Annotated in this window: 92 protein-coding genes and 1 pseudogene (1 of these 93 running past the window's edge); 43 read left to right on the top strand and 50 right to left on the bottom strand. The window is 72.7% G+C overall.

The genetic code is table 11. The features are described from left to right. The 14 genes from eboE to ACH4UK_RS14690 all read right to left on the bottom strand — a co-directional run. On the bottom strand, positions 1–1,091 hold the 5' portion of the coding sequence (gene eboE, locus ACH4UK_RS14755; RefSeq protein WP_398356428.1) for a metabolite traffic protein EboE. The gene continues 85 nt to the left of window position 1, outside the view; 1,091 of the gene's 1,176 nt are visible here — the first part of the coding sequence; it begins with the start codon at positions 1,089–1,091; its stop codon lies beyond the left edge, outside the window. A gap of 4 nt (positions 1,092–1,095) precedes the next feature. Continuing rightward, positions 1,096–1,953 (bottom strand): TatD family hydrolase, encoded by an 858-nt coding sequence (locus tag ACH4UK_RS14750; protein ID WP_398356427.1) that lies wholly within the window; start codon positions 1,951–1,953, stop codon positions 1,096–1,098. Then, positions 1,953–2,654: an EboA domain-containing protein gene (locus ACH4UK_RS14745; RefSeq protein ID WP_398356426.1), complete on the bottom strand. Its 702-nt coding sequence runs from the start codon at positions 2,652–2,654 to the stop codon at positions 1,953–1,955. The genes ACH4UK_RS14750 and ACH4UK_RS14745 overlap by 1 nt, the downstream gene beginning before the upstream one ends. Next, positions 2,648–3,520 (bottom strand): sugar phosphate isomerase/epimerase family protein, encoded by an 873-nt coding sequence (locus tag ACH4UK_RS14740; protein WP_398356425.1) that lies wholly within the window; start codon positions 3,518–3,520, stop codon positions 2,648–2,650. Before ACH4UK_RS14740 ends, ACH4UK_RS14745 begins: the two co-directional genes overlap by 7 nt. Continuing rightward, entirely contained in the window at positions 3,517–4,839 is a 1,323-nt protein-coding gene (locus ACH4UK_RS14735; RefSeq protein WP_398356424.1) for an SCO3242 family prenyltransferase, read from the bottom strand. The genes ACH4UK_RS14740 and ACH4UK_RS14735 overlap by 4 nt, the downstream gene beginning before the upstream one ends. Next, a complete protein-coding gene (locus tag ACH4UK_RS14730) occupies positions 4,836–6,038 on the bottom strand; it encodes an inositol-3-phosphate synthase (protein WP_398356423.1) in 1,203 nt (400 codons plus the stop codon). Before ACH4UK_RS14730 ends, ACH4UK_RS14735 begins: the two co-directional genes overlap by 4 nt. 95 nt (positions 6,039–6,133) lie before the next feature. Continuing rightward, positions 6,134–9,853: a ThuA domain-containing protein gene (locus ACH4UK_RS14725; RefSeq protein ID WP_398356422.1), complete on the bottom strand. Its 3,720-nt coding sequence runs from the start codon at positions 9,851–9,853 to the stop codon at positions 6,134–6,136. 289 nt (positions 9,854–10,142) lie between these two features. Beyond that, on the bottom strand, positions 10,143–11,147 hold the full coding sequence (locus ACH4UK_RS14720) for a sugar phosphate isomerase/epimerase family protein (protein WP_398356421.1): 1,005 nt from the start codon (positions 11,145–11,147) through the stop codon (positions 10,143–10,145). Positions 11,148–11,252: 105 nt separating this feature from the next. Then, the gene (locus ACH4UK_RS14715; RefSeq protein WP_398356420.1) at positions 11,253–12,482 is read right to left on the bottom strand and encodes a Gfo/Idh/MocA family protein; all 1,230 of its coding nucleotides are present in this window, start codon (positions 12,480–12,482) and stop codon (positions 11,253–11,255) included. Positions 12,483–12,553: 71 nt separating this feature from the next. Next, the gene (locus ACH4UK_RS14710; protein WP_398356419.1) at positions 12,554–13,588 is read right to left on the bottom strand and encodes a substrate-binding domain-containing protein; all 1,035 of its coding nucleotides are present in this window, start codon (positions 13,586–13,588) and stop codon (positions 12,554–12,556) included. Positions 13,589–13,670: 82 nt separating this feature from the next. Further along, positions 13,671–14,723: an ABC transporter permease gene (locus ACH4UK_RS14705; RefSeq protein ID WP_398356418.1), complete on the bottom strand. Its 1,053-nt coding sequence runs from the start codon at positions 14,721–14,723 to the stop codon at positions 13,671–13,673. Then, the gene (locus ACH4UK_RS14700; protein WP_398356417.1) at positions 14,720–16,243 is read right to left on the bottom strand and encodes a sugar ABC transporter ATP-binding protein; all 1,524 of its coding nucleotides are present in this window, start codon (positions 16,241–16,243) and stop codon (positions 14,720–14,722) included. The genes ACH4UK_RS14705 and ACH4UK_RS14700 overlap by 4 nt, the downstream gene beginning before the upstream one ends. A gap of 212 nt (positions 16,244–16,455) precedes the next feature. Next, positions 16,456–17,637, bottom strand: coding sequence for an ROK family protein (locus ACH4UK_RS14695; RefSeq protein WP_398356416.1), 1,182 nt, complete (start codon positions 17,635–17,637; stop codon positions 16,456–16,458). Positions 17,638–17,784: 147 nt separating this feature from the next. Beyond that, entirely contained in the window at positions 17,785–18,744 is a 960-nt protein-coding gene (locus ACH4UK_RS14690) for a beta-ketoacyl-ACP synthase III (RefSeq protein ID WP_398356415.1), read from the bottom strand. 243 nt (positions 18,745–18,987) lie between these two features. Between ACH4UK_RS14690 and fdhD the strand changes: the two genes are divergently transcribed. Further along, entirely contained in the window at positions 18,988–19,836 is an 849-nt protein-coding gene (gene fdhD / locus ACH4UK_RS14685) for a formate dehydrogenase accessory sulfurtransferase FdhD (protein WP_398356414.1), read from the top strand. A 156-nt stretch (positions 19,837–19,992) separates the two neighbouring features. On the opposite strand, the gene ACH4UK_RS14680 is transcribed toward fdhD, so the two are convergent. After that, positions 19,993–21,039, bottom strand: coding sequence for a bile acid:sodium symporter family protein (locus tag ACH4UK_RS14680; RefSeq protein ID WP_398356413.1), 1,047 nt, complete (start codon positions 21,037–21,039; stop codon positions 19,993–19,995). Positions 21,040–21,233: 194 nt separating this feature from the next. On the opposite strand from ACH4UK_RS14680, the gene ACH4UK_RS14675 reads away from it, so the two are divergent. The 4 genes from ACH4UK_RS14675 (at position 21,234) to ACH4UK_RS14660 (ending at position 25,996) form a co-directional block, all read left to right on the top strand. Beyond that, positions 21,234–22,127 carry a LysR family transcriptional regulator gene (locus tag ACH4UK_RS14675; protein WP_398356412.1) on the top strand — a complete coding sequence of 298 codons (894 nt, stop codon included), beginning with the start codon at positions 21,234–21,236 and terminating at the stop codon, positions 22,125–22,127. Positions 22,128–22,672: 545 nt separating this feature from the next. Further along, positions 22,673–24,472 carry an AMP-dependent synthetase/ligase gene (locus ACH4UK_RS14670; protein ID WP_398356411.1) on the top strand — a complete coding sequence of 600 codons (1,800 nt, stop codon included), beginning with the start codon at positions 22,673–22,675 and terminating at the stop codon, positions 24,470–24,472. A gap of 101 nt (positions 24,473–24,573) precedes the next feature. Continuing rightward, positions 24,574–25,410 carry an aldo/keto reductase gene (locus ACH4UK_RS14665; RefSeq protein ID WP_398356410.1) on the top strand — a complete coding sequence of 279 codons (837 nt, stop codon included), beginning with the start codon at positions 24,574–24,576 and terminating at the stop codon, positions 25,408–25,410. A 109-nt stretch (positions 25,411–25,519) separates the two neighbouring features. Further along, the gene (locus ACH4UK_RS14660) at positions 25,520–25,996 is read left to right on the top strand and encodes an RICIN domain-containing protein (RefSeq protein ID WP_398356409.1); all 477 of its coding nucleotides are present in this window, start codon (positions 25,520–25,522) and stop codon (positions 25,994–25,996) included. Between the two features lie 22 nt (positions 25,997–26,018). Here ACH4UK_RS14660 and ACH4UK_RS14655 read toward each other — a convergent pair whose 3' ends face one another. Together ACH4UK_RS14655 and ACH4UK_RS14650 are read right to left on the bottom strand one after the other, a co-directional pair. Continuing rightward, positions 26,019–26,960 carry a class I SAM-dependent methyltransferase gene (locus ACH4UK_RS14655; protein WP_398356408.1) on the bottom strand — a complete coding sequence of 314 codons (942 nt, stop codon included), beginning with the start codon at positions 26,958–26,960 and terminating at the stop codon, positions 26,019–26,021. Continuing rightward, a complete protein-coding gene (locus ACH4UK_RS14650) occupies positions 26,957–27,967 on the bottom strand; it encodes an AraC family transcriptional regulator (protein WP_398356407.1) in 1,011 nt (336 codons plus the stop codon). The genes ACH4UK_RS14655 and ACH4UK_RS14650 overlap by 4 nt, the downstream gene beginning before the upstream one ends. 97 nt (positions 27,968–28,064) lie before the next feature. Here ACH4UK_RS14650 and ACH4UK_RS14645 point away from each other — a divergent pair, with 97 nt between their 5' ends. Beyond that, a complete protein-coding gene (locus tag ACH4UK_RS14645) occupies positions 28,065–29,039 on the top strand; it encodes an NmrA family transcriptional regulator (RefSeq protein ID WP_398356406.1) in 975 nt (324 codons plus the stop codon). A 116-nt stretch (positions 29,040–29,155) separates the two neighbouring features. After that, positions 29,156–30,118 (top strand): LysR family transcriptional regulator, encoded by a 963-nt coding sequence (locus tag ACH4UK_RS14640; protein ID WP_398356405.1) that lies wholly within the window; start codon positions 29,156–29,158, stop codon positions 30,116–30,118. Positions 30,119–30,153: 35 nt separating this feature from the next. On the opposite strand, the gene ACH4UK_RS14635 is transcribed toward ACH4UK_RS14640, so the two are convergent. Beyond that, on the bottom strand, positions 30,154–30,459 hold the full coding sequence (locus ACH4UK_RS14635) for a 4a-hydroxytetrahydrobiopterin dehydratase (RefSeq protein WP_398356404.1): 306 nt from the start codon (positions 30,457–30,459) through the stop codon (positions 30,154–30,156). Between the two features lie 101 nt (positions 30,460–30,560). Between ACH4UK_RS14635 and ACH4UK_RS14630 the strand changes: the two genes are divergently transcribed. Beyond that, complete coding sequence (locus tag ACH4UK_RS14630) at positions 30,561–31,388, top strand: helix-turn-helix domain-containing protein (RefSeq protein ID WP_398356403.1); 828 nt, start codon at positions 30,561–30,563, stop codon at positions 31,386–31,388. A 75-nt stretch (positions 31,389–31,463) separates the two neighbouring features. On the opposite strand, the gene secD is transcribed toward ACH4UK_RS14630, so the two are convergent. The 4 genes from secD to ligA all read right to left on the bottom strand — a co-directional run bounded on the left by secD (position 31,464) and on the right by ligA (position 37,849). Continuing rightward, the gene (gene secD, locus ACH4UK_RS14625) at positions 31,464–33,785 is read right to left on the bottom strand and encodes a protein translocase subunit SecD (protein ID WP_398356402.1); all 2,322 of its coding nucleotides are present in this window, start codon (positions 33,783–33,785) and stop codon (positions 31,464–31,466) included. A gap of 35 nt (positions 33,786–33,820) precedes the next feature. Next, positions 33,821–34,435: a hypothetical protein gene (locus ACH4UK_RS14620; protein WP_398356401.1), complete on the bottom strand. Its 615-nt coding sequence runs from the start codon at positions 34,433–34,435 to the stop codon at positions 33,821–33,823. Beyond that, positions 34,432–35,148: a rod shape-determining protein MreC gene (locus tag ACH4UK_RS14615; RefSeq protein WP_398356400.1), complete on the bottom strand. Its 717-nt coding sequence runs from the start codon at positions 35,146–35,148 to the stop codon at positions 34,432–34,434. Before ACH4UK_RS14615 ends, ACH4UK_RS14620 begins: the two co-directional genes overlap by 4 nt. 568 nt (positions 35,149–35,716) lie before the next feature. After that, entirely contained in the window at positions 35,717–37,849 is a 2,133-nt protein-coding gene (ligA, locus tag ACH4UK_RS14610) for an NAD-dependent DNA ligase LigA (protein ID WP_398356399.1), read from the bottom strand. A gap of 234 nt (positions 37,850–38,083) precedes the next feature. Between ligA and ACH4UK_RS14605 the strand changes: the two genes are divergently transcribed. The 3 genes from ACH4UK_RS14605 (at position 38,084) to ACH4UK_RS14595 (ending at position 40,831) form a co-directional block, all read left to right on the top strand. Next, positions 38,084–39,025: a DUF1996 domain-containing protein gene (locus tag ACH4UK_RS14605; protein ID WP_398356398.1), complete on the top strand. Its 942-nt coding sequence runs from the start codon at positions 38,084–38,086 to the stop codon at positions 39,023–39,025. An 86-nt stretch (positions 39,026–39,111) separates the two neighbouring features. Further along, the gene (locus tag ACH4UK_RS14600) at positions 39,112–39,744 is read left to right on the top strand and encodes a DUF305 domain-containing protein (RefSeq protein WP_398356397.1); all 633 of its coding nucleotides are present in this window, start codon (positions 39,112–39,114) and stop codon (positions 39,742–39,744) included. Positions 39,745–39,778: 34 nt separating this feature from the next. Beyond that, complete coding sequence (locus tag ACH4UK_RS14595; protein ID WP_398356396.1) at positions 39,779–40,831, top strand: LacI family DNA-binding transcriptional regulator; 1,053 nt, start codon at positions 39,779–39,781, stop codon at positions 40,829–40,831. A 22-nt stretch (positions 40,832–40,853) separates the two neighbouring features. On the opposite strand, the gene ACH4UK_RS14590 is transcribed toward ACH4UK_RS14595, so the two are convergent. Next, the gene (locus ACH4UK_RS14590) at positions 40,854–43,190 is read right to left on the bottom strand and encodes an alkaline phosphatase family protein (RefSeq protein ID WP_398356395.1); all 2,337 of its coding nucleotides are present in this window, start codon (positions 43,188–43,190) and stop codon (positions 40,854–40,856) included. 252 nt (positions 43,191–43,442) lie between these two features. Between ACH4UK_RS14590 and ACH4UK_RS14585 the strand changes: the two genes are divergently transcribed. Both ACH4UK_RS14585 and ACH4UK_RS14580 read left to right on the top strand, forming a co-directional pair. Further along, positions 43,443–44,219 (top strand): MBL fold metallo-hydrolase, encoded by a 777-nt coding sequence (locus ACH4UK_RS14585; protein WP_398356394.1) that lies wholly within the window; start codon positions 43,443–43,445, stop codon positions 44,217–44,219. Continuing rightward, complete coding sequence (locus ACH4UK_RS14580) at positions 44,216–44,866, top strand: DedA family protein (RefSeq protein ID WP_398356393.1); 651 nt, start codon at positions 44,216–44,218, stop codon at positions 44,864–44,866. Before ACH4UK_RS14585 ends, ACH4UK_RS14580 begins: the two co-directional genes overlap by 4 nt. A gap of 233 nt (positions 44,867–45,099) precedes the next feature. Here ACH4UK_RS14580 and ACH4UK_RS14575 read toward each other — a convergent pair whose 3' ends face one another. Next, positions 45,100–46,251, bottom strand: a complete 1,152-nt coding sequence (locus ACH4UK_RS14575; protein ID WP_398356978.1) for an aminotransferase class I/II-fold pyridoxal phosphate-dependent enzyme — start codon at positions 46,249–46,251, stop codon at positions 45,100–45,102. Between the two features lie 510 nt (positions 46,252–46,761). Here ACH4UK_RS14575 and ACH4UK_RS14570 point away from each other — a divergent pair. The 3 genes from ACH4UK_RS14570 to ACH4UK_RS14560 all read left to right on the top strand — a co-directional run bounded on the left by ACH4UK_RS14570 (position 46,762) and on the right by ACH4UK_RS14560 (position 49,650). Continuing rightward, on the top strand, positions 46,762–48,270 hold the full coding sequence (locus tag ACH4UK_RS14570) for a bifunctional phosphatase PAP2/diacylglycerol kinase family protein (protein WP_398356392.1): 1,509 nt from the start codon (positions 46,762–46,764) through the stop codon (positions 48,268–48,270). A gap of 131 nt (positions 48,271–48,401) precedes the next feature. Further along, positions 48,402–49,211 carry a class I SAM-dependent methyltransferase gene (locus ACH4UK_RS14565; protein WP_398356391.1) on the top strand — a complete coding sequence of 270 codons (810 nt, stop codon included), beginning with the start codon at positions 48,402–48,404 and terminating at the stop codon, positions 49,209–49,211. An 85-nt stretch (positions 49,212–49,296) separates the two neighbouring features. Beyond that, positions 49,297–49,650 (top strand): VOC family protein, encoded by a 354-nt coding sequence (locus tag ACH4UK_RS14560; RefSeq protein WP_398356390.1) that lies wholly within the window; start codon positions 49,297–49,299, stop codon positions 49,648–49,650. A 120-nt stretch (positions 49,651–49,770) separates the two neighbouring features. On the opposite strand, the gene ACH4UK_RS14555 is transcribed toward ACH4UK_RS14560, so the two are convergent. From ACH4UK_RS14555 to ACH4UK_RS14525, 7 genes are all read right to left on the bottom strand, one after another. Then, positions 49,771–51,756 (bottom strand): DUF5107 domain-containing protein, encoded by a 1,986-nt coding sequence (locus ACH4UK_RS14555; protein WP_398356389.1) that lies wholly within the window; start codon positions 51,754–51,756, stop codon positions 49,771–49,773. A 185-nt stretch (positions 51,757–51,941) separates the two neighbouring features. Then, entirely contained in the window at positions 51,942–52,181 is a 240-nt protein-coding gene (locus tag ACH4UK_RS14550; protein WP_398356388.1) for a LapA family protein, read from the bottom strand. Positions 52,182–52,320: 139 nt separating this feature from the next. Further along, positions 52,321–54,078, bottom strand: coding sequence for a CocE/NonD family hydrolase (locus ACH4UK_RS14545; protein WP_398356976.1), 1,758 nt, complete (start codon positions 54,076–54,078; stop codon positions 52,321–52,323). A gap of 221 nt (positions 54,079–54,299) precedes the next feature. After that, a complete protein-coding gene (locus tag ACH4UK_RS14540) occupies positions 54,300–55,262 on the bottom strand; it encodes an LD-carboxypeptidase (protein ID WP_398356387.1) in 963 nt (320 codons plus the stop codon). Beyond that, positions 55,259–57,274: a S9 family peptidase gene (locus tag ACH4UK_RS14535; RefSeq protein WP_398356386.1), complete on the bottom strand. Its 2,016-nt coding sequence runs from the start codon at positions 57,272–57,274 to the stop codon at positions 55,259–55,261. The genes ACH4UK_RS14540 and ACH4UK_RS14535 overlap by 4 nt, the downstream gene beginning before the upstream one ends. Positions 57,275–57,307: 33 nt before the next feature. Then, on the bottom strand, positions 57,308–58,651 hold the full coding sequence (locus tag ACH4UK_RS14530; RefSeq protein WP_398356385.1) for a M20/M25/M40 family metallo-hydrolase: 1,344 nt from the start codon (positions 58,649–58,651) through the stop codon (positions 57,308–57,310). Then, positions 58,644–59,477, bottom strand: a complete 834-nt coding sequence (locus ACH4UK_RS14525; protein WP_398356384.1) for a M55 family metallopeptidase — start codon at positions 59,475–59,477, stop codon at positions 58,644–58,646. The genes ACH4UK_RS14530 and ACH4UK_RS14525 overlap by 8 nt, the downstream gene beginning before the upstream one ends. A 219-nt stretch (positions 59,478–59,696) precedes the next feature. Here ACH4UK_RS14525 and ACH4UK_RS14520 point away from each other — a divergent pair, with 219 nt between their 5' ends. Next, positions 59,697–61,160 (top strand): hypothetical protein, encoded by a 1,464-nt coding sequence (locus tag ACH4UK_RS14520; RefSeq protein ID WP_398356383.1) that lies wholly within the window; start codon positions 59,697–59,699, stop codon positions 61,158–61,160. 44 nt (positions 61,161–61,204) lie between these two features. On the opposite strand, the gene ACH4UK_RS14515 is transcribed toward ACH4UK_RS14520, so the two are convergent. Further along, positions 61,205–62,209 (bottom strand): aldo/keto reductase, encoded by a 1,005-nt coding sequence (locus ACH4UK_RS14515; RefSeq protein WP_398356382.1) that lies wholly within the window; start codon positions 62,207–62,209, stop codon positions 61,205–61,207. A gap of 130 nt (positions 62,210–62,339) precedes the next feature. Here ACH4UK_RS14515 and ACH4UK_RS14510 point away from each other — a divergent pair, with 130 nt between their 5' ends. Further along, positions 62,340–63,233, top strand: coding sequence for a LysR family transcriptional regulator (locus tag ACH4UK_RS14510; RefSeq protein WP_398356381.1), 894 nt, complete (start codon positions 62,340–62,342; stop codon positions 63,231–63,233). Between the two features lie 13 nt (positions 63,234–63,246). On the opposite strand, the gene ACH4UK_RS14505 is transcribed toward ACH4UK_RS14510, so the two are convergent. From ACH4UK_RS14505 to ACH4UK_RS14495, 3 genes are all read right to left on the bottom strand, one after another. Continuing rightward, on the bottom strand, positions 63,247–65,706 hold the full coding sequence (locus ACH4UK_RS14505; RefSeq protein WP_398356380.1) for an MFS transporter: 2,460 nt from the start codon (positions 65,704–65,706) through the stop codon (positions 63,247–63,249). Between the two features lie 220 nt (positions 65,707–65,926). Next, complete coding sequence (locus ACH4UK_RS14500) at positions 65,927–66,370, bottom strand: SRPBCC family protein (protein ID WP_398356379.1); 444 nt, start codon at positions 66,368–66,370, stop codon at positions 65,927–65,929. Positions 66,371–66,457: 87 nt separating this feature from the next. Beyond that, the gene (locus ACH4UK_RS14495; protein ID WP_398356378.1) at positions 66,458–66,850 is read right to left on the bottom strand and encodes a VOC family protein; all 393 of its coding nucleotides are present in this window, start codon (positions 66,848–66,850) and stop codon (positions 66,458–66,460) included. Between the two features lie 144 nt (positions 66,851–66,994). On the opposite strand from ACH4UK_RS14495, the gene ACH4UK_RS14490 reads away from it, so the two are divergent. Both ACH4UK_RS14490 and ACH4UK_RS14485 read left to right on the top strand, forming a co-directional pair. Beyond that, positions 66,995–68,032 (top strand): Rv2578c family radical SAM protein, encoded by a 1,038-nt coding sequence (locus ACH4UK_RS14490; protein WP_398356974.1) that lies wholly within the window; start codon positions 66,995–66,997, stop codon positions 68,030–68,032. A gap of 145 nt (positions 68,033–68,177) precedes the next feature. Beyond that, complete coding sequence (locus ACH4UK_RS14485; RefSeq protein WP_398356377.1) at positions 68,178–69,764, top strand: alpha/beta hydrolase; 1,587 nt, start codon at positions 68,178–68,180, stop codon at positions 69,762–69,764. Positions 69,765–69,858: 94 nt separating this feature from the next. Here the strand turns inward: ACH4UK_RS14485 and ACH4UK_RS14480 are convergent, their stop codons facing one another. Continuing rightward, positions 69,859–70,431 carry an adenylosuccinate lyase gene (locus ACH4UK_RS14480; protein WP_398356376.1) on the bottom strand — a complete coding sequence of 191 codons (573 nt, stop codon included), beginning with the start codon at positions 70,429–70,431 and terminating at the stop codon, positions 69,859–69,861. A gap of 358 nt (positions 70,432–70,789) precedes the next feature. Here ACH4UK_RS14480 and ACH4UK_RS14475 point away from each other — a divergent pair, with 358 nt between their 5' ends. The 13 genes from ACH4UK_RS14475 (at position 70,790) to ACH4UK_RS14415 (ending at position 88,351) form a co-directional block, all read left to right on the top strand. Next, positions 70,790–72,571, top strand: a complete 1,782-nt coding sequence (locus ACH4UK_RS14475) for a 3-hydroxyacyl-CoA dehydrogenase family protein (protein WP_398356375.1) — start codon at positions 70,790–70,792, stop codon at positions 72,569–72,571. A gap of 91 nt (positions 72,572–72,662) precedes the next feature. Then, complete coding sequence (locus ACH4UK_RS14470; protein ID WP_398356374.1) at positions 72,663–73,478, top strand: TetR family transcriptional regulator; 816 nt, start codon at positions 72,663–72,665, stop codon at positions 73,476–73,478. Between the two features lie 65 nt (positions 73,479–73,543). Further along, positions 73,544–74,335: a GNAT family N-acetyltransferase gene (locus tag ACH4UK_RS14465; RefSeq protein WP_398356373.1), complete on the top strand. Its 792-nt coding sequence runs from the start codon at positions 73,544–73,546 to the stop codon at positions 74,333–74,335. A 354-nt stretch (positions 74,336–74,689) separates the two neighbouring features. Further along, positions 74,690–76,027 carry a crotonyl-CoA carboxylase/reductase gene (gene ccrA, locus ACH4UK_RS14460; protein WP_398356372.1) on the top strand — a complete coding sequence of 446 codons (1,338 nt, stop codon included), beginning with the start codon at positions 74,690–74,692 and terminating at the stop codon, positions 76,025–76,027. Positions 76,028–76,036: 9 nt separating this feature from the next. After that, a complete protein-coding gene (locus ACH4UK_RS14455; RefSeq protein ID WP_398356371.1) occupies positions 76,037–78,049 on the top strand; it encodes a protein meaA in 2,013 nt (670 codons plus the stop codon). Continuing rightward, the gene (locus tag ACH4UK_RS14450; protein WP_398356370.1) at positions 78,046–79,020 is read left to right on the top strand and encodes an HpcH/HpaI aldolase/citrate lyase family protein; all 975 of its coding nucleotides are present in this window, start codon (positions 78,046–78,048) and stop codon (positions 79,018–79,020) included. The genes ACH4UK_RS14455 and ACH4UK_RS14450 overlap by 4 nt, the downstream gene beginning before the upstream one ends. 2 nt (positions 79,021–79,022) lie before the next feature. After that, entirely contained in the window at positions 79,023–79,526 is a 504-nt protein-coding gene (locus ACH4UK_RS14445; RefSeq protein WP_398356369.1) for a MaoC family dehydratase, read from the top strand. 49 nt (positions 79,527–79,575) lie between these two features. Further along, entirely contained in the window at positions 79,576–80,781 is a 1,206-nt protein-coding gene (locus ACH4UK_RS14440) for an acyl-CoA dehydrogenase family protein (RefSeq protein WP_329354904.1), read from the top strand. Between the two features lie 180 nt (positions 80,782–80,961). Further along, positions 80,962–81,609, top strand: coding sequence for a phosphatidylserine decarboxylase (locus ACH4UK_RS14435; protein WP_398356368.1), 648 nt, complete (start codon positions 80,962–80,964; stop codon positions 81,607–81,609). Continuing rightward, positions 81,596–82,459 (top strand): CDP-diacylglycerol--serine O-phosphatidyltransferase, encoded by an 864-nt coding sequence (gene pssA, locus ACH4UK_RS14430; protein WP_398356367.1) that lies wholly within the window; start codon positions 81,596–81,598, stop codon positions 82,457–82,459. Before ACH4UK_RS14435 ends, pssA begins: the two co-directional genes overlap by 14 nt. Before the next feature lie 309 nt (positions 82,460–82,768). Further along, entirely contained in the window at positions 82,769–83,611 is an 843-nt protein-coding gene (locus ACH4UK_RS14425) for a hypothetical protein (RefSeq protein ID WP_398356972.1), read from the top strand. A 32-nt stretch (positions 83,612–83,643) separates the two neighbouring features. Continuing rightward, positions 83,644–85,818 (top strand): bifunctional serine/threonine-protein kinase/ABC transporter substrate-binding protein, encoded by a 2,175-nt coding sequence (locus tag ACH4UK_RS14420; RefSeq protein ID WP_398356366.1) that lies wholly within the window; start codon positions 83,644–83,646, stop codon positions 85,816–85,818. Between the two features lie 220 nt (positions 85,819–86,038). Further along, positions 86,039–88,351 carry a discoidin domain-containing protein gene (locus ACH4UK_RS14415; protein ID WP_398356365.1) on the top strand — a complete coding sequence of 771 codons (2,313 nt, stop codon included), beginning with the start codon at positions 86,039–86,041 and terminating at the stop codon, positions 88,349–88,351. A gap of 78 nt (positions 88,352–88,429) precedes the next feature. On the opposite strand, the gene ACH4UK_RS14410 is transcribed toward ACH4UK_RS14415, so the two are convergent. From ACH4UK_RS14410 to ACH4UK_RS14390, 5 genes are read right to left on the bottom strand one after another with little or no spacing between them, the layout of a single operon-like run. After that, positions 88,430–89,683, bottom strand: a complete 1,254-nt coding sequence (locus tag ACH4UK_RS14410) for an ABC transporter substrate-binding protein (protein ID WP_398356364.1) — start codon at positions 89,681–89,683, stop codon at positions 88,430–88,432. Further along, entirely contained in the window at positions 89,680–90,897 is a 1,218-nt protein-coding gene (locus ACH4UK_RS14405) for a branched-chain amino acid ABC transporter permease (protein ID WP_398356363.1), read from the bottom strand. The genes ACH4UK_RS14410 and ACH4UK_RS14405 overlap by 4 nt, the downstream gene beginning before the upstream one ends. After that, complete coding sequence (locus ACH4UK_RS14400) at positions 90,890–91,780, bottom strand: branched-chain amino acid ABC transporter permease (RefSeq protein WP_398356362.1); 891 nt, start codon at positions 91,778–91,780, stop codon at positions 90,890–90,892. Before ACH4UK_RS14400 ends, ACH4UK_RS14405 begins: the two co-directional genes overlap by 8 nt. Continuing rightward, complete coding sequence (locus ACH4UK_RS14395) at positions 91,777–92,577, bottom strand: ABC transporter ATP-binding protein (protein ID WP_398356361.1); 801 nt, start codon at positions 92,575–92,577, stop codon at positions 91,777–91,779. Before ACH4UK_RS14395 ends, ACH4UK_RS14400 begins: the two co-directional genes overlap by 4 nt. Then, a complete protein-coding gene (locus ACH4UK_RS14390) occupies positions 92,574–93,371 on the bottom strand; it encodes an ABC transporter ATP-binding protein (RefSeq protein ID WP_398356360.1) in 798 nt (265 codons plus the stop codon). The genes ACH4UK_RS14395 and ACH4UK_RS14390 overlap by 4 nt, the downstream gene beginning before the upstream one ends. A gap of 263 nt (positions 93,372–93,634) precedes the next feature. On the opposite strand from ACH4UK_RS14390, the gene ACH4UK_RS14385 reads away from it, so the two are divergent. Next, on the top strand, positions 93,635–94,372 hold the full coding sequence (locus ACH4UK_RS14385) for a PucR family transcriptional regulator (protein ID WP_398356359.1): 738 nt from the start codon (positions 93,635–93,637) through the stop codon (positions 94,370–94,372). A 251-nt stretch (positions 94,373–94,623) separates the two neighbouring features. On the opposite strand, the gene ACH4UK_RS14380 is transcribed toward ACH4UK_RS14385, so the two are convergent. Further along, on the bottom strand, positions 94,624–95,742 hold the full coding sequence (locus ACH4UK_RS14380) for a glycerate kinase (RefSeq protein WP_398356971.1): 1,119 nt from the start codon (positions 95,740–95,742) through the stop codon (positions 94,624–94,626). A gap of 155 nt (positions 95,743–95,897) precedes the next feature. On the opposite strand from ACH4UK_RS14380, the gene ACH4UK_RS14375 reads away from it, so the two are divergent. From ACH4UK_RS14375 to ACH4UK_RS14340, 8 genes are all read left to right on the top strand, one after another. After that, a complete protein-coding gene (locus tag ACH4UK_RS14375; protein ID WP_398356358.1) occupies positions 95,898–96,398 on the top strand; it encodes an NUDIX domain-containing protein in 501 nt (166 codons plus the stop codon). A gap of 196 nt (positions 96,399–96,594) precedes the next feature. After that, positions 96,595–97,380 carry a CoA transferase subunit A gene (locus ACH4UK_RS14370; RefSeq protein ID WP_398356357.1) on the top strand — a complete coding sequence of 262 codons (786 nt, stop codon included), beginning with the start codon at positions 96,595–96,597 and terminating at the stop codon, positions 97,378–97,380. A 1-nt stretch (position 97,381) separates the two neighbouring features. Beyond that, entirely contained in the window at positions 97,382–98,071 is a 690-nt protein-coding gene (locus ACH4UK_RS14365; RefSeq protein WP_398356356.1) for a 3-oxoacid CoA-transferase subunit B, read from the top strand. Positions 98,072–98,435: 364 nt separating this feature from the next. Beyond that, positions 98,436–99,953, top strand: coding sequence for a PHB depolymerase family esterase (locus ACH4UK_RS14360; RefSeq protein WP_398356355.1), 1,518 nt, complete (start codon positions 98,436–98,438; stop codon positions 99,951–99,953). Positions 99,954–100,055: 102 nt separating this feature from the next. After that, the gene (locus ACH4UK_RS14355) at positions 100,056–101,525 is read left to right on the top strand and encodes a 3-hydroxybutyrate oligomer hydrolase family protein (RefSeq protein ID WP_398356354.1); all 1,470 of its coding nucleotides are present in this window, start codon (positions 100,056–100,058) and stop codon (positions 101,523–101,525) included. A gap of 206 nt (positions 101,526–101,731) precedes the next feature. Continuing rightward, positions 101,732–102,529, top strand: coding sequence for a 3-hydroxybutyrate dehydrogenase (locus ACH4UK_RS14350; RefSeq protein WP_398356353.1), 798 nt, complete (start codon positions 101,732–101,734; stop codon positions 102,527–102,529). Between the two features lie 115 nt (positions 102,530–102,644). Then, entirely contained in the window at positions 102,645–104,066 is a 1,422-nt protein-coding gene (locus ACH4UK_RS14345) for an MFS transporter (RefSeq protein WP_398356352.1), read from the top strand. 97 nt (positions 104,067–104,163) lie between these two features. Then, a complete protein-coding gene (locus tag ACH4UK_RS14340) occupies positions 104,164–106,068 on the top strand; it encodes a helix-turn-helix domain-containing protein (RefSeq protein WP_398356351.1) in 1,905 nt (634 codons plus the stop codon). A 47-nt stretch (positions 106,069–106,115) separates the two neighbouring features. On the opposite strand, the gene ACH4UK_RS14335 is transcribed toward ACH4UK_RS14340, so the two are convergent. After that, a complete protein-coding gene (locus ACH4UK_RS14335) occupies positions 106,116–106,520 on the bottom strand; it encodes a (2Fe-2S) ferredoxin domain-containing protein (RefSeq protein ID WP_398356350.1) in 405 nt (134 codons plus the stop codon). 368 nt (positions 106,521–106,888) lie between these two features. Between ACH4UK_RS14335 and ACH4UK_RS14330 the strand changes: the two genes are divergently transcribed. Further along, positions 106,889–107,473 carry a TMEM165/GDT1 family protein gene (locus tag ACH4UK_RS14330; RefSeq protein ID WP_398356349.1) on the top strand — a complete coding sequence of 195 codons (585 nt, stop codon included), beginning with the start codon at positions 106,889–106,891 and terminating at the stop codon, positions 107,471–107,473. Positions 107,474–107,547: 74 nt separating this feature from the next. Here the strand turns inward: ACH4UK_RS14330 and ACH4UK_RS14325 are convergent, their stop codons facing one another. The 7 genes and pseudogenes from ACH4UK_RS14325 to ACH4UK_RS14295 form a co-directional block, all read right to left on the bottom strand. After that, positions 107,548–108,072, bottom strand: coding sequence for a methylated-DNA--[protein]-cysteine S-methyltransferase (locus ACH4UK_RS14325; protein ID WP_398356348.1), 525 nt, complete (start codon positions 108,070–108,072; stop codon positions 107,548–107,550). Between the two features lie 22 nt (positions 108,073–108,094). Continuing rightward, a complete protein-coding gene (locus ACH4UK_RS14320) occupies positions 108,095–109,567 on the bottom strand; it encodes an AlkA N-terminal domain-containing protein (protein ID WP_398356347.1) in 1,473 nt (490 codons plus the stop codon). Positions 109,568–109,679: 112 nt separating this feature from the next. Next, positions 109,680–110,216 carry an O-acetyl-ADP-ribose deacetylase gene (locus ACH4UK_RS14315; protein WP_398356346.1) on the bottom strand — a complete coding sequence of 179 codons (537 nt, stop codon included), beginning with the start codon at positions 110,214–110,216 and terminating at the stop codon, positions 109,680–109,682. A gap of 102 nt (positions 110,217–110,318) precedes the next feature. After that, positions 110,319–111,737, bottom strand: a complete 1,419-nt coding sequence (locus tag ACH4UK_RS14310) for a phytoene desaturase family protein (RefSeq protein ID WP_398356345.1) — start codon at positions 111,735–111,737, stop codon at positions 110,319–110,321. A gap of 98 nt (positions 111,738–111,835) precedes the next feature. Then, complete coding sequence (locus tag ACH4UK_RS14305) at positions 111,836–112,681, bottom strand: inositol monophosphatase family protein (protein ID WP_398356344.1); 846 nt, start codon at positions 112,679–112,681, stop codon at positions 111,836–111,838. Between the two features lie 59 nt (positions 112,682–112,740). After that, positions 112,741–114,584, bottom strand: a pseudogene (locus tag ACH4UK_RS14300) (gamma-glutamyltransferase family protein). A 48-nt stretch (positions 114,585–114,632) separates the two neighbouring features. After that, on the bottom strand, positions 114,633–115,343 hold a 711-nt coding region (locus ACH4UK_RS14295; protein ID WP_398356343.1), incomplete at its 5' end, for a tyrosine-type recombinase/integrase.

Below are 115,343 nucleotides of genomic sequence, written 5' to 3'. Positions count from 1 at the left end.
CGGGTGCGGGGTCGCAGCTCTGCCGGCAACGCCTGCCACGTGTACGTCTCCACCTCCAGATGCCGGGTCAGCGGCACAGGCCCACCCACCAGCCGGGCCAGCGTGTCCCGGAGCACGGGGAGTGTCGACGTCAGCGGGGGCGCGGGGGGTGCGTGCAGCGGTACGTGGAAGTGGGCCCGCCAGGGGGTGGAGTCCGGGAGCGCCCCGCCCGCGACCGCTTCGTCGAGGTCGTCGGTGCCGCGCAGCCCCGCAGCGGTGCTGGTGCGGGTCTGGTGCAGGAAACGCGGCTCGGCGAACGCCGCCAGCGCGGCACGCACCTCCGGCAGATGCGGATGCTCCGCATGCAGAGCCGCCGAAAGCTGCGACTTCACCACCCGCACACCAGCCGCCGCCAGGGAGTCGAGCGCGGTGCCGGGATCCTCGAAAGACGTCGCCAGATGACAGGTATCCACACAGATACCGATCCGGTCATGACCAACATCGGTCAGCGGAGCGATGGCATCCGCCGTCGTCTCCACCGTGCAGCCCGGCTCCGGTTCCAGACCGATACGGATGGACTTGCCGGTCAGTTCGGCCAGGGCGTCCAGGCGCTGGGCGAGTGTGGTGAGGGCGGCGTGTGCGGTGCGGGCCGCCTCGGGGTCGCCGTCGTAGGGGGTGCGCCAGGCGAGCGGCAGGGTGGAGATGGTGCCCTCGGCGACATCGTCCGGGAGCAGCGCGGCCAGGAGGCGGGCGAGGTCGGTGGTGTGGGCGAGGCGGTCGGGTTCGGTCCAGTCCGGCCGGTAGACCCGGTACTTGACCTCGTCCGCGCCGAACCCCTCGTACGGAAAACCGTTGAGGGTGACCACTTCGAGGCCGCGGCTGTCGAGTTCGGTGCGCAGCGCGCGGAGTTCGGCGGGGTCGTTGATCAGGGCGCGGGCGGCGTCCCGGGCGAGCCAGAGGCCGATACCGAGCCGGTCCCGGCCCAGGCGACGGCGGACCGGCTCGCAGTGGTCGCGGAGCTGGGCGCGGACTCCGTCCAGGGTTTCGGCGGGGTGGACGTTGGTGCAGTACGAGAGATGGACCGTCGAACCGTCCGGGTGGCGGAAGCGCATGGCCTCACTCCCCGCCGCGCAGGATGGAGTTGCCCTCGTGGAGCGGCTGGACCTGATCGGGGCCCGCGGTGTCGAGCTGGAGGCGGCCGCTCTGGCCGTAGAAGGCCACGGGGTTGCGCCACAGCACCTGGTCCACGTCGTCCTCGGTGAAACCGGCCTTCAGCATCGCGTCCGCGACCCCGCGGGTCTTGAGCGGGTCGCTCTTCCCCCAGTCGGCCGCCGAGTTGACGAGGATCTTCTCGGTGCCGTGGTTCTGGAGGATGGTGACCATGCGGTCCTCGTCCATCTTGGTGTCCGGGTAGATGGAGAACCCGGCCCAGCAGCCACTGTCAGTGGCCGCCTTTACCGTTGTCTCGTTGAGGTGATCGAGGAGGACGTGCTCCGGGGGGAGGTTCGATTCGCGGATGACATCGATCGTGCGGTGCAGACCGGCGAGCTTGTCGCGGTGCGGGGTGTGCACGAGCGCGGGCAGCCCATGGTCGGCGGCCAGCTGGAGCTGAGCAGCCAGAGCGTGGTCCTCGGCCGGCGTCATCGAGTCGTAGCCGATCTCTCCCACCGCCACCACCCCGTCCTTCACCAGATAGCGGGGCAACGCGTCCAGGACAGGAGTGCAGCGCGGGTCGTTCGCCTCCTTCGGATTGAGAGCGAGCGTGCAGTGATGCGCGATGCCGTACTGCGAGGCCCGGAACGGCTCCCACCCGAGCAACGCGTCGAAGTAGTCGAAGAAGCTGGCGGGCGACGTACGGGGCTGCCCCAGCCAGAAGGACGGCTCGACCAGCGCGCGCACTCCCGCGTCATACATCGCCTGATAGTCGTCGGTCGTGCGGGAGGTCATGTGGATGTGGGGATCGAAGATGCGCATCAGGACTCCTCCGTGGGGGCGGGGGCTGCGGGAGCTGTGGTCGGCGGGGTCTGGAGGCCCTGTTCGCCGGCCGGGGCGGTGAGGGTGAGGACCGTGCGCAGGTCTTCGGGGACGGTGCGGCCGGCCGCTGTGCGCTCGGCGGCGAAGTCGCCGAGCATGCGGGCGAGTTCGCTGTCGCCTCGGGCCCGGTCGCCCAGTCGGGCGACGGCTGCGACCGGCACCCCGGTGAACAGGCACTTCAGTACGGCGTGCCGCCAGGCGTGCGGGTCCAGGTGCTCGGCGGCGTAGGGGCCGACGGCCGCCGCGACCAGCCGGGTGTCGTTGGTGCGCAGGGCGTCTTCGACGAGCGGGAGGGCGGTGTCGCCGAGATCGAGGCGGTGCAGGGTGAGCAGGACGGCGCGGCGTTCGGCGGCGGTGCCCTGTTCGTAGAGCCGGTTGACGGCGGGCGACGAGGCTCGGGCCTCGACCAGCAGGAGGGAGCGTACGGAGTCGGCGTTCTCCTGGCCGCAGTGCCGGCCGGCGGCGGCGAAGCGCAGCTCCCACGGCGGGGAGGTGGAGGGGCCGGTCGTCTCCGGGCCGGGGCCGTCGTGGGTGGCTTCGGTGCGGTCCGCGTCGTGGGCGGCCTCGGCCAGGGCCTCGTCCAGCCAGGCGCGGGCGGCCCCGCCGAGTTCGGCGTCGAGTTCCTTGCGGGACTTCAGCACGGGGCGGCTCCCTTGGTGGCGGTACCACGCGTCATGGCGTCGCGCAGGAAGTCGATCGACGCGCGGGCCTGTTCGGGGCCGGCGTGGGAGTGGCGGGGCAGTTCGACGACGGTGAGGCCCCGGTAGTCCGAGGCGGCGAGGGCGGCGAGCACGGGCGGGAAGTCGATCTCCCCGTCGCCGAACGGGAGGTGTTCGTGGACTCCGCGCCGCATGTCCTCGATCTGGACGTGTCGGAGCCAGGGGGCGGAGTCCTTGATGCACTGCACGGGCGATGCCTCTTCCAGGCACTGGCAGTGGCCGATGTCGAGGGTGAGACCGAGCGGTCCCGGGTCGCCGAGGAGGGCGCGCAGGTGGTGGAAGTCGGCGAGGGTGGCGAGGAGGTGACCGGGTTCGGGCTCGATCGCGACGGGGATGCCGGAGCGGTCGGCGGCCTCGAGGACGGGGGCGATCGCCTCGGTGAGACGTTTCCACGCGGTGTCCGCCGAGGTGCCCGGTGGCGTGATGCCGCTGAAGCAGTGGACGGCGTGCGCGCCGAGTTCGGCGGCCACGTCGACGGCGCGGACCAGCAGCGCGGTGCGGGCGGCGCGGGCGTCGGGGTCCGGGTCGAGGAGGGAGGGGCCGTGCTTGCGGCGCGGGTCGAGGACATAGCGGGCGCCGGTCTCCACGGTGACCCGGAGGCCGAGGGAGGTGAGCCGGTGCCGGACCTGGCGGGTGCGTTCGGCGAGGTCCGGGGCCATGGGGTCCAGGTGCATGTGGTCGAGGGTCAGGCCGACACCCTCGTAGCCGAGGTCGGCGAGCAGGCCGAGGGCGTCGTCGAGGCGGAGGTCGGTGAGCCCGTTGGTGCCGTATCCGAGGTGGAGGGTCATGTGAGGCTCACCTTCCGGGCGAGGCGACGGGCGATCGGGACGAGTCCCATGACGGCGAGAGCGGTGACGGGCGCCCCGGCGCGGGCGGCGAGCGCTGCCTGGAGCGGGATCATCGCCCGGATGCCCCCGCCGACCGCCCGCTGGGTCAGGGGCGGGGACGGGTTCAGCGCGGCGTGCAGGAGGGGTGGTCCGGCGGTACGGAGGTAGGCGCCGGTGAGCGCGATCAGCAGGAGGCGGGTGAGGTCGGCAGGCCTCCCCGGGGGACCCGCGCCCTGCGGCCTCGCGCCGAGGGTGGCGGCTCGTCCGAGGAGGGTCGTCCCGTGGGTGGTCGTCGTGCCGGGGCGGTCGGGGGCTCGTCCCCAGGACTCCCTCAGCACCGCTGCCGCCAGTGCCGTCGTCGTGGTCAGCACCGCGAGCGGGGTGCCGGTGGAGCCGCCCTGCGTCTCGTGGCGCGACACGGCGGTGACGCCGTAGGTGTGCGCGCCGAGCACCAGGGCGGCGGGCAGCGCGGGCAGGGACGCGGTCAGGCCGCGGTGCTCCGATGCCGGTGGCGCACCCGCCGGGGCCGCCGCTCCGGCAACGTTGTCGGGCCGTCCTGCCGCACCCGGCGTACCGGCCCCCGGGGCCGTGGCCGTCGCGCCCAGCAGCAGGTCCAGTGAGCGGGCCGCCGCCATGGCCGCCGGGCCCGCCTTTGTGTGCTTGAGGTGGAGGTCGTAGGCCCAGACCGTGGCAGCCAGGCCCGTGGCGACGGTCAGCGCGGGGCGGCCGGCCCGTGCCGCCAGGGCGAGGCCCGCGGCGGTCAGTGCCCCGGCGGCTCCCAGGGCCGCCGCCGGGCTGATGCGGCCCGAGGGGATCGGGCGGTGCGGGCGGTCCACGGCGTCCTCGTCGCGGTCGGCCCAGTCGTTGAGGGCCATCCCGGCCTCGTACAGGCACAGGGACGCGCCGATCGCCAGTGCGGTGCCCCGGCCGGGCCGGCGGCCCATCGCCGCCGCGCCCGCCAGGGCGTCCCCGGGCACGGAGAACAGGGCGGAGACGCGCAGCAGTTCCGCCCAGGCCCGCAGGCGCTCCCGGGGCGCGCCCCGGTCGGTCCCCGTGTCCGGTCGGCCCGCGCCCGTGCCCGTGCCCCGATCCCCGTTCCGGCCCGTGGGGGGCGGTCCGGGCCTGTCCGGTGCGGGCGCAGTCCCACCCGCACCGGACAGGCTGTCATCGGTCACGGCGGTCGGAGCCCCGCCGTGTGAAAAACCGTTCCGCCGCCCGGCCGGGAGTACCGACAGGGCCGCCGTGAGCGCGGCCGCGAGGGCCGGCCGTCGCCACATCACGCCTGGACCCGCAGCCGCTCGGCGAAGGTGAGCAGCGTCGTGTACTGCTCGGCGAGCGCGGCCGAGGTGCCGCCGTCCGGGTCCTTGAAGTAGAAGCCGAGCTCCGGGAGCGGGCCGCTGATCCCCACTTCGTGGGCGCGGGCGAGGAGCCGTGCCAGGTCCAGGACCAGCGGGGCCGCGAGAGCCGAGTCACAGCCCTGCCAGATCGTCTGGAGAATCATCCGGGAGCCCAGGAAACCGTCGAAGGCGATATGGTCCCAGGCCGTCTTCCAGTCCCCCATCGCGGGCACATCGTCGATATGCACCTCACCCTCCGGGGCGGTGCCGAACGTGTCGGCCAGGACACGCTCCTTGCCCGCGTTCTTGGCGGCCGCGGCCGCCGGATCGGCCAGCGCCGCCCCGTCCCCGCCACCCAGAAGATTCGACCCGGACCACGCCCGAACGGCGAGAGCCCGCTGGAGAAACATCGGAGCAAGCACGGAACGGAGCAGCGTCTGACCGGTCTTGCCGTCGCGACCGGCGTGGGGAAGTCCGCTGGACGCGACGGTGTCAGTGAGCGCAGCAATGCGCAGACCCGTGGACGGAGTGAAGTTCGCATACCCACAACCCGCCCGCAACGCCGCAGCCGCATACAACGAACTCGCCGGCAACCGCGAGTCATCAGGACCGGGCGCGGGCTCGGTGGAAGCCACGTTGACCACCACGACACGGGCCAGGTCGTGGCGGTGGGCGAAGTCGGTGAGGTCGGCGGCGAACGCGGCGATGAGTTCCTGGTCGCTGCGGGTGTCGCCGGGGAGCGGTCCGCCGGGGCGGATCTCGGCGTCGGCGGCGTCGAGTTCGGCACGTACGGCGGAGGGAAGTCCGTGCGGGAGCACTCCGCCGTCGGCGAGCGCCTCGGCCCGCTTGGCCAGCGGGCAGTCGAGGGTGTCGTGGCCGCCGAAGACCAGGCTGGTCAGGGCGGGCAGGCCGCTGTCGGCGAAGGGGGGCGTCTCGGTGACCATGCCGGTCGGCGGGTGCAGGCCCGCCGCGATGGCGGCGCAGCCCGCGGTGGCGGTGGTCGCCACGGAGCCGCGTGCTCCGATGAACCAGACGCCGGTGCGGCCCGGGGCTCCCGCGAGGCCGGGGGCCTGCGAGGTGCTCGGGGCGTCGGCGCTGCCTGGGGCATCGATACGGCCTTCACGATCGGCGTGTGCGGTCACGGGCTGCCTCCCTGGGGGGATGTCGGGGTTGGAGGACGACGGGCGGGGGAAGGTGTGAGTTCTTCCCCCGCCCGTCGTCGGCAGAGGCGGCCGCCCTACTTCGAGGGCAGCTCCTTCAGTTGGATGTTGCGGAAGGACACCTGGTCGTCGGCTCCGTGGTTCTGGAGGCCGATGTAGCCGTCCTTGAGGCTGCGGGCCGGGTCGGTGTTGGTGAAGTCGTTGATCTTCGCTCCGTTGAGGAAGATCTGCAGACGTTCGCCCTGGACCTTGATCTCGTAGCTGTTCCACTGGCCCGGCGGCCGCAGGACGCGGTCACGGGCCTTGATGTTGGCGGACTTGAAGGTGTAGACGGCGCCCGTGGTGCGGTCGGCGGCGTCGGTGGCGTCGATCTGGATCTCGTACCCGTTGTTGACCGCCGACCACGGGTCGTCGGACTCCGGGAAGCCCACGAAGACACCGGAGTTGTCGTCGCCGGTCATCTTCCAGTCGAGCTTGAGCGAGTACGCCTTCAGTTCCTTGGCCTGGTAGGTGAGCAGGCCCATGCCGCCCTCGGAGTGCAGGGCGCCGTCACTGATGGAGAACTTCCCCGGGCCCGCCTGCTTCCAGCCTTCCAGCGTCTTGCCGTTGAAGATGGGCCGGTAGTCCTTGTCCGGCTTGCAGTCGGCCTTGACCTGGCCGGTGGCGTAGCGCAGGCCGCCCAGCACGTGGCTGCGGAAGGCCGGCTCCGTGTAGGACTCCTTGGTGTGGCCGAGGCCGGTGTAGAAGGAGCGGCCGCCCTCGTAGGTCTGGCACCAGGAGATCGGGTGATCGCCCTTCATGTTCCCGCCGGTGTAGGTGGTCTCGTCCAGCGTGGCGAGGACCTTGGCCTTGTCCCGGGGGTTGGTGCCGTAGTTGTACCACTCGTCGGTGCGCTGCCACTCCTCGTCCAGGTGGGCGGTCGCGGGGTGGTCGTGGTCCTCGACGCGGACGGTGGCGGGCTGGATCTGCGGGTGGGAGTCGAAGTAGGCGCCGACGAGGCCGCCGTAGAACTCCCAGTCGTACTCGGTGTCGGCGGCCGCGTGGATGCCGACGTAGCCGCCGCCGGTGGCGACGTAGTTCTCGAACGCCTTCTGCTGATCGGCGTTGAGGACGTCACCGGTGGTGGAGAGGAAGGCGACGGCGTCGTAGCGGGCCAGGTTGCTGGTGGTGAACTGGGCGGCGGACTCGGTGGAGTCGACCGTGATGTTGGTGTCCTTGCCGATCTCCTTCAGCGCGGCGATGCCGTCCGGGATGGAGTCGTGGCGGAAGCCGGCGGTCTTGGAGAAGACCAGGACCCGCTTGGCGGTCTTGTCGACCGGGGTGTTGGACAGTTCGAAGTCGTCGACGTCGTAGAGGGCTCCGTCGCCGCCCTTGAAGACGAGGAAGAGTTCCGTCTGCTTCTTGGGCGCTCCGCGCAGCGGGATGTCGATGTCCTGGAAGGTGTCCCAGCTGCCCGTCACCGGGACGGGTCCCGAGCCGAGGATCTTCCCGGTGGGCGATCCGGCGCGCACTTCGAGGAAGCCGCCGGAGCCGGCCGAGGAGATGCGGGCGGTGAGCTTGGTGGTGTCGCCCAGGACGTAGGTGTCGAAGGAGATCCAGTCGTCGTTGTGGATGTCGCCGACGGTCTTGCCGCCGTGCGCGCTCGCCTTGTCGAAGGCGGCCACGCCGGAGGAGTCGTCGAAGTGCTCGGCCTGGCGGTGCTTGGGCTGGAGCCGGGAGGCGTCCTTGCCGGTCAGCTTGGCCTGGCCGCCGCCTCCGTTGTCGGTGTACGAGGCCGAAATGCCGCCGTAGATGTTGGCGTTGGGGTCGTGGCCGCCCTCCATGGCGGTCTTGATGGTGCCCTCGCAGCCGTGCTCGGTGGTGATGTCGTGGCCGTGGCTGTCGTGGCCCAGGGTGAACTTGACCTCGACCTTGGTGCAGTCGATGGTGCCGTCCTCCGGGTCGCTGACGTTCACCTTGAACGGCACGGAGTCACCGAACTCGAAGAGCTGCCCGTCCTCGGGGAGCACCAACTCCACGGTCGGGGCGGTGTTGCCGACGGTCACGTGGACGCTGGCCGAGCCGGTGCGGCCGGTCGGGTCCTCGGCGGTGAGGGTGGCGGTGTAGGTGCCGTTCTTCTTGTACGTGTACGTCGGGTTGGCGGCGGTGGAGGTTCCGCCGTCCCCGAAGTCCCAGGAGTACGTCAGCGGGTCGCCGTCGCCGTCCGCCGTGCCGGCGGAGGAGAACTTCACCTTCAGCGGTGCGGTACCGGAGGTCTTGTTGCCCGAGGCCTCGGCGATGGGCGAGCGGCCTCCGGTGGCGTTCTCGATGCGGTAGAGCGCGGAGTTCTCGTCGCCGCCGAACCAGGCGAGGCCGTAGTCGAGGACGTACAGCGCCCCGTCCGGGCCGAAGGCCATGTCCATGATCTGCGTACCGGACCACGGCACGTCGTTGATGGACTGGACGCCGCCGTCGGCGTCCTGCTCGATGCGCTTGATCCACTGGCGGCCGAACTCACCGGCGAAGAAGTCGCCGTCGTAGGCCTCGGGGAACTTCACCGGGGAGTCCAGGTCCGCGTCGTAGCGGTAGACGGGTCCGCCCATCGGGGACTCGGAGCCGGTGCCGAACTCGGGCACGGAACCGCCGTCGTAGGGGATCCACGCGGCCTGGGCCGGCGGCAGGTCGACGAGTCCGGTGTTGTGCGGCGACTCGTTCTTCGGAGCGGCGCAGTCGAAGGCGGCGCCCGAGGCCTTGGTGGCGAAGTCGTAGTCGATGTAGGGCTCGTTGTCGCCGACGCAGAAGGGCCAGCCGAAGTTGGCGGCCTTCGTCACCCGGGCGAACTCGACCTTGCCCGCGGGTCCGCGCTTGGGGTCGGCCGCGCCCGCGTCGGGACCGTAGTCACCGACGTACACGGTGCCGGTGGCCTGGTCGACGGAGAAGCGGAAGGGGTTGCGGAAGCCCATCGCGTAGATCTCGGGGCGCGTCTTGTCCGTCCCGGGCGCGAAGAGGTTCCCGTCGGGGACGGTGTACGAGCCGTCCTCGGCGACCTTGATGCGCAGGATCTTGCCGCGCAGGTCGTTGGTGTTGCCGGAGGTGCGGCGGGCGTCGAACGCCGGGTTGCGGTCGGGGCGTTCGTCGATCGGGGTGAAGCCGTCGGAGGCGAAGGGGTTGGTGTCGTCGCCGGTGGAGAGGTAGAGGTTGCCCTCGGCGTCGAAGTCGATGTCACCGCCCACGTGGCAGCACGTGCCGCGCGAGGTGGCGACGTCCAGGACCTTCTTCTCGCTGGCGTTGTCGAGGGTGCCGTCCTCGTTGAGGACGAAGCGGGAGAGCCGGTTGACGCCCTCGAACTTCGCGAAGTCGGCGGCGGTCCCGGTCTCCGGGGCGTCGCCCGCGGGGGTGTCCAGCGGGGGTGCGTAGAAGAGGTAGATCGCCCGGTTCTCGGCGAAGTCGGGGTCGACGCCGACGCCTTGGAGGCCTTCCTCGTCGTGCGTGTACACGGGGAGGGTGCCGGAGATCCGGGTGTTGCCGGCGCTGTCAGTGATCCGCAGCTCGCCGCTGCGCGAGGTGTGCAGCACGCTGCGGTCGGGAAGCACGGCGAGCGACATGGGCTCGCCGGTCTCCTCGGCGCCCTTGGCGAGGGTGACCTGCTGGAAGTCCTCCGCCACCGGCTCCTCGTGCCCGGGGTGGCCCGGGTGGGCGGTGGCTCCGGGCGCGGAGCCGAGGGTCAGGGTCGCTGCGGCGAGCAGGCCGCCGGTGAACAGCGCGAGCGATTTGCGGACGCGGGTCCCGGCCAGGAGCCGCTTTCTTGTTCTGTGCACGTAGGTCCTCCGGAGAGTGCCGGTTGTACGGGCGGGTGTAGCCGTGCCGTGCCGCGCGGGGACTGCCGCGCGTGTGTCACCGGGGCCGGGAGCGACCCCGGTGACGCGAGTCATGTCGTGTACACGTTGTGGACGGTAGACCTGTTCGTCCTCGACGGAAAGCCCTTGTGCAAGAGGTAAGTCGAACTTCTGCTTGCGTCAGGACAAAGGGAATTCCGGGCAGCGCGAGGCAGCCCCGGGGCGCTGGGGGCCGTGATCCGGATCATGCCCCGGGGCTTGGTCGTCCGCGCTACTCGTTGCCGCCGAAGGCCGCGTCGAAGGAGGCCGACGGCGGGTCGAAGTCGAACCGCTTGAGGCTGGCCAGGGCTTCCGGAGCGCCGGTCAGCCGGTCCATCCCGGCGTCCTCCCACTCCACCGAGACCGGGCCCTCGTAACCGATGGACCGGAGCATCCGGAAGACGTCCTCCCAGGGCACGTCGCCGTGACCGGCGGAGACGAAGTCCCAGCCGCGCCGGGGGTCGCCCCAGGGCAGGTGGGAGCCGAGCCGGCCGTTGCGGCCGTCGAGACGCTTGCGGGCCTCCTTGCAGTCCACGTGGTAGATCCGGTCCCGGAAGTCGTAGAGGAAGCCGACCGGGTCGAGGTCCTGCCAGACGAAGTGACTCGGGTCGAAGTTCAGCCCGAACGCCGGCCGGTGGTCCACCGCTTCGAGGGCGCGCTGGGTGGTCCAGTAGTCGTACGCGATCTCGCTCGGGTGCACCTCGTGGGCGAAGCGCACCCCCTCGGCGTCGAAGACGTCCAGGATCGGGTTCCAGCGCTCGGCGAAGTCCTCGTAGCCCCGCTCGATCATGTGCGGTGGGACGGGCGGGAACATCGCGACGAGGTGCCAGATCGAGGAGCCGGTGAACCCGATCACGGTGTCCACCCCGAAGGCGGCGGCGGCCCGTGCGGTGTCCGCGATCTCCGCGGCGGCCCGCCGCCGTACGCCTTCGGGCTCACCGTCGCCCCAGATGCGGGCGGGCAGGATGCCCTGGTGGCGTTCGTCGATCGGGTTGTCGCAGACCGCCTGGCCGACCAGGTGGTTGGAGATCGCGAAGCACTTCAGCCCGTACTTGTCGAGCAGTTGGTGCCGGGTGTCCAGGTATCCGGGGTCGGCCAGCGCCTTGTCGACCTCGAAGTGATCTCCCCAGCAGGCGAGTTCGAGTCCGTCGTAGCCGAAGTCCCGGGCGTGCTTGCAGACCTCCTCCAGCGGGAGGTCGGCCCACTGGCCGGTGAACAGCGTGAAGGGGCGGGGCATGGGCGGCTGCCTCCTGAGGTGTCTCGTGGGGTGTCTCGCGACAGGTCGTGTGGGGGGCGGGCCGGATCCGGGGAGCGGTGCCCCCCGGGGTCGGCCGGACACCCCCTAGGACGGGACCGGGGTGTGTACGGAGTTCTTGGCGGCGCTCTCCTCGACGGCGGCCAGTACCCGCTGCACCTGGAGTCCGTCCGCGAACGAAGGCCGGGGCGCGGTGCCTTCGGCTATCGCGCGGACCACGTCGCGGGCCTGGTGGACGAAGGTGTGGTCGTATCCGAGGGCGTGGCCCGGGGGCCACCAGGCCTCGAGGTAGGGGTGCTCGGGTTCGGTGACGAGGATGCGGCGGAAGCCGGCGGTGGCGGCCGGCTCCGTGTGGTCGTGGAAGGACAGCTCGTTGAGCCGCTCGAGATCGAAGGCGAGCGAGCCGAGTTCCCCGTTGATCTCCAGCCGGAGGGCGTTCTTGCGTCCCGCAGCCATCCGGGTCGCCTCGAAGGAGGCCAGTGCGCCGGAGGCGAGGCGGCCGGTGAAGATCGCCGCGTCGTCCACGGTCACCTCACCGCGCTCCACCGTGTCGGCGCCGCCGGAGAGCCCGGCCGACGCACCGGCGAGCAGCGGCCGTTCGCGTACGAAGGTCTCCGCCACGGCGGACACCCCGGTGAGCAGCTCGCCCGCCAGATACTGGGCGAGGTCGACGATGTGCGCCCCGAGGTCCCCGAGCGCGCCCGACCCGGCGTGCTCGCGCTTGAGCCGCCAGGTGAGCGGGGAGGCGGGGTCCACCAGCCAGTCCTGGAGGTAGGTGGCGCGCACATGGCGCAGGGGGCCGAGCCGGCCGTCCGCGATGAGCTGCCGGGCGAAGGAGATCGCGGGCACCTTGCGGTAGTTGAAGCCCACGATCGCCACCTGCCCGCGGGCGGCGGCCGCTTCGGCGGCGCGGACCATCGCCTCCGCCTCGGCGACGGTGTTGGCGAGCGGCTTCTCGCACAGCACGTGCTTGCCCGCCTCCAGGGCGGCGATGGCGATCTCCGCATGGCTGTCGCCGGGGGTGCAGATGTCGATCAGCTGGACATCGTCCCGGGCGATCAGCGCCCGCCAGTCGGTCTCCGCGGCGGCCCAGCCGTGCCGGGCGGCGGCGGCGTCGACCGCCGCACGGTCGCGTCCGCAGATCGCGGCGAGAGCGGGCCGCAGGGGCAGGTCGAAGACGTGTCCGGCGGTACGCCACCCCTGGGAGTGGGCGGCGCCCATGAACGCGTATCCGACCATGCCGACCCCGAGCGTTCCTGGCGCCTGCTGCGGCGACGGTGCTGCGGTCTGCGATTCCGTCTCTTGACTACGGGCCATGCGGACTTCCTCCTCATCGGTGTGCGGTAACGGGCCGGGGGATGCGCTCTCCGCATCCCCCGGAGTCCCGGTCAGTTGAAGCCCGTCGGCAGGTACTGGTCGATGTTGTCCTTGGTCACGACCGCGGAGTACAGGGTCAGCGAGGTCGGGATCTCCATCTCGGAGAGACCGCTGACGCCCTTGCTCTGACCGAGCGCCCGTGCGAGGTCGATCGCGGACGCGGCCATCGTCGGCGGGTAGAGGACCGTGGCCTTGATGACCGAGTCACCCGCCTTGATCGCGTCCATCGCGGACTTCGCGCCGGCCCCGCCGACCATGATGAACTCGTCCCGGCCCGCCTGCTCGATCGCCCGCAGCGCCCCGACACCCTGGTCGTCGTCGTGGTTCCACAGAGCATCGAACTGCTTCTGCGCCTGAAGAAGCTGCGCCATCTTGGCCTGCCCCGACTCGACCGTGAAGTCAGCCGCCTGACGGGCCACCAGCTTGATGTTCGAGTAGTTCTTCAGAGCGTCGGCGAAACCCTGGCTGCGCTGCTTGGTCAGCTCCAGGTTGTCGATCCCGGCAAGCTCCACGACCTTCGCGTTCGGCTTGTCCTTCAGCTGCTCACCGATGTAGTGCCCGGCGTTGAGACCCATGCCGTAGTTGTCGCCGCCGACCCAGCAGCGGTACGCCTGCGGCGAGGCGAAGATCCGGTCCAGGTTGACGACGGGTATCCCCGCCCTCATCGCCTCCAGACCGACCTGGGTGAGCGCCTTCCCGTCGGCCGGGAGAACGACCAGGACATCGACCTTCTTGTTGATGAGGGTCTTGACCTGGCCGATCTGCGCGGCCGTGTCGTTGGAGCCCTCGGTGATCTCCAGCGTGACATCGGAGTACGTCTCCGCCCGGGACTTCGCGTTCACATTGATCGCGTTGAGCCAGCCGTGGTCGGCCTGCGGACCGGCGAAACCGATGGTCACAGCCTTCCCCGGCTTGTCATCAGCCGGAGCACTGTTACCCGCGGGCTCGGTCTTCTTGGGCTCGTTGCTGGTACAGGCGGTGAGGAGCGCGCCCGCGGAAACGGCGGCGGTTCCGAACAGCAGCCCTCTGCGGCTGGTTTCTGACATGACGGTCTGACCCTTCATCCGGTGGGTGCGTACGAGGTGCGGGTGCGGGGGGTGCTCAGGTGCTGGGGGGTGTTCGGGGTGCTCAGGTCTCCCCGCCGCGAAGGGTGCGGCGCTGGACGAGGACGGCGGCGACGATGATCGCGCCCTTGGCGATCTGCTGGACGTCGCTCTGGAGGTTGTTGAGCGCGAAGATGTTCGTGATCGTGGTGAAGATCAGAACACCGAGTACGGAGCCGACGATGGTGCCCCGGCCGCCGCTGAGCAGCGTCCCGCCGATGATCGCGGCGGCGATGGCGTCGAGCTCGTACAGGTTGCCGTTGGTGTTCTGGCCGGAACCGGCGAGCACGATCAGCATGAAGGCGGCGATGCCGCAGCACAGCCCCGACAGCAGGTAGAGGTACAGACGCTGGCGTCGGACGTCGATCCCGGCCAGCCGGGCGGCCTCCGCGTTGCCCCCGACGGCGACCGTGCGCCGCCCGAAGGTCGTCCGGTTCAGGATCAGCCAGCCGACGACGGTGACCACCGCGAACATGATGACCAGCGGCGGGATGCCGAGGAAGTAGGAGTCGGGCAGGCCGAGGTCCAGGACCGAGTCCACGGTCACGATCTGGGTCTTGCCGTCGGTGATCTGGAGGGCGAGTCCGCGGGCCGAGGCGAGCATGGCCAGTGTCGCGATGAAGGGGACCATTCCCCCGTACGCGATGAGGACGCCGTTCACGAGTCCGGCGGCGAGGCCGACGATCACCGCGGTGAAGAGGATGCCCGCGAAGCCGTACTCCTGGGTGGCCAGGGTCGTCGCCCACACCGAGGCGAGGGCGACCATCGCCCCGACGGAGAGGTCGATGCCGCCGCTGATGATGACGAAGGTCATGCCGACGGTGACGACACCGATGACGGAGGCCTGGGTCAGGATCAGCTGGAGGTTCCCGGTGTCCAGGAAGGCGTCCGGTTCGGTGATGCCGCCGACCAGGATCAGGGCGGCGAGGACACCGAGCAGGGACAGGATCCGGACGTCGAGCCGCAGACCGAGGGCGGGCCTGCCGCCGCCCGACTTCGAGGGCGGCGCGCCGGAGGGGCCGGTGGGGGCCCCCTTGTCCGGCCCGTTGTGCTGCGCCGACGGGGCGGGCTGTGTCATGGCGTCGGGCTCCCTTCCATCACGAGGTCGAGTACGCGGTGCTCGTCGAGCTCCTGGGCGGGGGCCGTGTGGACCACTTCGCCCTCGCGGAGCACCAGCACCCGGTCGGCGAGGCCCAGGACCTCGGGCACTTCGCTGGAGACGAGCAGAACGGCGAGGCCTTCGTCGGCCAGCCGGCGGATCACGGCGTAGAGCTCGGCGCGCGCGCCGACGTCGACGCCACGGGTGGGTTCGTCCAGCAGCAGGACCCGGCAGCCGCGCAGCAGCCAGCGGGCGAGAACGGCCTTCTGCTGGTTGCCGCCGGAGAGGGTGCGGACGGCGGCGTCCGGGTTGTCGGGCCGCATCTGCAGTTCGCGGGTGGCGCTCTGCGCGGCCCTGCGCTCCCCGGCCCGGTCGATCCAGCCGATCCGGGCGAAGCGCGAGAGGGAGGAGACGGAGACGTTACGGGTGACCGATTCGGTCATCAGCAGGGCCTGCGCCTTGCGTTCCTCGGGGGCGAGGCCGATGCCGGCGGCTACGGCGGCGCGGACGCTGCCGGGGCGCAGCTGCTTGCCCGCGACGGTGACGGTGCCGGTGCTCGCCCTGCGGGCTCCGTAGATCGTCTCCAGGATCTCCGAGCGGCCCGAGCCGACGAGGCCGGCGAGGCCGACGATCTCACCGGGCCGCAGCTCCAGGTCGACGGGGGCGAACTCGCCCTTGCGGGACAGCCCCTGGACCCGGAGCACGGGTTCCGCGGTGACGGAGGCCGGCTCGTCCGGACGCGGCGGGAAGACGTAGGCGACGTCCCGGCCGGTCATCATGGCAACGATGTCGCGGGTGGGGGTGTCCGCCGCGGGCAGCCCGACGGCGACGGTCCGGCCGTCCTTGATGACGGTGACCCGGTCGCCGATGCGGCGGATCTCCTCGAGGCGGTGCGAGATGTAGACGACGGCCACCCCGTCGGCGGTGAGGCTGTCGACGATCCGGAAGAGGTTGTCGACCTCGTCGGGGTCCAGGGCCGCGGAGGGCTCGTCCATCACGATGAGCCGGACCTCGTGGGAGAGCGCCCGCGCCATGGAGACGATCTGCTGCTGCGCGGCGGAGAGGTCGCCGACGGGCCGGGCGGGGTCGATCTCCGGATGCCCGAGCCGGGCCAGGAGCGCTTTCGCCGCGAGACGCCCCTCCCCCGTGCGGACGATGAAGCCGGCACTGGTCGGCTCATGGCCGAGGAAGACGTTCTCGGCGACCGACAGCCCCTCAACCAGGTCGAGTTCCTGGTAGATGGTCGCGATGCCCAGGCGCATGGCGGCGATCGGCGACTTGAGCTGGACGGCCTCGCCCCGCCAGGTGATCTCGCCGTCGTTGGGCTGGTGGGCTCCGGCGAGGACCTTGATGAGGGTGGACTTGCCGGCACCGTTCTGGCCGAGAAGACAGTGGACCTCGCCGGCCTGGACTTCCAGGTCGACGCCGTCCAGGGCGCGGACGCCCGGGAAGAGCTTGGTGATGCCGGACATGGTGAGCAGGGGTGGTTCTGGTGCCATGACGAATCCCCTCGGCGAATGGGGTCTCCCCTGCTCGGGCGGTGCCGAGGGGCCGGGGAGGGCCGGTGAGCGGACAGGAGGCAGGGCTGGCGGTGCCGTGGAGCCGGCGACACCGCGAACGGCTGCTGACTGGTACCTGACGAGCGGGTACCGGACGAAGACGGAGACCTGAGCAGTACCTGAGTGGAGCGGTGGTGCGTACGGGCCTGTGGTCAGGCCGGTGAGAAGAGGTGGTCGCTGATGAGCCGGGCCGCGCCGATCACTCCGGCGGTGGGCCCCAACTCGCCCAGCACGATGGGAAGATTGCCGGTGGCCAGGGGCAGGGACTGCTTGTAGACCTGGGTGCGGACACTGGCGAGGAGGTTGTGACCGAGGCCGGTGACCCCGCCGCCGATCACCACCAGACCGGGATTGAAGAAGCTGACCAGGCTCGCGATGACCTGGCCGAGCCGATTGCCGCCTTCGCGGATCAGATCGAGTGCGGCCGCGTCCCCGGCCGCCGCGGCGGCGGCCACATCGGCGGCGGTGAGACGTCCTGTCGCCGCCAGCCGGACCGCGAGCTCGGGCGAGCGGCCGTCCCGGCCCGCCTCCTCCGCGTCACGGGCCAGGGAGGCGCCGCTGAAGTGGGCTTCCAGGCAGCCCTTGTTGCCGCAGGCACAGCTCCGGCCGTCCGGTTCCACCTGGATGTGGCCGATGTCCCCGGCGCTGCCGGTCGTACCGCGGTAGACCTCGCCGCCGACGACTATGCCGCAGCCGATGCCCGTACCGATCTTGACGCAGAGGAAGTCGGCCACGGAACGGGCCACGCCCGCGTGCTGCTCCCCCATCGCCATGAGGTTCACGTCGTTGTCGACCATGACGGGGCAGCCCAGTTCCTGGCTGAGCGCCTCGCGGACCGGGAAGCCGTCCCAGCCGGGCATGATCGGCGGCGCGACCGGCACGCCCTCGGGGAAGCGGACGGGGCCGGGAACCCCGATGCCCGCGCCGTCGAAGCCTTCGGCGAGCCCGGAGGCCCGCAGTTTGGCGGCCATCGACAGGACCTGCTCGAAGACGGCGACGGGCCCCTCGCGCACGTCCATCGGGTGATTGAGGTGTCCCAGGACCTCCAGCTCCGCGTTGGTGACGGCCACGTCGATCGAGGTCGCTCCGATGTCGACACCGAGGAAGCGCAGTTCGGGAGCGAGCCGGATGTTGTGCGAGCGGCGCCCGCCGCGCGATGCGGCGAGTCCGTCGGCCACCACCAGGCCGGTCTCCAGCAGCCGGTCCACCTCGACGGCGAGCTTCGAGCGCGAGAGCTCGACCTGATCACCCAGTTGCGCACGGGAGTTGGGTCCCCCGTCGCGCAGCAGTCGGAGCAGCCGCGCCTGATGCGCGTTCGCGGGTCGTGCCGTCATACGTCTCACGCGTCCCTCCCCGCCACATCGGCCAGTCCGTCGGGCTTTCGAGGGGAACGTAGCAGCGCTTTGCCGGAGTGGGAAGAAGTTGCGCAGGAATCAGCCCCAACTTTCTCCACACCCAGGACAAAGGTCCTCGGGGAGCGGTCAGGGGCAGCGGATGACCTGGCCCGCGTAGGAGAGGTTTCCGCCGAATCCGAAGAGCAGGACGGGCGCGCCGGAGGCGACCTCGCCGCGCTCGACCAGCTTGGACAGCGCCATCGGGATGGAGGCGGCCGAGGTGTTGCCGGAGTCCACCACGTCCCGGGCGATGACGGCGTTGATCGCGCCGATCTTCCGGGCGACCGGCTCGATGATCCGCAGATTGGCCTGGTGCAGGACGACGGCGGCCAGGTCCTCCGGGGCGATGCCCGCCTTCTCGCAGACCCGGCGGGCGATCGGGGGAAGCTGGGTGGTGGCCCAGCGGTAGACGGACTGCCCCTCCTGCGCGAAGCGCGGCGGCGTCCCCTCGATCCGGACCGCGTTGCCCATCTCCGGCACGGACCCCCACAGCACCGGTCCGATGCCGGGCCCGTCCGGGGTGTCGGGGGCGGCCGGGTCGGCGGTGACGACCGCGGCTCCCGCGCCGTCGCCGAGCAGGACGCAGGTGGTGCGGTCGGTCCAGTCCGCGATGTCGGCCATCTTGTCGGCGCCGATGACCAGCGCCCGGGTCGCCGCACCGGCCCGGATCGCGTGGTCGGCGGTGGCCAGCGCGTGCGTGAAGCCGGAGCACACCACGTTGATGTCCATCACGGCGGGCGAACCCATGCCGAGACGTGCCGCGACCCGCGCCGCCATGCTCGGGGACCGGTCGATCGCCGTGGAGGTGGCGACGAGGACCAGGTCGATGTCCGAGGGTCCCAGCCCGGCCGCGGCCAGCGCCTTGGCTCCCGCGTGCGCGGCCATCTCGTCCACCGGCTCGTCGGGGCCCCCCACGTGGCGGGTCTTGATACCGACCCGGCTGGTGATCCACTCGTCGCTCGTGTCGACCATGGCCGCCAGATCGTCGTTGGTGAGCACCTTGGCGGGCTGGTAGTGGCCGAGCGCCACGACACGTGAGCCGGTCATACGGGTTCCCATCGTCAGGTAGGGCAGGAAACATCCAGTCTTGGTCGCTACCACCGGGTACGAGGGCACGTGATCCCACAGGAATCCGGCCCACACGTTGGAGCCTTGACAACAGCCTGGTCAGCGTGCTGCGCCGGCGCCGGCGACACGCCGGGGCACATGCCGGACAATGACGGGGACAGTTTTCGGCTTCCGTACACGGACGAGAAGCCGCCGCACACCGACAGAATCGGGTTCACCTCTATGGGACGGGTCACCGAACGCCGCCGCACCCTGCGCATCCGGGACGGCGCCGTCTCCTCCCGCGCGGACACCCTGGTGGCGGAGGAGCCCCTGGAGATCCGTCTGAACGGCCGGCCGCTGGCCATCACGATGCGTACGCCGGGCGACGATTTCGCGCTGGCCGCGGGTTTCCTGGTCAGCGAGGGGGTGATCGCCGAGGGGGACGAGGTGCAGTCGATCGTCTACTGCGCCGGGGCGACGGCTGACGGCGTGAACTCGTACAACGTGGTGGACGTGAAGCTCGCGCCGGGCGTCGTGGTGCCCGACATCACGTTGGAGCGCAACGTCTACACCACCTCCTCGTGCGGCCTGTGCGGCAAGGCCAGCCTGGACGCGGTACGCACCACGACCCGGCACCCCGTGGCCGACACGCCCCCGGTGCGGGTCACCCCCGAGCTGCTCTCCGCCCTCCCGGACCGGTTGCGGGCCGCGCAGAGCGTGTTCGACCGGACCGGCGGGCTGCACGGCGCGGCGCTGTTCTCCGAGGAGGGCGAGCTCTGGGACGTCCGCGAGGACGTCGGCCGGCACAACGCGGTCGACAAACTGGTGGGCCGGGCGCTGACGGACCACCGGCTGCCCCTGTCGCGGGCCATTCTGCTGGTGTCGGGGCGGGCCTCGTTCGAGCTGGCGCAGAAGGCCGTGATGGCGGGGATCCCGGTACTGGCCGCGGTCTCGGCACCGTCCTCGCTGGCCGTGGACCTGGCGGCGGAGAGCGGACTGACGCTGGTCGGCTTCCTGCGCGGCCCGTCGATGAACGTGTACGCCGGTGAGCACCGGATCGCCCTGGAGACGGCGGCCCGGCAGGGCTGAAGGCGGGGGGGGCCGGCAGGGCTGAAGGCGGGGGGGGCCGGCAGGGCTGAAGGCGGGGGGGGGGGCCGGCAGGGCTGAAGGCGGGGGGGGGGCCGGCAGGGCTGAAGGCGGGGGGGGCCGGCAGGGCTGAAGGCGAGGCCCTCGGGGCGGCGGTCCTCAGGTCGCCGCGGCCGGTTCCGGTGCCGGGGCCCCCGGCGCGACGCCCCCGGCGTCGGCCGGATCCCGCGCCTCCGGGTCGCGGGAACGGCGCTTGGCGATCACCGCGCAGACCATCAGCTGCATCTGGTGGAAGAGCATCAGCGGCAGCACCGCCAGGCTCGCGTGCGCCCCGAAGATCACGCTCGCCATCGGCAGCCCGGCCGCCAGGCTCTTCTTCGACCCGGCGAACTGGACGGCGATCCGGTCCGCCCGGTCGAACCCGAGCCGCCGTGCCCCGTACCCGCTCAGGGCGAGCATCACCGCCAGCAGGACCGCCTCGGCGGCGAGCAGCGCGCCGAGCCGGGCCGGGGTGACCTGGTGCCAGACGCCGGCCGCCATCCCCTCGCTGAACGCGGTGTAGACCACGAGGAGGATCGACCCCCGGTCGACCAGGCCGAGAACCCTCTTGTGCCGGGTGAGGAAACCGCCGACCCAGCGGCGCAGCAGTTGGCCGGCGAGGAACGGGACGAGCAGCTGGAGCACGATCTTCAGCAGGGAGTCCGCCGAGAACCCGCCCCCGGTCGAGCCGAGGAGCAGGGCGGCGAGCAGCGGGGTCACGAAGATCCCGGCGAGGCTGGAGAAGGACCCGGCGCAGATCGCGGCGGGCACGTTGCCCCGGGCGATCGAGGTGAAGGCGATGGAGGACTGGATCGTCGAGGGGACCAGGCACAGGAAGAGGAAGCCCGCCTGGAGCTCGGGGGTCAGCACATACGGCACCAGGCCGGCACTGGCCAGCCCCAGCAGGGGGAAGACGACGAAGGTGCAGGCCAGGACGGTGAGGTGGAGGCGCCAGTGCTTGAGCCCGTCGAGCGCCTCGGCCGTGGAGAGCCGCGCCCCGTAGAGGAAGAACAGCAGGGCGACCGCGCCGGTGGACGCCCCGCCCGCCACCTCGGCGGCGGTCCCCCGGGCGGGCAGCAGCGCCGCGAGGGCCACGGTGGCGGCCAGCGCCAGGATGTAGGCGTCGACCGGCAGCCAGGACGGCAGGCTCGGCATGCGGCGGGTCATGGGCTCGGGCACTCCACGGGTCGGCCGGCCGTACGGCCGTGCGGGCGTCGGGCCGTGCCGGGCGGACCGGCCCTGCCGGCATCCGCTCCACTCCCCCACGGCCCCATCGGCATCCATCCTGCTCCCGCACCGCCTCATCGGGAATCAGGCATACCGCTCTGACTGTCATCACGGAACCCGATAACGTGCCGGTCATGGACGCCACGTACGACCCCGCCCAGCTGCGTACCTTCCTCGCCGTGGCCCAGACGCTGAGCTTCACCCAGGCCGCGCGCCGGCTCGGGATCCGTCAGTCCACCGTCAGCCAGCACGTGCGGCGGCTGGAGGAGGCGGCCGGGCGGCAGCTCTTCGCCCGGGACACCCATCGCGTCGACCTCACCGAGGACGGCGAGGCGATGCTCGGCTTCGCCCGGACGATCCTCTCGGCGCACGAACGGGCCGCGGCGTTCTTCGCGGGCACCAGGCTGCGCGGCCGGCTCCGGTTCGGCGCCTCCGAGGACTTCGTCCTCACCCGGCTCCCCGAGATCCTGGAGTCCTTCCGCCGCGACCATCCGGAGGTCGAGCTCCAGCTCACCGTGGAGCTGTCCGGGACCCTGCACCGGCAGCTCGCCGCGGGCCGGCTGGATCTGGTGCTGGCCAAGCGGCGGACCGGCGACACCCACGGCGAGCTGGTGTGGCAGGACGCGCTGGACTGGATCGGCGCGCCGCAGCTGCGCGTCGACCCGGAGCGCCCCGTGCCGCTCGTGGTCTTCCCGCCGCCGGGAATCACACGGGCCCGCGCCCTGGAGGTGCTGGAGGAGCAGGGGCGGGCCTGGCGGATCGCCTGCACGAGTACGAGCCTGAGCGGTCTGGTCGCGGCGGCACGGGCGGGCCTGGGGGTGATGGCGCACTCCCGGGGGATGGTCCCCCCGGGACTGGTTCCGGTGCCGGCCAGGGCGGGGCTGCCGGAGCTCGGCGGCGTCGACTTCGTGCTGCTGCACGGGAACCGCCGGGGCGCGGCCCAGGAGGCGGCCGACGCGCTGGCCTCGGCGATCCTGGCGGGCGGCGACCGGCTGCACCGCGGGACCGGCGGCGGGGAGGCGCCCTAGAGCAGGGCGTGCGGATGGCGCGGCCCGCTGTCGCCGCCGCCGGCTCCACGAGGGCCTCCGAACCGAGCCGCCCGGCCGCGAGGCACAGGACGACGAACGCGAACCAGCCGGCGATCGCCCGCCCGGCGTGCCGGGCGCTCCATCGGGCCACGCGTACAGGTAGCTGTCTCATACCGGAAATTCCTGGCCGCAAGGGTCTCGCGCCCGACACGACCTGCCGGTTGAACCTGGCCTCCACCGACCGGTGGACAGGACCGGTGACCAGGAGGAGGCGGGGCTCGGTCCCGTCTGCGGGCCCACGGTGATCGCAGCGGGCGGATTCGGTGGAGATTCCGGCGCGAGCCGCTTACCCCTCCGGCAGAACTGGACCGGCCGGACGCCCGAGCCTTGCCCATCTGGCCGGTTTTCGACGGTTGACCTGTGCGGACGGCACGGTGTCCGGAGGCTCCGGGCCCCTCCCGCCGGGCACCCGCTTGGGGTAGCGTCGCGGCGCTGTGCGGAGCGCCACAAGGAGCATGTCATTGCGCGAATTCACTGTTCCACCCATGCCGGCGGCGCCTCAGGTCGGCGGTCTGGCCGATGTGGTCTTCGACCACGCCGAGGACGATCCGCACCGCGTCGCGCTCGGCCGCAAGGACGCCGGGGGCGAGTGGCGCGATGTGACCTCCGGGGACTTCCGCGACCAGGTGCTGGCGCTGGCCAAAGGACTGATCGCGCACGGGGTGCGGTTCGGTGACCGGGTCGCGCTGATGTCCCGTACGCGCTACGAGTGGACCCTCTTCGACTTCGCGCTCTGGACCGTCGGGGCCCAGTCGGTGCCGATCTACCCGACCTCCTCCGCCGAGCAGGTCCTGTGGATGCTGCACGACGCCGAGGTGGTGGCCGTGCTGGTCGAGCACGAGGACCACGCGATGACCGTCGCCTCGGTGATCGACCAGCTGCCGCATCTGATGCGGCTGTGGCAGCTGGACGCCGGGGCGGTGGACGAGCTGGTGGAGGCGGGCGCGGACATCGACGGCGAGGTGGTGCACCGGCACCGGCGCGCGGTGACGCCCGATTCCGTGGCGACCGTCATCTACACCTCCGGGACGACGGGCCGCCCCAAGGGGTGCGTGATCACCCACGCGGGCTTCATGTTCGAGAGCGACACGATGGTCACGCGCTGGGAGCCGGTGTTCCACTCCAAATCCGGCGACGAGGTGGCCACCCTCCTCTTCCTGCCGCTGGCCCATGTCTTCGGGCGGATGGTGGAGATCGCCGCGATCCGTGGCCGGGTCAAGCTCGGTCATCAGCCGGAGCTGTCGGCGACCGCGCTGATGCCGGACCTGGTGACGTTCCGGCCGACGTTCATCCTGGCGGTGCCCTACATCTTCGAGAAGGTGTTCAACGGGGCCCGGCGCAGGGCCGAGGCGGAGGGCAGGGCCGGACCGTTCGACAAGGCCGTCGACATCGCGGTGAAGTACGCCGAGGCCCTGGAGCAGAAGGCGTTCGGGGACGGGCCCGGACCTTCGGCCGGGCTGCGGATGCAGCACCAGTTCTTCGACAAGGTCGTCTACAAGAAGGTCCGCGACGCGATGGGCGGCCGGGTGCGGCACGCGATGTCGGGCGGCTCGGGCATGGACCGCCGGCTCGGGCTGTTCTTCGCGGGCGCCGGGGTGAGCGTCTTCGAGGGGTACGGGCTGACCGAGTCGACCGCCGCGGCGACGGCGAACCCTCCCGAGCGCACCCGGTACGGGACGGTCGGGCAGCCGATTCCGGGGACGTCGGTGCATATCGCGGACGACGGCGAGGTGTGGCTGCACGGGCCGAACGTGTTCTCCGGCTATCTGGGCAACCCCGGGGCCACCCGGGCGGTGCTGCAGGACGGCTGGCTGGCGACCGGGGACCTCGGTGCGCTGGACGAGGACGGCTATCTGACGATCACCGGGCGGAAGAAGGAGATCCTGGTGACGTCCGGCGGCAAGAGCGTCTCCCCGGCCGGTCTGGAGGAGCGGGTACGGGCGCATCCGCTGGTGGCGCAGTGCATCGTCGTCGGCAACGACCGCCCCTATGTCGCGGCGCTCGTCACCGTCGACCAGGAGGCGGTGGACCACTGGCTGTCGATGCAGGGCCGTACCCCGCTCGGCCCCGCCGACCTGGTGCGGGACCCGGATCTGGAGATGGAGGTCCGGCGGGCGGTGGTGGCCGCCAACACGGCCGTGTCGCAGGCCGAGTCGATCCGTACGTTCCGGATCCTGGCCCATCCGTTCACCGAGGACCTGGGGCTGCTGACGCCCTCGCTGAAGCTGAAGCGCAAGGCGATCGAGACGGCGTACGCGGTCGAGGTCGACGCGCTCTACCACTGAACCGGCGGCAGCACGGACGGCTCGACCGCGCGGGAATGCCTGGGCCCGCCCGGTCGTTGTCGTGGGGAGTTATCCATCGACGACGTTAGGATCGACCGCTCGTGAGCCAGGTCCCCTCCATCACCCTCAACAACGGCCTCGACATGCCGCAGCTCGGTTTCGGTGTCTGGCAGGTGCCGGACGACGAGGCGGAGAAGGTGGTCGCCACGGCCATCGAGACCGGGTACCGGAGCATCGACACCGCCGCGGTCTACGCGAACGAGAGCGGCACCGGCAAGGCCATCGCCGCGTCCGGCGTCGCCCGCGACGAGCTCTTCGTCACCACGAAGCTGTGGAACAGCGACCAGGGTCACGACAGCACCCTGCGCGCCTTCGACGCCTCGCTGGACAAGCTCGGCCTGGACTACGTCGACCTGTACCTGATCCACTGGCCGGTACCGGCGAAGGACGCGTACACCGACACGTACAAGGCGTTCGAGAAGATCCTCGCCGACGGCCGCGCCAAGTCCATCGGCGTGTCGAACTTCCACCCCGAGCACCTGCGGCGGCTGCTCGCCGAGACCTCCGTGGTCCCGGCCGTCAACCAGATCGAGCTCCACCCGCAGCTCCAGCAGACCGAGGGGCGCGCCTTCCACGCCGAGCACGGCATCGCCACCGAAGCCTGGTCCCCGCTGGGCCAGGGCAAGGGACTCCTGGAGGTGCCGACGGTCGTCGCCATCGCCCAGAAGCACGGCCGGACGCCCGCCCAGGCGGTCCTGCGCTGGCACCTGCAGAGCGGCAACATCGTGATCCCGAAGTCCGTGACCCCGTCGCGGATCAAGGAGAATCTCGATGTGTTCGGCTTCGAGCTGGACGCCGACGACCTCGCCGCCTTCGCGGCCCTGGACGAGGGCAAGCGGCTCGGCTCGGACCCGGCCGAGTTCAACGTCGGCGCCTGAGCGTCCGGCCCGCCCCACGCCCCCGCCGATGTCTCGGTGGGGGCGTCGCGTCGTCAGCTCTGCGGCAGCGTCAGCGTCAGCACATTGGTCGAACGGGAGACACAGAGACATGAGCGGCGAACTCGCACCCGTCGTCGAGGCGGGTCCCTACCGACTGCGCAACGTCGGCAGCAAGCTGGTGCTGGAGGTGTACGGCGCGGCCAAGGGCAGCGGGGCCCGGGTCCAGCAGGGCAAGGACGACGGGACGGCGGCGCAGGTGTGGCGGCTGGCCCCCGTGCACGAGGGCGCGGCCCTCTTCCACCTGGTCAACGAGCACAGCGGGAAGCGACTGGACGTGGCGGGCGCCGACACGGAGAACGGCACCCGGATCCAGCAGTGGAAGGCCAACAACTTCGGCGCGCAGGAGTGGCTGATCGAGCAGCATTCCGAGGCGCCCGGGACGGTCACGCTGGTGAGTTTCATCAGCGGGCTCGTCATGGAGGTCGCTGACGCGTCCACCGAGGAAGGGGGGACGGTCCAGCAGTGGGAGGACACCGACTCCCCCTTCCAGTGGTGGCGGTTGGAGCCGGTGGCACGCTCCCGCTGAGCTCGGTGCGCGGAGCCGGCCCTCAGCCGCGCCGCCCCAGGTGGACCGTGCGGGCGGTGAGCAGATGGACGTCCGCACGGTGGTGCAGACCCTCGGGGTCCTCGGGGTCGAGCAACCGTGCCAGTACGGCGCTGTCCTCGGCCGTCAGCAGTTCGCCGAGCACTTCACGCTCGCGGGTGATGCTCGCGACGACATGGTCGCGGGCGGGGCCGGAGAGCGGGGCGGGCAGGTCGAGGAGGAAACTGCGGGTGCCCTGCGGAACGAGGCCGACCGCGGTGAACAGGGCGCTCCAGTCCTCGGTCTCCCGCTTCGCGCCCGGGAGTTCGGAGCGCATGTGCTCGAAGCGCGTGGCGGCGGCCGCGTCCATGCGGGCCTCCAGACCGGGCCGTCCGATGCCGATGTCGCGGGGCAGTCGCCGGGTGGGCAGTCCGCCCTCGACGAGCGCGACCGTCCCGCCGGGCCGCAGGAGCGCCGCGAATCCGGCCAGAGCGGCACGCTGGTCGCCCAGGTGGTGCAGGGAGTTGCCTGCCCAGATCAGGTCGGCCTCACCCAACCGGTCGATCTCGGCGGGGAGTTCGGCCGCCAGGGTCTGGAGGCGGTCGATCACGCCGAGACGTCGCGCACGGTTCTTCGCGCGTTCCAGGAGAGCGGGCGTCGCGTCCACGGCGACCACCTCGGCCTCGGGGAAGACCTCGGCCAGCAGGCAGGAGACGACGCCGGGGCCGCTGCCGACGTCCAGCACCCGGCGGACCTTCGGTGCGGTGGGCAGAGCGGCGATCCAGCGGGCCGCCTCCGCGTACTGCGCGCTGTTGAGTTCGGCGTTCTGCTCCAGCAGGGGCCCCATGACGTCCCAGTCGATGTCCGTGGCCGGGTCGCTTCCTGTTCCGTGTGCGGGGGTGTGAGCCCGCGCCCGTGCGGGGGCGGCGGGGGTGGCGTGATGGCCGTGACCGGCGTGGCTGCTCATGGAGGCAGCCTTCCCAGGATCGGGTCGACCGGCAAACTTCTTTGCCGATCCGGCAAATCGAGGGGGTCCCCCGGCCCGCTGCCGCGGAACTCCTGCGGGCTGACTCCCCTGACCCGCTTGAACGCGGCGCTGAAGGCGAAGGGGGTGCTGTAGCCGACCTTCCGGGCCACGGCCTCCACCGTGGCGTCGCTCTCCCGCAGCAGGTCGGCCGCGACGGCGAGCCGCCAGCCGGTGAGATACGTCATCGGCGGCTCCCCGACCAGCTCGGTGAACCGCCGGGCGAGACCGGCCCGGGACACCCCGGCACGGGCGGCGAGCGCGGCGACGGTCCAGGGGTGCGCCGGCTCGTTCTGGAGCAGCCGCAACGCCGTGCCCACGACCGGGTCGCCCATCGCGCGGTACCAGGCGGGGGCGTCGGCCCCGGGCCGGGCGAACCAGGCGCGGAGCACGGCGATGAGCAGCAGGTCCAGCAGCCGGTCCAGGACGACGCGCTGGCCCGGCTCGTCCTGGGCGATCTCCGCGTCGAGCAGGTCCAGCAGCGGCCGGGTCCGCGCGTCGGCGGGAACGGTGAGCAGCGGGGGCACCGCGTCCAGCAGCCGGCGGCTGATCTCGCCGTCCATCAGATAGGTGCCGACGAGGACCGCCGTGCTGCCATCGGCCGCGTTTCCCCAGGTCCGTACGTTCAGCACCATGTCCTGGGCGAGCGGCCGGCCGTGCAGCGTGGTGCAGACGCCGCCGGGGCCGATGAGCGCGTGCGGCGGCGTCCCGGGGGCGTCGGCGACGGTGTACGGCTCGGGGCCGCGGACCACCGCGATGTCCCCGGGGCCGAGCCGGACCGGTTGACCTCCGCCGGGCGGCGCGATGAGGGCCGTGCCGTGCCGGACCGACATCAGGCAGATCGGCGCCCGGTCCTCGATCCGTACCGCCCAGGGCGGCTCCATCACCATGCGGAGCAGAAACGCGCCCCGGGCCCGTGGTCCGTCCAGGAGTCCGGCGAGAGCGTCCATGGCCGTCAGCGTAGACGCAGGAACGCGTGGACGAAGGAGTAGGCGCCTGAGCCTTTGGAGCATGTCCGGCCGGTCGCGGGACCGGGAGTCTGGAGCCATGACGGAGAACGCGGACAAGCGGCGGAACGTCGGCGACGACGAAGACGCGGGCGACGGACGGGACGGGGAACCGATGACGGTGAGGGACGTGGGACCGATGGCGGAGCAGGGCGCGGGACAGGTGGCGGAGCAGGGCGCGGCAGGGGACGTGGGAACGGTTCTGGTGACCAGCGGCACGGGCAAGACCGGCCGCCGGGTCGCCGAGCGGCTGACGGCCCTCGGGGTGCCGGTCCGATCCGGTTCGCGCACGGGCGAGGTGCCCTTCGACTGGCAGGACGACTCGGGGTGGGCGGCGGCGCTGCGCGGCGCACAGGCCGCCTATGTTGCGTACTACCCGGATCTGGCGGTACCCGGGGCGGCGGAGGCGATGGCCGTGTTCGGGCGGACCGCTGCGGCGTGCGGGGTGCGCAGGGTGGTGCTGCTGTCGGGGCGCGGCGAACCGCAGGCGGCCGTCGCCGAGGAGGCGCTGCGCGCGGCCGCCGGGGCGGTGGAGGTCACCGTCGTCCGGTCGGCGTTCTTCGCGCAGAACTTCAGCGAGGGCGCGCTGCTGGACGGGGTGCTCGGCGGCGAGCTGGTCTTCCCCGCGGGCACGACGGCGGAACCGTTCCTGGACGTCGGGGATCTGGCCGACGTGGTGGTGGCCGCGCTGACCGAGGAGGGGCACGCGGGTGCGGTGTACGAGCTGACGGGCCCCCGGAGCCTGACCTTCGCGGAGGCGGCCGAGGTGCTGGGCCGGGCGGCGGGCCGGCCGGTGCGGTATGGGCCGGTGACGGGTCCCGCGTACGCGGCGCTGCTGGAGGAGTTCGGCGTGTTCGGCCCGGAGGCGGGATTCCTGGCCGAGCTGTTCGCGACCCTGCTGGACGGCCACAACGCGGCGACGACCGGCGATGTGCGACGGGTCCTGGGCCGGGGGCCGAAGGACTTCACCGACTACGCCCGCGAGGCCGCCGGGGACGGAGCCTGGCAGGGCTGAACCGGAACGCGATCCCCCGCCGCCCGGCCCGGCGGTGTACGGACCACGCACACCGACTGAACGGTAGCCAGAGCGCGCATATTGCCGGGGTGCTCCCGGGCCCATAACTTGCCCTTATGGAGCTGGAATTGCGGCATCTGCGAACGGTCCGTGCCATAGCCGACACGGGCAGCCTCACCAAGGCCGCCGCCACACTGGGCCTTGCCCAGCCCGCTCTCAGCGCTCAGCTGCGGCGGATCGAGAAGGCCCTGGGCGGCGCTCTCTTCGAACGCGACCACACCGGAGCGCGTGCCACCCCGCTCGGCGAGCTGGTGCTGGAACGGGCCCGGGTGGTGTTGCCCGCGGTCAGCGAACTCCAGGCCGAGGCCGTGCGGTTCGCCAACGCGACGGGGTCGCTGGACCGGTTCCGGCTGGGCGGCACCCACGGTCCGCTGCTCGGCGGTCTGGTGGACCGGATGGCCGCCGCGCACCCGTCGACGCCGGTGTCGACGTACACCTCGTGGTCGGTGGCCGAGATCGCCTCGCTGGTGATCGACGGGCGGCTGGACTTCGCGCTGATCGGGACGTGCGGCGAGAGTCCGCCGCCGCTGGCGGACCGGCTGGTGTGGGAGGTCGTCGGCGTGGACCCGGTCTTCGTGATGCTGCCGGAGGACCACGCCCTGGCCGGCGAGAGGGAGTTGGACCTGGCCGCGCTGGCGGACGAGTGCTGGGCGGACGTGCCGGGCGACGGCTGCTTCGCCGACTGCTTCGCCACGGCCTGCGCGCGGTCGGGCTTCACCCCGGTGTCCGTGTACGAGACGGACACCGCGTCCGTCGTCCATCTGGTGCAGGTGGGGCGGGCGATCGGGCTGTGCCGGGCGACGTTCCCGCCGTCGCCCGGACTGGTGACCAGACCCCTGGCCGGTGCGCCGCTCAGCTGGCGTCATCTGGTGGGCTGGCACCCGCACTCCCCCGCCGCGGACGCCGCGGCGGGGACCGTCACCGGAGCGACCCGCGCGGCGTACGCGGCGGCGGTGTCGCGCAGCCCCGGATACGCGCAGTGGCTGGCCACGCACCCGAGGTTCGGCACGGTGGCCTGAGCCGGGCGGCCGGGCCGGGCCCAGCCGCCCGCAGGCTATGCGGCTCCGTGGGACGGGGCCACGGCCGCCACCCGGCCGGCCAGCGTGAGGTCCTTCTCGGTGACCGCGCCGCCCGCGTCGTGCGTGTGGACGGAGAGGGCCACCGTGTTGTAGCCGAGCGTCAGGTCGGAGTGGTGGTTCAGCTCCTCTTGGATCTGCGCGACATGGACGGTCAGGGCGGCGGCCGCGAAGTGGGAGGGCAGCCGGAAGGTCCGGGTGAGGCGGTCCCCTTCCAGCGCCCAGCCGGGCAGGCTCTCCAGCCGGCGTTCGATCTCGGTCGGCGACAGCGGTTCGGCGGTCATGGAACGGCTCCCCTGGGTGTCGGTGGATCGGAGCAATGCGTCACAGCGGGCCGGGGCGGCCCGTACCGGCCCCGGCCCGCCGGTGACGTTACGGTCTGGGCATGACGACTGTCTTGCCCGACACGGGAGTAGGGCCGCTGCTGCGCGACTGGCGGGAACAGCGGCGCATCAGCCAGCTGGAACTGGCGCTGCGCGCGGACTCCTCGGCCCGCCACATCTCGTTCATCGAGACGGGCCGCTCCCGGCCCAGTGAGGACATGGTCCTGCGGCTGGCCGAACAGCTGGACGTCCCGGTCCGTGAGCGCAACGCCCTGCTCGTGGTCGCCGGTTACGCGCCCCGCTACGCGCAGACGCCGCTCGACGACCCCGCGATGGCCTCCCTGCGCGGGAGTCTCGACCGGCTGCTGACGGCGTACGAGCCGTATCCGGCGCTCGTGGTGGACGGCACCTACGGGGTGGTGGCGGCCAACCGGGGGATCGCGCTGCTGCTGGAAGGGGTGCCCGAGAAGCTGCTGACGCCGCCGATCAACGCCATGCGGCTCACCCTTCACCCGGAGGGGCTCGCTCCGCGCATCGTCAACCTCCCGGAGTGGCGGGCGGACCTGCTGGCGCAGATGGACCGTCAGATCGCCCTCGTACGCTCGCCCGAGCTGCGTGCGCTGTACGACGAGGTGGCCGCCTATCCGGTCGCCGCGCGGGAGGACCGCACCGGCCCCGCGGGCCGGTCCGGTGGCGCGGAACCGGAGCGGGCCCCGGCGTTCGCGCTGCCGATGCTGCTCGAACACGGGGGCCGGGTGCTGTCGTTCGTGTCGTCGATCGCGACGTTCAACACGCCGATGGACGTGACGGTGGCCGAGCTGGCCATCGAGACGTTCCTCCCCGCAGACCGGGAGACCGCCGCGTATCTGCACGCCCACGTCCCGTCCTGAGCCCGATGGCCGCCGCCCGCCGCCCCGGCGGGGACGCCGGAGCGGCCGCCGGGGGTGCGGGAGCGCGGGATCGCCTCAGACGCGGGCTCCGTTGTCGAGCGGGTCGCGCCTGGATGCTCCGGCGCGCCCGCGTGCCGTGCCCTTCCCCTTCCGCTTCCCGGGTACGGGCGGCGGGGCCTTGGCGGTCCGCTCCAGGACGAGGGCGCCGGGTACGGCGGTGAACACCGAGGACCAGGTGCCGACGCAGATGCCGATGAGCAGGGCGAGCGCGAAGTCGGCCAGCGAGTCGCCGCCCAGCACCGCGAGGGCGGCCAGGATGAACAGGGCGCCCATCCCGGTGTTCACCGTGCGGGGAACGGTCTGGAGGACGGCCCGGCGGGCGATGGCGCCCAGCGGTGTCCGCCGGTTCGCGGCCCACAGCTCCCGTACCCGGTCGAAGACGACCACCGAGTCGTTGACCGAGTAGCCGATGACGGTGAGCAGGGCGGCCAGGAAGATGCCGTCCACCGGCCGCCCCAGCCAGGCGAAGGCCCCCACCACGAGGATCACGTCGTGCACCATCGCCCCGACGGAGGCCACGGCGAACGTCCAGCGGAACCGGACCGCCAGATAGGCCAGCTGCACGGCCACCGCGACCCCCAGGGCGATCAGCGCGTTGCGCCGCAGCTCGTCGCCGAGGCTCGGGCCGATCAGCTCGTCCCGTACCTTCGTCGTCTCACCGCCCTCCTCGGCGAGGGCGGCCCGCAGGGCGTGTTCGCCGTCGTTGTCGAGTTTCCCGGTGCGCACGGACAGGTCGCCGTCGCCCGCCGTGGTGACCTCGGCGTCGTCGAACCCCGCGGCGGCGAGCGTGTCCCGGGCCGTTTCGACGTCGACCGGCCGGCTGGTGGAGTACTCCACCAGCCGGCCTCCGGTGAACTCGACGCCCAGGTCGATTCCGCGCACCACGATCCCGGCCACCGCGACGGCGACCAGGGCCGCCGAGACGACGAGCCAGCGGACCGGTTTCCGGAAGAGCCGCGGGTCCTTGCGGACCAGCCAGGTCCGTACGGCGCCGGGGCGCCCGATGCCGTTGACGTTCCGGTAGTCGCTGACGAAGCGGGAGTTCGCGGCGATCTCGGTGAGCGCGCGGGCGATGACCAGCGCGGAGAACATCGAGGCGACGACCCCGATGCCGAGGGTGACCCCGAAGCCCTTGACCGGACCCGAACCCAGGAAGAAGAGCAGTCCGGCGGCGATCAGCGTGGTCGCATTGGAGTCGGCCACTGCGCTCCACGCCTTCTGGAACCCCGTGGTGAGCGCGGAGCGCAGGGAGCGTTTCGGCCGTTCGGCGCACTCTTCTCTGGCCCGTTCGAAGACCAGGACGTTCGCGTCGACCGCCATGCCGATCGCGAGGACGAAACCGGCGAGGCCGGGGAGGGTCAGCGTGACGCCGAGGGCGACGAGCGCGGCGTAGGAGATCACCCCGTACGCGCCCAGCGCCACGGCGGCCAGCGCGCCGAAGAGGCGGTAGACGACGGTGATGAAGAGTGCGGTGGCGGCGGCTCCGATGAGGGCCGCCTGCATGCTCGCGTCGATGGTCGCCGCGCCGAGCGTCGGGCCGACGGTCCGCTGCTCGACGATCTCGACGGGTACGGGCAGGGCCCCGCCCTTGATGAGCAGCGCCAGGTCACGCGCCTCGTCCGCGCCGAACGAACCGGTGATCTGGGTGGCCCCGGACGGCAGTCCGGCCCGGCAGCCGACCGAGGGGTCGACCTGCGGTGAGGAGATGATCCTCTCGTCGAGGACGATGGCGACCCGGCGCCGGTCGTCCCCGGCCGGATGGCAGGCGGCCTCGCCGGTCAGCCGCTTCCAGTCCTGGCCCGCGTCCTTGCGGAATTCGAGCGAGACGCTCCAGCCCGCTCCGCCCTGCGCGTCGAACCCGGCGGTGGCGTCCTCGACGCCCGCGCCGGAGAGCCGGGTGGGGCCGAGGGCGAGGTTGCGGCCCTGCTCGTCGGGAAGGGTCAGTTGCTCGGGGGCGGGGGACTTCCCCGGTGGCTCCTCGCCCGCCGGGCCCTCGACGGCATGGAAGGTGAGCTGCGCCGTCCGGCCGATCACCTCGGCGGCCTGCCGCGGATCCTGGACGTCGGGCAGTTCGACGATGATCCGGTCCTCGCCGGAACGGGTCAGGGTCGGTTCGGACACGCCCAGCGAGTCGATGCGCTGTCGCAGCACCTCCAGGGTGCGGTCGGTGGTCTCCCGGTCCGCCTCGACGGTGGCGGTGTCCCGGGCCTGGAGCACGATACGGGTGCCGCCCTGGAGGTCGAGGCCGAGTCTGGGCGACATGGTCAGGGTGATGAAGACGGAGACGAGCAGGACGGCGACAGCCAGAACCGCTCGCACCGTGGTGGCGCGAGTCATGGAAATCCTCCGGTGGGGCGTCGAGCGCCCTCACCTCAGTGAGGATGCGACGCCGGATCGGCAGAACAGGACGGATGACCGGTCGTGGGACCGGCGGTCCTGCCCGGAGGCCCCCGTACGCCGGGGAGTGCGCCCCGGCGGCTCCCGGGTACGCCGAAGGTATCCGCGGCGACCTGACATACGCCGTCGCGCACCTCGGGAGCGCCCGACGGGGAGGGTGCCAGCGCGTCGTGGGGTGGCGGCGGTGCGTGCAGGAGCAGGTAGGCCCGGCCGGTGCCGGCCCGGGGAGCCGGCGCCGGATCGGCCGCGGCCCTGGGCTGCTCGTGCCCGGCCTGGGCCACCGCGCCGATGCCGCTCGACTCGGCCGGCCCCCGGCCCGCGTGGTCCCGCTGCCCGTGGTCGTGTCGTGTGTCGAGGGCAGCGCGGTATCCGGCGTGATGCCCGGTCTGATGCCCGGCTTGATGGGTCGGCGCGGCGAGGGGCGGGACGGCGGTGAAGGCGGGCGCGAGGCTTCGGGGAGCCGGGGCGGGTGCCGCGCCGCTCGCTGCGGCAGCACCGCCGACCAGGGCCAGGACGGTGAGGAGCAGCGCGGTCAGCGCACACCGCGCCCGGGACGCGTTGGCCCGCCGCCGCTCCGGGTCGGGCGTCACCTCGGTCGGCCGGAACGCTCGGGCGCGGCCGTCCGGTGGCGGAGCACAGAGCTGAGGATCCGTCCGGCGCCGCGGACGACCGTGGTCGACGGGTCGTCGGCGAGGCGCACACGGGTGCCGAGACAGCGGGCGAGGCGATCGGTGACGTCGGCCCGCAGCGCGCCGCCGCCCGCGAGCACGGGGCCCTTCCGCAGGGCTCCGCGGATCGCGCCGTGCCGGTCGTGCCGCCACATGGACGTGATCATGTCCAGCACGGTGGGGACGAGGACGGCGGGCAGCGCCGCCGGATCGAGGCCGTCGAGGTCGACGAGTCCGCTCTCGGCCTGCCGGGCGTCGGCGACCAGGCCGCCCACGAGGAGCGTGACCTCGGTCAGCTCGGCTCCCATGTCGACGACGAGCAGCGGGCCCGTCTCCCTAGGTCCGGCGTACGCGGCGGCGGCCCGAGCGCTGCTGAGGACCACGACGCGCGTCGTCCCGAGCCCGGCGAGCAGGGCGCGCGCGACGGTGCGGTGTTCGGCCCCGGCGAGCACCGGGTGGCTGAGGACGATCACGCTGTCGCTGCGGTCGGGGCCGAGGGCCGTGTCAGCGATCCGGCCGAGCAGCCGTCCGCAGGACTCGGGGTCGACGATGCGCCCGCGCCGGACCGGCCGCTCGGCGGCCCCGTGGGGGCCGGAGCCGGGGAACGGATCGAGAACCAGTCCCCGGCCGGGCACCCAGACCCGGGTGCGGGAGCTGCCGAGGTCCAGGGCCAGCCCCCGGGCGGCCGGGGGTCCGGCCGGTCCGCCCTCGTGCTGGTGAGAGGTCCGGAGTCCCCCGTGGGCACGTCCCGCCCCGAACGCCCCGGCACCGCTCCCGTCACGAAGCGGTCCGGGGCCTTTCCCCCATGGGCCCGCACCCGGGCGAAGCGGCCCTCGCCACTCGCCGGGCGCAGAAGCGATCGGAACAGGCGGAACAGTCAAAGGCAGAACTGGCGAAACAGGCGGCACACGCGGCACGGTCGGCACGGTTCGCGCACGGAGGGCCGAGGCGACAGCGATCGGTGCGGGATTCGACGGGGCGGGTCCGGGCGACGGATGGACGGCGCGACCCGGTCGCTGTCCGTCGTGCACAGAACGCATCGTCCCTCACCCCCGGCCGCCCGTCGCAGCCGTCCACGCACCCCGTCGGCCCACTGATAGTGAGGCGCGACCGATCCCTCACTATGCAATACGGGGTGGTGGAACGCCACTTCCTCGCAGATTCACAGGCGTGAACCTCATGAACACCCGGCAGACGGCGGGATCAGCCCTCCGCCCCCGCCGTCAGGAACGCGCCGACCAGCTCCGCGAACTCCTCCGGCACCGCGATCCGAACGCCCAGGTCCTCCGCCTTGGTGCGCTTGGAACCGGCCTTCTCTCCGGCGACCAGCAGACTCGTGCGTCCCGAGACGCTGGAGGACGACTTGCCGCCCGCGCGCTCGATCAGCTCGTTCATCTGGTTGCGCGACAGCTTCTCCAGCGCTCCGGACATCGCGCCCGTGACCACCACGGTCATCCCCGCCAGGGGAAGCGCGGAGCTGGTTCCACCGTCGCCACCGGCCTCCGCACCGGCCTCCGTCTCCGCGGCGGCCGTCTCCTCCTCCGTCCCGGGCTCCGGGGGCGGGGTGGCGCCCGGCTCCGTCATCGCGACCCCGGCCGAGACGAGCTTGCCGATCAGCGGCGCCAGCTCCACCAGCTCGGCGACCACCGCGGCGGCCTTCTCCTTGCCAATGCCGTCGACCCGCTGGAGCGTCTCCGCGTCGGCGGCGACGATCCGGTCCATCGTGGCGAAATACCGCGCGATGCGGCGCGACATGGAGCGCCCCGTGCCCCGCACTCCCAGGGCGCAGAAGACCCGGGAGAGCGGCCGGGTGCGGGCGGTGTCGATGGCCGCCAGGAGGTTGTCCGTGGAGGTCTCGCCCATCCGGTCGAGGGCGAGCAACTGCTCGCGCTCCAGGGTGAACAGGTCCGCGAAGTCGGCGACGAGGCCCGCGTCGACGAGCTGGACGACCCGCGTGGAGCCGAGGCCCTCGATGTCGAGCTGATCGCGCCCCGCCGCATACGAGACGGAGGCGACCAGACGGCAGTCACGGCCCCGGGTGCAGCGCCAGCGCTGCTCGCTCGTGTCGATGGCGGAGCCGCACTGCGGGCAGCTCTCGGGGAACGCGATGGGCGTCTCGTCGCCGGTGCGCAGGTGCACGACGGGGGCCTCGACGCGCGGGATGATGTCCCCGGCCTTGTAGACCATGACCTGGTCCCCCAGCCGCAGGTCGCGGCGGGTGATGTCGGCCGGGTTGTGCAGGGTGGCATAGCCGACGGTGGAGCCGTCGATCTCCACGGGCTCCAGGACGGCGCGCGGCGCGATGATGCCCGTGCGGCCGACATTCCACTCGACGGCCAGCAGACGGGTGATCTTCTCCACGGCGGGCAGCTTGTGGGCGATGGCCCAGCGGGGCGCGCGGGTGCCGGAGCCGGCCTCGCGCTGGTCGGCCGCCAGATCGGCCTTGATCACGATCCCGTCGATGCCGAACGGCAGCGAGGCGCGCAGGGCGGCCGTCTCGGCCACCCGAGCCTGGACCTCCTCGACCGTGGCGGCCCGCAGCGGCGCCACGTCGGTGCCCGCGGCCGTGTGCACGCCGAGGCCGGCGACATACGCCAGGACCTCGCTGTGGGGCAGTTCGGCGAGGGTCTCGGTGAGCTCCCCGGAATCGGGCAGCGGCAGCGCGCCGTAGGCGAAGAAGGTCGTCTCCACCCGGTAGGCGCGGTCCTTGGCGCGCAGGGTGCCCGCCGCCCCGTTGCGCGGGTTGGCGAAGGGGGCGCCGCCGTGCTCCGTGCGGATCGCGTTGCCCTGTTCGAACTGCTCGTTCGTCATGAGGATCTCGCCGCGCACCTCGATGGTGACCGGGGCGGCCAGCCGCTCCGGCAGTCCGACGACGGCAGCGGCCGCGTGCGAGACGTCCTCGCCCGCCGTGCCGTCGCCCCGGGTGATCAGGCGTTCGAAGCGGCCGTCCCGATAGCGCGCGGCGACCGCCAGGCCGTCGAGCTTCGGCTCGACGCTCCACGCGGTCACCGGTCGGCCGATCCGACGCTCCAGCGACGCGGTCCAGGTCGCGAACTGCTCGTCCGAGAACACGTTGTCCAGCGACAGCATGGGCACGGTGTGCGGCACGTCGCCGACGGCGGCCCCGCCCGCGACCTTGCCCGTCGGCGAGGCGGCGAGCAGCTGCTCCGGGTGGTCCGCCTCGTACGCGGCTATCCCGCGCGCCAGCCGGTCGTAGGCGTCGTCGTCCAGCGCGCTCTCGCCCGTGGCGTAATACGCGGCGGCGGCGAGGGAGGCCTCTTCCACCGCGGCGGCATAGGCGGCGGCGTCGGCGAGCACAGCAGCTGAGTTCGTCATGACCACCATTCTTCCGCCCACCACTGACAACGCCCCTGATCCCTCTCCCGCCTCGATCTTGAGAGAGCGCTCTCCCATCCAAGGGTCCGCAACTTGCCCTCGACCAGGCTTATTTGTTGAGCCTGCGCGCTCTCTTGACATACACAGGAGGCAATCCTACGTTCCCCTGAGAGAGCGCTCTCTTACCGATCAAGGAATCCCCCCACGTCCCCCACGTCCCCGAACAGGAGTGCCGTGCTCTTCCGTCATCGACGCAACCCCGACCACCCCCGCCGCCAACGATCCCTGCCGCCCTGGCGGTACAGAATCGCCGGGCTCGCCGCAGCGGCCCTCGCCCTCTCCTTCCTCCAGGCCAACGTGGGCAACGCGGCGGCCGACCGCGCCGCCGCCGAAGCCGCGCCGAAGGCCGCCGCCGATGTGGTGCGGGTGGCCGAGTTCCTCGCGGAATGCCCGTACACCCACCGCGCCCCCGACGACCCGATCGTCTTCCCCGGGCTGCCGGGCGCCTCCCACATGCACAGCTTCTTCGGCAACGACACCACGCACGCCGGCTCCGACCTGGCCTCCCTGGAACAGGGCCGTACATCGTGCGCCCCCGACACCGACCTGTCGTCGTACTGGGTGCCCACCCTCTACGACGGCGACCAGGAGGTGGAACCCACCGGAACCACCTTCTACTACCTCGGCGAAGGAGTCAGCGACGACGTCATCCGGCAGATCCAGCCCTTCCCCCGGGGCCTGCGCATCGTGGCCGGCAACGCGAAGGCGACCGGCCCGCAGGACAACACGATCGCCCGCTGGTCGTGTCTGCACGCCGGTGAGGTGAACCCCTCGCAGAACTTCGTGAACTGTCCGCCCGGCACGATGATGGAGTCCTACCTGGACTTCCCGCAGTGCTGGAACGGCACGGATCTGGACTCGGCCGACCACAAGAGCCACATGGCCTACCCGGTGGCCGGGGGCTGCCCGTCCACCCACCCGGTGCCGGTGCCCAAGCTCCGCCAGGTGCTGCGGTATCCGGTGAACGGCGACCCGGCCGACTTCCGGCTGGCATCCGGGCCCGGCTACACCATGCACGGCGACTTCTTCAACGTATGGCCGGAGGAGGAGATGGCGCAGCGCGTCCGCGACTGCATCAACGCGATCATCAAGTGCGGTTTCGACGGCAAGCCCTGATCAGCCGTCACCCGCGTGCAGCACGGCGTCCGTCCCGGGCCGAGACTCCCGGGGCGGACGCCCTCCGCCCCGTACGAGGACACCTCATGAACCCCATGCACCCGCTCCTCCGCCCGGCGGCCGTCCTCGGTCTGCTGGGCGCGTTGACGCTCACCGGCGCGGCCGGCTGCTCGTCGGCGACGGATTCCGCGCCCCGCACAGGAGAGACGCGGAAGGCCGCTTCGAGCGCCTCCCCCGCACCGTCCGCCACCGGAACGGCCACCTCCACCGACATCGGCTGGGTCCAGTTGATGACCCCCATGAACCAGCAGGCGGTGAAGCTGCTGACGCTCGCCGCCGACCGCGCGGCCGAACCACGCGTACGCGCCTTCGCGGTCCGGCTGCGCACCGGGCAGGAGGCCGAACTCCGCCGTCTGCGGCCCCTGCTGACCCGCATGGGGCTGCCCCGGAGCGATGTGCACGCGGGGCACGACATGCCCGGCATGGTGACCGAACAGGACCTGGCGGCGGCCCGCGCCGCCGAGGGACCCGCGTTCGACCGGCTCGTGCTCGCCCGGATCCGGGACCATCTGCGCCAGTCCGCACAGGTGTCGCGTTCCGAGATCACCGCGGGCGGCCGGGCGGACGCCCGCGAGCTCGCCGCCGCCCTCGTGGCGGCGCGCGAGACCTCGCTCGCCGAGCTGGAACGGCTGCCGGCCCCGGTGCGGGCCCTCGGCTGAACGGGGCGGCCGGCCTGCGGGTATAAAGGGCTGCATGACAGCCGAAGTGCCGCAGCCCGTACGCCCCGCGACCTTGGAGGACGTGGCGGCCGTGGCCGGTGTGTCACGGGCGACGGTGTCCCGGGTGATCAACGGGGCGACCACGGTGGACCCCGCCCTGCGCACCGTGGTCGAGGAGGCGGTGGCGACCACCGGCTACGTCCCCAACCGGGCCGCCCGCTCGCTGGTGACCCGGCGGACCGACTCGGTGGCGCTGGTGGTCTCCGAGCGGGAACGGCGGCCCATGTCCGAGCCGTTCGTCGGCCGGATGTTCTCGGACCCGTACTTCGGGCGGGTCGTCAGCGGGCTGCTGGAGGTGCTGCGCCCGGCGGGGATCCAGATGGTCGTGATGCTGGCGGACGACGAGGCGTCCCGGACCCAGTTGCTCTCCTATCTGCGCCACGGCCATGTCGACGGCGTCGTGCTGATCACCACGCACGCCGACGACCCGCTTCCCGGGCTGCTCCAGGACACGCGGATGCCCGCCGTCCTCGCGGGCCGTCCGCACAAGCCGTCGCCGCTGGCCTATGTGGAGGTGGACCAGCACGCCGGGGCCCGGCTGGCGGCCGATCATCTGGCCGCGCTGGGGCGGCGGCGCATCGGCACCATCTCGGGACCCCAGGACATGCCCGCCGGGCAGGTCCGGCAGACCGGATTCCTGGAGGCCGTCGCCGCCCACGGCATCGAGGACGTGGCCTGCGCCGAGGGCGACTTCACCCACCTGGGCGGTGCCGCGGCCATGCGCCGGCTGCTGGCGGACCGCCCCGACCTGGACGGGGTCTTCATCGCCTCGGACCTAATGGCCCTGGGGGCGCTCCCCGTCCTGCTCCGGGCCGGGCGCGATGTGCCGTCCGACGTGGCGGTGGTCGGCTTCGACGACAGCAGTGCGGCGGCCGCCTGCGACCCGCCCCTGACCACGGTCCGGCAGCCGGTGGAGGAGATGGCGGCGGAGATGGCCCGGTTGCTGCTGAAGCAGATCGGCGAGCCGAGCGGCCCCTCGCCGTCCGTGCTCTTCCCGCCCACGCTGGTGCGGCGGCAGTCGGCTTGAGCCGGGACGGGCGGCCACCCGGTCAGGCAGACGCCCCCGGAGGCTGAGACCGCTGTTGGCGGGCCGGCGCGTCGGGCCCCGCCCCCTGCTCTCGGAACGGCGCGTCGGGCCCTGCGGCCTGTCCATGGAACGGCGTGTCCGGCCCCGCCGCCAGTTCTCGGAACGGCGCGTCGGGCCCCTCGGCCTGTCCATGGAACGGCGCGTCGGGCCCCGCGGCTGCTCGCGGGAACGGCTCGTCCGCCAGGTCGGCCCCGGCGAAGCCCTCGGCGAGGACCGGCACCTGGGGCCCCGAGGACTCCTGGAGCCAGCGAGTCAGCACCCGGTGCACCGCCTCCGCGCCCACGAGGCCGCCGCCCGGCGGCACGGGTGCGCCCTCCGCGGTCTCGGCGGCCACGATGTCGAGCGGGTCCGTCAGGCCGCGCGGCCAGAGCAGGAACGGCCGGGACTGTTCGCCGCCGAGGCCGCCGTGCGAGCCGATCTGCTCCTCGAAGGCGTGCACGGTCCCGGTGGCGGGGTCGTACATGGAGTTGACCATGATGTCGGCGACGTGCGGAAAGGTGTCGGTGCGGCGTACGGCGGCGGCCGCCCCGACGCCGAAGACCGCGAGCGGGCCTTCGCCGTCCGCCAGTTCGGCGAGGGGGACCTGCGCCCCGCCGGGTCCGAGGAGCACGGATCCGTGCTCCTCGCTGCGGACCAGGAGGAAGCCGATCCCCGGGTGGTTGGCGAGCGTGCCGAGCAGCGCCGGGTGGCGGCGCTCGATCTGTTCGCGGGAGGCGCGGCCCCCGATGTCGGGGAAGGAGAGCAGCCCGAGGTTGCCGGAGGCCAGCACGATCGGGTCGGAGAGCTTCGCGAGGTGCTCGTCCTCCTGCGCCTCCACGGGACGGTGCAGCGCGATCCGCACCGCGTCGCGGGCCTCGGAGGCGCTGCGGGTGCGCTGGGCCCGGCGGGGCACGGGCAGCCCGCAGCCCGCCCGGACGAGGTCCTTGAGCGTCAGCCCGTACTTCCCCGCGAACGTCTCCCCCGGGCTCTGGCCGTGGTCGGACAGGAGCACGATCCGGTAGGCGCGGGGGGTGTGGTCGGCGATCTTGGCGATCAGGGCGAGGGAGCGGTCGAGCCGTACGAGGACCTTCTCCGCGTCGCGGCTGTGGGGCCCGGAGTGGTGGGCGACCTCGTCGTAGGCGACGAGGTCGGCGTAGACGGCGGTGCGTCCGGCGAACATGTCGCCGAGGACGGCCGCGGCGACCACATCGCGCTCCACGACCGTGGCGAAGGCGCGGATGAAGGGGTAGAGCCCGCCGCGCTTGATCCGCGGGGTGACCTTCCGGGCGCGGGCCCGGGTCGACTGGCCGATCTCGCGGAACACCTCGGCGACGAAGGAGAGGGCGGTGCGGGTCGCGTTGGCCGGGTCGGAGAAGTAGGCGAAGTACCCGGCGCGGGAGCGGCGGCCCTTGCCGCGCCGAGCGGCCATGGAGAGGACCAGGGCGAGCTGTCCGGCGCCGCCGCTGAAGAGGTTGCCGCGGCTCGCTCCGTCGACGGTGAGCAGACCCCCGTCGCGGGTGTGCTCGATGGCCCGGCGCTGCATTTCCAGGGCGCTCGCGGGCCGGCTGGAGACCATGACGGTCCGGGTCTCCTTCTCGTACCAGCGGAACGCGGGCACGTCGTGGTTGCTGCCGTGCAGGATGCCGAGCTGGCTGGCGCCGGTCTGGCTGGACCAGTCGGTGCGCCAGGGGGTGAGCCGGTGTCCGGTGGAGTCGGCGAGCCAGCCGGCGACGGTCGGCATGAGCCCGTCGGCTGCGGCCTTCACCAGGACGTCGTGGCCGACGCCGTCGAGCTGGAGGAAGACGGTGCCGGGCGGTCCGTCGCGGCCGAGTTCCGGCGGGCCCGGGGAGCGGCCGCGTCTGCGGCGCCGGTCGGCGAGCCGGGACAGCCGGCGGCGGTAGGCCTCGTCGTCGCGGACCGCGAGGGCGGTGGAGGTGGCGGAGGCGACGGCGGACATCACGGCGGCGACGACGACCGCCGTCTCCGGCGCTGCGTCGCCGCGCCCGTCCGGGATCAGGCGCAGCGCTATGAGCAGCAGCGAGCCGTTCAGGAAGAAGACCAGCGCGCCGAGGACGAGTGCGGGCACAATCAGCAGGGACCGTACGAGAACGGGCCAGACCAGTGCGGAGAGCAGGCCGAACGCGCCCGCGCCCCAGGCGGCGGTGAAGGCGGTCTTGGTGATGGTGTCGCCGTCGTCGGACTGGAGCTGGAAGTCGGGCAGGATGCCGGCGAGCGCGAGCATGGTCAGGGTGGACACCGCCCAGACCGCGATCACGCGCATCAGGGCTCTGCCCGCCCTGCGCCACTTCCCGTCACCCACGCCGGTCCACCTCGGGCACTCGCTGCTCCGGGGCCCGGTCGTCCGGGGCCCGCCCTTCAGCTTTTCACAGCGCCGGTCCCGGTCAGCGGCTTCGGCGGACCGGTCGGGGGGCGGCGCGACGGTGCGGGGGGCGCATAGGCTCGTACCGGCAGCGCACCCGGTCGCGGGCCGCGCCGGCCACGCCGGGGCACGGAGTCACGGCGTCCCGGGGAACCGGGGTCGCGGGGGTCGAGCGAGGAGGCGGAGGCGCCGGTGGAGGTCACTTGGTGGGGTCATGCCACCTGCACGATCGAGGACTCGGGGGTACGGGTGCTGACCGACCCCCTGTTCGTACGGCGCTTCGCGCATCTGCGCCGCCGCCGGGGTGAGGTGCCGCCGCCGCAGGCCGCCGTCGCCGAGGTCGTGCTGGTCTCCCATCTGCACTCCGACCATCTGCATCTGCCCTCGCTGGCCCGGCTGGCTCCCGGCAGCCGGCTGATCGTGCCGAGCGGCGCGGTGGCGGCCGTGCCGGGTCTGCGGGCGCTGCGGCGGATGCGACAGCTGCACGTCACCGAGGTGAAGCCGGGCGACACGGTGCGGGTCGGCGAGGTGCGGGTGCGGGCGGTCCCCGCGCTGCACGACGGGCGGCGGCTGCCGGTCGGACCGCACCGCGCGCCCGCGCTCGGCTATGTGGTCGAGGGCGAGGCCCGGACGTACTTCGCCGGGGACACCGGGCTCTTCGACGGGATGGCCGACGCGGTGGGGCCGGTGGACGTGGCGCTGCTGCCGGTGGGCGGCTGGGGCCCCTACCTGGGGCACAGCCATCTGGACCCGGCCCGCGCCGCCGAGGCTCTGACCCGTCTCGCACCGCGGTCGGCGGTGCCGGTGCACTACGGCACGTACTGGCCGATCGGCCTGGACGGGGTGCGGCCGCACGAGTTCCACGCGCCGGGCGACGAGTTCGTACGGCACGCGGCGAAGCGGGCGCCCGAGGTGACGGTGCATCTGCTGGGGCACGGCGAACGGGTCCGACCGGAGGCCGGCCGGTGATCCACGAGATCCAGCAGGTGGTGCGGGAGCTGCCCACCGAGTCGACCCAGCAGGCGGTCGGCTATCCGACCCTGTTCGCGCTGGTGGCGCTGGGGTCCTTGGTGCCGGTGGTGCCGACGGGTGCGCTGGTGAGTTCGGCGGCGGTGGTGGCCTTCCACCAGACGTCCCCGTTCTCCCTGCTCTTCGTCTTCGGGGTGGCGTCGGCCGCCGCGTTCCTCGGGGACATCTGCCTGTACTGGCTGGGGCAGCGCGGGGTGCGGTCGAAGAACGGCTCGAAGTGGCTGGAGGCGATCACCCGCCGGGCCGCGCCGGAACGGCTGGCCCAGGCACAGGCGAAGCTGGACGAGCGGGGCGCGACGGTGCTGGTGCTGTCCCGGCTGGTGCCGGCCGGGCGGATCCCGGTGATGCTGGCGTGCCTGCTGGGCCGGATGCCGTTGCGGCGGTTCGCCCGGGGGGACGTTCCGGCGTGTCTGGCCTGGGCGGCGACGTACCAGTTGATCGGGATCCTGGGCGGCTCGCTCTTCCCGGAACCGTGGCAGGGCGTGGTCGCGGCGGTGGCCCTGACGCTGCTGATCAGCGGGGCTCCGGCGCTGTGGCGCAGGCTGCGGGCACGGTTCGGCGACGGGGCGGGCGACGCGACGGGGTGAACGGGGCGTCCCGGGCGGCGGCGGGGACGCGACGCGTACGTGACCCCGTCGCGCTCCGGCGTCCTCGTGCCGGCGGCGGTGCCGCGCCGTGCGACTCGGCGTCTTCGTGAACGCGTGCGGTGCGGCGACTCGGCCTCCCAGTGACCGCGCTCGGTGCCGCGCGGTGCGACTCGGCGTCCTCGTGACCGTGCCCGGTGCCGCGCGGTGCGACTCGGCGTCTGTGGCCACCGTGCTCAGCGCAGGGCGCCGAAGACCGCCGCGAAGCTGCCCAGCGCCTGCGCCACATGGGCGAGCTCCAGCGGCCTGGCAGCGGTGAGGGACTCCGTCTGCTGCCGCGGCGTGGCCCCCAGCAGCGGTCCGGTGCCCAGGCGTACGCGCAGGGCTCCCAGCTCGTCCCCGAAGCGGTGCCCGCCCGGGGTGGGCGCGCCGAGCCGTTCGGTGAGGTACTCCTCCAGCTCCATGGAGTCCGTGACGCCCAGGTCGGCGAGCCGGGAGCGCAGCGGGCCGAGGTCGGCGTAGAGGTGGCGGCCCGCCTGCGGAGGGCGGGCCAGCGCGCCGGAGCCCAGGACCGCGCGGTGGGCGGCGGCGGCGACCTCGGCCTGGAGCGCCGCGGCCCGCCTGATCCGGTCGCGTACGGCTTCCGGCTCTCCCAGGGCGTGGGCGGCCGCGTGGGCGACCGGACCGGCGACGAGAGCGCCGAGGGCGGTGAGGATGTCCAGGGTACGGGCGTGGCGCACGGCGGACCGGGCGGTGTCCGGGAAGCGGGCGACGGCGACGGGCCAGGCGCCCGGGGTGAGGGCTCCGGCCAGGTCGGCGAGGACCGTGACGTCGTCCGGGCACATCTCGGCGGGGCTGAGCAGGACGGTGTCGCGGGGCCGGTGCACGGTGTCGCGCCAGGTCTCGTCGCTGATGATGTGCAGCCCCTCGCCGACCGCCGCCTCGCAGGCCTCGCGGACCAGCTCGGGCGGGGCGACGGTGGCCGTGGGGTCGTCCACGACGGACAGCAGCAGCAGCTTCGGCCGGCCGCCCTCCGCACGGACCCGCCGGACGGTCTCCAGCAGGGCGTACGGATCGGGGATGCCACCGCATTCGGCCGGGGTCGGCACATGGTAGGCGGGGCGGCCCAGCAGCCGGGCCTGCGGCATCCAGGCGGCCGGGCAGGGGCGCGGCATGAGGACGTCGCCGCCGTGTGCGGCGATCAGGGCCAGGAGGAGCGGCTGGGGTCCGGGGGCGGCGGCGATGCTGCCCGCCGCGCCGTGCAGTCCGCGCCGGTCCCAGTACCCGCGGGCCGCCTCGCGCAGGACCGGCCCCCCGCCGGGCGGCTCCGGGCGGGTCCGGTCGGCCGCTGCGGCGAGGACGGCGGCCAGCTCGGGAAGGACCGGCAGACCGGGGTCGGGCGCGGGCGGACCGTAGCGGACGGGGCCGTGGTCCTCGTGCGCGGGTGCGTGGTCATCGGATACAGGTGCCGGTGCCCGGTCATCATGCGCGGGAGGCCGCCGGAGGCCGGACCGGCAGGGGGCGCCGTGCGGGCCCTCTTCGGTGACGCGTCGCGGGACGTCGGGCCCGCCCCGGCCTGACCCGTCCGCGTCGCCCCGGCCCGCCGCATCGGGCCGGCCGTCCGTGCCCCCCGGGCCGGTGTCCTCGGTTCCGTGCATCCGGCCCTCCTCCGCCGCTCGGCGCTCCGCGCCTCTGCCGCGCCGCCCGGTCGTCATCGGTTCCCGGTCCGCGCCCTCCGGCCCTTTATACGGAGGTTCCGGGCGGCCCGCCCGCCCAGGCGCGCCGCCGCGCCGGGGACCGTCGCGGCATGAGCCGTTCCGCCGGTCCGTGGGGGCGCGTGGCCCGAGTCTCAGCGCGCCTGCTGGTTCAGCGTGGCCCGGCCGGGTATCCGCTGATCCATGTCCTCACCGAGAACCTCACCCGACGCCCCCGCTGCCGCCGCCCGCTTGCGAGGCTGGCTCCAGGGGCGGGACCTGGCCGTCTTCCGGAGCGTCGCGGACAGGCACTGGCCGGGCGCGGATCCGCTGCTGCCCCGGCTGAGCCGGAGCGCCAACCACGGCCTGCTCTGGTTCGGGGCGGCGGCCGGGATCGCGGCCCTCGGCAGCAGTGCGCGCTCGCGCCGGGCCGCGCTGCGCGGGGTGGCGTCCCTCGCCGTGGCCTCGGCGGCCATCAACACGGTCGGCAAGGGCGCGGTGCGCCGCGAGCGGCCCATAACGGACCTGGTGCCGGTGGTGCGGCAGCTCAAGCGGCAGCCGATCACCACCTCCTTCCCCTCGGGCCACGCGGCGTCGGCGGCGGCCTTCGCCACCGGGGTGGCCCTGGAGTCCAAGGGCTGGGGCGCGGTCGTGGCCCCGGTCGCGGCGGCCGTGGCGGCCTCCCGCGTCTACACCGGTGTCCACTATCCGAGCGATGTGCTGGCGGGTGCGGCGCTCGGCGTGGGAGCGGCGTTCGCCCTGCGCGGGATCGTGCCCACCCGGGGCCAGCTGCCCGCTCCCGGCCGGCCCCCCGGTGAGGCCCCGGCGCTGCCCGCCGGGAAGGACCTCGTCGTGGTGGTGAACCAGGAGTCGGGCACGGCCACCGCGACAGCGGCGCTGGTGCGCGAGGCGCTGCCCGCGGCGGAGGTGGTGGAGGTGCCTCCCGAGGAGCTGTCGGCCGCGCTGGACAAGGCGGCGGGCCGGGGCCGGGCGCTGGGCGTCTGCGGGGGCGACGGCACGGTGAACCTGGCGGCTTCCGTGGCGGCCACGCACGGGATGCCGCTGGCGGTATTCCCGGGCGGAACGCTCAACCACTTCGCCTACGACCTGGGCATCGAGACCGTCCAGGACACCGCCGCCGCCCTCACCGCGGGCGATGCCATCCGGGTGGACCTCGGTCGCTTCCGGCCGGGTCCCAAGGGCGCGGACGGTGCGGACGGCTATTTCCTCAACGCCTTCTCGCTGGGCGTCTATCCGGACCTGGTGCGCACCCGCGAGCACTGGTCGCCCCGGATCGGCGGCTGGCCGGCCGGCGTGCTCGCGGCGTTCCACGTGCTGCGCGGACAGCGGCCGCTGGAGGCCGAACTTCAGGGCCGCAGGCGGCCGTTGTGGCTGCTCTTCGTCGGCAACGGGCTCTTCCAGCGGGTCGGACCCGCTCCGGGGCGCCGCCACAACCTGGCGGACGGCCTGCTGGACGTCCGGGTGGTGCACGGCGGGCGGACGCCCGCGCTGCGCCTGCTGGCGGCGGCGGTGGCGGGACCGCTGACCCGCTCCCCCGCTCATGCGGCGGTGCGGCGCCGCCGGGTGCGGATCGCCGGTCTCGTGCCCGGGACGCCGTACGCGTACGACGGTGAAGTGGCCCACTGCGGTACGGAGTTGATGATCGACAAACTGCCGGAGGCGCTCACCGTCTACTGCCCGATGCCGATCTGATCCGATCTGATCCGCCAGGCCATTGCTGTCCGCATATCAAGACGCCTATCTCATTATTCGACATCGCGGCGTACGGTGACTCATGTCGCCGCACCCGTCGGCGCGAGGTTTTCGGGAGAGGACGCACTGCCATGCCGAAGGAGACCGCCGTGTACACGCACGGCCACCACGAGTCGGTCCTGCGCTCGCACCGCTGGCGCACCGCCGCCAACTCGGCCTCCTATCTCCTCGGCGAACTCCGGTCCGGACTCACCGTGTTGGACGTCGGCTGCGGCCCCGGCACCATCACCGCCGACCTGGCCGCCCTGGTCGCGCCGGGGCGGGTCACCGCGGTGGACACCACCGGCGACATCCTCGGCCAGGCCGCCGCGGTGGCGGCCGAACGGGGCCTGGACAACGTCGACTTCGCGGTGGCCGACGTCCACGCCCTGGACTTCCCCGACGACTCCTTCGACGTGGTCCACGCCCACCAGGTGCTCCAGCACGTGGGCGACCCGGTCCAGGCGCTGCGCGAGATGCGCCGGGTCTGCCGCCCCGGCGGTGTGGTCGCGGCCCGCGACAGCGACTACGCGGCGATGACCTGGTATCCGCAGGCCCCCGGCCTCGGCGAGTGGCTGGACGTGTACGGCCGGGTGGCCCGCGGCAACGGCGGCGAGCCCGACGCCGGCCGCAGGCTGCTCTCCTGGGCGCGGCGGGCCGGGTTCACCGACATCACGCCGACCGCGGCCGCCTGGTGCTTCGCGACGCCGGAGAGCCGTGCCTGGTGGAGCAGCCTGTGGGCGGACCGTACGACGGACTCGGTCTACGCCGAACTGGCCGTGGCGAACGGCCATGCGACCACCGAGCAGCTCACGGCCATCGCCGGGGCCTGGCGCTCCTGGGGCGAGGAGGGCGACGGCTGGTTCATGGTCCCGCACGGCGAGGTGCTGTGCCGGGTGTGAGGTCAAGAGGGCGTGAGGTGAAGAGGGGTTCCGGGCCGCCGGGAACCGATCACACCGGTGGTGGCCGCCAACTACCCTCGTAGGCATGGAGATCCTCGGAACCACGCTGCGTATCTGCGTCGACGACCTGGAGGCCTCGGTGGCCTTCTACGAGGGGCTGACGAGTTCGTCGGCCCTGCGCTTCGAGCGCGGTGGGGTGTCGGTGGCCGCCATCGGCTGCTTCCTGTTGATGAGCGGACCCGAGTCGGAGCTGGAGGTGCTGCGCAAGGTGGGCGCGACCATCGCCGTCAAGGACGTCGACGAGGCGCACACGGCGCTGACCCGGGCGGGTGCGCGGGTCGTCGCGGGGCCCGTGGCGACCCCCGCGGGGCGCAACCTCATCGCGCTCCACCCGGACGGCTCGGTCTTCGAGTACGTCGACCGCAACGTCACCGTCTGACCGGCCGCCAGACCCTGTCGTCACCCTCCCCTCGTGGCCCGAAGGACAGCAGCCGGGCGGTAGAGGGAAAGGCGACGACAGGCCCCACGGGCCGACCCGCCGTCCCCGGCGGGACAGCCCTCAGGCGTCCGGTGGGCTCATGCGGAAGTCGTAGGCGGCCGGCAGCGGCTCGTCGCTGACCGACGCCCACAGCTCGCCGAGGATTCCGGCCCCTTCGCGCAGGTCGGCGACCTCGAATCCGGCGTCGAGGATCGCGCGGGCCGCTCCGGTGTCGCCCTCGGCGACCAGGATCCGGGCGAGGAGCAGCCGGAAGCGTCCGCGCTCGCGGATCGCCCCGGGCAGCCCGGCCAGCAGCGCCCCGGCCGCGCCCGGCCGCCCGGCGGACAGATGCGCCTCGATGGTCTCGCGGGCCAGGGCGACGAGAAGGGCGCCGCCCTCCGCCGAGGCCGTGAGGTCCCCCGCTCCCGGAGCGCCGAGGTCCGCGAACGCCTCGGCGTACAGCTCGGCGGCGTGGTCGGGCCTGCCGCTCTCCTCGGCGGCGACGGCGAGGCAGCGCAGCAGCGGCCAGCGCGGTGCGGGGCCGCCCGCCAGGCCGCGTTCCCAGCTGCGGACGGCCTGGGCCCGGTCGTCGGCGTGCCACTGCGCGATGCCGAGGTGGTACTCGGTGCGGGGGTCGGCGTCGGCGGTCTCCAGCATGTCGCGCCACGGCCGCGATACCGGTGTCGGGCCGGGTATGTCGTCCGGGGCCGGCTTCGGCAGTGTGCCCTGCTCCAGCAGCGCCAGCCAGGGAGCCTGCTGCTCACCGATGCCGGCGACCGGGAACGGCGTACCGGGCAGTCGGTGGCCGCCCCGCAGCACCTCCAGCGCCCCCCAGCCGGATCCGGCGGCGAGCATCTCGCCCGGTTCGGCGTCGGCGTGCGGCAGCCAGGCCGCGTACGCCTCCTCCACCGCGCCGCGCGGCAGGGCCTCCGCCAGCCGCGCGCCGGCCTCTTCGGTGGCGGCGGCCCAGTCCTGGCCGTGCACGGCGGCCGGGTCGGCGGACAGCGGGCCGTAGGACTCCAGCCAGCTGAACGCGGCGCCCGGTTCGAGCGGGACGTGTTCCAGCTGGGTGCGGGCCAGCCCGGCCTGGATCTCCGCGTAGCCGCCGTCCTCGGACCCGCTCAGCCACTCCTGCCAGCGGCGGCCGCCCCGCCCGTGGCCCCAGCGGAACAGTTTGCGGCCGCGCAGCAGGTCGGTGGAGGTCTGGGCGAGTCCCTGGCCGTCCGCGTCGAGCGCGGCGATCCAGCGCCGGGCGTCGGCGGGCAGCTCGTAGAAGTGGTCGGCGGGATACTCCGAGCGCAGCGGATAGGTGTGGTCGTGGCCGCCCGACTCCGGGACCCCGACCCGGGTGAGGGCGTGGTCGTAGCCGAAGTGCCAGGCCTCGTCCGCCGGGACCAGGACACGGGTGCCCCGGGTCTCCGGGACGGCGATGTTGGACCACCAGTAGACCGGCACGGGCTGCTCGTGCGGGTTGCGTATCCGTACGCCGACGTGCAGGAAGTCGGAGTCGTCGGGGAGCCAGAGGTCCACCTGGAAGGGCAGGTCTCGCAGCCGCTCCCACTCCCAGAGCCGGACCATCGTGCCGCCGTCGGGGGCGGGCACGATCGCGGCGTGGAGCGGGGCGCAGGACAGGGTGGTGTGGCCGGTGGCGCCGATGTTCCACTCGATCCCGCCGGAGAACCAGGCCCCGTTGAGGGCGAAGGCGGCGGGCTGGAGGACCGGGTTGCGGTGCAGCAGTTCGCGGCCGGTCGGCTTGTGGTGCAGGGAGTGGATCCGGCCGCCGAGTCCGGGCAGCACGGTGACGCGCAGCCGGTCGTTCTCGATGACGACGGCGTCGATGTCGGTGGGGGTGCGCTCGCGCCCGTAACCGTCGAGCAGCCGGGTGGGCAGCACGGTGCGCAGCGGCCCGTGACCCAATTGCCGGGCCATGTCACGGGGCAGGTCCGCCCGTTCACGGGGGTCCAGGACGGGTGGCGGGGCGGGCGTCCGCAGGGGCGGGAGCGGGTTCTCCGGCCCGAGCGGCGCTGCGGGCAGGTTCAGTACGGCACGTCGTACGGTCGTGGCCAAGGCACCCTCGTTCCCTCGCGGCGGGCCGCCGCAGGTCCGGGCGCCCCCGGTGACCATGGAACACGCAGGTGGCCGGGGGGAACAGAGTCCCGCCGGTCAGACTTTCGTGCGCTCGGGCTTCCGCGCGCTCGGGTTTCCGCGCGCTCGGGCTTTCGCGCGCGCTCCGACTTCCGTCGGGGCCGCCGTCACTTCCCCCGGCGGCGGAAGAGGTAGCCGCCGCAGCCCAGGCCGATCAGGAACATGGCCAGCAATGCGAACCAGAGCGGCATCGTCACCTCGGGGATCAGCACCCGGATGGTGACCTTGTTCGTGTTCACGCAGATGAACACGATGACGAGGACGACCAGCACGGCGACCACGATGCGCCCCGGGGTCAGCCACCCCGTGCCACGTCCGGCACCGCTCGACACGTTCTTGGGGCTCATGGTCCGGCCCTTCCGCTCGCTTCTCGCCGTCCGGCCCGCCCTCGTGCACGCGACCGCCCCCCGGGGTCCCAGCATGTCCGGCTGCCGGGTCCGAGGGGCGGTGCTGTACGGCCGTTCGGGTGAACGGCGGTGGCGGACGTCAGCCGGCCGGCACCACCGGGAGCTCCAGTACGCCGGTGTCCTCGGGGGCGTGGACGACGGTGACAGGCTTGATCCCCCGGTTGCCGAAGTACGCGGTGTCGCTGGCGGCGATCACGAACTCCAGGCGGTGCCCCTTCTCGTACCGGTGGACGATGCCGGGCAGCTCCACCGTGAAGGGCCGGGTGACGTCGGGGACCCGGACCGGGGAGACCAGGCGGTTCACCAGCGTCCGGCCGCCGTCGGGCGCGACGTCGTAGACCTTGGCGAACAGCACGAGCTTGTCGGAGGCGTCGCCGCTGTTCTGGACCCGTTCGGTCTTCGGAGAGAGGACCTTCAGGGTGGCTTTCGGCGCGCCGACGACGTCGACGGGCGCGGCGAGCGGGTCGCTGCGCCAGCCGAGGTAGGTGCCCTTGATGTCGTACGGCTTGGGGTCGGGCAGTCCGATCAACGGGGCGATGGAGCTCTCGGAGTGGCTGGTGGGCACGGCCCAGTTGGTGTACTTGCGGCTGCCGCGCGCCACCTTGGAGCGGTTGTCGACGAGTTTGCCGTCGCCGGAGAGGTAGAAGGACCGCGAGAGAGCGGGGACCTCGGCGGCCGTGCCGTAACCGCTCTGCCAGTCGCGGTAGTAGGAGAACGCGGGCCCGGTGTCGGTGTCCGTCTTCTTCTGGAGGTAGCGGTCGAACCAGGCCAGCACCCGCTGTCCGACGTGACTGGTCTCCAGATTGCCCTGGCTCAGGTCGAGTTCGCCGGGGACCTGGCCGCCGCTGTGCCCCCAGGACTGCCAGATCATCTTCGTCTCGGTGCCCTGCGCCTTGAGCGTCCGGTACGTGGCGGTGGCCTCGTTGAGGTTGAACAGGCTGTCGGCCTGGCCCTGGACGATGAGCGTGGGGGCCTTGACCCGGTCGAGGTAGGAGACCGGCGAGACGCTGCGGGCGTAGGCGAGCATCGACGCGGTCCGGTCGGCGGGATAGCGGCCGGAGTTGAGCAGCCGGATGGTCTCGCAGGCGCGGGTGGCGAAGTGCAGGCAGTCCAGGCGGTCGATGCGGGAGGGGTCCAGGCTCGGGTTGAGCAGCGGCTGGCCCTCGCCGATCAGGTAGAAGCCGTTGGTCCACTGCCACTTGAAGACGCCGGGGGTGTCGGAGGTGACGCCGGTGCGCGCCCCGGTGTTGTTGGGGGCCAGGGCGTAGCCGAGATCGTTCCAGGTGACCAGCGGGACGAGGGCGTCGACGCGGGGGTCGACGGCGGCGGTCGCCAGTTGGATCGCGCCGCCGTAGGAGCCGCCGATCATGCCGACGCGCGGATCTCCTTCGGCGTCCTGGGTGATGTAGTCGGCCCGGGTCCCGTCGTCCGCCGCGCGAACGCCCCCGAGGAAGTCGAGGAGTTCGGTCGCGGCCCTTCCGTCGGTCTCCGGGTCGTCGAGGGTGATCAGGCATCCGGACTTGCCGAAGCCCAGGCCGGAGTAGACGAGTCCGACGTAGCCGCGCTCGGCGAAGGACCTGCCGATGACGTCGGTCGAGCCGTCGGACTTGCTGCCGCCGAAGCCGTTGGTGGCGAGGACGGCGGGGGCGGGGCTGTCCGCGTCGACTCCGGCGGGCCGGTAGAGATCGGCGTCCACCGTGCAGGAGCGGCCGCCCGCCTCGACGGTGAACTTCAGGGGGGTGACGGTGTACGGGTCGGCCTCGGCGTGCGCCGGGCCGGCGAGGACGAGAGGAGCGGCGAGGGCCGCGCCGGCGACCGCGACGAGCGGGCCGCGCACTCTGGAAACAGCACCTGACACGAAGACCTCCACGCCGAGGACACCTTACCGACCGGTAAGTATTGGGCCGCGCTCATGCTGTGACACGGGTCATAGCCGTGTCAACGCATCTGTCAGCGGTTCTTGACGGATGTTCACGTTCCGCGGGCGAAAACGCACATCCTCGCGCCCGCGCGGACAGCGGCGCGGACGCGAACACGGGAGGGGAAGGCCGAGGAGGTTCAGAGAAGGGCGGGGGCCTCGACGGTCAGCGTGCAACGGCCGCCGTCCGCCGGTGCGTCGAGCACCGCGGGCACACCCAGGGGAACCGTCAGCGCGGTCGTGCCGTGCCCGAATCCCAGCTCCTCGACCACGGGTATGCCCAGCGGGCCGAGCCGGTCGGCGAGCACGGCGCGGATCTTCTCGTACGGTCCGCACTCCTGCCAGGAGCCGCAGGCCACCCCGGCGACCCCTGCCAGGGCCCCGGAGCGCAGCAGCCGGGTGAGGATGCCGTCGAGCCGGTAGGGCTCCTCCCCCGTGTCCTCGATCGCCAGCAGCCCGCCCCGGCCATGGGTCCGGCCGCCCGGGGTGCCGATGTCGGCGGCGAGCAGGCTGACGCACCCGCCGTACAGGACGCCCCGCGCCCGGCCGGGGACCAGGGCCCCGGCCGATGCGAGGCCGAGGGTGCGCACGGTCTCCGGCTCGAAGAGCGTGGCGCGCAGATGCTCACGGGTCGCCGCGTCCTTCAGGAACGTCTCGGTGGCGACCATCGGCCCGTGCAGGGTCGAGAATCCGGCCCGCAGGGCGAACGCCTCGTGCAGCACGGTGATGTCGCTGTAGCCGACGAACGCCTTGGGACCGGCGGCCCGGATCGCCGCCCAGTCCACCAGGTCGGCCATCCGGTGCGCGCCGTATCCTCCCCGGGCGCACAGCACGGCCTCCACCGACGGGTCGCTCCACGCCGCGCCGAGGTCCGCCGCACGCTCCGCGTCCGACCCGGCGAGGTAGTCCAACTCCGGCTGCACGGCACGCACATGGGGGCCGACGACGGGTTCCAGGCCCCAGTCGCGCAGGACGGCGAGACCCTCCTCCAGCCGGTCGGCGGGCACGGGGCCGCTGGGTGCGACGACGGCGACCCGGGACCCGGGGCGCAGCCGGGCCGGCCGGGCGAGGGGCGTCGCGGTGCGGCGGTCCTCGCCGGTCACGTGGTCAGCTCCAGGGGCGGTACGTCGGGGCGGTCGATACCGAACGTGTGCGCGTAGAGGGAGAGTTCGGCCTCCAGTGCGCGGGCCAGCGTCTCGGCACGCCGGAAGCCGTGGCTCTCCCCCGCGAACGCGATGTAGGCGTGGGCGACGCCCCGGCCCGCCACGGCGGCGAGGAACCGCTCGCTCTGGGCGGGCGGGCAGATCACGTCGTCGAGGCCCTGGAGCAGCAGGAACGGGGTGTTCAGCCGGTCGGTGCGGTGGATCGGGGAGCGTTCCCGGTAGCGCTCGGGCACCTCGGCGAACGGGCCGACGAGGGACTCCAGGTACTGCGACTCGAAGTCGTGGGTCTCGTCCGTCGCCCATCCCTCGAGGTCCAGGATGGGGTAGAGGATCGTCCCGCAGGCATACAGGTCGGTGCCGGTCAGCGATGCGGCGGCGGTCCAGCCGCCCGCGCTGCCGCCGCGGATCGCGAGCCTGTCCTGCGCGGCCGCGCCCTCCTCGACCAGGGCCGAGGCGACGGCCGCGCAGTCGGCCACGTCGACCACGCCCCACTGGCCGCGAAGCCGTTCGCGGTAGCCGCGGCCGTAGCCGGTGGAGCCGCCGTAGTTGACCTCGGCCACGCCGATGCCGCGCGAGGTGAAGTAGGCGATCTCCAGGTCGAGGACGAGCGGGGCGTGGCCGGTGGGCCCGCCGTGCGCCCAGATCACGTACGGGGGCCGCTCGCTCTCGGGTCCGGTGCGGTCGGGGCTGCGCGGCGGGTAGATGTGGGCGTGGATCTCCCGGCCGTCGGGGCCGGTGAAGGTGCGGTCCTCGGGCACGGGGTAGTACGCCGGGTCGACCGCGTCGTGGTGGGGTGCGCCGATGATCCGGGTGTGCCCGGTGGCGGTGTCCAGCTCGACGATCTCGGGGCCGCTGCGGGGGCCGGCCGCGACGCCGACGACCCGGCTGCCGTGGACGGCGAGCGTGTCGGACCAGGAGGTCCAGGGGCCCGGTACGTCGGCGAGTTCGCCGGTCTCCGGGTCGAGGATGCCGAGCCGCAGATCGCCCCTGCCGTGCAGGACGGCGATCAGCCCGTTGTCCAGCGGGTGGAACCAGCGCAGTCCGATCTTCCAGAGCGGCCCGCCGAACTCCTCGCCCCGGGGCGGCAGGAGGCGGCTGCTGGGGACCGCGCCGCCCGCGACCGCGCCGGGGCGGATGCGCTGGATCTCCCACCAGTCGGCGAGGTCGGAGACGAACAGGAGGCTGCCGTCGCGGTCCCACTCCACCTGGCAGACCGATTCCTCGAGGTCGCCGACGAGGGGCCGTGCACCGGTGAAGCCGCCCGCTTCGGTGATGTCGGCCAGCATGACCACCGTGCCGTCCCAGGGCATCCGGGGGTGGTCCCAGGCGATCCAGGCCGCCCGCCGCCCGTCGGGGGAGACGCGGGGACCGGTGACGAACCGGTGCCGGTCGTCGGAGAGTTCACGGACCGCCGAACGATCCTTCGCCGCCGACCCGTCCAGCGGCACGGCGGCGAGAAGACGTCGTACGTCGGTGGGCGCGGGCCCGGTGAACTCCTCCAGCACGCACCACACTTCGCCCGCCGCCCCGCGCTCCGGGCGCAGTTGCGGATCCACCCAGCGCAGGCCGCCGCCGACGTCCGAGACCGGGGTGAGCGGCCACGGCCCGTCGGGCCCGTCGGGGGCGTAGGCGTACAGCCGCTGGTCGGGGAAGTGGACGAACACCACGAGGGGTCCGCCGTCCTCGCGCACGGTGCCCGCCCAGGGCTGGCCGCCGTACTCGATCACCCGGCTGCGGGCGTCCCAGGGGGCGGGCAGCACCGGGGCGGTGGCCCCGTCGGCGCGACGGCGCATCAGGGCCCGCCGGCCGCCTTCGGCGGGGCGCGGCTCGGTCCACCACACCTCGTCCCCGACCGTGCCGAGGTGGTCGGGGCGGCCGTCGCGCGAGGCGGCGAGGGCCGCGTCGATCGGCGACGGCCAGGTTCCGTACGGCGCTGTCGGCACGGTGTTCACGTAGGTCGGTCCCCCCGGGTGCAGGTCGGTCGGTCAGGCGGTGCGCAGGTAGTGGTCGAGGACGCGGACGCCGAAGTGGAGGGCGTCGACGGGGACGCGCTCGTCGACGCCGTGGAAGAGCCGCTGGTAGTCGAAGCCGACGGGCAGCTTCAGCGGCGTGAAGCCGTAGCCGGTGATGCCCAGGCGGGAGAACTGCTTGGCGTCGGTGCCGCCGGACATGCAGTACGGGACGGTGTGGCCGTCCGGGTCGAACCGCTCGACGGCGGCGCGCAGCTTGGCGTACGTCGGGGAGTCGACGGGGGCCGTCAGGGCCGTCTCCCGGTGGTAGAACTCCCAGCTGACGGAGGGGCCGGTGAGCCGGTCCAGCGTCGCGTGGAACTCGTCGTCGCCGCCGGGGACCATGCGCCCGTCGACGAAGGCGGCGGCATGGCCGGGGATGACGTTGACCTTGTATCCGGCGTCCAGCATCGTCGGGTTGCTGCTGTTGCGGATGGTGTTCTCGACGAGGGACGCGGCCGGGCCGAGCTTGCCGAGGAGCTGGGCGACGTCGAAGCCGGGGGCGTCCAGGTCGGCGGTGATGCCGTGCAGGGCGGCGATCTCGGTGATCGCGGCCCGGACGGTCGGGGTGAGCCGGATCGGCCACTCGTGCTCGCCGATCCGGGCGACGGCGGCGGCCAGGGCGCTCACCGCGTTCTCCCGGTTGACCTTGGAGCCGTGGCCGGCCCGGCCCTCGGCGGTCAGCTTCAGCCAGCCGGTGCCGCGTTCGCCCGCCGCGATCGGGTACAGCGAGAGACCGTCGCCCGCGTGGAAGGTGAAGGCCCCGGACTCGCTGATGCCCTCGGTGCACCCCTCGAAGAGCTCGGGGTGCTGTTCGGAGAGGAAGCCGGAGCCGTCGGCGGCGCTGTCCTCCTCGTCGGCGGTGTAGGCGATGACGATGTCGCGCCGGGGGCGGAACCCCTCGCGGGCCCAGCCCCGTACGACGGCGAGGACCATCGCGTCCATGTTCTTCATGTCGACGGCCCCGCGCCCCCACACGACCCCGTCGCTCACCTCGCCGGAGAAGGGGTGCACGCTCCAGTCGGCGGGCTCCGCGGGCACCACGTCGAGGTGGCCGTGGACGAGCAGCGCGTCGGCCGAGGGGTCGGTGCCGGGGATCCGGGCGACCACATTGGTCCGGCCGGGGGTCCGCTCCAGCAGCGTCGGTTCGATTCCGGCGGCCGCGAGCCGCTCGGCGACGTACTCGGCGGCCGGGCGCTCCCGGCAGTCGCCGCCGCCCCGGTTGGTGGTGTCGATGCGGATGAGTTCGGAGGTGAACGTCACCACCTCGTCGAGGGCCTGCCGGTCGACGGGACCGAGCGGGTCGGGGGCCTCAGCCATACTGTTCCTCCACAGCGGCCGACACGATCGTCGTCACCGCCTTGAACGTGCGAATTCCTTCGTACATCGTCGCGCTGGTGTACGCGACGCGCCTCTCGCCACTCGCCGCCACGCCGGGGACCACGGTCGCCGCGGCCGCCAGATGCTCGGCGTCGAACTCCAGCTCCACGGTGAACGTCCCGCCGGTGACCGGCTCCCGCCGGCCCGCGAGCCCGGTGGCCGACTTCGCCGCCACCCTGATGTCGGCGGCGGTACGGGTGGGGGTGCGGCACACCGCCGCGTAACGGGAGACGTAGTCCTTGACGGCGACCTTCCGGGCGTCGGGGGCGTACCCCTCGGCGTCCACGCAGGTCAGGTCGTCGCCGGTGACGAGGATGACGGGCACCCCGTACTCGGCGGCGACGTGCGCGTTGAGCAGGCCCTCGCTGGCGCGGACCCCGTTCAGCCAGACCCCGGTGATGGAGTTGGCGAGGTAGGTGTGGGCGAGGACGCCCTCCGTGCCGGCACCGGTGTGATAGCCGACGAAGGCCACCGCGTCCACGTCGCCGTGCTGGATGCCCTCCACCATGGACAGCGACTTGTGCTTGCCGGTGAGCATCTGGACCCGTTCGTCCAGGTGCTCGAGCAGCAGATTGCGCATCGACCAGTGGGCCTCGTTGACCAGCACCTCGTCGGCCCCGCCGTCGTAGAAGCCGAGCGCCGCCGCGTTCACGTCCGAGGTGAACATCGACCGGCAGCGCTCCCACTGCGGGGTCCCCGGCAGCACGTCGGCCGGCCAGGTCACTCCGGTGGCGCCCTCCATGTCGGCGCTGATGAGGATCTTCATGCCGCCACACCGTACGCGCCGTGAGCGGCGCGGGCCAGGGAGGGGCGGCCCGCCAGAGGTCCAGTCCGCCGAAGGTCCCTCCAGTGGTCCCCTTCCGGCGACCGGGGCGAACACTATGAACGCAATGCGCGCGGGGCTTCTCCCCCGGGTGCGGCGCTTTCTAGCATCCCGGCAACCCGGTGCACCTCCGTGCCGGACAGAACGCCAGGAGCCGCCCCCGTGAACTCCCCCTCCGCGCCGGACCGCGCCCTGCCGCTGTACCGCCGCCACCGGTTCCGCTCCGCCGCGCTGGCCGCCACGGTCACGGCCCTGCTCCTCGGCTCGGCCGGCAAGGCCCCCGCGGCCCCCGCTCCGGCCGGGCCCCCGGTCGCCGCCGACTGCCCGGCCGTCCTGGCCGGAAAGGCCCGGTGCTACACGGGACAGGACGAGAACGGGGCGCACTACGCGCTCGCGGTCCCCACCCGCTGGAACGGTTCGCTCGTGGTGCACGCGCACGGGGGGCCCGACCTGGGCGACGCCTCGGACCCGGCCCGCTCCACCGAGGACCTGGAGCGCTGGTCCGTCATGGTCCAGGAGGGGTATGCCTGGGCCGGCTCCTCCTACCGGCGCGGCGGCTACGGGACCCGGATGGCGGCGGCCGACACCGAGAGCGTGCGCCGGGTGTTCCTCGACCGGTTCGGGAAGCCGGAGCGGACCTTGGTGCACGGCCAGTCCTGGGGCGGCAACGTGGCCGCCAAGGTCGCCGAGACGTACGGCACGAAGCCGGGGGCGTACGACGGTGTGCTGCTGACCAACGGCGTCCTGGGCGGCGGCTCGCGCGGCTACGACTACCGCGTGGACCTGCGCGCGGTCTACCAGTACTACTGCGGCAACCACCCACGCCCCACCGAGCCGCAGTACCCCCTGTGGCAGGGGCTGCGCCCGGACTCGACGATGACGGCCACCGGCCTGCGCGCCCGGCTGCGCGAGTGCACCGGGTTCGACGCCGACCCCGCCGAGCGGACCGCGCTCCAGCAGCGCAACCTCGACGACATCCTGGCCGTCACCGGGGTCCCGGAGCGTTCCCTGGAGTCGCATCTGCGGTTCGCGACCTTCACCTTCCGCGACATCGTCGCGACCCGGCTCGACGGCCGCAACCCCTTCTCCAACCGGGGTGTTCGGTACTCCGGCTCGCACGACGACCGGGCGCTGAACGCGGGCGTGGAGCGCTTCTCGGCGGATCCCGCGGCGCGCCGTGACCTCTCCTGGGACAGCGACCTCACCGGGCGGGTGTCCCTGCCGGTCCTCAGCCTGCACGCGATCGACGACCCCACGGCCTTCGTCGAGCACGAGGCCGCCTACCGGGCCACGCTGCGGGGCGCGGGCCGGGAGCACCGTCTCGTGCAGACCTTCACCCGGGAGAGCGAGCACAGCGGGCTGAGCAGCGCGGAGTACGCCAACTCCATCGCCGCGCTGGACCGCTGGACCCGCACCGGCCACCAGCCCACCCCGCGCTCGCTGGCCGACTCCTGCGCCGCGTTCGACCAGACGTACGGCACGGGCTGCTTCCACGATCCGGCGTTCCGGCCGGCCCCGTACGCCTCGCGGGTCCTGCCCCGGCCGGGCGGGCTCGCCTGGCCCGCCATGTCCGCCGCGCAGGAGTGGGCCTGGGGCCGGATCGACGGGGTGGGCATCGCACCCTGACGGCCGGTCGGGCCCGGCCTCGCCCGTCCGGGGAACCGGAGGCGTCAGCCGGTCTTCGCGTCCCCCAGCAGCTCCTCGATCCGGGACAGCTCGTCCGCGCCGAACTCCAGGTTCGAGACGGCCTCGACGCTGTTCTCCAGCTGGGCGACGCTGCTCGCGCCGACGACGGCGGAGGTGAGCCGGCCGCCGCGCAGCACCCAGGCCAGGGCCAGCTGCGCGAGCGACTGGCCACGCTCCTTCGCCAGGGCGTCCAGCGCGCGCAACCGCTCCACCAGCTGCGGAGTGACGGCGTCGGGGGTCAGGAACGGGCTCGCGCCCGCCGCCCGGGAGCCGGCCGGGATGCCGCTCAGATAGCGGTCGGTGAGGATGCCCTGCTCCAGCGGTGAGTAGGCGATGGACCCGACGCCCAGCTCGTCGAGGACGTCCGGCAGCCCGTCGTCCTCGATCCGGCGGTCGAGCATCGAGTAGCGGGGCTGGTGGATGAGCAGCGGGGTGCCGAGGTCCCCGAGGATCGCGGCGGCCTCGCGGGTCTGCGCGGCGGAGTAGTTGGACAGACCGACGTACAGCGCCTTGCCCTGCCGTACGGCGGTGTCGAGCGCGCCCATCGTCTCCTCGAGAGGGGTCTCGGGATCGGGCCGGTGGGAGTAGAAGATGTCGACGTAGTCGACGCCGAGGCGCTTCAGGCTCTGGTCGAGCGAGGAGCGCAGGTACTTCCGCGAGCCCCACTCCCCGTACGGCCCCTCCCACATGTGGTAGCCGGCCTTCGTGGAGATGACGATCTCGTCGCGCAGGCGGGCGAAGTCGGTCGCCAGGGCGCGCCCCAGGGTGAGTTCGGCGGAGCCGGGCGGCGGGCCGTAGTTGTTGGCCAGGTCGAAGTGGGTGATGCCGAGGTCGAAGGCGCGGCGCAGGATGCGGCCCTGCTCCTCGGGGGTCCTGTCTCCTCCGAAGTTGTGCCAGAGGCCGAGGGAGAGCGCGGGCAGCAGGAGACCGCTGCGGCCGGTGCGCCGGTAGGGCATGGCGGAGTAGCGGTCGGCGGACGGCAGGTACATACAGGGCTCCGCGGAAGGGGTACGGGGGTGGCGCGCCGGGACCGGCGCGGTACGGCTCCAGGCTTCCGCAGATGTATCCAGCAGTCCAACAGGAGATTCCGCTCGGATTCATCGCTTAGATTGCTCAATCATGGAACTGCGTCAGCTGGAGCACTTCGTCGCCGTGGCGGAGGAGCAGCACTTCACCCGGGCCGCCGAGCGCCTCGCCGTCTCGCAGTCCGGGCTCTCCGCCTCCGTACGGGCGCTGGAACAGGAGCTGCGGACCCCGCTGTTCAGCCGCACCACGCGCACGGTCCGGCTCACCGAGGCCGGGCGGGCGCTGCTGGTGGAGGCGGAGCGCACGCTGGCGGGCGCGCGGGCGGCGCGGGACGCGGTCGATGCCGTACGGGGACTGCTGCGCGGGACGCTGACGGTGGGGGTCGAGCAGTGCGTGGCGGGGGTGAGCCCGGCGCGGCTGCTGGCGGCGTTCCACCGGGAGCATCCGCAGATGGAACTGCGGCTGCGGCAGGAGGGCACCAGCAGTCTGCTGGACGGGGTGGCGGGCGGACGCCTGGACCTGGCGTTCGCGGCCACGGTCAGCCCGGTGGAGTGGCGCGGGGAGCTGGTGCCGCTGGCCCGGGAGCCGATGGTGCTGCTGTGCGCGGCGGGCCACCCGTTCGCGGGGCGGCCGACGGTGGGGTGGGCGGAGCTGCCGGGGGCGTCGTTCATCGACTTCCACCCGGACTGGGGTCCCCGGCGCGCCGCGGACGAGGCGTTCGCGGCGGCCGGGGTACGGCGGACCGTGGGGCTCGAGGTCAACGATGTGCACAGCCTGCTGGAGCTGGTCCAGGAAGGGCTGGGGATCGCGGTGGTGCCGCACCACTTCTCCCGGAAGCCGGAGGCGGCCCGGCTGGTCACGGTGGAACTGACGGGCGAGCACCGGCCGGTGTACGAGAGTGTGGCGGTGCTTCCGGCGGCCCGCAGCACCAGCCCGGCGGCGCGGGCCCTGATGCGGCTGGTGCGGGAGGCGGCGGAGGTGCGCTGAGCCCGCGCGGGCCTCAGTCCTCGTGGCCGAGCTGGAGGTCACGCTCGGTGCGGCCGCCGCCCGCGACCTGGAGGACGGTGGCGACCGGCGGGTACCCGGCGGCGATCACGGTGTACTCGCCGGACGACAGGTCGACGAACCGGAACGATCCGTCGGGCCCGGTGGTGAGCGTGTCCACCACGTTGCCCGCCGCGTCGAGCAGGGTGACCCGCGCGTCCTCGACGGGGCGTCCGCCGGTGGCCCGCACGACGCCGCGCAGGACCGCGCCGCCCGCCAGTTCGATGTCCTGCCGGGTCTCACGGGCGGCCTGCACGCTGACCGGGAGCGCGGCGGGGCGGAAGGCGGGGGCGCTGGCGGCGAGGGTGTACTCGCCGGCGACCAGCTCGCCGATGACATAGCCGCCCTCGCGCCCGGTGCGGGTGGAGGCGACGACCTCGCCGCGTACGTCGGTGAGCGTGACGGCCGCGTCGCGGACGGGGACGCCGTCGGGGGTGAGCACGGATCCGGCGAGGCGTCCGGCGCCGCCGAGCACCACGTCCAGCTCGACGGGTCGCTCGCCCACGGTGACGCTGACGGCCTGCGGCTGGTGTCCGCCCGCGGCGGCGATCAGGACGTAGGAGCCGGCGCCGGGGACGCTGAGCGCGTACCGCCCGTCCTCGCCGCTGACCCCGCGCCCGACCTGCTGCCCCTGGACGTCGATGAGGGTGAGGGCGGCGCGCGGGACGGTGGTGCCGTCGGGGTGCTGGACGCCGCCGTGGACCGGGACGCCGGAGAGGTGGCCGGGGGCGGGCCGGCCGGAGTCGGTGCGGGCGGCGGGGATCTGCGAGGTCTCGGTGGCGGCTTCGGGGCTGTGGTGGGACACCAGCGGTTTCTCCTTGAGGAAGAAGGCGAGGATCAGGCCGAGCACGAGCACCGGCACGAGGTAGAGGAAGATGCGCGGCATCGCGTCGACGTACGCCTGGATGTAGGCGTCCCGCAGCGCGGGTTCCATCGCGTGGACGATCTGCGGGGTGATCGACTCGGGGTCGGGCAGCTCCGCGCCGGCCGGCAGGCGGACGCCGAGGGCGTCGGAGAGCCGCCCGGCGAACAGCGTGCCGAAGATCGCCGCGCCGACGCTGCCGCCGATCTGCCGGAAGTAGTTGTTGGCACTGGTGGCGGTGCCGAGGTCCGATGGGCGTACGGAGTTCTGCACGGCGAGCACGAGGACGGACATGACCAGTCCGATGCCGATGCCGAGAACCGCCTGGTAGAAGCTGTACGCCAGGGTGGAGGTGTCCGCCTCCAGCAGCGAGAGCAGCCACATGCCGACCACCGAGACGGCGCTGCCGACGATCGGGTAGACGCGGTAGCGGCCGGTGCGGGTGATGAGCTGGCCGGAGACGATGGACCCGCCGACGATGCCCATCATCATCGGGAGCATCAGCAGACCCGATTCGGTGGCGCTGGCCCCGTCGACCATCTGGAGATAGGTGGGGAGGTAGCTGGCGGCTCCGAAGAGCGCGATGCCGACGACCGCGCCGACCAGGCCGGTGACGTTGAAGACGGAGTCGCGGAACAGCCGCAGCGGAATGATCGGTTCTGCGGCCCGGTGTTCGGCGGCGACGAAGAGGGCCGTCGTGAGGACCGCGCCCGCCGCGAGGCCGAGGATGGTGCGCGAGCCCCAGGCGTACTCGGTGCCGCCCCAACTGGTGACCAGCACCAGGCAGGTGGAGGCGACGGCCAGCAGCACCGCGCCCAGGACGTCGAGCCGGGGCCGGACGGCGGGCCTGGGCAGTTTGAGGACGACCGCGATGACGGCGAGGGTGACCAGGCCGAAGGGGACGTTGATGTAGAAGCACCAGCGCCAGGAGGCGTGGTCGGTGAAGAACCCGCCGAGCAGCGGTCCGGCGACCGAGGCTAGGCCGAAGACCGCTCCGATGAGGCCCATGTAGCGGCCGCGTTCCCGGGCCGGGACGATGTCCGCGATGATCGCCTGGACGCCGATCATGAGGCCGCCGCCGCCGACGCCCTGGATCGCGCGGAAGGCGATCAGCTCGTCCATCGTGCGCGACCAGCCCGCGAGCGCGGAGCCGATGATGAAGACGACGATGGCGAACTGGAAGACGCCCTTGCGGCCGAAGAGGTCGCCGAGCTTGCCGTAGAGCGGCAGGACGATGGTGGAGGCGAGCAGGTAGGCGGTGACCGCCCACGACATCTTCTCCAGGCCGTGCAGCTCACCGACGATCTTCGGCAGGGCGGTGGCGACGATCATCTGGTCGAGCGCCGCGAGCAGCAGGGTGAGCATCAGCCCGAGGAAGACCATGCGGACCTTGCGGGGGCTGATCTCCGCCGCGTCCGGGCCGGGGCCGGCCGGTGGGGCCGGCGGGGGTGGTGCGGCGAGGACTCCGGCCGTCGCCGTCGTGCCGTCCGGTGCCGGGCCGTCCGGCCCCGTGCCGTCCGGCTCGTCCTTCACCAGCGTGATACCACCCACCACGTAACGCTCCCCTCGTCGCACCTGCGCCGCCATTTGTCGCATCGCACGGCAAGGCGGGGCAAACGTGACGAGGGGCGTGCGCCGCGCGCACGGAGGGCTTATGCGCCGGTGGGAGCCACTACGGCGCACAACCGGCCGCCCCGGAAAACCACCCGTTCCGGTGAGGCCGGTCGTCCCGCGGAGGCCGGACCCGGCCGACCTCCGGTGCGGGAGGGGGGAGTTACTTCTCGACCTCGACGGCGAGGTTCTGGAGCAGTTCGTCGTAGATCCGGCCGAGGCCCTTGGGGGCGAAGGTCCGCTCGAAGAACCCGCCGACGCCGCCCGCGCCGTCCCAGACCGAGGTCACGACGGCCTTGGACTTGCCCTCACCGGCCGGGGTGACGGTCCAGGTGGTGACCATCGAGGAGTTGCGGTCCTTCTCGACGAGCTGACCGTCGCTCGGCTCGCTGACCTCCAGGAGGCAGTCACGGACCCGCTTGCTGGTGGCCTGGAGCTTCCAGTGGACGAGGGTGCCCTCGCCGTCGCCGCCCTCGCGGACCTCGTACTCGCTGAAGTGACCGGGCAGCACCTTGCCGCGGACGTCCTTGTAGTCGGCCAGCGCGTCGAACACCGCCTCTGCGTCCGCCGCGATGATCCGCTCCGTCGTGGCCTCGACCTGCGCCATGGCTGTTCCTCCAGCACTCGGTTGTTCGGTGGGTGAGCTGAGCCAACCACCTCGGGCACAGCCGCTCAAAATCGGGGCCGGGAGGGATCAGGGGCAGCGGGTCGCGAGAACGCAGAACTCGTTCCCCTCCGGGTCGGTGAGGACGATCCAGCTCGCGTCGCCCTGGCCGACGTCGGCGTGGCGGGCCCCCAGAGCGAGCAGTCGGCGGACCTCGTCGGCCTGCTCCCGGTCGGTGGGGCTGACGTCGATGTGGAGCCGGTTCTTGACGGTCTTGCCCTCGGGCACGCGCGCGAAGGTCAGCACCGGCGGCACGGGGCCGAGGCGGTCCCTGCCCTCCGGCACCGCGGGCGAGCCGATGGTGACGACGTCCCCGTCCTCGTCCTCGCGCCGCACCTCGTAGTCGAGGACCGAGCACCAGAAACGGGCGAGAGAGCCGGGGTCGGCGCAGTCGATCGCGAGTTCGGTGAACTTGCCGGCCATGGTCGGGACCTCCCGGTCGGTAGCGGCACTTGCAGGGCCACACGCTAGTCCCGGCGTCCGGCGCACACCGACGCCGGGACCCGCCCCGCACGATCAAGGGAACATATGTTCTATTCTGCGGTCAGTGCTACCGAGGAGGCGTCCATACGCTGGGACAATCTGGTCGAAAACGGATCCATGACCGGCAACAGCGCGCTCTTCGCCGCGGATGCGGTGACCACGCGCACGTTCGACACCCCGGAATTCCGGGGCATCACCTTCCACGAGATCCGGGCCCGTTCGATTCTGAACCGGGTGCCCGGGGCCTCGCGGATGCCGTTCGAATGGACGGTGAACCCGTACCGGGGCTGTACGCACGCCTGTGTGTACTGCTTCGCCCGCAAGACCCACAGCTATCTGGACCTGGACACCGGCATCGGCTTCGACTCCCAGATCGTCGTCAAGGTCAACGCCGCCGAGCTGCTCCAGCGCGAGCTGGCCTCCCGGCACTGGCGGGGCGAGCACATCGCCATGGGCACGAACGTCGACTGCTACCAGCGGGCCGAGGGCCGCTACCGTCTGATGCCCGGCATCATCGGGGCGCTCCGCGACCGGGCCAACCCCTTCTCGATCCTGACGAAGGGCACGCTGATCCTGCGGGACCTGGAGCTGCTGCGGCAGGCCGCCGAAGTCACCGAGATCGGCGTCTCGGTCTCCGTGGGCTTCACGGACCGGGAGCTGTGGCGGACGGTCGAGCCGGGCACCCCCTCCCCCGAACGCCGGCTGGACGTGGTCCGCGCCCTCACCGACGCCGGCATCGACTGCTCGGTCCTGATGGCCCCGGTCATCCCGTTCCTCGGCGACCGCCCGGATCAACTGCGCGCCACCGTCGCCGCCGTCGCGGCCGCCGGTGCGGCCTCGGTGACCCCGCTGGTCCTGCATCTGCGCCCCGGCGCGCGCGAGTGGTACCTGGACTGGCTGGCGCGCCACCATCCGCATCTGGTGCCGCGCTACGAGCGGATGTACGCGGACGGGGCGTACGCCCCCACCTGGTACCAGCGCCGGATCACGCGTCAGGTGCACGAACTGGCGGACGAGTTCGGGATCGGCCCGGCGCACCGGGGCGAGGCCCGGCGGGTCGCCCCGCCGCCGGCCGCGGCCGTCTCGCCGGAGCCAGGACCCACCCAGCTGACCCTGCTGTGAGGCCCCCGAGGCCTCCGGTGGGGCCGATGGCGTGACCGTACGGGCCGACTCCGCGCGGAACAGGCCCTTCCGCGGGGGAATTCGGGGAGCATGCGGCGGGGACCGGTGATCCGGCGCCGCGTTCCCGCCACTCCCGGGAGGCCCCATGACGAAACGTGCAGGAATTCTGGTCGCCGTCGGCGCGACCGTCGCCGGTCTGCTGAGCGCCGCACCCGCGCCGGCCGCCGCGACCGCGGCGAGCACGCCGCCCGCCCCGAAGCTCACCTGGACCGACTGTCCCACCGACAGCTATCCGACGCTCCAGTGCGCCCGGGTCCGCGCCCCGCTGGACCACCGCCGCCCGTCGGGCCGTCAGGTCACGCTCGCGCTGTCCCGCGTCCCGCACACCGCGAAGACCTTCCAGGGCCCGCTGCTGGTCAACCCGGGCGGTCCGGGCGGCAGCGGCCTGTCGATGGCCGGGTTCGTGGCGTCCTCGCTGCCGAAGAAGGTCGCCGCGCAGTACGACGTGATCGGCTTCGACCCGCGCGGCGTCGGCAAGAGCACCCCGGCCCTGAACTGCCTGCCCGGACACTTCGATCCGGTGCGCCCGGACTCGGTGCCGGACTCCTACCGCTCGGAGCGGGTCAACCGCGACCGGGCCGAGTCCTTCGCCCGCGCCTGCGGCGAGAAGCACGGCGACGTGCTGCCGTACATGGACACGGTCAGCGCGGCCAAGGACCTCGACGTGATCCGCCGGGCGTTGGGCTCCCGGCAGATCAACTACTTCGGCTACTCCTACGGCACCTACCTCGGCGCGGTCTACGCCAAGCTCTATCCGGAGCGTGTGCGCCGGCTGGTCCTGGACTCGGTCGTCGACCCGGACGACGTCTGGTACGAGGGCAACCTCGGCCAGGACTACGCGTTCGACGACCGCCACAAGGCCTTCGCCGCCTGGGTCGCGAAGAACGACGCCGCGTACGGCCTGGGCACGGACCCGGCCGGTGTCGAGGCCGCCTGGTACCGGATGCGGGCGGACGTGGCCCGGGAGCCCGCGGGCGGCACGGTCGGCGCGAGCGAGCTGGAGGACACCTTCCTGCCCGGCGGGTACTACAACGGCTACTGGCCCTACCTCGCCGAGGCGTTCGCCGCGTACGTGAAGAACCGGGACGCCGAGGCGCTGGTCGAGGTGTACGAGGACTTCGGCGCGGTCGACGCGAGCGGCGACAACGGCTACTCCGTCTACACGGCCGTCCAGTGCCGTGACGCCGGCTGGCCCGAGCACTGGAGCACCTGGCGCAACGACAGCCGCCGGATCCACAAGAAGGCGCCGTTCATGACCTGGAACAACACCTGGTACAACGCACCGTGCGCGAACTGGCCGGTGGCGCCGCTGCAACCGATCCGGGTGAACAACCGGCAGCTGCCGCCGGCGCTCATCCTCCAGGCCACGGACGACGCGGCGACCCCGTACGGCGGCGCGGTCAGCATGCACCGCAAGCTCAGGGGCTCCAGCCTCGTCGTCGAGGAGGGCGGCGGCAACCACGGCATCACGCTGAGCGGCAACGACTGCCTGGACGAGCATCTGACGGCCTATCTGACCGACGGCACGGTCCCGCGCGGCCGGGGCGAGGCGGACGCGGTCTGCGCGGCCCTGCCGGAGCCGAAGCCGCTGCCCGCCGAGAAGGCCGCGGCCCAGTCGGTGGACAACAGCAAGGGCAGCCGCCTGCACGGCCTGCTCGGCTTCCGCCGCTGACCGGGGGACCGCCGAGAACGACGGACGGGATGCGAGGGGGTGTGCGAGGACGGCCCGCCATGGGGCACGTCGCCACTCCCCCGCATCCGCCCGCTCACCGCCCCGGCAGCCGGCCGAGCGCCTCGGCCGCGGCCGTGGCCAGGCGCGGATGCGGGAGGGCCGCCGTGAGGACCGGGCGGGCCTGTTCGTCGGCGAGGCGGCCGAGCCCCTCGACACAGGCCAGGGCGACGCGCCAGTGCGGTTCGCCGGGGGCCAGCAGGCGTTTCAGGGTGGTGACCAGGGCGGGGACCGACTCGGGGGCCCGCAGGTCGGTCAGCAGACGCACCGGGTGCAGGGCGTAGGCGGTGCGCAGCGCGTTCGTGGCGAGCGCGGCGGCGGCCCTCGGCGTGCGGGGGTCGCCGAGGCGGGCCAGGGCGTGGGCGGCGGAGACGCAGCGTTCGGGATCGCGGTGGTTGAGCAGGAGCACCAGCGCCTCGAAGGCTCTCCGGTCACCCGCGCAGCCGAGCCGGAAGGCGGCCATCTCGCGGGCCCACAGGGGGCGGTGCGGCTCCACGAGGACCCGGGCCAGCTCCTCGGGGTCCTCAGCGGTGACGAGCAGGGCGTACTGCGGCGATCCGGCCGCCTCGGATTCCAGCCGGTCCATGAGTGAACGGAACTCCTCATCCATGACGCTCAGCGTATCGACGGGCACGCTCCGTGCGGGACGGCATCGGGGAGTCCGTGTGGTCCAGGGCACAAGGATCCAGGGGTGGCGCGCTCGTTACTCGCCGGTTAGTCTCATCTGAGCGGGGCACACTCCCCGCAAGCTCCGGTGGCCTGGTGACGCAGCCGTCCGGAGTGCCTGTCGGTTCGGCTTTCCGTGCGACGTGACTCCGGGACAGAGTCCGTCACCCCTCACGGCCGGGCGCGCTCCCAGCGCGTCGGCCCCGTGCTCCACGACACGCAGCTTCCGTGCGCCACGCGCCGCTCCCTCATCGCCGCGCGTTCCGTGCTCCCACAGTCGTCACTCACCCTGGAGTCCCGTGATGGACACCCCTCTCTCCACCATCGCCGTCGTCGGCCTCGGCACCATGGGCACCGGCATCGCCGAGGTCCTGGCCCTGGCGGGCCGCGAGGTCATCGGCATCGACATCAGCGAGGCGGCCGCCCTGGCGGCCGTCGCCTCCCTCGAAGCCTCCACCGCACGGGCCGTGGGCCGTGGACGGATCACCGAGCAGGAGCGGAGCGACGCCCTCGCCCGGTTCCGTACGTCCGACCGGCTGGGCGCCGCCGCCGCTGCCGAGCTGGTCATCGAGGTGGTGCCCGAGACGTACGAGATCAAGCAGCAGGTGTTCCGGGACCTCGACGCGATCGTCTCCCCCACCGCGATCCTGGCGACCGGCACCAACGCCCTGTCGGTGACCCGCCTGGCCGCCGAGTCGGGGCACCCCGAGCGCGTTCTCGGCCTGCACTTCTTCAACCCGGCGCCCGCGATGAAGCTGGTCGAGGTGGTCTCCTCGGTGCTGACCGCGCCGCCGGCGGTCGAGGCCGTCACCAGGCTGGCCCGGGAGCTGGGCAAGGAGCCTGTCGCGGTCGGCGACCGGCCCGGGTTCGTCGCGGACGGGCTGCTCTTCGGCTATCTCAACCAGGCCGCCGCGATGTACGAGGCGAACTACGCCTCCCGCGAGGACATCGACGCGGCGATGAAGCTGGGCTGCGGGCTGCCGATGGGCCCGCTCGCCCTGCTGGACCTGATCGGGATCGACACCGCCCGTACGGTCCTGGAGGCCATGTACTCCGCGTCCCACGACCGGCTGCACGCCCCGGCCCCGGTCCTCGGCCAGCTCAGCAGTGCGGGCCTGACCGGCCGCAAGGCGGGGCGCGGCTTCTACACGTACGACGCACCGGGCGGCCAGGACGTGGTGCCCGACGCGCTGACCCCTGCGGCGGACACCGCCTCGGGAGCCGGGCGCGCCGTGGCGTCCGTGGGGGTCGCGGGGTCGGGAACGATGGCCTCCGGGATCGCGGAGGTCTTCGCGAAGGCCGGGTACGGCGTGGTGCTGGCGGCCAGGACCCAGGAGAAGGCCGACGTCGCCAAGGGCCGGATCGCCAAGTCGCTGGAGCGTTCGGTGACCAAGGGGCGGCTCAGCGCCGAGGCCCGGGACGAGACACTGGGCCGGATCACGGCGGCGGGCTCGCTGGACGCGTTCGCCGAGGTCGACCTCGCCGTCGAGGCGGTCGCCGAGGACCTGGAGATCAAGCAGCAGCTCTTCGCCGCCCTGGACAAGGTCTGCCGGCCGGGCGCGGTGCTCGCCACCACCACCTCCTCGCTGCCGGTCGTCGCCATCGCGCGGGCGACCGCGCGCCCCGAGGACGTGATCGGGATGCACTTCTTCAACCCGGCGCCGGCGATGAAGCTGGTCGAGGTCGTCCGCACGGTCCTGACCGCCGACGAGGTGCACACCACGGTCCGCGCGGTCTGCGCGAAGATCCGCAAGCACCCGGTGGACTGCGGGGACCGGGCCGGGTTCATCGTGAACGCGCTGCTGTTCCCGTACCTCAACAACGCGATCAAGATGGTCGAGGAGCACTACGCCTCGCTGGACGACATCGACGCGGCGATGAAGCTGGGCGGCGGCTACCCGATGGGCCCGTTCGAACTGCTCGACGTGGTCGGGCTGGACGTCTCGCTGGCCATCGAGAAGGTGCTGCACAGGGAGTTCCGCGATCCGGGGCTGGCCCCCGCGCCGCTGCTGGAGCACCTGGTCGCCGCGGGCTGCCTCGGCCGCAAGACGGGGCGCGGCTTCCGCGAATATGCCCGTCGCTGACCCGGGAGCCGGGTGGGGCGGGCTGCTGGGACCCTCCGGCGGCCCGCCCCCGCAGGCGCGCTCTCCTGCACCGATGCGTTACGTTCATGCCATGTCCCAGCCCGCCAAGTCACCCCGTGCCACCGCCGCGACCGACGCCCCGGAAACCGCCGCGGGAACCCGCGCGGCCGCCCAACGGCTCAAGATGCGCCGAGAACTGGCCGCCGCCGCGATGGAGCTCTTCGCCACGAAGGGCTACGAGGCGACCACCGTCGACGAGATCGCGGGTGCCGCGGGCGTCGCCCGGCGGACGTTCTTCCGGCACTTCCGCTCCAAGGAAGAGGCGATCTTCCCGGACCACGACGACACCCTCGTCAGGGCCGAGGCCGTCCTCAACGCCGCCCCCGCGCACGAGCACCCGCTCGACACCGTCTGCCGGGGCATCAAGGAAGTCATGAAGATGTACGCGGCCAAGCCCGCCGTCTCCGTGGCCCGCTACAAACTGACCCGCGAGGTGCCGACCCTCCGGGAGGCCGAGATCGCGTCGGTGGCCCGCTACGAGCGGCTGTTCACCCGTTATCTGCTGGGCCACTTCGACGAGCGCGACCACCATGTGGGCAACGACGATCCGCTGCTCGCGGAGGTCGCCGCGTCCGCCGTGGTCACCGCGCACAACCATGTGCTGCGCCGCTGGCTGCGGGCGGGCGGCCAGGGCGATGTGGAGGCCCAGCTCGACCGCGCCTTCGCCATCGTGCGCGACACCTTCGGCACGGGCATCGGCGCCGGCCGGACCCCGGCGGCCGACCCCGAGCGCACCCCGGCCGCGACGGTGGCCGCGGACGGCGAGGTGCTCGTCGCGGTGGCCCGTACCGACGCCCCGCTGGACGAGGTCATGCGGACGATCCAGCAGGCGCTCAAGGAGCGCTGAGGGTCCCTGCGGGCCGGGGCGTAAACCCGTTCGCGACGGCCCGGGGCCCGTGGTGTGGTTCGCCCATGCGAACCGATGAAGTACGCGACCTCTACGACCGCACGATGCGCGAGCACGCCCGCCCCGACGGACCGGGCGTCCGGGTCGAGCGCGCCGGCCCCGTCGTCCGCCAGGTCGGCGGGCCCGACGACTGGAACGGCGTCGTCTGGTCGTCCCCGGAGCTGGACGCGGCCGGGGCCGACGCGGCCATCGAGGCCCAGATCGGGCACTGCGCGGCGCTCGGCCTGCCGGAGTTCGAGTGGAAGCTGTACGCGCACGACCGGCCGGCCGATCTGGGCGCGAGGCTGCGGGCGGCCGGATTCGCGCCGGAGCCGCCGGAGAGCCTGCTGGTGGCGCCGGCCGGGCTGCTGACCGGGCCGGTGGAGCTGCCCGAGGGGGTGACGCTGCGCCCGGTGACCGACGCGGCGGGGGCGGAACTGATGGCACGGGCCCATGAGCGGGCGTTCGGCACGGACGGGACCCGGCTCCTCCACCAGGTGCTGAAGCGGCTGGAGGAGGGTCCGGAGGAGTTCGTCGCGGTGCTGGCGATGGCCGACGGCGAGCCGGTGTGCTCCGGCCGGATGGAGCTGTATCCGGGCACGGGCTTCGCCGGGCTCTGGGGCGGCGGGACGGTGGCCGCCTGGCGCGGCAGGGGCGTCTACCGGGCGCTGGTGGCCCACCGGGCACGGATCGCCGCCGAGCGCGGCTACCGCTACCTCCAGGTCGACGCGACGGACATGTCGGCCCCGATCCTGGCCCGGCTCGGCTTCTCGGCGCTCGGCACGACGACGCCGTATGTGTACCGCCCGGCCCGGTAACCGCCTGCCAGCAGGACAGAACCTCTCGTAACGCCCATCGTGTTGCTCATGCGTGCCCACGAGATGACAAGTGAGAGAAATTGTTGGCACTGGGTGCCTTGTCAGGTGTCACGGAGTGCCATACGTTGAAGGTGTCCGGGCGGCCGGCGTGCTGAGACCTCACACGTACGCCGGCTGTCCCCGCAACCACCGTGCTGCGCGCCCGGACGCCTGCGTCACAGGCACCCTTCTGCTCCACAGAGCAAAGCCGAGCTCCACCCGCCGAACCGACGGCAACACCTCCACACCGCACCGCTCCCCTGCCAGCAGGGCCCCTCAAGCGTTCCCTCGACGCGCATCACCGGAGGCAACACCGTGAAGGAAATCCTGGACGCGATCCAATCGCAGGACAGCACCGCCGCGGACTTCGCGGCCCTGTCCCTCCCCGAGTCCTACCGCGCGATCACCGTGCACAAGGACGAGGCGGAGATGTTCGCGGGGCTCGAATCCCGCGACAAGGACCCCCGCAAGTCGCTCCACCTGGACGAGGTCCCGGTGCCCGAACTCGGCCCCGGCGAGGCCCTCGTCGCCGTGATGGCCAGTTCGGTGAACTACAACTCCGTCTGGACCTCGATCTTCGAGCCGGTGTCCACCTTCGGCTTCCTGGAGCGCTACGGAAGGCTCAGCGAGCTCACCAAGCGCCACGACCTGCCCTACCACGTCATCGGCTCCGACCTGGCGGGCGTCGTCCTGCGCACCGGCCCCGGCGTGAACGCCTGGAACCCGGGCGACGAGGTCGTCGCGCACTGCCTCTCCGTCGAGCTGGAGTCCTCCGACGGGCACAACGACACGATGCTCGACCCCGAGCAGCGGATCTGGGGCTTCGAGACGAACTTCGGCGGGCTCGCGGAGATCGCGCTCGTCAAGTCCAACCAGCTGATGCCCAAGCCCCAGCACCTCAGCTGGGAGGAGGCCGCGTCCCCGGGCCTGGTCAACTCCACCGCGTACCGCCAGCTCGTCTCGCGCAACGGCGCGGGCATGAAGCAGGGCGACAACGTGCTGATCTGGGGCGCCAGCGGCGGACTCGGCTCTTACGCCACCCAGTTCACGCTGGCCGGCGGCGCCAACCCGATCTGTGTCGTCTCCAGCCCGGAGAAGGCCGACATCTGCCGGGCGATGGGCGCGGACGCGGTCATCGACCGCAACGCCGAGGGCTACCGGTTCTGGAAGGACGAGCACACCCAGGACCCCAAGGAGTGGAAGCGGCTCGGCAAGCGCATCCGCGAGCTGACCGGCGGCGAGGACGTGGACATCGTCTTCGAGCACCCCGGCCGCGAGACCTTCGGCGCGAGCGTCTACGTCACCCGCAAGGGCGGCACCATCGTCACCTGCGCCTCCACCTCCGGCTTCAACCACGAGTACGACAACCGCTACCTGTGGATGTCCCTCAAGCGGATCATCGGCTCCCACTTCGCCAACTACCGCGAGGCCTGGGAAGCCAACCGCCTCATCGCCAAGGGCAAGATCCACCCGACGCTCTCCAAGGTCTACACCCTCGAGGAGACCGGCCAGGCCGCCCACGACGTCCACCGCAACGCCCACCAGGGCAAGGTCGGCGTCCTCGCCCTGGCCCCGCGCGAAGGCCTCGGCGTGCGCGACCAGGACCTGCGCGAGCAGCACATCGACGCCATCAACCGCTTCCGCAACGTCTGAGGTTCCGCGATGAACGAACGTCAGAAGGACCGGCCCTGGCTCATGCGGACGTACGCCGGTCACTCGACCGCCGAGGCGTCCAACGAGCTGTACCGCCGCAACCTCGCCAAGGGCCAGACGGGTCTCTCGGTCGCGTTCGATCTGCCGACGCAGACCGGGTACGACCCGGACCACATCCTCGCCCGCGGCGAGGTGGGCCGTGTCGGTGTTCCCGTCTCGCACCTCGGTGACATGCGGCGGCTGTTCCAGGACATCCCCCTGGAGCAGATGAACACCTCGATGACGATCAACGCGACCGCCATGTGGCTGCTGGCGCTCTACCAGGTGGTCGCCGAGGAGCAGGGGGCCGACCCCGACAGGCTCCAGGGGACCACGCAGAACGACATCGTGAAGGAGTACCTCTCGCGCGGGACGCACGTCTTCCCGCCGGTGCCCTCGCTGCGGCTGACCACGGACATGATCACGTACACGGTCAACCGCATCCCCAAGTGGAACCCGATCAACATCTGCAGCTACCACCTCCAGGAGGCGGGGGCGACCCCGGTCCAGGAGATCGCGTACGCCATGTCGACCGCCATCGCGGTGCTCGACGCGGTCCGCGACTCGGGCCAGGTGCCCGAGGAGAAGTTCGGTGACGTGGTCGCCCGCATCTCGTTCTTCGTGAACGCGGGCGTCCGCTTCATCGAGGAGATGTGCAAGATGCGCGCCTTCGGCCGTATCTGGGACCGCGTCACCCGCGAGCGGTACGGCATCACCGATCCCAAGCAGCGCCGCTTCCGCTACGGCGTCCAGGTCAACTCCCTCGGCCTGACCGAGGCGCAGCCGGAGAACAACGTCCAGCGCATCGTCCTGGAGATGCTGGCCGTCACCCTCTCCAAGGACGCCCGTGCCCGCGCCGTGCAGCTGCCGGCCTGGAACGAGGCGCTGGGGCTGCCCCGGCCCTGGGACCAGCAGTGGTCGCTGCGGATCCAGCAGGTCCTGGCGCACGAGAGCGATCTGCTGGAGTACGAGGACATCTTCGCCGGTTCGCATGTCATCGAGGCCAAGGTGGAGTCCCTGGTCGAGGAGTCGCTGGCGGAGATCGACCGGATCCAGCAGATGGGCGGCGCGATGGCGGCCGTCGAGTCCGGCTACCTCAAGTCCGAGCTGGTCTCCTCGCACGCGGCCCGGCGGGCCCGGATCGAGGGCGGCGAGGAGAAGATCGTCGGCGTCAACATCTACGAGACCACCGAGCCCAACCCGCTCACCTCCGACCTCGACGGCGCGATCATGACGGTCGACCCCGAGAACGAGGCCCGGGTCGTCGCCGCCCTGCACGAGTGGCGGGACAACCGCGACGAGGCGCGCGCCTCGGAGGCGCTGGCCGCGCTGAAGAAGGCCGCCGCGGGCACCGAGAACATGATGGAAGCCACCGTCGAGTGCGCCCGCGCGGGCGTCACCACCGGCGAGTGGTCCTGGGCGCTGCGGGACGTCTTCGGCGAGTTCCGCGCGCCCACCGGGGTCTCCTCGGCCCCGGTCGCGGTCACCGCCGAGCCGGGCAGCACGCTCGCCCTGGTCCGCGAGAAGGTCACCCGCACCGCCGCCGACCTGGGCGTGGGGCGGCTGCGCCTGCTGGTCGGCAAGCCGGGCCTGGACGGGCACTCCAACGGGGCCGAGCAGATCGCCGTACGGGCCAGGGACGCCGGGTTCGAGGTGGTCTACCAGGGGATCCGGCTGACGCCCGAGCAGATCACCGACGCGGCGATCGCCGAGGACGTGCACTGCGTGGGCCTGTCCATCCTCTCCGGCTCGCACGCGGAGCTGGTGCCCGATGTGCTGCACCGGCTGCGCGAGGCCGGGGCGCCGGACATCCCGGTGATCGCGGGCGGCATCATCCCGCCGGCCGACGCCGCGGCGCTCATCGAAGCCGGAGTGGCCGCCGTCTTCACCCCGAAGGACTTCGGCATCACCGAGATCATCGGCCGTATCGTCGACGAGATCCGGAAAGCGAACAAGCTCGACCCTCTGGAGGTCCCCGCATGACCACGCCCACCACCCCCGTGAACCGGCTGCGCCCCCGGCGCTCGTGTCTGGCCGTGCCGGGCTCGAACCCCCGCTTCCTGGAGAAGGCCCAGGGCCTCCCGGCCGACCAGGTCTTCCTGGACCTGGAGGACGCCTGCGCGCCGCTCGCCAAGGAAGGCGCCCGCCACCACATCGTGGAGGCGCTGAACAACGGTGACTGGAGCGGCAAGACCCGGGTCGTGCGGGTCAACGACTGGACGACGCACTGGACGTACCGGGACGTCATCACGGTCGTCGAGGGCGCGGGCCCCAACCTCGACTGCATCATGCTGCCGAAGGTCCAGGACGCCCAGCAGGTCGTGGCGCTGGACCTGCTGCTGACCCAGATCGAGAAGACGATGGGCTTCGAGGTCGGGAAGATCGGCATCGAGGCGCAGATCGAGAACGCCAAGGGCCTGGTGAACATCGACGACATCGCCGCCGCCTCGCCGCGCCTGGAGACGCTGATCTTCGGCCCGGCCGACTTCATGGCCTCGATCAACATGAAGACCCTGGTCGTCGGGCAGCAGCCGCCCGGCTATCCGGCGGACGCCTACCACTACATCCTGATGCGCATCCTGATGGCGGCCCGGACGCACGACCTCCAGGCGATCGACGGCCCGTTCCTCCAGATCCGCGACGTGGACGCCTACCGCGAGGTGGCCGGCCGCGCCGCCGCTCTCGGCTTCGACGGCAAGTGGGTGCTGCACCCGGGTCAGGTCGACGCGGCCAACGAGGTGTTCTCGCCCTCGCAGGAGGACTACGACCACGCCGAGCTGATCCTCGACGCGTACGACTGGTGCACCTCCGAGGAGGGCGGCAAGAAGGGCTCCGCGATGCTCGGCGACGAGATGATCGACGAGGCCAGCCGCAAGATGGCCCTGGTCATCGCGGGCAAGGGCCGGGCCGCCGGAATGCGGCGCACCTCCAAGTTCGAAGCCCCGGAGGCCTGATCATGCAGTTCGGACGCACTTTTGAGGAGTTCGAGGTCGGTGCGGTCTACAAGCACTGGCCCGGAAAGACGGTCACCGAGTACGACGACCACCTCTTCTGCCTGCTGACCATGAACCACCACCCGCTGCACATGGACGGCAACTACGCGGAGAAGACGACCGACTTCGGGAAGAACGTCGTCGTCGGCAACTACATCTACTCGCTGCTGCTCGGCATGTCGGTGCCGGACGTCTCCGGAAAGGCCATCGCCAACCTGGAGGTCGAATCGCTGAAGCACATCGCGCCGACCTTCCACGGCGACACCCTCTACGGCGAGACGACCGTGCTGGACAAGACCCCGTCGAAGTCCAAGAACGACCGCGGGATCGTGTACGTGGAGACCAAGGGCTACAAGCAGGACGGCACCGTGGTCTGCGTGTTCCGGCGCAAGGTGATGGTCCCCACCGAGACGTACATCAAGGAGCGCGGCGGAGAGCAGCCCGGCCGCCCGACGCCCGCCAAGTAACTGTGTGAAGCCTTAAGGCCATCCGCGTGAAGCCACAGGAGAAGCAGCCATGACGCGACTCGCCCAGACCGCCGGTCTCAACGACATCCAGCGGGAAATCCTTTCCACGGTCCGGGATTTCGTCGACAAGGAGATCATTCCGGTCGCGACCCAGCTGGAGCACCGCGACGAGTACCCCACGGAAATCGTCGAGGGGCTCAAGGAACTCGGCCTGTTCGGGCTGATGATCCCCGAGGAGTACGGGGGTCTGGGTGAGTCGCTGCTCACCTACGCGCTGTGCGTGGAGGAGATCGCGCGCGGCTGGATGAGCGTTTCGGGCATCATCAACACGCATTTCATCGTGGCCTACATGCTCAAGCAGCACGGCACCCAGGAACAGAAGGACACGTTCCTGCCGCGGATGGCGCTCGGCGAGGTGCGGGGCGCGTTCTCGATGTCCGAGCCGGCGCTCGGCTCGGATGTCTCGGCGATCTCGTCCAAGGGCGTCAGGGACGGCGACGAGTATGTTCTCAACGGCCAGAAGATGTGGCTGACGAACGGTGGAACGTCGACTCTGGTGGCTGTTCTGTGCCGAAGTGACGAAGGCCACCCGGAGGGCACCGCGCCGCACAAGTCGATGACCACCTTCCTCATCGAGAAGGAGCCCGGCTTCGGAGAGGTCCGGCCCGGCCTGACCATCCCCGGGAAGATCGACAAGATGGGCTACAAGGGCGTCGACACGACCGAGCTCATCATGGACGACCTGCGCATTCCGGCCAATCGCGTCCTCGGGGGCACGACCGGCCGAGGGTTTTACCAAATGATGGACGGCGTCGAGGTCGGGCGGGTGAATGTCGCCGCGCGTGGTTGCGGTGTCGCACAACGTGCATTCGAATTGGGCGTTTCGTACGCCCAGCAGCGCCACACCTTCGGCAAACCGATCGCCCAGCACCAGGCGATCCAGTTCAAACTGGCCGAAATGGCCACCAAGGTCGAAGCCGCTCATGCGATGATGGTCAATGCGGCACGCAAAAAGGACTCCGGGGAACGAAACGACCTGGAGGCAGGGATGGCGAAGTACCTCGCCTCCGAGTACTGCAAGGAAGTCGTCGAGGACGCCTTCCGTATCCACGGCGGTTACGGCTTCTCCAAGGAGTACGAGATCGAGCGCCTCTACCGCGAGGCGCCGATGCTGCTGATCGGCGAAGGTACCGCCGAGATCCAGAAAATGATCATTGGCCGGCGCCTCTTGGAGGAGTACCGATTCCAGGGCTGATTGTCCCTTTCGAGGTGATTTGGTGGCGAAGAACATCACACCGAGTCATCCTCAACGGGTGCCTTTCTGCCGTCCGACTCGGCTGCTGGCTTGCCCAGTTGCGCCCGGCAACCGATACCATCGCCGGAAAGCCGCCGTCCCCCGTTGCCAGCGCGGCATCATCCGCTACGAAGGTCATTCATGCCCGACAGCACTTCCTCCGCACCCCGCGGCGGGGTCCGCATCGCCCGCGGAGCATCGCCGTGGCTCCTGCCGACCGTCGCCACCGCAGCCCTCAGCCTGGCCCGCGCCCGCAAGTCGGGGCGCTGGGCGGCCGTGGCTGTGCCCACCACCGCGCTCGCGGCGGGCATGCTGTGGTTCTTCCGTGACCCCGAGCGCGAGATCACTGACGGCAGGGTCATCTCCCCTGCCGACGGTGTGGTGCAGAGCATCATGCCGTGGAAGGACGGGCGCACCCGCGTCGCGATCTTCATGAGCCCGCTCAACGTCCACGTCAACCGCGCGCCACTGGCGGGCACCGTGACGTCGGTCGAGCACATCCCGGGCGGGTTCGTTCCGGCGTTCAACAAGGAGAGCGAGAACAACGAGCGCGTAGTCTGGCACTTCGACACCGAGCTCGGCGACATCGAGATGGTGCAGATCGCCGGTGCGGTCGCCCGTCGGATCGTTCCGTACCTCCCCGAGGGCACGAAGGTGGAGCAGGGCGAGCGCATCGGCCTGATCCGCTTCGGCTCGCGCGTGGACATCTACCTTCCGGAAGGTATCGATGTCGCGGTCGAGGTCGGCCAGGCCACCACCGCGGGGGTGACTCGAATTGACCGTGATTGATCCTGATACACAGGCCGGCTGGGTACCGGAGGCCGACGAGGAGAGCGACGCCGACGGCGCGGAGGACATGCCGCTGTCGATGCGGCTGTCGATAGCGGACACGCTCACGCTCGGTAACGCGACGTGCGGGTTCATGGCGGTGTACTTCACCACCACGGGCATTCTGATCCCGCACCTCACGGGCAGCGACGAGACGGGCATGGCCCGGCACTCGGCCGCCACCGCGGTGATCCTCATGCTGATGGCCGCCATCTTCGACCTGTTCGACGGGCTCGTGGCGCGCAAGCTGCGTTCCTCGCCGATGGGCGCCGAGCTGGACAACCTCTCGGACCTGATCAGCTTCGGGCTCGCCCCGGCCTACTTCGTGCTCGTGTACGGCATGGTCGCCGACGACGCGCACCAGCGGGTGTCGGCGCTGGCGGCGATCGTGGTGTTGCTGGCGGTGGTGCTCAGACTGGCCAGATTCTCCTGTGTGACGTTGAAGGACGGCATGTTCCAGGGCATGCCGAGCCCCTTCGGAGCGCTGACGGTCGTCTCGATCGTGCTCCTGGAGCTGCCCTTCATCCCGACGCTCCTCGCGATCGTCGGCGTGGCCTGGCTGATGGTGAGCCGGGTGGAGTACCCCAAGCCGCGGGGCATCCTCGCGGTGGCGATGCTCGGCTGGATCGTGGCCGCGATGGGGCTGCTCGCCGCATGGGCGTTCGACGCGCCCGGCGGTCAGCTGCTGCTCCAGACGGGCTGCGCGCTCCAGGTGGTGCTCGGCGCGGTCATCCCGCTGTTCGCCACGGCGCGACGGGTGAACACGTTCCGTGACAACCGGCGCGAGGCGCGGGCTGCACAACTGCCGTAGCGGGCGGATGGACGAACCAGGGCGAGGGCCCGGATGCTCCCCGGCATCCGGGCCCTCGCGCGTTCCCGGGCCCTTGCGCCGGGCGCTCGCGCGTTCCCGGCCGCTGGTCCGGGTTTCCTGCCCGGCGCCTACCACCCCGCGCCTCGGGCCGCCAGAGGCGAAGTCCTCCCGGTGGCTGGGAAGTTTCGGCAACGAGGTGAGTACGGGCCTCCCGTCCCTCCGCCGCACCCGGCTTCTAGAATCACCTCGCAACCGACACCCGGACCAGTTCGGCCAGGGTGCGGAGCGGGGGACCAGGGGGGTCCGATGATGAAGCTGATGCTGGTGGGGACACGTGTGATGGCGGTCGCGGCGGCGGGAGTGCTGCTGGCCGGCTGCGGCGGGTCGGCGTCGAAGAGCGGGCCGGACCCGAAACGGAGCGGATCGGCGAAGCAGGGCGGTCCGGCCACCGACGGGGAGAAGACGGGGGCCTCGGGGAAGCCGGACCCGAAGCAGTCCACGCTGCCGGGGGCGCTGCCCAGCGCGTACGACTTCACGCCGAACCCGGCGCGGGTCCCGAAGAACGCGGCCCAGGCGCGGAAGCTGACGCGCAACGCCGCGCTCGGGGAGGCCGACTGGACGGCGGGGATGGTCCGGCACACACCGTACGAGGGCGGCGGCAGCTGGCCCGTGCTGGCGGACTCCTGCGTCTGGAGCCGCTCCGCACTGCCCTCCGGCGTGCTGGACAGCTTCACCCGGCGGCTCGACGTCCCGGCGCAGGACGGCAAGGGCCGGGTCCAGGGGGCGGTGACCGTGACCGTGCACCGGAGCGTGGCGGGCGCCGACAAGGAGATCAAGGACACCGTCCAGGAGAGCTTCCGCTGCCCGCAGCAGGAGCTGGGCGGCGGACAGCGCCTCAGCGGTCTGATGTCCCTCCAGTTCGACCAGAAGGACGTGCGCAACGCGGACGCCTCGCTGTTCGAGGCGGGGAAGTACTCCGGTCCGGGCTCGGGCGGGATCCAGGACTACGTGTGGACCAAGTCCCGGATCGGCCCGGTGACGACGGCCGTGTCGGTCAAGGGCGCGAAGGGCTACAAGAACAGCGACCTGCTGCGGATCGCCGCCGAGGGCGGCGCCAAGGTGCTCTACCGCGTCGAGCTGGAACTGAAGTGACCGTCGGCCCGGACGAAAGGCACTGACCCCTGATGGAACCGCTCCGTTCCACCGACCCGGCTCGGATCGCCGGGTACCGCATCCTCGGCCGCCTCGGCGCCGGGGGCATGGGTGTGGTGCTGCTGGGCCGGTCGCCCGGCGGCGCGCTGGTGGCGATCAAGCTGATCCGGTCGGAGTACGCCGACGATCTCGCCTTCCGGGCCCGTTTCCGGCGCGAGGTGGCCATCGCCCGGCAGGTCCGCAACCGGTGGGCGGTGCCGGTGGTCGACGCCGACACCGAGGCGCCGGCCCCGTGGCTGGCCACCGAGTTCGTGCCGGGTCCGGCCCTGAGCGAGACGGTCGGCAGCGGGGGGCCGCTGCCGGAACGCGGGGTGCGGGCGCTGGGCTCGATGCTCGCGGAGGCGCTGGAGGCCGTCCACGCGGCGGGGCTCGTGCACCGGGACGTGAAGCCCGGCAACGTGCTGCTGGGCCTGGACGGGCCCCGGCTGATCGACTTCGGGATCGCGCGGGCCCTGGACGACACCGTTCTCACGGCGACGGACGTGATCGTCGGCTCCCCCGGCTTCCTCTCGCCCGAGCAGGCGCAGGGGCGGCGGATCGGCCCGGCGAGCGACGTCTTCTCGCTGGGCTGCGTGCTGGTGTACGCGGCCACCGGCGGGCGGCCGTTCGGCACCGGCCCGGTGGAGGCGATGCTGTTCCGCACGGTGCACGACACCGCGGATCTGAGCGCCTTGCCGCCGGGACTGCTCCCGGTCGTCGAGGCGTGCCTGTCCAAGGATCCCGAGGGGCGTCCGACGGCGGCCGACATCCGGCAGGCGTTCGTCGAGGACGTGTCGGGCGGCAGCTGGCTGCCCGCTCCGGTCACCCATCTGATCGCCGAGCGCTCGGCGCGGATGCTCGCCCTGCCGGACATCGACGCGACGAGCCTGGACGCCCGCGCGGGCGACGGTCCGGACACGGCAGGCGGGACCGGGACCGGCGGGGGCCGGGACACGACCGCGGTTCCGGCCCTCCCCGGCCGGCGTCGCTTCCTCGCGTACGTCGCCGGGGGCGCGGCGCTCGCGGCGACCGGCGGCACCACCGCCTGGCTGGTCTCCTCCGGCGACGACAAGGACCCGGGCGGCGGGGGCGAGGAGGACGGGAAGACGGCCCGTCCGGAGCTGCACATCGGGCTCCAGGCCGATCTCAGCGGCCCGTCGGCGGCTCTCGGCAAGGGCCAGGACCGGGGAGCGCGGCTCGCGGTGGCGGAGCTCAACGCGCGGGGAAACGCTCCGTTCACGCTGCGGCTGACCACGGTCGACGACGGGGGCGACGAGGAGCGGGCGAAGGCGGCGGTGCGCCGGTTCGCCGAGGATCCGCTCCTGGTGGCCGCCCTCGGGGCGACCGGCACGGACGCGGCCCGGGAGGCGCTGGTCGCCTACGACGAGGCGGCGCTGCCGCTGCTCAGCGTGGTCGACGGGGACATCCGGCACCTGAACCGCGTCTTCCTGTGCGCCCGGCCGCGCAACGACATGCAGATGCTGCCGGTGGCCGAGTTCCTCGGGGCGTACGAGATCGACCGGATCGCGCTGGTGGACGACGGCACCGAGTACGGCCGGCAGACCACCCGCTTCCTCGACGCGGGGCTGCGCGGCAACGGCCGCACGGTGCTCGCGGAGACCGTCCGGGAAGGCGCCCGCGACCTGGACGCCGAGGCCGAGCGGATCGTCGCGAAGCAGCCGGGCGCGGTGGTGTACGGGGGCGGCCGGCGGGACGCCGGACGGTTCGCGAAGTCGCTGACCAAGGCCGGGTTCCTGGGGCCGAAGATCGGCACCCAGGCCGTGCACGACCCGCGGTTCCTGGCGGAGGCGGGCGAGGACGCGGCGGGCTGGCTGGTCGTCTCGACGGCCGCGGACCCCGCTTCCGTGCCCTCGGTGCACCCGTTCGCCGCCGCCTACCGCAAGCGCTTCGACAGTGCGCCGCCGCTGTTCGCGGCGGAGGCGTACGACGCGGTCGGGCTGATCGCCGCCTGTGCCGAGGGGCTGGGCCGGGAGCGGATCAGCCGTCAGGACCTGCTGCCCGCGCTGCGGACGACCTCGTACAAGGGGGTGTCCAAGAGCTACGCCTTCGAGTCCGCCAACGGGATGTACACCGGGACCGGGGTCTTCATCTACCGGGTGGAGCGGGGGCGCTTCCGGTACATCGGGATGGACGGCCGGGAGGTCTGACCGCTCCGCCGGCGCCCCGCTCCCGGGCCGGGCGTCGGGCCGTCCTGTCCACAACCCACCATCTACGGGTCGGTAATTTAAGCGCTCAAGACAATATTTTGCGCACCGGCATAGACTTCCTTGCGGAGGTGCTTTTAGCCTCAGGGCGTTCGCAGAGCCCCCGAGCCGCAAGGACGGACCTGTGCCCCCTCCCCCACCACCCCCACGCCGTGGCCGCGTCATGCGGCGATCCCTGTCCGCCTCCCTGGCCATGGCGCTCACCGCCCTGGCCACCGCCACCACGCTCGTCGTGGCCGGAGCGCCCCCCGCCGCTGCCGCCGCCGTCCCCGCACCGTCACCGCTGGACGTCCCCGGACGCGGCGCGAGCGTCCCCTTCAAGGAGCAGGAGGCCGAGTACGCCGCCACCAACGGCACGCTCATCGGCCCGAACCGGCTCTACGGCACCCTGCCCTCGGAGGCGTCGGGCCGGCAGGCCGTGACGCTCGACGCGGTCGGCGAGTACGTGGAGTTCACCCTCACCGCCCCGGCGAACGCGATGACCTTCCGCTACTCCCTGCCGGACAACGCCGCCGGGACGGGCCGGGACGCCTCGATCGACGTACGGGTCAACGGCAACCAGCTCAAGAGCGTGCCGGTGACCTCCAAGTACGGCTGGTACTACGGCGGCTACCCGTTCAACAACAACCCGGGCGACACCAACCCGCACCACTTCTACGACGAGACCCGGACCATGTTCGGCTCGACGCTGGCCGCGGGGACCAAGGTGCGCCTCCAGGTCTCCTCGACCGCCCAGTCCCCCACGTTCACCATCGACCTGGCCGACTTCGAGCAGGTCGCCGCGCCCGTCGGCAAGCCCTCCGGGGCCCTGGACGTGGTGAGCGACTTCGGCGCCGACCCGACCGGCGCGGCCGACGCGACGGCGAAGATCCAGGCGGCTGTCGACGCGGGCCGCACCCAGGGCAAGGAGGTGTACATCCCGCAGGGCACGTTCAAGGTCCAGGACCACATCATCGTCGACAAGGTGACCTTGCGGGGCGCGGGCCCCTGGTACAGCGTGCTGACCGGCCGGCACCCCACGGACCGCAGCAAGGCCGTCGGCGTGTACGGCAAGTACGCGGCACAGGGCGGCAGTTCGAACGTCACGCTGAAGGACTTCGCCATCATCGGCGACATCCGCGAGCGGGTGGACAACGATCAGGTGAACGCCATCGGCGGATCGCTGTCGGACTCGGTCGTCGACAACCTCTGGCTCCAGCACACCAAGTGCGGCGCCTGGCTGACCGGCCCGATGAACAACTTCACCATGAAGAACACCCGGATCCTGGACCAGACGGCCGACGGGGTCAACTTCCACTACGGGGTGACCAACTCCACCGTCACCAACACCTTCGTCCGCAACAGCGGTGACGACGGACTCGCCATGTGGGCGGAGAACATCCCGAACGTGAAGAACAAGTTCACGTTCAACACCGTCATCCTGCCGATCCTGGCGAACAACATCGTCACCTACGGCGGCAAGGACATCACCATCTCCGACAACGTCATGTCGGACTCCATCACCAACGGCGGCGGCCTGCACATCGCCAACCGCTATCCGGGCGTCAACTCCGGTCAGGGCACCGCCGTTTCGGGCACGCACACCGCCGCCCGCAACACCCTGATCCGGACCGGCAACAACGACTACAACTGGAACTTCGGGGTGGGCGCGGTCTGGTTCAGCGGGCTCAACGAACCGATCGACAACGCCACGCTCAACATCACCGACACCGAGATCCTGGACAGCTCCTACGCGGCGATCCACCTGATCGAGGGCGCGACCAACGGGCTGAACTTCAAGAACGTCAAGATCGACGGGGCGGGCACCTACGCCCTGCAGATCCAGTCCCCGGGCAAGGCGACGTTCACCGATGTCGTCGCCAAGAACATCGCCCAGTCCAACCCGATCCACAACTGCGTCGGCGCGGGCTTCCAGATCACCCGCGTCACCGGCAACTCCGGCTGGTACGCGGACCCGCCCGCCTGCACGGGTGTCTGGCCGGACCCGGTGTGGACCAACGGCGGAGTGCCCGGCGGCGGCGGCCCCACCGATCCCACCGACCCGCCGGAGGAGACCGGCAATCTCGCCCGGGGCCGGAGCCTCACGGCCACCAGCAGCGTCGCCGGCTACGGCGCGGCCAACGCCGTGGACGGCAACCCGGACACGTACTGGGAGAGCACCAACAACGCCTTCCCGCAGTCCGTCACCGTGGACCTCGGCGCGGCGAAGGCGGTCAAGCGGGTGGTGCTGAAGCTGCCTCCCGCCGCCGCGTGGGCCGCCCGTACCCAGACCCTCTCCGTCTCCGGCAGCACCGACAACTCCACGTACAACTCCCTGAAGGCGTCGGCCGGTTACGCCTTCAACCCGGCGAGCGGCAACACCGCCACCGTGACCCTGCCCGGCACCTCCGCCCGCTATCTGAAGCTGACGTTCACCGGCAACACCGGATGGCCGGCCGCGCAGCTCTCCGAACTGGAGGCGTACACCACCGGCTGACGGCACCGACCGAACGCGCCCGGGGAGGGGTGCGGGGGGGGGTCCCCACCCGCACCCCTCCCCGGGGTCGGTGAACCGTCAGGAACCGGCGGTGAAGGACTCGGCCGCCGCGGCGACCTCGGCCGGCCGGACCACCTTCAGCCCGCCGGGGGCACCGGCGTCCGGCTTCATGATGACGCTCTCCCGGGTGGACGGGGCCTTCGGGTCCGAGAAGTCGTGCGACACCCCGAACTCGCTCCCGTACCCCTTGATCGTGAGCAGCGCCTTGTCGATGCCCTCACGGGTGAGGTCCTTGTCGTCGCACGCCTTCGACAGGGCCTCGCCGAACAGGGAGGCCGCGGTGTAGCCCGCCACGACGCCGTTGTCGAGCACGTCCTTCGGGTACTGCGCGGCATACTCCTTGGCGAGCTTGGCGGGGCCGTCGCCCGGGTCGCCGATCGGCAGCGTGGAGGCCGCGATGTAGTAGTCCTTGAGCAGGGCCGGTCCCGCCTGGGTCTTCAACAGCTGCGGTGCGTAAGCCGAGTTGTTGCCGACGACCGGGACCTGGAAGCCGGTGGCCGCCGCGACGCCGACGAGCGAGGCCGCCTGGCGCGGGCCCGCGCTCACGATCACCGCCTTGACCCCGGCCTGCTTGAGGGCGGCGACCTGGGCCGTCATGTCGTTGTCGGTGGGCTTGATCTTCTGCTCGACGACGGTCAGCCCGGCCTCCTTCGCCGCGTGCTTCGAGCCGACGAGCGCGTTCTCGCCGTAGTCGCCCTCGAAGTACACATGACCGATCTTGTCGCCCTTCGCGATGCGCTTCTCGGCGAGGAGATAGTCGATGAGGTTGATCGTCTCGACGTCGTAGGTGGCACCGATGACCCGGATGTACGGGGAGCCCAGCAGATTCGCCGACCAGGCCTGCGGCAGCACGAGGCCCTTGTCCTGGCCGTCGATGCGCTGCTCGACGGCGGCGACGAACGGGGAGCCGATGAACTGGGCGAAGCCCACCACCTCCGGCTCCAGCTCGGTGTACGCGGCGATCGCCTTCTGGGGGTCGTAGCCGTGGTCGCGGACCGTCAGTTCGATCTTCCGGTCGCAGATGCCGCCCTCGTCGTTCGTCTGCTTGACCCACAGTTGCTGGGCCTGGGTGACGCTCTTGCCCAGCGAGGCGTAGACGCCGGTCATGTCGGTCAGCACGCCGAGGGAGATCGTCGAGGAGGAGACCCCGGGGCCGGTCTTGATCCCGCCCTCGCCCTCCTCGTTCGCCTTTCCGTCGGTCGCCTTGCCGCTGCACCCCACGAGGGTGACGGCGAGCGTGGCGACCACGGCCGTGAGCACTCTCAGTTTCATGACTTCTCCCCTGGATTCCCTGGATTGTGCGGAGCCGCCGATTGCTTCGGGACCTTCGGCTGCTTCGGGACCTTCGGCTGCTTCGGAGCCTTCGGTTTCTTCGCGCGGGCGAGGCCCAGGCGGGCGAGGCCGCCGGGCAGGAACAGGACCACCGCGACCACCGCGGCGCCGTACAGGTAGCGGGACGCCTCACCGGGCGCCAGCCCGCCCGTGCCGGGGGCGGAGACCAGCGGGAGGGAGTCGCTGTAGTGCGTGAACACCTGCGGGAGCAGGGAGACGAAGGCGGCGCCGATCACCGCTCCCGCGACGCTGCCGAGCCCGCCGATGACGATCATGGCGAGGTATTCGAGGGAGAGGATCATGCCGAAGTACTCGGGCACGGTCCGCTGGAAGACGAGAGCCAGCAGGACGCCCGCGAGGCCCGCGTACATCGAGGACAGGACGAAGACGCCGGCCCGGTAGCGGGCCACCGGCACGCCCATCACCCCGGCCGCGATGCGGTGGTCGCGGATGGCGTTCATGGCCCGTCCCGGCCGGCCGCGCAGCACCCCCCGGGCGAACAGCGCGCTCAGCAGGAGCGCGAGCAGGCCCACGTACCAGAGCTTCTCCGAGGAGCCGAACGGCACGGCGGCGACGAGGAGTTCGCTGTCGTCGAAGGTGAAGCCGAACAGCGACAGCGGCGGTACCGCCCGGCCGTTGTAACCACCGGTCAGCGAGCCCGCGTTGAACAGGACGTGCTGTCCGATGAAGATCAGCGCGAGGGTGGCGATACCGAGGTACGCGCCGCGCAGCCGGCCGGCGATGGGGCTGAAGAGGCCGCCCGCCGCTCCGGCGAGCAGCACGGCGAGGATCGCGGCCAGCCAGGTCGGCAGCCCGAGTCCGGACAGCGTGTGCCCGTTCTCGGTGCTGCTCTCGCCCGCCAGGACGCAGTAGCCGTACGCGCCGACCGCGAGGAAGAACGCGTGGCCCATGGAGAGCTGCCCGGTGGCGCCGGTGAGCATGTTGAGCCCGATGGCGCCGATCGCGGCCGCCATCGCGAACAGTCCGGCCTGGAGCCAGAAGCGGTCCAGGTAGAACGGGAGGACCAGCAGCAGGAGGGAGCCGGCGAGGACGGCGTACGTACGGGGGTTGCGCAGCCGGTCGGTGACGCCCTCCGATCCGCCGCGTACGGGAGTCGCGGGGGCGGCGGGGGCTTCGGCGGTGGTGTCAGACACGGGCGAGCTCCTTCGTGCCGAAGAGTCCCGCGGGCCGGATGAGCAGGACCGCCACCATCACCAGATAGGGCGCCAAGTCCCCGATGCCCCGGCCGAGGAAGGAGAGGTCACTCTGGTAGCCGGTGGCCAGCGACTCGGTGACGCCGACGATGAGTCCCCCGGCCAGCGCCCCGGTGGTGGAGTCGAGTCCGCCGAGGATCGCGGCGGGGAACGCCTTGAGCGCGGCGAGCGAGGTGGCGCGTTCGAGGCCGGGGGTCGGGAACACGGTGAGGAAGAGGGCGGCGACGGCGGCGAGGGCCCCGGCGACCGCCCAGGCGGCCAGCGACACCCGCCCCAGCTTGATGCCCATGAGCGCCGCCGTCTGCGGGTTCTCGGCGGCGGCCCGCATCGACACACCCCACGAGGTGTAGCGGAAGGCGAGCAGGAACACCGTGATCAGCAGCCCGGCGGCGAGGAACGCGGCGATGCGGGTCTGGGCGAGGGTGACGCCGCCGATGGAGACGACCTCGGTGCCCCAGGGGTCTCCGAGGGCGAGCACGTCCGTGCCCATCCGGCGGGTGAGTTCGGTGATCAGGAGGATGTCGACGCCGATGGTGACGATGGCCAGGACGCTCTGGTCGCTGCCCCGGTAGCGGCGCATCACGAAGAACTCGATGGCCGCCCCGACGGATGCGGCCCCGGCGATCCCGACGAGCAGGGCGGGCCAGAAGCCGATGTCGTCGTGGAGCACGGCGGTGACGTATCCGCCCGCCAACAGCAGGGAGGCGTGGGCGAAGTTGACGACCTCGGTGGCCTTGAAGATGACGACGAACCCGAGCGCGATGAGTGCGTAGACCGAGCCGATCGACAGGCCGCCGAGGAGGAGTTCGACGAACGTGGTCATTGAGGTGCTCCCAAGTAGGCCTGGACGACGGCCGGGTCGTTCTGGACCTCGGCGGGGGTGCCCCCGGCGATCCGCCGTCCGAAGTCGAGTACGGTCACCGCGTCCGCGAGCCGCATCACCACTCCCATGTCGTGCTCGACCAGCACGATGGAGATGCCGAGGCTGTCGCGCACATCGGCCACGACGGCGGCGGTGCGGCGGCGCTCGTCCGCGGTCATCCCGGCGATCGGCTCGTCCAGCAGCAGGACCTTCGGCTCCATGCACAGGGCGCGGCCGAGCTCGACGAGCTTCTGCTGCCCGTACGGCAGCGATCCCGCAGGGCGCTCCAACTCCTTGTCCAGGCCGATGAATTCGGCGATCTCCCGGACCCGGTCGCGGTGGCGTCGCTCCTCCCGTGCGGCGGAGGGCAGCCGCAGGCCGGTGGCGAGGAAACCGGAGCGGGTCAGCCGGTGGCGGCCGAGCAGGAGACTGTCGGCGACGGTCGCCTGCGGGGGCAGCGCCAGGTTCTGGAAGGTGCGCGCGACCCCGAGGCCCGCGATGGCGTGCGGCGCGAGTCCGGTGAGCTCGGTGTCGCCGAGGCGGACGTGTCCTGAGGTGGCGCGGTAGACGCCGGACAGGACGTTGAAGCAGGTGGACTTGCCCGCGCCGTTGGGTCCGATGACGGCGTGCACGCTGCCGGGTTCGACGGTGAAGGAGACGTTGTCCAGGGCGGTGAGCCCGGAGAAGCGGACGGTGACGTCCCGCACGGCGAGTGCGGCCGTCGTGTCGTTCCCGGTGGCCGGGGCGGTGGCGGTCACGCGGACCACCTGCTCAGGGTGCGGCGGGTCCGGGCGGCCGGGTCGGCGTCCGCCGCCGCGTCCTCGTCGACGACGCCGAGATAGCGCCGGCGGACCTCGTCGGACGCGGCGAGTTCGTCGGCGGGTCCGGACAGGGCGACCTCGCCGACGTCCAGGACGTACGCCGTGGAGGCGAGCCGCAGGGCGATGGCCGCGTTCTGTTCGACGAGCATGACCGAGGTGCCGGCCGCGTTGATCTCCTGCACGGTCTCGGCGATCCTGGCCGCCATCAGCGGGGCGAGGCCGAGCGAGGGCTCGTCCAGCAGGAGGAGCCGGGGCCCCGCCATCAGGGCCCGGCCCATCGCCAGCATCTGCTGCTCGCCGCCGGACAGCAGCCCGGCCCGCTGGTGGGCGCGGTCGGCGAGCACCGGGAACAGCTCGTGCACCCGGGCCAGTGCGGCGCTCGTCCGCCCCCGCCCGCCGCGCGCCCCGAGGGCGCCCGCCCGCAGGTTGTCGGCCACCGTCATCCGGGCGAAGACCTGCCGGCCCTCCGGTACCTGGACCACTCCGGCGGCCACCACCTGGGCGGCCCGCAGCCCCTCCAGGGGGCGGCCGTCGAACCGGATGGTGCCGGTGCCCGTCCCGCGGTGGAAGCCGAGGGTCCGCGACACGGCCCGCAGCAGCGTGGTCTTGCCCGCGCCGTTGCCGCCGAGTACGGCGGTGATCCCGCCGTCCGGCACATCCACGGAGATGTCGCGCAGCGCCCGGACCGGGCCGTAGCCGACGGACAGCCCGCGGATCTCTAGCGTTGCCATGCGTCCTCCTCCTTCCGCCTTGTCGTCCTGTGTTCACCTGTCGTGCTCATCGGTGAGGGTCTGGCGTCGTGTGTGGTGCCACAGACCAGCACCGGGCGGGACGTGCGTCCACGGCGCGGCACCGACTCGATGCGGGCGACCAGCGAACGAAGGGCCTCGTTGTGCACGCGCACAGACGCGGAGACGGGCGGGCGCCCGTCCGCGCGGGCGGTGGCATCCTCATCGGTCATCAGGAGCGCCCGGACCCGGGGACGGAGCGGCGGATGCGGCGTGGAACGCGAAACGGTGCGCTGCTCGGCCCGCTGCTGGCGGGCGGGACCCTGCCGGACCTGGTGGACCGTGCGACGCGCGGCCTCGGGCTGCCGGACCGGGGTCGTTACGCGGTGGTGGTGCTGGGCGGGCCCGTACCGGAGGCCGCGGTGGCGGCGGGCCCGGACGCGGACGGCACCCGCTGGTGCTGGTGCGGTTCCGGGGACTGGGACGGGGAACGGGACGGGGATGTCGCGGTGCTGCTGCTGGGTGCCGGGGGCCCGGCCGGGGCGGTGGCGCGGCTCAGGGAGCACGGGGCGGGGCCGGGAGGCATGAGTCCGGTGGTGGGCTCGCCGGCGGAACTGGGCGCGGCACGGCGGCTCGCGGGCACGGCACTGCTGACGTGTGCGCCCGGTACCCGGGAGGTCGTACGGCTGGACGAGCGGCTGCCGACGGCCCTGCTGGTGAGCAGGCCGGAGCTGTCGGCGCGGCTGCTCGCGGAGGTGTTCGGGCCGCTGCTGACGCTGGCCCCGGCGGAGCGTGCGGTGCTGGTGGGGACGCTGGAGGCGTGGCTGGAGTGCGGGGGTTCGGTGGGGCGGGCAGCGGCGCGGTTGCGGTGTCACCGCAACACGGTGTTCAACCGGCTGCGGCGGCTCGAGCGACTGACCGCGCGCTCCCTGTCACGGCCGCGCGAGCTGGTCGACCTGGTGCTGGCGCTGGAGGCGCTGAGGCTGTCGGGGGCGCCGCGGTGAGGGGGCGGGGGCGCGGTGGGCGCGTGGGGGCGTAGACGTGGGGCCTGGGGTACGGGGGCCTTCGTGCGGGAGGGGCCCGGGGCACGGCCCGCGTACGAGGCCCTGCGTACGGGCACGGCCCCGCGCACAGGAGGGCCTTCGCGCGGGACGGACCTCGTGCGGACGGCCCTCGTGCGGGAGGGGCCCGGTGTCTGTCCCCGGGGCCCTCCCACACGTTCTCTCCGGCTGTTCGCGCCGTGCGGCGCGCCGCGTCAGCCCTGGAGGAAGTCCCGGGCGATCGACTCCGCCGCCCGCTCCAGCAGCGGCCCGGCCTGGGCCATGGACACGGCCGGGTCCGGTTCCAGCTCGGCCAGGGCGTAGGCGCGGCGGATGCCTGCCTTCTCCAGGGCCTCCGGCGGCAGGGCGAGCCGGCCGCAGACCGCGACGACCTCGATCCCGGCCGCGCGGGCGGCGGCGGCGACCCCGGCCGGGGCCTTGCCGTGCAGTGTCTGCTCGTCGAGCGAGCCCTCGCCCGTGATGACCAGCGTGGCGCGGGCCAGCGCGGGGGCGAAGCCGAGCACGTCGAGCATCACCTCGATGCCGGGGCGGAAGCGGGCGCCGAGGGCGACGAGCGCCCCGTAGCCGATGCCGCCGGCCGCGCCGGCTCCGGGCAGAGCCGCCGTCTCCGGCCCCAGGACGGAGGCGTAATGCGTCAGGGCCGCGTCGAGGACCGCGATGTCCTCCTCGCTCGCGCCCTTCTGCCTGCCGTACACCTCGGGTGCGCCCTTGGGCCCCGTCAGCGGGTTGTCCACGTCGCTGGCCAGGATCAGGTCGACGTCCGCCAGGCGCGGGTCGAGCCCCGAGAGGTCAGCCTCGGCCAGCTCCGCGAGAGGTCCGCCGCCGGGGCCGACGGGCTTGCCGTCCGCGTCGAGGAAGCGTGCTCCGAGGGCGGCGAGCATGCCCGCGCCGCCGTCCGTGGTGGCACTGCCGCCGACCCCGAACACGATCGTCGTCGCCCCCGCCTCCAGGGCGGCCAGCAGCAGTTCTCCCGAGCCGTACGTGGTGGCCGTGAGCGGGGCGAACACCCCGTCGGGCAGGTGCTGGAGGCCCGAGGCCTCGGCCATCTCCACCACCGCGGTGGAGTCGCGCAGCGCGTACGCCGCCGTCACCGGGTCCCCGATGGGGCCGGTCACCCGCGCCTCGCGGCGCTCGAACCCGGCGGCCACCGCCGCCGCGACCGTGCCGTCGCCGCCGTCCGCGACGGGCAGGGTCTCCACCCGCACGTCGGGGACGACGCGCCGCAGCCCGGCCGTCACCCGCTCCGCGACCTGTACGGCCGTGAGCGAGCCCTTGAACTTGTCCGCCGCGACGAGCACGCGGGCGGTCTCCACATCTGCTCCGTCCGTCACCTTGCATCCCTTGCTTTCGAACAGGCAGTCGCGCCGCCCCGACCCTATCCGCACGACCCCTGATCTGCCCATGGCCGTCCACGGCCGTGCGGTCGTCCGCCCGGGACCGGACCCCGTCCCCCACTAGGCTGGCGGCCGTGACGAATCCTCCCGATGCCGACTACGCCACGTACATCGCCGGGCTCCCGCGGGTCCTCGCCGCTGCCGCCTCGCTCTTCCGCAACGCGGACGGGCGGGTCCTGCTCGTCGAGCCGAACTACCGCGAGGGCTGGGCGCTGCCCGGCGGAACGGTCGAGTCGGACGCGGGCGAGGGCCCCCGGCAGGCGGCCCGGCGCGAGACGGCGGAGGAGATCGGCCTCGACCTCGCACCGGGCCGGCTGCTCGCCGTGGACTGGACGCGGGGCGTCGGCCGCCCGCCGATCGTGGCGTACGTGTACGACGGCGGGGTGCTCACCGCAGGTCAGCTGGCGGCGATCCGGCTCCAGGAGGAGGAACTGCTCTCCTGGAAGCTCGTCGCGCCCGCCGATCTGGACGGTTTCCTGCTGGGCGCGCTCGGCCCCCGGGTACGGGCGGCGCTGGACGCCCTGGCGTCCGGTGGCGGGGCCGTGGAGCTGGAGCACGGCGAGCCGGTCGCGTAGAGGGGCGATCCCTCTGCTGAGCTCCGTCCCGGGCCGGGCGGTCAGCCCCGCCGGGCATCGGGCTCCCCGAAGGACGACGCGCCGGATGGCCGAGCCCACCATCCCGCCCCGCTCCGGTGTGGGGCCGTCCGCCATCGCCCCGAGCCGTCACGGCTTCCTAGTCTCGTGCGCAGTCGACGAGTCGAGAGGTGGACGGATGAGCAGGGACAAGGTGGTCGCCGACGCGGCGGACGCGGTCGCGGACGTGGAGCGCGGGGCGTCGCTGGCCGTGGGCGGTTTCGGGCTGTGCGGCATACCCAGTGTGCTGATCCACGCGCTGCTGGAGCGGGGCGCCGGGGAGCTGCGGGTGGTGTCCAACAACTGTGGGGTGGACGACTGGGGCCTGGGCCTCCTGCTGCGGGCGGGGCTGATCTCGCGGATGACCAGCTCCTACGTGGGGGAGAACAAGGAGTTCGCGCGCCAGTACCTCCAGGGGGAGCTGGAGGTGGAACTCGTCCCCCAGGGCACCCTGGCGGAACGGTTGCGGGCCGGCGGCTCGGGCATCCCGGCGTTCTACACGCCGGCGGGCGCGGGCACCGTGATCGCGGAGGGCGGTCTGGCCTGGCGCCACGGCGCGGACGGCTCCGTCGCGGTCGCCTCGCCGCCCAAGGAGAGCAGGACCTTCGGCGGCCGGGAGCACCTCCTGGAGGAGGGCATCACCACCGACTTCGCGCTGGTGCGGGCGGCCGTGGGCGACCGGCACGGCAACCTCCGCTTCGACTCCTCCGCCCGCAACTTCAACCCGCTCGCCGCGATGGCCGGACGCGTCACCGTGGCGGAGGTGGAGGAGCTCGTAGAGCCTGGCGAACTCGCCCCCGACGACGTCCATCTGCCCGGGATCTTCGTCCAGCGGGTGGTCCCCGTCGGGCCCGCCGACCCGCGCGCCGAGAAGCGCGTCGAGCGCCGTACCGTCCGCGCCGCCGCTCACGAAGGGACCGTCTGAGATGCCGCTGACGCGTACGCAGATGGCGGCCCGCGCCGCCGCGGAACTGGCCGACGGCTCCTACGTCAACCTCGGCATCGGTCTGCCGACGCTGATCCCCGACCATCTGCCGGACGGCGTCGAGGTGGTGTTCCAGTCGGAGAACGGCCTCCTCGGCGTCGGCCCCTACCCCGTCCCGTCCGAGGTCCGGCCCGACCTGATCAACGCGGGCAAGGAGACGGTGACCCTGACGCCCGGGGCGTCCTGCGTCGACTCCGCGCTCTCCTTCGCGATGATCCGTGGCGGGCACATCGACGTCGCGGTTCTGGGGGCGATGCAGGTGTCCGCCTCCGGCGACCTGGCGAACTGGGTGATCCCCGGCAAGGTGGTCAAGGGGATGGGCGGCGCCATGGATCTCGTCCACGGGGCCCGGCACGTCATCGTGTTGACGGAGCACACAGCACGCGACGGCTCCCCCAAACTGCTCGCGGAGTGCACCCTGCCGCTGACCGGCCGGGGCGTGGTGCACCGGATCATCACCGATCTCGCGGTGCTCGACGTGACCCCCGGCGGCTTCCTGCTGCGGGAGGTGGCCGACGGGGTGACGGTGGATCAGGTGCGCGCCGCGACCGGGGCGGACCTGACGGTGGCGCACGAGCTCGCGGCGGTGGGCGGAGCGCTCCACCGGCCTCCCATCGGGACTGTCCCGTAGCAGCGCTGTCCCGTCGCGGGAGCTGCCCCGTAGTGCCCTAGCGGGAGCTGTCCCGGTAGCGGGAGCTGCCCCCGTAGCAGCGCCGTTCCGTAGCGGGAGCTGCCCCCGTAGCGGCAGCAGGCCCCTAGCACCGCTGTGCCCCAGCAACAGCTGCCCCGTAGCAGCAGGCGCGCGCACCCCACAACGGGTGGCGGCCCCCGGCTCCCCGGCCGGTTGTGGCGGGCACCGCCATTCCCCGGCCGCCCGCCCGCTTCCTACGGTGACCGCACCCCGGCCACCCCGCCGTCGTCCTTCCGACGGCGGCGGCGCGGCCGAGGTCACGGGATCACGGGCGATCCCGTGCGCCGCCCTACGGGAGGTCACCATGTCCTACGTCATGCCGTCGCGTCCGGCCCCACCCGAGCCCCCGCCGCCGGGGGCGGGACGCGGCGGGCGGTGGAGCCGTCTGGCCCGCCGGCTCGCCGCCGTCGTCGCCCTCGCCACCGTGGCGGCGCTGGCCGGTCCGGTGGCCGGCGAGGCGCGGGCGGCCGCCGCCCTGGAGCGCGTCGCCGACTTCGGGGCCAATCCCGGCAACCTGGGCATGTACGTGTACCGGCCCACGACGCTGCCGGACAACGCGCCCGTGGTCGTCGCCCTGCACGGCTGCACCCAGAGCGCGCAGGTCTACTCCGACAACGCCGGGTTGAACACCTTCGCCGACCGCCACGGATTCCTGGTCGTCTACGCCGAGACCACCACCGCCAACAACGCCAACAAGTGCTTCAACTGGTTCCAGACGGGTGACACCCGGCGAGGTCAGGGCGAGGCGGCGTCGATCCGGCAGATGGTCGCCCACGCCGCGGCCGCCTACGGGGCGGACACCGGCCGCGTCCAGGTCACGGGCCTCTCGGCGGGCGGGGCGATGACCGCGGTCATGCTGGCCGCCTATCCGGACGTGTTCGCCGCGGGCGCGGTCATCGCGGGCATCCCCCACGGCTGCGGGGTCGACGTGGTGTCGGCGTTCGGCTGCATGAGTCCCGGCGTGGACCGGACCCCGGCGGCGTGGGCGCAGGCCGTCCGGGACGCCCACCCCGGTTTCGCGGGCCCCTGGCCCCGTGTGGCCCTCTGGCACGGGGACAACGACGCGACCGTCGTCCCCAAGAACGCCGATGAGCTGCGGGACCAGTGGACCGCGGTGCACGGGCTCGACCAGTCACCGGACCGGACCTCCGTCATCGGCCCCAACAGCACCCGCAGGAGCGAGTATCTGTCGGCCGGCGGCGCGAGCGTCGTCGAGGTCAACCAGGTGCCCGCCGTGGCTCACGGCACCCCGGTCGATCCCGGCAGCGGCGGAGAGCAGTGCGGCGCCACCGGCACCCAGCACTTCATCGACTCGATCTGCTCCAGCTACTGGATCGTCCGCTTCTTCGGGCTGGAGGGCTCGACACCGCAGCCGGGCGGGCTGCCGGCCCCCGCGGGTCTGCGGTCCACCGGAGTGACGGACACCTCCGCGACGCTGGCCTGGGACCGGGTCGAGGGGGCCGCGGAGTACGCGGTGTACCGCGACGGTGCGCGGGTCGCCACCACGGCAGGGCCGCCGTACACCGATCCGGGTCTGGCCCCCGGCAGCACCCACGCGTACACGGTCGCGGCGCGGGACGCGGACGGCGCCGAGGGCGTCAGGTCCGGTGCGGTCACCGCGGTCACCACCGGCGCCGCACCGGCCTGCTGGACGGCCAACAACTACGAGCACGTACGCGCGGGCCGGGCCACCACCACCGGCGGCCAGGTGTACGCGGCGGGGTCCGGCCAGGGCCTGGGGCTCTACAACACCTTCGTGACCCACACCCTCAAGGAATCGCCGCCGGGCCACTACGTCCTCGCCGACGGCACCTGCCCCTGACACCGCTGACCCCGCTCACCCATCCACCCGCCTCACCCGCTCGCCCCGCTTCCCCATTCCCCCGCTCACCCGCTCACCCGCTCACCCGACGGAGGCACAGCCATGCCAGTCGCCCCACCGGCCGTCCGGCGCACCGGATCCCGCCACGACGCTCCGCGCGGCCCGGCCCACGGCCGGTGGCTGCGCGGGGCGGCCGTCGCCGCTGCCGCGCTGATGGCCTGGACGGCCGCTCCGGCCGCCGCCGCCCCGGTGCCGGCCGACCCCGGCCGGCCCGGTCACTGCTCGCGTTCCGACCTGATCAGGGTGCCCGGAGCGGCCCGCCAACAGACTGACTGCCTCAGGGAGTTGACGACGGCCGGAACGGTGGCCTCCGGGCACACCGACCCGGCCGACTGGGCGGGGCTCACCCCGGCGGGGCTGCCCACCCCCAGCGGCGTGCCGGGCATCCAGATCGACGGGTACTTCCCCGACGCCTCGACCGGCAACACCAACCACGGCTGGAACCACGACTCCCAGTTCGTCATCCGTCTCCCCGATCGCTGGAACGGCGGCCTCGTCGTCGCCGGTGCGCCGGGGGTGCGCGAGCAGTACGCCAACGACCGGGCCTTCGGCGACTGGGCGCTCGCCCGGGGCTACGCCTTCGCCGCCACCGACAAGGGCAACACCTCGGCCGCGTTCCACCGGGACGGCACCGCGCCCGGTGACGCCATCGCCGAGTGGAACACCCGGTTCACCCAACTCACCCGCGCGGCCCGCCTGGTCGTCGCGCAGCGCTACCTCCGCCCGCCCTCCCGCACGCTGGCGATGGGCCTGTCCAACGGCGGCTATCTGGTGCGCTGGCAGCTGGAGAACCATCCCGGGCTGTACGACGGCGGGGTGGACTGGGAGGGCGCGCTCTGGCGCGCCGAAGGGCCCAACCTCCTCACCTTCCTGCCGCCCGCCCTCCGCGCCTATCCCCGCTACGCGGCCGGGGGCGCGGACGCCGAGAACGCCCACCGGACCATGACGGCCGCCGGTTACCCGGCCGGTTCGGAGTTCCTCTGGCCGTATCACCACCAGTACTACTGGGACCTGACCCAGCGGATCTACCGGGAGGAGCTGGACCCGGACTTCGACGGCGCGACCGAGGCCGGCACGCCCTTCTGCGCACCGGGGACCCCGGCCTGCGACGCCGACTACGTCTACGCGGAGCGGCCGCCCGGAGTCAGGGACGCCGTCGCGAAGATCGCGCTGACCGGCCGCATCGGGAAGCCGCTGATCAGCTTCCACGGCACCCTGGACGTCCTGCTCCCGATATCCGGGACCTCGGACGCGTACGCGGCGATGGTGCGGCGGCAGGGCCGCGGCGCGCTCCACCGCTACTACCGCGTCGAGGGCGGCACGCATGTGGACTCGCTCGTCGACGTCTTCCCCGACCGGCTGCGCCCGCTCGTGCCCTGCCACCGTTCGGCGGCCGCGGCGCTGGAACGCTGGCTTCAGGACGGCCGGCGGCCCCCGTCGAGCCGGACCCTGAAGCTGCCCGAAGGGGCCGGTCCCGCCGAGCTGCTCGCCCGCTGCCCGCTGGACGGGTAGCCGCCGCCACCCCCCGCACCCCCGCGGCAGAACGGGGCCCTCCACGGCGGAGGGCCCCGTTCTGCCGCGGAGGGCGCCTCGTGGCCCCTGGTGCCCCGGGCGTCACACACGGTTCGCCGAGTGGCGGAGTCACCCACTCCCCTCCCCCTCACTGTGGAGATCCACGCCATGGGATGCCCGGCGGAGTGTCTCTAGCGTTTCCGGCCATGACGAGCCAATTTCACGCAGCGTCCGGTTCCCCGACGCCGGATGCCGGGGCCGTGGACCTCAGGGGGCGTACCGCCCTCGTCACCGGCGGCGGCAGCGGCATCGGGCGGGCCACCGCCGAGGCGCTCGCCGGGGCCGGCGCCCTGGTGCACGTGGTCGACCGCGAGGCCGGGAGCGCCAAGTCCGTCGCCGCCGCGATCGGCGGCGTGGCCCACGTCGTGGACCTGGCCGACCCCGAGGCGATCGGGACGCTGCCGACCGCTGTGGACGTCCTGGTCAACAACGCCGGGCTGCAGCACGTGGCCGCCATCGAGGACTTTCCGCCGGCCCGCTTCGAGCTGATCCAGAAGGTGATGGTGAGCGCCCCGTTCCTGCTGATGCGGCACTGCCTTCCGCACATGTACGCCGGGGGGTGGGGCCGGATCGTCAACGTCTCCAGCATGCACGGGCTGCGGGCCAGCGCCTTCAAGTCGGCCTACGTCGCGGCCAAGCACGGCCTGGAGGGGCTGAGCAAGGTGGCCGCGCTGGAGGGCGCCCCGCACGGGGTGACCAGCAACTGCGTCAACCCCGGTTACGTACGCACGCCCCTGGTGGAGGGCCAGATCGCGGGCCAGGCCGCCGCGCACGGGATCCCCCGGGAGGAGGTCGTCACGGACATCCTCCTGGACCGTTCCGCGATCAAGCGGCTGATCGAGCCCGAGGAGGTCGCCGCGGTCTGCCTCTGGCTCTGCGGCCCCCACACCTCGTACATCACCGGCGCCTCGCTCCCCGTCGACGGGGGCTGGGGCGCGCACTGACCCCACACCCGCCTCCGGTCCCCACCGGAGCCGGGCGCACGACCCGCACGACCCGCTCCACCCGCTCCCGCACCCCCGTCCCTGACAGCCTGCCAACGAAACGCGGTGACTCATCATGGGTTCCCCCAGCTCCGCTCAGCCCCCCTCGGGACCGTCCGCCTCCCCGCAACCCGCCCCCGGGGGCAAGATCGGCCGGATCGTCGCGGCCAGCCTCGTCGGCACCACCATCGAGTGGTACGACTTCTTCCTCTACGGCTCGGCCGCCGCGCTCGTCTTCAACACGCTCTTCTTCCCGAGCAGCGACCCGCTCGTCGGCACCCTGCTGGCCTTCCTGACGTACGCGGTCGGCTTCGCCGCCCGTCCGCTCGGCGGTGTGGTCTTCGGCCACTACGGCGACAAGATCGGCCGCAAGAAGCTCCTCGTGATCAGCCTGCTGATGATGGGCGGCGCGACCTTCGCCATGGGGCTGCTGCCGACCCACGCGAGCATCGGGGTATGGGCGCCGGTCCTGCTGACGGTCCTGCGCCTGGTCCAGGGCTTCGCGCTCGGCGGCGAATGGGGCGGCGCCGTCCTCCTCGTCTCCGAACACGGCGGCGACAAGCGGCGCGGCTTCTGGGCGTCCTGGCCGCAGGCCGGGGCCCCCGGCGGCAACCTGCTCGCGACCGGCGTCCTGGCGCTGCTCGCCACCGTCCAGTCCGACGAGACCTTCCTCGCCTGGGGCTGGCGCATCCCGTTCCTGCTCTCCGGCGTCCTCGTCATGATCGGCCTGTGGATCCGGATCTCCGTCGAGGAGTCCCCGGTCTTCCTGGAGGCGCAGCGGAAGGCGCAGGAGCAGGCCGCCGCGGGCGTCAAGGAGCCGGCCCCGGTCGTCGCGGTGTTCCGCAAGAGCTGGCGCGAGGTGCTCCTCGCCATCGGCACCCGGTTCGGCGAGAACATCTCGTACTACATCCTCACCGCGTTCCTCCTGGTCTACGTGACCGTGCACCTGGAGATGTCCAAGAGCGACGCGCTGAACGCCGTACTGATCGGCTCGGCGGTCCACTTCGTCACCATCCCGCTGTGGGGCGCCCTCTCGGACCGGATCGGCCGCCGGCCCGTCACCCTGATCGGGGCCCTCGGCATGGCCGTCTGGGCCTTCGGCTTCTTCGCGCTCCTGGACACCAGGTCCTTCCCGCTGATCGTCCTCTCGGTCACCCTCGGCCTGCTGCTGCACGGGGCGATGTACGGGCCGCAGGCGGCCTTCATCTCCGAGATGTTCGACACGAAGGTCCGCTACTCCGGCGCCTCGATGGGCTCGCAGCTGGCCTCGATCATCGGCGGCGCGCTCGCCCCGCTCATCGCGGTCGAGCTGCTCAAGGACTACCGCTCGTCCGTCCCGATCTCGCTCTACCTCTGCTTCGCCTCCCTGGTCACCGCGGTGACGGTCTGGGTGGCGAAGGAGACCCGCGGCCGCGACCTGGCCAAGGACGGCCTGGAGCATTCGGTCCCGGCCGCGCCGACCGCCACCCGCAAGGACTCGGTCCCCCTCGGCCGCTGACCGAGGCCCCTCCCGCGCGCCGCACCGCTTCGCACGGCGCGCGGGAGACACCCACCCCCCGCTGCCCGCACGGATCCTCCCGGGAGGCGATCACCGTATGCTCACCGGCGTGACAGCCCCCGGCCCCCAGCACTCCGCGGCAGCCCTGCGCCGGCTCCTCGACCTGCTGGCGCAGGGCGCGGCGGCCGAGGAGTTCGACCGGCCGGCCGCCGCCGCCCGGCAGGCGGGGGCCTCCCCGGCCGAACTGGCCGAGATCGCGGAGGCCGCCGCCGTGGCCCTGCGCATCCGGCGCACGCTCAGCCAGCACCGGGTGCGCGAGGCGCAGCTCACCGCCCTGTTCGACACGGCCAGCGACCTGGCGGCCCTGCGTGACCTGGACGCCGTCCTGCGGGCCATCGTCCACCGGGCGAAGCTGCTGCTCGGTACCGACGTCACCTACCTCTCCCTCAACGACGACGCCGCGGGCGACACCTACATGCGGGTCACCGACGGGTCGGTGGCCGAGGCCTTCCAGCGGGTGCGGCTCGGCATGGGCGAGGGTCTGGGCGGGCTGGTGGCCCAGACCGCCCGCCCGTACGCGACCGGGGACTACCAGGCCGACACCCGGTTCCACCACACGACCACCATCGACGGAGCGGTCCTGGACGAGGGCCTGCGGGCGATCCTCGGCGTGCCCCTGCGCCTGGGCACTCACATCATCGGGGTCCTGTACGCCGCCGACCGGGCCCCCCGCGAGTTCACCGCCGGCGAGGTGGCGCTGCTGTCGTCACTGGCCGACCACGCCGCCATCGCCATCGACGGGGCGCGGCTGCTGGAGGAGACCCGGGCCGCACTCGTCGACCTCAACGCCGCTTCGGAGACCATCCGCACGCACAGCGAGGCGATGCGCCGCGCGGAGGGGGCCCACGACCAGCTCACCGACCTCGTGCTGCAGGGCGGCGGCGCGGACGACGTGGCGGCGGCCCTCGCCGACATCCTGGACGGCGGGATCCTCATCCACGACGCGGACGGCGCCGAGCTGGCCCGTGCCCGCACGGAGCCGCTGCCGCCGCCGATCCCGGCGGTGTCCGCCTCCCGCGCCAGGGGCCGGGCCGTCCCCCTGGGCGGCACCTGGGTCTGCGCCGTCCTGGCCGGCCCCGAACTCCTCGGCTCCATCGCGCTGACCGGCCGGGCGGGGCTCGCGGACGCCGACCGGCTCCTGTTCGAACGCGCCAGCGTCGTCACCGCGCTGCTGATGCTGCTGCGCCGCTCGGTCGCCGAGACGGAGGACCGGGTACGGGGCGAGCTGCTGGGCGACCTGCTCTCGCGCACCGGCGACCCGGGCACGCTGACGGCCCGCGCCCGCCGGCTGGGCGTCAATCTGAGCCGTCGGCACAGTGTGTTCGTCGCGCACAGCGAGGTGGCCCCCCGCCACCGTCTGCTGGCCGCGACCGCCCGGAGCGCCCAGGCCCGCAACGGTCTGGCCGGGCTGCACCACGACCATGTCGTCCTGGTGACGCCGTCCGAGGCACCCGGACCTGCCGCCCAGGCACTCGCCGCCGAACTGGGCCAGGCGGTGGGCTGCCCCGTCACGGTCGGCGCGGCGGGTCCCGCCACGGGTCCGGCCGACCTGCCCCACGCGCACAGCGAGGCCGACCGCTGCCTCTCCGCGCTGCGCGCCCTCGGCCACACCGGAAGCGGCGGGGCCGTCGCGGACCTCGGGTTCATCGGCGTGCTCCTGGGCGACCAGGCGGACCTGGGAGGCTATGTGCGGCGCACGCTGGGGCCCGTACTCGACTACGACAGCCGGCGGGGCACCGACCTCGTCACCACCCTGGACGCCTATTTCGCCCAGGGGGCGAGCCTCACCCGGACCAAGGCCCTGCTGCACGTCCATGTGAACACGGTGGTGCAGCGGCTGGAGCGCATCGGCCGGCTGCTCGGCGAGGACTGGAACACGCCGGCCCGCACGCTGGAGATCCAGCTGGCGCTGCGGCTGCACCGGCTGACGCAGGGGTTGTGACGGGAGGGCGGCGCACGCCCTCCGCCGGACCCGCCGCTGGAGGGCCCTCAGCCGTCCAGGCCCGCCCGGACCCGGCGCGAGGGCTGGAAGACGTACAGGTCGAGGATGTCCGGGGCGTCCGCGAGCCCCGGGCCGCCCTCCGTCGCCCAGGTCACGATGTCCTGCTCGGCGTGCTCGTCGTTGACCAGGCCCAGCCAGACCGGCCGGCCGCCGGCCCGGCGGCCTTCGGCGGAGGGCTGCACGACGATCACGTTGCCCTGCTCACAGGCGTCCAGGCACTCGACCGCCCGGACGGTGGCGGTCCCCTCCAGTCCGGAGCGCAGCCGGGCCAGCTGGGCCGCGTGGTCGACGCCCGGAATCTTCTCGGTGCCGCAGCAGCAGCCCCGGCAGACGCTGACGGTGGGCCGGGGAACGCCCTGGGCGGGCACGTCCTTGCGGGAGCGGCGGCTCATGGGGGAACTCTCCGTCGCGGTGGGGTGGAGTGGGGACCACCGTCGGTCCGGGTGATCATCACGACTCTACCGAGGCGCTCCCGGCGCCCACACAGCCGCCCTCACCTGGCCGGATGAGGTAATGTTGACGGCTGCGAAGGGGAGTAGCCCCGCAAACCGGTCGTCGACACACTGGAACCCCCGGGTTCCCGGTGGCCGGGCTCGTGGGTCCTGCGAAGGACGGCCACGGGCGGGCGAGACCTTCGGTCCTGCATGACACGTCCACGCCTTGTGGGCGTTGCCGTCATGCCGGGCCGAGTGGTCCTCCGAAAAGCCCGAGCGGCGCCTCGCGAAGACCCGGGGCCCGGCTCGCACAGAAAGCCGCCGGAATGGATCTCGACCCCCTGGCGATCATCACCGCGTTCGGCCTGATCTTCCTCGCGGAGCTCCCCGACAAGACGATGTTCGCCTCACTGGCCATGGGCACGCGGATGCGTCCGCTGTTCGTCTGGTTCGGCACCTCGTCCGCGTTCGTCGTGCACGTCGCCATCGCCGTCGGCGCGGGCGGCCTCATCGGACTGCTGCCCGACTGGATCGTCAAGCTCGTCTCGGCCTCGCTCTTCGCGTTCGGCGCGTTCATGCTGCTGCGCGGCAGCGGTGCGGACGACGACGAGGACGCCGAGGTGAAGACGGTCACCGGGTTCTGGCCGGTCTACTCGACCGCGTTCATGGCGGTGTTCATCAGCGAGTGGGGCGACCTGACCCAGATCACCACCGCCAACCTCGCGGCGAGCAACGGCGCCTGGTCCACCGCGATCGGCGCGGCCGCCGCCCTGATGTCCGTCTCGGCCCTCGCGCTGCTGGCGGGCAAGTTCATCGCCAAGCGCGTCCCGCTGAAGACCGTGCAGCGCGTCGGCGGGATCTGCATGCTGGGCCTGGCCGTCTGGACGGCCGTGGAGATCTTCACCGGCTGACGAGCGTGGGGACGGGCGTGGGGAGGGGCGTGGGGACGGGCGTGACCGGCTTCGGTACAGCCCGTCCCGCTCTCTCAGAACAGCGCAGGCGCCGCGTCCTGCGTGCCGCTCTCGAACGCGAGCAGCCGCTGCTTGCGGTCCAGGCCGCCGCCGTATCCGGTGAGGCCGCCGGAGGCTCCGATCACCCGGTGGCACGGCACGATGATCCCGACCGGGTTCTTCCCGTTGGCGAGGCCCACCGCCCGCGAGGCGCCCGGCTTGCCCAGTTCCCCGGCCAGTTCCCCGTACGTACGGGTCTCGCCGTACGGGATCTTCAGCAGCTCCGCCCACACGCTCCGCTGGAACGGCGTGCCCGCCAGGTTCAGCGGGAGGTCGAAGGTGGTGCGGTCGCCGGCGAAGTACTCCGCGAGCTGCCCGATCACCTCGCCGAACGGCTCCGGGTCGGGGACGCCGAAGGTCTCCTCGGGCGGGCGGTGGCGCTGGTCGGTCATGTAGAGGGCGGACAGGACGCCGTCGGTGGCGACGAGCGTCAGCGGACCGTAGGGGCTGTCGATGACCGTGTGCTGCTTGGTCACCGGTGAGGCGGGGGTCGTGGTCATGGGAGCGGTGTCCTTGTCTCCGTCAGGCGGGCAGGTGGTTGATGGGGTGGTCGTCCACCGTCCAGAGGTACTGCACGGCGTACGCCCGCCACGGACGCCAGTCGGCGGCCCGTGCGGTGAGGGCGGCGGGGGTGGCCGGGAGGCCGAGCCGCTCGGCCGCCCGGCGGATGCCCAGGTCGGTGGGGAGGAAGGAGTCGGGGTCGCCGAGGGCCCGCATCGCGATGGCCTCGACCGTCCAGGGGCCGAAGCCGGGCAGCGCGGCCAGCTCGGTGCGGGCCTGCTCCCAGTCGGTGTCGGTGTCCAGCCGCAGCCGGTCCTCCGCCAGGGCGGCGACGAGCGTGGTGAGGGTGGTGCGGCGGGTGCGCGGCAGCGCGAGGGCCGCCGGATCGAGGCCCGCCAGCGCCTTCGCGGTCGGGAAGAGGTGGGTCAGCCCGCCCTCCGGGTCGTCGACCGGGACGCCGTGGGCGGTGACCAGCCGGGCCGCGTGGGTGCGGGCGGCGGCGGTGGAGACCTGCTGGCCGAGCACCGCGCGCACGGCGAACTCCGCGCCGTCCACCGTCCGGGGAACCCGGCGGCCCGGCCCCGCGTCGACCAGCGGGGCGAGCAGCGGGTCGGTGCGCAGCTGCGCGTCGACGGCGACCGGGTCCGCGTCCAGGTCGAGGAGCCAGCGGCAGCGGCTGATGGCCCGGGTGAGGTCTCGGGGGTCGGTGAGGGAGAGCCGGCAGGCGATGTGGTCGGGCTGCGGGCTGAGGGCGACGACGCCGTGCCCGTACGGGAGGGTCAGGGTGCGCCGGTAGGCGCCGTCCCGCCACTCCTCGACGCCGGGGACGGCGGTCGCGGCGAGGTGGCCGAAGAGGTTGCTGGGGTTGAGCGGGGCCCGGTAGGGGAGGCGGAGCGCGATGACGCCCGGTACGGCGGCGGCCCGCGGGCCCCGGGCGGCCCGGGTGCGCAGTTCGCCGGGGGCCAGGCCGAAGACCTCGCGGACCGTCTCGTTGAAGGTGCGGATCGAGGAGAAGCCCGCGGCGAACGCCACCTGTGCCATGGGCAGCGCGGTCGTCTCGATGAGGAGGCGGGCGGTCTGCGCCCGCTGGGCGCGGGCCAGGGCCAGCGGGCCCGCGCCCAGCTCGGCCAGCAGCTGGCGCTCGATCTGCCGCGCGGAGTAGCCGAGCCGGGAGGCGAGCCCCGGCACGCCCTCGCGGTCGACGACGCCGTCCCGGATCAGGCGCATGGCGCGGGCGACCGAGTCGGCGCGGGCGTTCCACTCGGGGGACCCGGGGCTGGTGTCGGGGCGGCATCGCTTGCAGGCCCGGAATCCCGCCTGCTGGCAGGCGGCGGCGCTCGGGTAGAAGGTCATGTTGCGGACCTTGGGCGGCACGACGGGGCAGCTGGGGCGGCAGTAGATCCGGGTGGTGAGGACCGCGGTGAAGAACCAGCCGTCGAAGCGGGCGTCCTTGGACTGGACGGCCCGCACGCAGCGCTCGGTGTCGGTGTGCATGGTTCCAGGATGGGTCACCGGTCAGGGGCTTGGCTGGCGGAAATCCGACAGGGAGGTCACGCGGAATTCCGACAGCCGTACGACCCCCGGGGCCGACGGGCGGGACGCGGTCTCAGCCGCGCATCGCGAGGACTTCCTCGAACTCGACGTACGCGTGCGCGCCGAAGAGCACGAAGCGCACCTCCTCGACCGGCTCCACCGTCTCCGCCAGGACCGTGCGCACGGCGATCCGCGCGCCGTCGTCCATCGGCCAGCCGTAGATGCCGGTGGAGATCGCCGGGAACGCGATGGACCTCGCGCCCAACTCGGCTGCCAGGCGCAGGGATTCGCGGTAACAGGAGGCGAGCAGGGCGGAGCGGTCCTGGGCCCCGGAGAAGACCGGGCCGACGGTGTGCACGACCCAGCGGGCGTCGAGGCGGCCGGCGGTGGTGGCGACGGCCTGCCCGGTGGGCAGCCCCTTTCCGTGGTGCGAGGCGCGCAGTTCACGGCAGGCGGCGAGGATGTCGGGTCCGCCGCGCCGGTGGATGGCGCCGTCCACTCCGCCGCCGCCGAGCAGCGAGGAGTTCGCCGCGTTGACGATGACATCGACGGACTGATCGGTGATGTCGCCGCGGACCAGACGCACGGCGGGGGAGACAGAGGTGCTCATGCGGACATCATGCCGCGCGCCGGAGGCCTCCGCCGTCCGGTCGGGGCGACCCGTCGGGCGGACCCGCGGGGCCCCTTCCGCGCCGGCGGCCGGGCGGCCCCGTCAGGAGGCGGCCCGCAGCCGCCGCCATACCGCCTTGGCGGCGTGGTGGCCGGACATGCCGTGCACCCCCGGGCCCGGCGGGGTCGCCGAGGAGCAGAGGAACACCGCGGGGTGCGCGGTGGCGTACGGGACACGGGCGAGCTTGGGGCGGATCAGCGTCTGGAGGCCGGCGAAGGCCCCGCAGGCGATGTCGCCGCCCACGTAATTGGCGTTGCGCGCGGCCAGTTGCGGCGGTCCGGCGACCGCGCGGGCCAGCACCAGGTCGCGGAACCCGGGGGCGAAGCGCTCCAGTTGGCGTTCGATGACCTCGGTGGCGTCGCCCTCCCAGCCGGCCGGGACGTGCCCGTAGGCCCAGAAGACGTGGCGCCCTTCGGGGGCCCGGGAGGGGTCGGTCAGGCTGGGCTGGGCGGTGATGAGGAAGGGGGCGCTGGGGTCGCGGCCCTCGACGGCGGCGCGCAGGGCCGTGTCGATGGCACCGGCGGTGGGGCCGATGTGGACGGTGCCCGCGCGGCGCGCTTCCTCCGAGGTCCAGGGGACGGGCCCCGACAGCGCGTAGTCGATCTTGAAGGCGGAGGCGCCGTAGCGGTAGCGCTGATAGGCGCTGCCCAGTCCGGCGATGCGGGCGAGCGCCGAGGGCGAGGTGTCGAAGATGTAGGCGCGGGCCGGCGGGAGTTCGTCCAGGCGCTTCACCTCGCTGCCGGTGCGGATCGTGCCGCCCTGTTCGCGGAGGTAGGAGGCGAGGGCGTCGGAGATGGCCTGGGAGCCGCCGCGCGGCACCGGCCAGCCGTTCTCGTGGGCGGCGAGCGCGAAGACGAGCGCGATGCCCGAGGTGGCGAATCCGCTGGTGGGAGCTATGGCATGGGCGGCGAGCCCGGCGAAGAGACCACGCGCCTTCTCGCCGGCGAAGCGTCGGGAGACCCAGGTGGCGGGCTGGAGCCCGAGCAGGCCGAAGCGGGCCAGCCGGTAGGGGTCGCGGGGCAGGCCGTCCCAGGGGGTGCGCAGGAAGTCGGCGGCCAGGGTGTCCCAGCGGCCGAGGAAGGGGGCCAGGAGGCGGCGGTAGGCCCCCGCGTCGACGGGCCCCAGCGACATCGCGCTCTCGCCGACCGAGCGGGTGAGCGTGGCCGCGGTGCCGTCCGGGAAGGGGTGGGCGAGGTCGACCTCGGGATGCAGCCACTCCAGGCCGTGCCGGTCCAGCGGCATCGCCCGGAACGCGGGCGAGCCGATGCCGAGCGGATGGACGGCGGAGCACGGGTCGTGCCGGAACCCCGGCAGGGTCAGCTCCTCCGTGCGGGCTCCCCCGCCGACGGTGTCGTGGGCCTCGTGGATCTCCACCGCGAGGCCGCGGCGGGCCAGTTCGACCGCGGCGGTCAGTCCGTTGGGCCCCGCGCCCACCACGACCGCATCGAGCATCGACGGCACTGGGGACTCCTTCGTCGGCCGGCAGTCGGACACCCAGGGTATTCGCCGCCACCGACACCGCGGACGCGGGGCCCTGTGAACGGGCCCGTCCGCTTCTCTCAGCGGCCCGCCCGCAACGCCGTCAGGATCCGCCCGGCGGTGGCCTCGTCGCGGGCCGCGGTGAACGGCAGCTCGTTGCCGCCCGCGATCCGGAACGGGACCCCCGCCAGGGTCGCCTGGGCGCCGCCCGCCTCGGTGACCAGGAGCAGTCCGGCCGCGTGGTCCCAGGCGTACTCCCAGTTGAACGCGACGGCGTCCAGGTCCCCGCGCGCCACCGCGAGGTACTCCAGGCCCGCCGAACCGCAGGGGCGCGCCCGGATGGACTCGGTGCGCAGGCCGAGCAGGGCCCGCTTCTGGGCGTCGGTGGTGTAGTCGGGGTGGGACATCGCGACGTCCAGTACGGCGTCGGGGGCGGGCGAGCCGGAACGCATCGGCGCACCGTTGAGCGTCGCGCCACGGCCGCGTACGGCGACGGCCATCTCGCCCAGGACGGGTGCGTACGTCCAGGAGGCGTGGATCTCGCCGTGCTGGGCGAGGGCGACGAGGGTGCAGAACCCGGCTTCGCCCCGGACGAACTGGCGGGTGCCGTCGACCGGGTCGACGATCCAGACGGGGGCGTCGCCGCCGAGGGCGTCGTACACGGACGGGTCGGCGTGGACGGCCTCCTCGCCGACGACGACCGAGCCGGGGAGCAGCTTGGTGAGGGCGGCGGTCAGGTGCTCCTCGGCCAGCCGGTCGGCCGTGGTGACGAGGTCGTGGGGCCCGTTCTTCTCGATGATGTCGTGGGCGGCGAGCTGCCGGTGGCGGGGCATGATCTCGGCAGCGGCAGCGGCGCGCACGGCCGCCTCGACCTCGGTGAGCGGCCCGGAGTCCCCGGTGGTCCCGTGCAGGAAGTCATCGATCATGGGTCCCACCCAATCACGGTCGGCCGGCGACGCCGCCGCCGGGCGTTCGAAGGCGCTGGTCAGCGGCCGACAGCGTATCCCTGCATGCCGCGCGGATTGGCGGCGGCGGACAGGATGCCGGTCTCGGGGTCCCGGGCCACGGCGCACAGGCGTCCCTCCGACCACGGCTCCGCGACCGTGACGTCGTGGCCCCGGCGGCGCAGTTCCGCGATCACGCCGGGATCCATCCGGCTCTCGACGGTGACGCTGCGGGGGTGCATGGCGCGCGGGTGGAACGAGCCGGGGAAGCTGTCGTTGTGCCAGTTCGGCTCGTCGATCGCGCCCTGGAGATCGAGCCCGCCGCGCACCCGGGCGCGCCGGGCGACGGCGAGGAAGAAGTGCACCTGCCACTGGTCCTGCTGGTCGCCGCCGGGCGTGCCGAACGCCATCACGGGGACGCCGTCGCGCAGGGCGAGGGAGGGCGTGAGGGTGGTGCGGGGGCGGCGGCCCGGCGTCAGGGAGTTGGGGAGGCCCTCCTCCAGCCAGGCCATCTGGAGCCGGGTGCCCAGCGGGAAGCCCAGCTCGGGCACGACCGGGTTCGACTGGAGCCAGCCGCCGCTGGGCGTGGCGGAGACCATGTTGCCCCAGCGGTCGACGACGTCCAGGTGACAGGTGTCGCCCCGGGTGGCCCCGTCGGGCGCGACGAGCTCCTCGCCGCCGGGGCGCGCGCTCCGCGCCATGGTGGGCTCGCCCGCGCCGGGCGCGGGGACGGAGCCGGGTCCGGCCTCGCCGGGCTTTCCGGCGGCGACCGCGCGGGCGTGCGCGGAGAGGACCGGGGTGCGGCCGCCGGGGCTGCCGGGGCGCAGTCCGGCGGCGGCGGTGTCGGTGATCAGCGTCCGGCGGTCGGTGTTGTACGGCTCGGAGAGCAGGTCGTCCAGGGGCACGTCGGCGGCGTCCCCGTACCAGGCCTCACGGTCGGCCATGGCGAGCTTGCAGCCCTCGACGAGCAGGTGGACGTAGTCGGCCGAGCCGTGGCGCGGGAGCTCGGGCGGGAGGAGCGCGAGCTGCTGGAGGAAGGCGGGCCCCTGGCTCCACCCGCCCGCCTTGGCCAGCGTCCAGCCGTTCCAGTCGTACGTGGCGGGGGCTTCGTAGGACGCGGACCAGCCGGCCAGGTCGGCGGCGGTGAGGGTGCCGGTGTGCCGGGCGCCGCTGGTGTCGCGGGTGGGGCGGGCCGCCTGCCGTACGAGGGCCTCGGCGACGAACCCCTCGCGCCAGATCGCGCGGGCGGCCTCGATCCGGGCGGTGCGGTCCGCTCCCCCGGTCTCCCGTGCCTCGGCGATCAGACGTCGCCAGGTCGTGGCCAGCGCGGGGTTGCGGAACAGCTCGCCGGGGCGTGGGGAGCGGCCGCCGGGGAGGTAGACCTCGGCGGAGGAGGTCCACTCGGTCGCGAAGAGTTCGCGCACGGTCTCCACGGTCTCGCCGACCCGCTCGACGGGGGCGTGGCCGTCCTCGGCGTATCCGATCGCGTAGCGCAGCACCTCGGCCAGGTCCTTGGTGCCGTGGTCGCGCAGGAGCAGCATCCAGGCGTCGAAGGCCCCGGGTACGGCGGCGGCGAGCGGCCCGGTGCCGGGGACAAGACCGAGGCCGAGGGAGCGGTAGTGCGCGACGGTCGCCCCGGCGGGCGCGGGGCCCTGGCCGCACAGGACGCTCACCTCGCCGTGCGCGGTCGCCAGGATCATCGGGACCTCGCCGGCCGGGCCGTTGAGGTGCGGCTCGACGACATGGAGGACGAATCCGGCGGCGACGGCCGCGTCGTAGGCGTTGCCGCCGTCCTCCAGGATCGCCATCGCGGACTGGGAGGCCAGCCAGTGGGTGGAGGACACCATGCCAAGGTGCCCTGGAGGGTGGGCCGAGTGGTGAACATGGCGCTCTCACCTCGCTGTTTACGCGCGCCGGGCAGTCGAATCTGCGCTCAGGATCCGGGCTGGAGAGAATCTGGGGAGTTCGGACCAAAGCTTTCCACAACCCGCTCCCCCAGCAGGCTATCGATCGCCCTGCGCCCCTTCTTCCCCGCCTCCGGCATGAAGTGCGCGTAGTGATCGAGCGTGATGGTCGGCGACGAATGCCCCAACCATCTTGCAAGGGTGACGACCGACTCTCCTGCCTCCAGCACGATGGATGCGTACGTGTGCCTCAATACGTGGAACCCGTCCTTCGGTGCCGCCTGCCACTGCCAAGGTTTCGCCCCCTTGGCACGCGGAGGGATGACTCCTGCCCTGGCCAGGGCAGGCTTCCAGATCTCGGTGTTCCACGTGTTGGCGGCGATCGCGTTCCCGTACTTCGTTGTCAGTAGGAGGCCGAACTTCTTCCGCTTCCTATCCGGTTCAGGGCCGCCCCAGGGAAGCTCGACCTCGTCGCCGGGGTATGCGCTAGCGTGCTTCACCAGCTCCTCGGCCACGGAACGAGGCATGTCCGCAACACGCGTCTTGACACCCTTTGGAAGGGTAAAATACTTGTGGCCATTGACTATTTGCACCTGACGTCGGACGTGGAGAACTCCGCGTGCGTAGTCGACGTCTTCCATACTCAAAGAGCGTTTTGTCCTGGCGGGAGTGTTTGGGAACGCAGTGCTGTCGTGGATGATTGCGGGGTGTTGGTCCAGGTGGAAGCGGTGGGGGAGATC

It is taken from the genome of Streptomyces sp. NPDC020884 (genome assembly GCF_044333935.1).
Lineage (GTDB): Bacteria > Actinomycetota > Actinomycetes > Streptomycetales > Streptomycetaceae > Streptomyces.
Note: the sequence above shows the minus strand (reverse complement) of the source record. Positions and strands in the feature narration are given on the sequence as shown.

Bases quoted from the DNA above. Each gene is read 5' to 3' on its own strand.
- ACH4UK_RS14750 (WP_398356427.1), bottom strand. From the start codon at position 1,953: ATGCGCATCTTCGATCCCCACATCCACATGACCTCCCGCACGACCGAC.
- ACH4UK_RS14740 (WP_398356425.1), bottom strand. From the start codon at position 3,520: ATGACCCTCCACCTCGGATACGGCACCAACGGGCTCACCGACCTCCGC.
- ACH4UK_RS14720 (WP_398356421.1), bottom strand. From the start codon at position 11,147: ATGCCCCGCCCCTTCACGCTGTTCACCGGCCAGTGGGCCGACCTCCCG.
- ACH4UK_RS14715 (WP_398356420.1), bottom strand. From the start codon at position 12,482: ATGGCCCGTAGTCAAGAGACGGAATCGCAGACCGCAGCACCGTCGCCG.
- ACH4UK_RS14710 (WP_398356419.1), bottom strand. From the start codon at position 13,588: ATGTCAGAAACCAGCCGCAGAGGGCTGCTGTTCGGAACCGCCGCCGTT.
- ACH4UK_RS14705 (WP_398356418.1), bottom strand. From the start codon at position 14,723: ATGACACAGCCCGCCCCGTCGGCGCAGCACAACGGGCCGGACAAGGGG.
- ACH4UK_RS14700 (WP_398356417.1), bottom strand. From the start codon at position 16,243: ATGGCACCAGAACCACCCCTGCTCACCATGTCCGGCATCACCAAGCTC.
- ACH4UK_RS14695 (WP_398356416.1), bottom strand. From the start codon at position 17,637: ATGACGGCACGACCCGCGAACGCGCATCAGGCGCGGCTGCTCCGACTG.
- ACH4UK_RS14690 (WP_398356415.1), bottom strand. From the start codon at position 18,744: ATGACCGGCTCACGTGTCGTGGCGCTCGGCCACTACCAGCCCGCCAAG.
- fdhD (WP_398356414.1), top strand. From the start codon at position 18,988: ATGGGACGGGTCACCGAACGCCGCCGCACCCTGCGCATCCGGGACGGC.
- ACH4UK_RS14680 (WP_398356413.1), bottom strand. From the start codon at position 21,039: ATGACCCGCCGCATGCCGAGCCTGCCGTCCTGGCTGCCGGTCGACGCC.
- ACH4UK_RS14675 (WP_398356412.1), top strand. From the start codon at position 21,234: ATGGACGCCACGTACGACCCCGCCCAGCTGCGTACCTTCCTCGCCGTG.
- ACH4UK_RS14670 (WP_398356411.1), top strand. From the start codon at position 22,673: ATGCCGGCGGCGCCTCAGGTCGGCGGTCTGGCCGATGTGGTCTTCGAC.
- ACH4UK_RS14660 (WP_398356409.1), top strand. From the start codon at position 25,520: ATGAGCGGCGAACTCGCACCCGTCGTCGAGGCGGGTCCCTACCGACTG.
- ACH4UK_RS14655 (WP_398356408.1), bottom strand. From the start codon at position 26,960: ATGAGCAGCCACGCCGGTCACGGCCATCACGCCACCCCCGCCGCCCCC.
- ACH4UK_RS14650 (WP_398356407.1), bottom strand. From the start codon at position 27,967: ATGGACGCTCTCGCCGGACTCCTGGACGGACCACGGGCCCGGGGCGCG.
- ACH4UK_RS14645 (WP_398356406.1), top strand. From the start codon at position 28,065: ATGACGGAGAACGCGGACAAGCGGCGGAACGTCGGCGACGACGAAGAC.
- ACH4UK_RS14640 (WP_398356405.1), top strand. From the start codon at position 29,156: ATGGAGCTGGAATTGCGGCATCTGCGAACGGTCCGTGCCATAGCCGAC.
- ACH4UK_RS14635 (WP_398356404.1), bottom strand. From the start codon at position 30,459: ATGACCGCCGAACCGCTGTCGCCGACCGAGATCGAACGCCGGCTGGAG.
- ACH4UK_RS14630 (WP_398356403.1), top strand. From the start codon at position 30,561: ATGACGACTGTCTTGCCCGACACGGGAGTAGGGCCGCTGCTGCGCGAC.
- secD (WP_398356402.1), bottom strand. From the start codon at position 33,785: ATGACTCGCGCCACCACGGTGCGAGCGGTTCTGGCTGTCGCCGTCCTG.
- ligA (WP_398356399.1), bottom strand. From the start codon at position 37,849: ATGACGAACTCAGCTGCTGTGCTCGCCGACGCCGCCGCCTATGCCGCC.
- ACH4UK_RS14600 (WP_398356397.1), top strand. From the start codon at position 39,112: ATGAACCCCATGCACCCGCTCCTCCGCCCGGCGGCCGTCCTCGGTCTG.
- ACH4UK_RS14595 (WP_398356396.1), top strand. From the start codon at position 39,779: ATGACAGCCGAAGTGCCGCAGCCCGTACGCCCCGCGACCTTGGAGGAC.
- ACH4UK_RS14570 (WP_398356392.1), top strand. From the start codon at position 46,762: ATGTCCTCACCGAGAACCTCACCCGACGCCCCCGCTGCCGCCGCCCGC.
- ACH4UK_RS14565 (WP_398356391.1), top strand. From the start codon at position 48,402: ATGCCGAAGGAGACCGCCGTGTACACGCACGGCCACCACGAGTCGGTC.
- ACH4UK_RS14560 (WP_398356390.1), top strand. From the start codon at position 49,297: ATGGAGATCCTCGGAACCACGCTGCGTATCTGCGTCGACGACCTGGAG.
- ACH4UK_RS14550 (WP_398356388.1), bottom strand. From the start codon at position 52,181: ATGAGCCCCAAGAACGTGTCGAGCGGTGCCGGACGTGGCACGGGGTGG.
- ACH4UK_RS14530 (WP_398356385.1), bottom strand. From the start codon at position 58,651: ATGGCTGAGGCCCCCGACCCGCTCGGTCCCGTCGACCGGCAGGCCCTC.
- ACH4UK_RS14525 (WP_398356384.1), bottom strand. From the start codon at position 59,477: ATGAAGATCCTCATCAGCGCCGACATGGAGGGCGCCACCGGAGTGACC.
- ACH4UK_RS14515 (WP_398356382.1), bottom strand. From the start codon at position 62,209: ATGTACCTGCCGTCCGCCGACCGCTACTCCGCCATGCCCTACCGGCGC.
- ACH4UK_RS14510 (WP_398356381.1), top strand. From the start codon at position 62,340: ATGGAACTGCGTCAGCTGGAGCACTTCGTCGCCGTGGCGGAGGAGCAG.
- ACH4UK_RS14500 (WP_398356379.1), bottom strand. From the start codon at position 66,370: ATGGCGCAGGTCGAGGCCACGACGGAGCGGATCATCGCGGCGGACGCA.
- ACH4UK_RS14495 (WP_398356378.1), bottom strand. From the start codon at position 66,850: ATGGCCGGCAAGTTCACCGAACTCGCGATCGACTGCGCCGACCCCGGC.
- ACH4UK_RS14485 (WP_398356377.1), top strand. From the start codon at position 68,178: ATGACGAAACGTGCAGGAATTCTGGTCGCCGTCGGCGCGACCGTCGCC.
- ACH4UK_RS14480 (WP_398356376.1), bottom strand. From the start codon at position 70,431: ATGGATGAGGAGTTCCGTTCACTCATGGACCGGCTGGAATCCGAGGCG.
- ACH4UK_RS14475 (WP_398356375.1), top strand. From the start codon at position 70,790: ATGGACACCCCTCTCTCCACCATCGCCGTCGTCGGCCTCGGCACCATG.
- ACH4UK_RS14470 (WP_398356374.1), top strand. From the start codon at position 72,663: ATGTCCCAGCCCGCCAAGTCACCCCGTGCCACCGCCGCGACCGACGCC.
- ACH4UK_RS14465 (WP_398356373.1), top strand. From the start codon at position 73,544: ATGCGAACCGATGAAGTACGCGACCTCTACGACCGCACGATGCGCGAG.
- ACH4UK_RS14455 (WP_398356371.1), top strand. From the start codon at position 76,037: ATGAACGAACGTCAGAAGGACCGGCCCTGGCTCATGCGGACGTACGCC.
- ACH4UK_RS14450 (WP_398356370.1), top strand. From the start codon at position 78,046: ATGACCACGCCCACCACCCCCGTGAACCGGCTGCGCCCCCGGCGCTCG.
- ACH4UK_RS14445 (WP_398356369.1), top strand. From the start codon at position 79,023: ATGCAGTTCGGACGCACTTTTGAGGAGTTCGAGGTCGGTGCGGTCTAC.
- ACH4UK_RS14440 (WP_329354904.1), top strand. From the start codon at position 79,576: ATGACGCGACTCGCCCAGACCGCCGGTCTCAACGACATCCAGCGGGAA.
- ACH4UK_RS14435 (WP_398356368.1), top strand. From the start codon at position 80,962: ATGCCCGACAGCACTTCCTCCGCACCCCGCGGCGGGGTCCGCATCGCC.
- ACH4UK_RS14425 (WP_398356972.1), top strand. From the start codon at position 82,769: ATGAAGCTGATGCTGGTGGGGACACGTGTGATGGCGGTCGCGGCGGCG.
- ACH4UK_RS14420 (WP_398356366.1), top strand. From the start codon at position 83,644: ATGGAACCGCTCCGTTCCACCGACCCGGCTCGGATCGCCGGGTACCGC.
- ACH4UK_RS14415 (WP_398356365.1), top strand. From the start codon at position 86,039: ATGCGGCGATCCCTGTCCGCCTCCCTGGCCATGGCGCTCACCGCCCTG.
- ACH4UK_RS14410 (WP_398356364.1), bottom strand. From the start codon at position 89,683: ATGAAACTGAGAGTGCTCACGGCCGTGGTCGCCACGCTCGCCGTCACC.
- ACH4UK_RS14400 (WP_398356362.1), bottom strand. From the start codon at position 91,780: ATGACCACGTTCGTCGAACTCCTCCTCGGCGGCCTGTCGATCGGCTCG.
- ACH4UK_RS14390 (WP_398356360.1), bottom strand. From the start codon at position 93,371: ATGGCAACGCTAGAGATCCGCGGGCTGTCCGTCGGCTACGGCCCGGTC.
- ACH4UK_RS14385 (WP_398356359.1), top strand. From the start codon at position 93,635: ATGCGGCGTGGAACGCGAAACGGTGCGCTGCTCGGCCCGCTGCTGGCG.
- ACH4UK_RS14370 (WP_398356357.1), top strand. From the start codon at position 96,595: ATGAGCAGGGACAAGGTGGTCGCCGACGCGGCGGACGCGGTCGCGGAC.
- ACH4UK_RS14365 (WP_398356356.1), top strand. From the start codon at position 97,382: ATGCCGCTGACGCGTACGCAGATGGCGGCCCGCGCCGCCGCGGAACTG.
- ACH4UK_RS14360 (WP_398356355.1), top strand. From the start codon at position 98,436: ATGTCCTACGTCATGCCGTCGCGTCCGGCCCCACCCGAGCCCCCGCCG.
- ACH4UK_RS14355 (WP_398356354.1), top strand. From the start codon at position 100,056: ATGCCAGTCGCCCCACCGGCCGTCCGGCGCACCGGATCCCGCCACGAC.
- ACH4UK_RS14350 (WP_398356353.1), top strand. From the start codon at position 101,732: ATGACGAGCCAATTTCACGCAGCGTCCGGTTCCCCGACGCCGGATGCC.
- ACH4UK_RS14345 (WP_398356352.1), top strand. From the start codon at position 102,645: ATGGGTTCCCCCAGCTCCGCTCAGCCCCCCTCGGGACCGTCCGCCTCC.
- ACH4UK_RS14340 (WP_398356351.1), top strand. From the start codon at position 104,164: ATGCTCACCGGCGTGACAGCCCCCGGCCCCCAGCACTCCGCGGCAGCC.
- ACH4UK_RS14335 (WP_398356350.1), bottom strand. From the start codon at position 106,520: ATGAGCCGCCGCTCCCGCAAGGACGTGCCCGCCCAGGGCGTTCCCCGG.
- ACH4UK_RS14330 (WP_398356349.1), top strand. From the start codon at position 106,889: ATGGATCTCGACCCCCTGGCGATCATCACCGCGTTCGGCCTGATCTTC.
- ACH4UK_RS14325 (WP_398356348.1), bottom strand. From the start codon at position 108,072: ATGACCACGACCCCCGCCTCACCGGTGACCAAGCAGCACACGGTCATC.
- ACH4UK_RS14320 (WP_398356347.1), bottom strand. From the start codon at position 109,567: ATGCACACCGACACCGAGCGCTGCGTGCGGGCCGTCCAGTCCAAGGAC.
- ACH4UK_RS14315 (WP_398356346.1), bottom strand. From the start codon at position 110,216: ATGAGCACCTCTGTCTCCCCCGCCGTGCGTCTGGTCCGCGGCGACATC.
- ACH4UK_RS14305 (WP_398356344.1), bottom strand. From the start codon at position 112,681: ATGATCGATGACTTCCTGCACGGGACCACCGGGGACTCCGGGCCGCTC.